The sequence below is a fragment of the Polaribacter sp. SA4-12 genome (assembly GCF_002163675.1).
Lineage (GTDB): Bacteria > Bacteroidota > Bacteroidia > Flavobacteriales > Flavobacteriaceae > Polaribacter.
In genome coordinates this window covers 1797816-1905000 of record NZ_CP019334.1, presented here as the reverse complement: position 1 = coordinate 1905000, position 107185 = coordinate 1797816, and the positions used below count along the sequence as shown (strand labels likewise).

The following is a 107185-nucleotide window of genomic DNA, read 5'->3' as shown; positions in this document are numbered from 1 at the left end:
AGTGTTGTATTTAGGTCTTCAATGTTTTGTCGTTAATATTAGATTCAATAGTTTAAAGGTATTTATTTTGAGATTGCTTCGTGCCTCGCAATGACTTGGTTGTTTTTGTTAAGGATGAGGCACTTCGACAAGCTTAGTGTTGCATTTAGGTCTTAACTGATTATTCGTTAATATTAGATTCAATAGTTTAAAGGTATTTATTTTGAGATTGCTTCGTTCCTCGCAATGATCTGTGTTAAAAAACTATTATTTATTGTTAAAATTTCTTTTATTTCAGAAAATATAAGTTTTGATGATTTTCATTGTAAATTTGTTTGTTAGTCGCAATAGAAAAAATTTGCTTTATTAATTTATTAGCTATTGCAATTTTAATTACTCTCTCGGGTTTTCCTTTTTCTTTAAGTCGTTCATACATTTCGATACAATTTTTATTTACTCTTTTTGCAGACCAACTACATAAATACAAAAGTTTTCTAATTTGAGGTTTGCCCATTTTACAAATATGTCCTTTACCTTTTACACTTGTTCCTGATTGATATAGCCTTGGACTAAATCCTACAAAAGCTGTCAGTTGTTTATAGTTATCAAATTTTGTGAAATTATCTGTAATAACACTCATCATAATAGCCGTTTTTAGCCCGATTCCTGGTATCGTTTTTATTCTTTCAACCGTGTCTTTATAAGCTAATCTTCCTATTTGCTCTATCTTTTTTTCAAACTTATCAATACGTCTTATTAATAATATTAGTACTTGTTTTAATTCTTTTCTAAGATCCGAACTCAACAAACCTGTTGCTTCAAAGGATTCTAATTGTCTTTTTGTTTGATGTTTTTGTTTTTTTAGTAATTCTAAAGCTGTGTAAAGTTGTTTAATTTCTATACTAGGTTTACTCTCTGGACACCATCTTTTTAACTCATATTGAGCACCATATTCGGCAATTGTCTTTGCGTCTTTTTTATCTGTTTTTGCTCTATATAATCTTGTTTGACTATATCTTCTAATTATCAAAGGATTTAATACACATACATTAAAACTAGATGCATGTAAAAAAGTTGCTAACTGAACATAATAAGGACCACTAGCCTCCATTACAATCCAGTCTGATGCATTAATCAATTTAATAAATTGCTCAAAACCTGTATTTTGATTCTTAAAAATTTTGTGAATCCATTTATCTTTTTCTAAATAAGAAACATCAAAGGTTTGCTTACTAATATCAATTCCTATAATTTTACTCATATCAAATGTTTTTATAGAAAAATTACTACATTTACTTATCAATCCTAAATACAGACTTGATGGTCTAATGATCTGTTCAAGTTTATGTAGTAAGGGGTAAAGTGATTAGCATTGCGAACGGTCTTTAATGACAAATGACGGACTATAATCTTTTCCTTTACCCTTACTTTTCTTGTTAAATATTAAATCTAATTTAAGCTTTTTAAAAACAGATCCTTATTTGACAAACATAGGATGACTTGGTTGTTTTTGTTAAGGATGAGGCACTTCGACAAGCTCAGTTTTGCATTTAGGTCTTCAATGTTTTGTCGTTAATATTAGATTCAATAGTTTAAAGGTATTTATTTTGAGATTGCTCTGTGCTTCGCAATTACGTTGTTTGTTTTTGTTAAGGATGAGGCACTTCGACAAGCTCAGTGTTGCATTTAGGTCTTAAATGATTATTCGTTAATATTAGATTCAATAGTTTAAAGGTATTTATTTTGAGATTGCTCTGTGCTTCGTAATTACGTTGTTTGTTTTTGTTAAGGATTAGGCACTTCGACAAGCTCAGTGTTGCATTTAGGTCTTAACTGATTATTCGTTAATATTAGATTCAATAGTTTAAAGGTATTTATTTTGAGATTGCTCTGTGCTTCGCAATTACGTTGTTTGTTTTTGTTAAGGATGAGGCACTTCGGCAAGCTCAGTGTTGCATTTAGGTCTTCAATGTTTTGTCGTTAATATTAGATTCAATAGTTTAAAGGTATTTATTTTGAGATTGCTCTGTGCTTCGCAATTACGTTGTTTGTTTTTGTTAAGGATGAGGCACTTCGACAAGCTCAGTGTTGTATTTAGGTCTTAATTGTTTTCTCGCTAATACCAGATTATATTGTTTAAAGGTATTTATTTTGAGATTGCTCTGTGCTTCGCTATTAGGTTGTTTTTGTTAAGGATGAGGCAGTTCGGTAAGCTCAGTCTGACATATAGGTATTAACTGGGTTCTCGTTATTATCAAATTATAAATAGTTAAATGGATTTATCTAAAGATTTAGATGTTATGGCATTTTAACTGCTACACTTTAAGATACTTTTAGCTTTTTACTATTTTACCTAATGCTTCTAAGAGTTGTGGTTCTAATTCTAGTGCAATTCTTGCTACTGCAAAGAAATCGCTCATGTATTTGTCTAGAGATTTAAAGGCTATATTTTTTGTTTTAGTTTCATTCTGTGCGTTTCCTTTTGCTAAAATGTATGCTGCTCTTAAGTTTTCTAACTCAGTTAGTTCTGCTAATATTTCTGTTACCTGTAGTTGATTGATTTTAATTGCTGCCAGTTTAGTTAATATATCTGGTTGTGAATTTAATGTGTTGTAAAATAGATTTACAGTTTCTAACCATTTTACATACGACTTAGGAATGATGCCTTTGATACCTAATTCTTTTAATACTAATGTATCTTGTTTAAATACAATTTTGGCTTTCTTACGATCTTTTGCATACTTGGTTTCTATATTCGTTTTTTCATCATCGAAGGCTTTGTATGCTTTTGCTCTTGTATCTTCTAATGTTTGGTTGTTATTAAATTGTGCTTTTGCTTCATTTAATATGGTTTTACCTTCGTCTATTTTTGCAGTATTGTAGCCCAATTCTTCCATTAATGATTTAATGACTAGGTTTTCTTCTACATTTGTTAATGCAATTCTACTTGATTCTAAAATTTCTGTTTGTGATTTACTGTTTTTAAGTGGCATAGCAATTTATTTTTTAATTATTAATACGATTTCTTTTTCTGATTTGCACTGTTCATAGCAGTAAACAGTGACTTTTACTATAATTATGATGACTTATAGACTCAATTTAGTTACTCTTTTATTGTTTAGGGTGACTTTGTTAGTAATCTACGTGACTTTGTTAATAAGCTTACTGACTTAGTATTAGGTTATAGTGACTTTCTTATTCGTAACAGTTGATTTGTTATATAATGTAGTGACTTTATATTTAAAATTAATGGTTGTTTTGTTTATTACTTCTTTTTTGTTTTCTTTTCGTTTAATAATGGTGCTGTGTATTGATTGTATAACTCAAATAGGTATTCTATTCTGTTGGCTTCATTTGTAAAAGCTTGTGGTCTGTAACATAGATCTACCGCTTTGTCTAATGCTTGGTGTGCTTTTACTAATTTTGGAGGCATTGTTAAAGGATGATACAAATCGGCTAAACTGCTTTCTGGAAATTCTAAACGAACGTCTAAAACTTTTTGTGCTTTTTCTTCTACTTTTTGCTTGTTTTTATCACTTACTTTCTGTGCCCAAGGATAATTGTTATAAACAATATCCTTTGAATATCGAAAATCACTCTTTAAACGACCACAGGTATATTTTACCCAACTCATATGCATTTCAGACATTAGCATACCAAAATGATATATTTCTACATTTGGCATTATCAAATTACTGTTAGTTGAAATAGTATCTTTATCAATAAAGCCCATTGGAATATATTTCCTGTTTTCAGATGACACTACTGGAATTATTAGACAACTGTCAGGATTGTTCGTTTCTCTAAAGCGTGTAGGCGCAAGGTTTTGCATTGCTTTATCTGTACTTTTTAACCTATCCTCTTTCACTTGATTTATTCTATCCATTACTAAAGGCATTTTTCTTATTTCATTTGGTGGACAATCAACTAACCAAAGACAGTATCTTTTTTTATTATTAATAAATTCACTTGCACCAATTAGTTTTTTTATCCATTTTTTCGCATTAGGTTCTTCTTTTAATAAAAAAGATAAATCCTTTTCTTCAACTATTAAACCCTTACTTTTAGCATAATAATTACCTTTCATTATGTTTGGAACTTCACATATAGGTTTTCTGTTTTTATTTATTAGTACATTTTTAGAGTTAACTAAATATGCATTAATATTTCTTACTTTAATCGCTTGAGCTTCTCCTTTAATATCTTCATAATCAAAAATTGTTTTATCAGATGTATCAATGTTAGCAAAACCGATTATGACACAATAGACAGCTGCATTTCCTTTAGCTTCATTATTCCATTTAAAAGTTCTATGGGCGAAATGAATTTTAACATCATATTTATTTTGTAATAAACCCCAAAGTAGACTAGTTTGTTCACCTTGTACAATTGAGTTAGTTGATACAAAAGCGGCTTTTATTTTAGTGTTTTGAATATATCTTGAAGCTAAAATATACCAACCAACTACATAGTCTAATGTTCCTCCACCTGATTTTTTATCAAATATATTTGCAATTTGATTACGTTGTTCCTTTTTCATTATATTAGAACCAATGAATGGTGGATTACCTATTATATAAGACAAAATATTATTAGGTACAACTTCTTCCCAATCAATTTCTAGTGCGTCTGCATGAACAATTTTAGCGGCTTTTTTAAGTGGCAGTCGTGCAAAATATTGTCCGAATTCTTCACTGACTCTCATATTCATTTGATGGTCTATGAGCCACATTGCTACTTCGGCAATTTTAGAAGCAAACTCATCGTATTCTATTCCGTAAAACTGGTCTACATCTAACCAAAGAATTGCAGATATGTCTAATACTTGTTCTCCTTTTTTAAAGAGTTCTCTTAAAATATCTATTTCTAAGAGTCTTAATTCTCTGTAGGTAATGATTAAGAAATTACCACTACCACAGGCAGGATCTAAAAATTTTAAGGTTGATAATTTGTGATGAAACTCTTTTAGTTTTTTAGAATTCGATTTTACTTTATCGAACTCTGCTCTTAACTCATCTAGAAATAATGGTTTTATGAGTTTAAAGATGTTTTTTTCTGATGTGTAATGTGCTCCTAAGTTTCTGCGTTCTTCAGGATTCATGACACTTTGAAACAGTGAACCAAATATAGCTGGACTTATTTTACCCCAATCTAAACCCGATGCTTCTAATAGAATGCTTCTCATGTTTGTATTGAAAGCGGCAATTGGTAGTATTTCTTCGAATAACTTACCGTTTACATAAGGGAATTGGTTTAAATGTTCGTCTAAATTGGTGTATCTTTTTTCTTTTGGTGTGTTTAATACTTGAAAAAATTGCGCCATTAATGCTCCTAAATCGCTACCATCTTCATTTGTTTTTTGATCTAGAAATTCTTTAAAGGTGTCTTTTTCGAAAATACTGGTATCGTCTGCAAAAAGGATAAATAGTAAGCGTACTAAATAGACTTCTAAATGATGCCCCTCATACCCAAAGGTTTCGAGTTGGTCGTGCAATTTGCCCATTAACTCTGCTGCCTTAATATTTACTGGGTCTTCTTCTTTAAATGTTCTTTTTTGATACCCTGCAATAAAGCCAAAGAGTTTAACATTTTTATAGAGTTCTGATACATGAAACTCGTGTTCTGTGCCTTCGTCTAAATCGAATAGTTTTATTTTATCGAAATCTGATACTAGAATGTATTTTGGTAGGTCGTGTTCTTTTATTCCTGGAAAATAGTCTGTTGCTTGTTGATATGCTTTGTCTAGGTTTTTTCCTTTGGATTTGTGTTCTACTAATAAAGTCCCTTTCCAGAAAAGGTCTATAAAGCCTTGATTACCGCTTAATTTTTTTACAGGTTCTTCGAAGGTTGCAACGCGTCTTCTGGAAATGCCGAAGACGTTGAAAAAGTCGTTCCAGAAACTGTCTTTTTCTGCTCGTTCTTTAGATTCGTTTGCCCATTCGTTAGAGAATTTTAATGCTCTGTCTTTTATTTCGTTCCAGCTTAATGCCATTGTACTTTTTCTTTTTTTTTGTGCTAATTTTTTTGAAGGACTAATTTAGTTTTTTCTTTTTTGATTGTGTGTTTTCGATACTCTTTTCTTTTCTATTGATGAATGCTGAATTACTTTTAGATTGTGTTTGAAGGTATGTTTTTGGGTTGCTATTGTTTCTTAAGGAATCTTTATACTTGTAGTTTTATATAAACAGATTGCTTCTTTCCTCGCAATGACAGGTATGTAAACAGATTGCTTTGTGCCTCGCAATGGCAAAACTGTTTGTTGTATTGTTCTGGTTTTTTATTGGAATGATAAGGTTGGTTGCTATTTGCGTGAAGGATAGAAATGAAAAGCCCACAGTGAGGTACGAACGAGGACTTGTAATGGATAGCCTGACCATTTTTATGCTATCTGTTTATTCTATGAACTTCGCTTTTTAAAAAATGGGCACGCCCAAAAAGGTTTAATAATTGTTTAGAACAAAGAAAACTCATCAATAATTAAATTGATGAGTTTTCTTTTGTTATAGATTCCTGCCTACGCAGGAATGACAGAACGTTTAATTTTTTTGTTGACTAAATGCTACATTGCTACTAAATCGCCAGAAATATCTTTTGTTGGTAATTCTGATTTCCCCATTAAATAGATGTCTACTTGTCTTGCTGCTTCTCTACCTTCTGATATTGCCCAAACAATTAGTGATTGTCCGCGACGCATATCGCCAGCAGTAAATATATTTGGAACGTTTGTTTGGTATTTTCCGTATGCTGCTTTGTAGTTAGAACGCGCATCTGTTTCTAAACCTAATTTGTCTGCTAGTGTACTTTCTGGACCTGTAAAACCAAGTGCCAATAATGCTAAATCGCAAGGCCATGTTTTTTCTGTACCTGCTATTTCAATTAACTGAGGTCTTTGACCTGGAACCATTTTCCATTCTACATTAACCGTTTTTAAAGCGATTAATTTTCCGTTTTCATCCTTTACAAATTCCTTTGTGTTGATTAACCAGTTACGTTCTACCCCTTCTTTATGAGAAGAAGAAGTTTTTAATTGTAATGGCCAAAAAGGCCAAGGAGTTGTTGGTGAACGATGACCAGGAGGTTTTGGCATAATTTCGAAATTTACCACAGATTTTGCTCCTTGTCTGTTTGATGTACCTACACAATCTGATCCTGTATCTCCACCACCAATAACGATTACTTCTTTATCTGTAGCTAATACTTGGTCTTTTACTTCTTTACCAAATACTACTTTTGTTTGTTGCGTTAAGAAATCCATTGCTTGTACAACACCATCGGCATCAATACCTGGAGTTGGTAAACTACGTCTTTCTGTAGATCCACCACATAAAACAATACTATCGAAAGCTTTTAAATCTTCAACATTATAATTAACACCAACATTCACGTTTGTTTTGAATATAATTCCTTCAGCCTCTAAAATAGCAACTCTTCTATCGATGATTCCTTTTTCCATTTTGAAATTAGGAATTCCATAACGTAATAATCCACCAACTTCATCATCTCTTTCGAAAACAGTAACTGTATGACCCGCTCTATTTAATTGTTGTGCTGTTGCTAAACCTGCTGGCCCAGAACCAATAACGGCAATTGTTTTTCCTGTTCTATTTTTTGGAGGTTGTGGTTTTATCCATCCTTCTTTAAAAGCACGCTCTACAATATTTTTTTCAATATTTTCTATAGCAACGGGATCTTCAATAATACCTAATACACATGATTGTTCACATGGAGCAGGGCATAAACGACCTGTAAATTCTGGGAAATTATTTGTAGAATGTAATATCCATGAAGCTTTTTGCCATTCGCCTTGATGTACCATGTGGTTGAAATCTGGAATTAGATTTCCTAATGGACAACTACTGTGACAAAAAGGAATACCACAATCCATACAACGTGAACCCTGTTTTGTTATTTCCTTTTCTGAAAGAGGAACTGTAAATTCTTTATAATCTTTTACACGATCTTTTACAGAAGTATATTTTTCATCCTGTCTTTCAAATTCTTTAAATCCTGTTACTTTTCCCATGACATTATGCTTTTGTTAATTCTTCAAACATTGGTTCTTCTGTTTCTAAACGTATCAATGCTTTTTTGTATTCAGTTGGCATCACTTTTACAAAGTTGTTTAAACTTGTATCCCAATCTGCTAACAATTCAGCACCTTTTTTACTATCCGTATATAAAACGTGTTTTTCTATGGTTGCTTTTAAATCAGCAGCAACTTCATCAGAAATATCTTCGAATTCTATCGTTTCAGTATTACAAAGCCCGTTTACAAACTTGTTTTCTGGATCATAAACATACGCAATACCACCACTCATACCAGCAGCAAAATTTCTACCTGTACTACCTAATACAACTACTTTACCACCTGTCATATATTCGCAACAGTGATCTCCTACACCTTCTACAACTGCGGTTGCACCAGAATTACGAACAGCAAAACGCTCTCCTGCAATTCCATTAATATAAGCTTGACCAGCTACTGCGCCGAACATACAAACATTACCAACAATGATATTGTTTTCTGCTAAAAAGTCTGCTTTTGCCGGTTTCTTTATAATTAATTTTGCTCCGGATAAACCTTTACCTAAATAATCATTTGTATTACCATCTAAAATAAATGTTAATCCATGTGCGCCGAAAGCTCCAAAACTTTGTCCTGCAGAACCAGTAAAGTTGATATTTAAGGTGTCTTCAGGTAAACCTAAGTGACCATAAATTTTTGAAATTTCATTACTAACAATTGCTCCAACAGTACGATTGGTATTTTTTATTGGATATGCTAAGTTCATTTTTTCTTTTCTATACAAAGCTCTATGAGAATCTTTTAATATAGTAAAGTCTAAAACGCCTTCTAAGTTATGATCTTGAGTTTCTGTATTTCTAACAGTCATACTTCTATAAGAAGTTGGTCTGTGTAAAATACTTGATAAATCTAACCCTTTCGCTTTATAATGCTTGATTGCTTTATTTGCGTTAATTTTATGAGTTTGACCAACCATTTCAGCTAATGTTCTGAAACCAAGTTGTGCCATAATTGCTCTTAATTCTTCAGCAATGTAAAAGAAGAAGTTAATTACATGCTCTGGTGTTCCTTTAAAGTTTTTACGTAACTCTTTATCTTGCGTTGCAATACCTACTGGACATGTATTTAAGTGACACTTACGCATCATAATACAACCAGAAGCAACTAAAGGAGCAGTTGCAAAACCGAATTCTTCAGCACCTAATAATGCAGCAATAGCTACATCTCTACCCGTTTTTAACTGACCATCACACTCTACAACAATTCTACTTCTTAAATCATTAAGAACTAAAGTTTGTTGTGCTTCTGCTAAACCAAGTTCCCAAGGTAAACCGGCATGTTTTAATGAAGTTAAAGGAGAAGCTCCTGTACCACCATCGTAACCAGATATTAATACTACATCTGCTTTTGCTTTTGCAACACCAGCAGCAATTGTACCTACACCAACTTCAGAAACTAATTTTACATTAATTCTAGCTTCACGATTTGCATTCTTTAAATCGAAAATTAATTGTGCTAAATCTTCAATTGAATAAATATCGTGATGAGGAGGAGGAGAAATCAAACCTACAAAAGGTGTTGAATTTCTTGCCTCTGCAATCCAAGGTAAAACCTTTTCTCCAGGTAATTGACCACCTTCACCAGGTTTAGCTCCTTGAGCCATTTTTATTTGTATCTCTTTTGCACTTGATAAATAGTGAGAAGTTACCCCAAATCTACCAGAAGCTACTTGCTTAATAGCAGAGTTTCTACTATCTCCATTGATATCTTTTTGAAAACGTTTTCTATCTTCACCACCTTCACCAGAATTAGATTTTCCTCCAATTCTATTCATTGCAATTGCTAAATTTTCATGAGCCTCACGAGAAATAGATCCATAAGACATTGCACCTGTTTTAAAACGCTTTACAATATCTGTCCAAGGTTCTACTTCTTCCAATGGAATTGGATCTAAGTTATCAAACTGAAACAAACCACGAATTGTCATTAAACTTTCTGACTGTTCGTTAATTGCTTTTGCATAGACATCATAACTTCCTTGATCACTTAATCTTACTGCTTGTTGTAATTTAGAAACTGTAGTTGGATTAAATAAGTGACGTTCACCATTTCTTCTCCATCTATAATCTCCACCAACATTTAAACCTAAGTTTTTATCAATTTGATTATCTGGATACGCTTGTTTATAACGTTGATCAATTTCTTTTTCTACTTCATATAAACCAATACCTTCTATTCTTGAAGCAGTATATGGGAAATATTTTTCTACAAATTGAGAGTTGAAACCTACAATTTCGAAAATTTGAGAACCTCTATAAGAATGTAATGTAGAGATTCCTATTTTGTTCATTACTTTTAAGATACCTTTTCCAATTGCTTTGTTGAAATTATCAACTGCACCTTGCTCATCCATACCAGTAATGAAGCCTTCTTTAACTTGCATTCTGATAATTTCATTCACCATATATGGGTTTACAGCACTTGCGCCATAACCAAATAAAGTTGCAAAATGATGTGGCTCACGAGGTTCTGCAGATTCAATAATAATATCGAAATGAGAACGCTTACGTAAACGGTTTAATTGATGATTTACAAAAGAACAAGCTAATAAAGCAGGTATAGGAGCAAGCTCTTTATTTACACCTCTATCAGAAAGAATAATAATATTTGTTTTTCTTTCTAACGCTTTTTCTATTTTAACGATGATATCATCTAAAGCATCTTCAAGACCATTTAAACCTTTTGCTTTTGGGTATAAAATTTGAATAGTTTCAGCTTTGAAACTTTCAATATCTATATTTCTAATTTTTTCTAAATCTGCATTAGAAATTACAGGATTTTGAATTCTTAATTTTCTACACTGTCTATCTGTAATACTGAAAATGTTTCTATCTTTTCCTAAATTTAAACTGATGTCAGTTACAATTTCTTCACGAATACCATCTAAAGGTGGATTTGTAACTTGAGCAAATAATTGTTTAAAGTAGTTAGAAATTAATTGAGGTCTGTCTGATAAAACAGCTAAAGGAGTATCAATTCCCATAGAGCCTAAAGCTTCTTTACCAACTATTGCCATTGGTGTAATTACTTCCTGAATATCTTCAAAAGTGTAATTAAATAAACTTAGACGGGTTTTAACATCAATAGATTCTATAGGACAGGTTTCACTTGTATAAGGAACATCCTTTAAGTGTAAACGAGTTTTATCTAACCATTCTTGATAAGGTCTTTCAGAAACAATTTTACTTTTAATTTCTTGATCTTGAATGATTCTTCCTTCATTCATATCTACCAAGAACATTTTTCCTGGTTCTAATCTACCATGTTCTTTTACATCTTCTGGAGCTACATCTACAACACCAATTTCTGATGACATAATTAAACTACCACTTTTTGTAACTGTATATCTAGATGGTCTTAAACCGTTTCTGTCTAATAATGCTCCAATATAATCTCCATCTGTAAAAGGTACAGAAGCAGGACCATCCCAAGGTTCCATAATACAACCATTGTATTCATAAAAAGCTTTACGCTCTTTAGACATAGTTGCATGCTTTTCCCAAGCTTCAGGAATCATCATCATCATAATTTCTGGTAATGAACGACCTGTGTGAGTTAATAACTCAACAACCATATCCATAGAAGCAGAATCTGATTTTCCTGGTAAAATAATTGGAAATAATTTATCTATTTGTGGACCAAATACATCACTTTTCATGATTTCTTCACGAACACGCATTCTACTAACATTACCACGTAAAGTATTAATCTCTCCATTTTGACACATGTGTCTAAATGGTTGCGCTAATTCCCAAGTTGGCATTGTATTCGTAGAAAAACGTTGGTGTACTAAAGCTAAACGTGTTACTAAGTCTATTTCTTGTAAATCTTTATAATAAGGACCAATATCTTCAGGCATAATAATACCTTTATAGATAATAGTAGTTATTGATAAACTCGGAATATAAAAATATTTACTTTCAGAAATTTTAGATTTTCTAATTGCATGTTCTGCTATTTTACGAGCAGCATATAATTTTGCTTTAAAAGTAGCTTCGTCAATATCATCTGTTTTACCAACAAACAATTGCTCGATATTTGGTTCTGATGCTAAAGCGATTTCACCTAATTGAAAAGAATCTACAGGAACTTCTCTCCAACCTAAAATAGACAGTCCTTGTTCTTTTATCTCGTTTTCAAACGTACTTTTACAATAATCATATTGATTTGTTACTTTTGGAAGGAAAACCATTCCAACAGCATATTCTCTTTGATTAGGAATAGGAAAATCACATACTCGTTTGAAATAAACATGAGGAATATCTATTAATAAACCAGCACCATCACCTGTTTTTCCATCTGCACTAACACCACCTCTGTGCTCTAGTTTTACTAGAATTTCTAATGCGTCATGTATAATTTGATTCGTTTTCTCTCCATTCAAATTACAGATAAAACCAGCACCGCAATTTTCGTGTTCAAATTCTGGTAAGTATAAGCCTTGTTTCTCCATATTATATTCAATTATATTGGCTAATTTATATTTTTTATGGTGAAAAAGTCAATGTTTCTAGGGTTTTAATATAATTTTTATGATGAAATCAAAAATGTGCTATAAATAATTCAATAATAGTAATAAAATCTTTTTTTACTGAGAAAATGACAATAAACACAAATACCTGCAAATTTTTAAATTTGCAGGTATAAAATAATGTTTTTAAGTTGATTAGTGATCGTTTAAACGGAAGTCTGAATAAGCATTCATACCATGTTCATGAGCATCTAAACCTTCTAGTTCTTCTTTTTCACTTACTCTAATACCAACAGTTTTCTTAAGTGTAAAAATAATTAAGAATGATGCGATTACACAAAAAGCTGCATAACATGCTACACCTGTTAATTGTATTAAGAATGTATGTTCTGGGTTTGTTGAAAAGATTCCAACAGCTAATGTTCCCCAAATACCACAGATTAAGTGTACAGCAATTGCTCCAACTGGATCATCTAATTTAATAGCATCTACAAAGGCAACAGCAAATACAATTATTGCTCCTGCTATTCCACCAATAATAATAGCGCTTTCAGGAGTCATTACATCTGCACCAGCAGTAATACCAACTAAACCACCTAAAATACCGTTTAAGAACATTGTTAAATCTAAGTTTTTGTATTTAATAAAAGATACTAAAGCGGCAATAATACCACCTGTAGCAGCAGCTAAACAAGTTGTAACTAATGTTAAAGAAGTTAATTCAGGGTCAGCAGATAAAACAGAACCACCATTAAAACCAAACCAACCTAACCAAAGGATTAAAACCCCTGCAGTTGCTAATGGTATATTATGACCAGGTATTGCCTGAGGCTTACCGTTCTTGAATTTTCCAATACGAGGACCTAGTAACCAAACAGCAACTAATGCTGCCCATCCACCAACAGAGTGTACTAATGTAGAACCAGCAAAATCATAGAATCCCATTTGGTCTAAAAATCCACCACCCCATTTCCAAGAACCAGCAATTGGGTATATTAAACCAACGTATATAACTGTAAAAATCATAAATGGTCCAATTTTCATTCTTTCAGCTACTGCACCAGAAACGATCGTTGCAGCGGTAGCAGCAAACATTCCTTGAAATAAGAAATCTGTCCACCAAGTGTATCCTCCATCTGCATATTCTGCAGTCATTCCGTTTTCTGGTGGTGCAATTCCAAAACCAGCGAAATCTAAAACTCCAGCTGAACCTTCTGCGAAACCAGGGTACATTAAGTTAAAACCACCAATATAATATAGTAGTAAACCAGATGTAATAATAAAGATGTTTTTAAATAAAATGTTTATTGTATTCTTTTGTCTTGTCAAACCTATTTCTAAAAATGCAAAACCAGTATGCATAAAGAAAACTAAGGCTGTACAGATCATCATCCATACATTATTTGTTGTTAATAATTCCATAATTAAATTTTGTAGTAGATTAGTTTAATGTTTCTCCGCCTTTTTCTCCTGTTCTAATTCTGTAAGCGTCGTTAATGTCGCTCACGAAAATTTTTCCATCACCAACTTCACCTGTCGAAGCAGCTTCAATGATTGTTTTAATGGTGATTTCTTCAAATTCATCGTTTACAACAATAGCAAGATGTCTTCTTTGAATATCACTAGTGCTATAACTTACACCTCTATATACATGACCTTCTTTTTCGTTTCCAATTCCAGTTACATCCCAGTAAGAGAAAAAGTTTACACCAACTTCATGTAGCGCATCTTTTACTACACGATATTTTGATTTTCTTATAATTGCTTCTATTTTTTTCATGATAAAATAATTTTATGAGTTCGTATGTTTTATTAGAAAGAGTAAACAGCTGCCATTGTTAATGTAGATGTACTTTTTTCTCCCGGAAAAGCTTCGATAATGAAGTCGTCAGAAGAATCGAATCTTAAGTCTGTTATAAACTTTAAGTTATCAGTTAACGTTACGTTAGATGTTAAAGTAAATGCAGAAACACTTTGGTCTGTTGCTCCTGTTGTAGTGAAAAATTCTGGTCTAAATCCTAAAGAGAATTTATCTGAAAATTTATTTTGTAAGTATAAAGCTACACCTTGGTACCCTGAATCAGCATCACTAGAGTTTGCATAAGCTGCATTTAAACCTAAGTAGAAAGAATCAGAAATATCAAATCCTCCAGTATAATCTAAAAAGATCCAGTCTGTTGCTCCACCTGCACTTACAGCTCCAGTAATGAAGTTTAAGTATTGACCTTTGTATCCAATTTGAGCTCCTAATTGAGTGTCGTCAGAAAAGTTTCCATCTGCACTAGAAATTCCATGTGCGTTTGTTATTGCTAACATGAAAGATAAGTCATCAGAAACTGCATAGTCTGCTTTTATACCTGTATGAGAAAATGGGCCTGCATTAAATAAATAAGATACAGTGTAGTTAAAATTAGCAGCTGGTGAAATTACCTCATAGCCTAAAAACGTATTAAACTGTCCTGCTGTAAGTGTTAATTTGTCACTTACATTATAGTAAGCATATAATTGGTTAATAGCTCCTGCCATATTTGCATCATCTGCTCTAGGACCAAAAGCAATATCTGCAACTACACCTGCTTTACCTTTTTCATAAGCAAAAACAGTATTCGCAAATCCTAAACCAAAAGCATTCGCATTTTCTGGTGCTGCAATTAGAATTCCTGGAGTTCCAGAATCTTTTGTGAAATTAGTAGTTCCATATACATCTACTGTTCCACTTAATGTGAAAGTTCCTTTATCTTCTTTTTCTTGTCCAGTTACTATTAAGCTACTTGCTAATAATAAAGTAAAAATAATTTTTTTCATAATGTTGTGTTCTTTTTAGTTTGTGTTGAATGATTTTTATTAATTGAACTGGGTCAAAAGTATATATTTAATTTAAACTGACAAGGGGTGTGTTTTTAAAAAGAATGTATTTTTATATTACACCCTCAAAAAAACAGGGGTTATATTGAGATAAGTTTATTTTTTTGTTTTTGAAGGGGTGTAAATATAGTGTTTGTAAAAAAGTATGGTATAATTTTAGGATATTCATAAAAATGAGCCTTTTGTGAAAAAAAATGTAATTATTGTACATTTGCATCTATGAAATACTCATTTTCTTATATAGTAAGGCTGCAGTTTTTAGGTTTTCGGTTTTCTGGATGGCAAAAACAAACAAATGCTAAAACATTACATGATATGGTTGATAAAACCTTGTCGTTTGTTTTTGAGGATGTTAATTATAAAACTATTGGTGTTGGAAGGACGGATGCTAAGGTTTCTGCAAATACATACTATATTCAAATGTTTACAGATGGTTTAGTTGATGAAGCTTCTTTTGTGGATTCTTTAAATGCTAATTTTTCTCCTGATTTTAGAGCGATTTCTATTCAGAAGGTAAATAGAGGTTTTAATATTATTAATTCTCCGAAGATTAAAGAATACCATTATTACTTTTCATTTGGAGGGAAAAATCATCCTTTTGCTGCTCCGTTTATTGTAAATCTTAATGAAGATCTTGATATTGATACAATGATGAAAGCTGTGAAGTTGTTTGAAGGGGAACATTATTTTCATAAATATTGTACAAAGCCTTCTGAAAAAACGATTTTTAAAAGAGTGATTGATTCTTGTGAAATTGTAGAGAATGATATTTTAACAGCGAATTTCTTTCCTGAAAAGTCTTATATATTTAAGGTTAGAGGAAAAGGGTTTTTACGTTATCAGATTCGTTTGATGATGGCAACATTATTTGAGGTTGGGAAAGGGAATCTTGATTTAGAATTTATTGAAGCTTCTTTAAAAGAAGATAATGATAGAATGTATATGCGGAATAATGCGCCTTCTTCTGGTTTGCAATTGTATGATATTGAATTAGAACTGTAGTTTGCAAGTAAGCACGCGCAAAGGATTGAAGCAATTGTTTGAGCTCTTTTTGTTTTTACAAAAAAGCGAGTGCGTAAAGCCTGACCTGAAAGGTTGCGCCCAAAAGAAAAACCCACCTTTTAAAAAGATGGATTTTTAGAGACTATATATAAGGTGTACTTTATCCTTTGATAATTCCACGAGAAATTACGATTTTCTGAATCTCAGAAGTTCCTTCGTAAATCTGTGTAATTTTAGCATCACGCATTAAACGTTCTACGTGGTAATCTTTTACAAAACCGTTTCCACCGTGAATTTGCACAGCTTCTACAGTGTGTTCCATAGCAACTTTACTTGCGTATAATTTTGCCATTGCGCTAGACATATCGTAATTGTTACCTTGGTCTTTGTCCCAAGCAGCTTTCATAACCAACATTCTTGCTGCCTCGATTTCTGTGTGCATGTCTGCTAATTTAAATGCAATTGCTTGATGATTGCAAATCTCTGTTCCAAAAGCTTTACGTTCTTTAGAGTATTTTAAAGCCAACTCATAAGCACCTGCTGCAATACCTAATGCTTGTGCAGCAATACCAATTCGTCCTCCAGAAAGTGTTTTCATAGCGAATTTAAAACCAAAACCATCTTCTCCGATTCTGTTTTCTTTTGGTACTTTTACATCGTTGAATTGTAAAGTGTGCGTGTCTGAACCACGGATTCCTAATTTGTCTTCTTTTGGGCCAACGTGAAAACCTTCTGTTCCTTTTTCTACAATAAAAGCGTTGATTCCTTTATGTCCTTTTTCTCGGTCTGTTTGTGCAATTACTAAATATACATCTGCACGTCCACCGCTTGTAATCCAATTTTTTGTTCCGTTAATTACATAATGATCACCTTTATCTTCTGCAGTTGTTGCTTGTGATGTTGCGTCTGAACCTGCTTCTGGTTCACTTAAACAGAACGCGCCAACAAATTCTCCTGTTGCTAGTTTTGTTAAATATTTTTGTTTTTGATCTTCGTTAGCGTAAGATTCTAAACCGTAACAAACTAATGAGTTGTTAACAGAAACAATTACGGATGCAGAAGCGTCGATTTTAGAAAGTTCTTCCATAATTAATACGTAAGAAATAGCGTCCATTCCGCTTCCTCCGTATTTTGGATCTACCATAATTCCTAAAAAGCCTAAATCTCCCATCTTTTTCACTAATTCTTGCGGAAATTCTTGCTTGTTGTCTCTTTCTATTACACCAGGTAATAATTCTGTTTGCGCAAAGTCTCTTGCAGCATCTCGAATCATTAGGTGTTCTTCTGTTAAACTAAAATCCATATGTGTGTATTTTTATTATATTCGTAATTAATGGCTCCAAAGATATCGATTTCGTAACTTATTATCAATAGACTTTTGTTAATTTTACAATTATGAATAAAAAGGAGTTTTTTGTAGTGGGATTAATGTCAGGGACGTCTTTAGATGGAATTGATTTGGTCTATGTGAAGTTTTTAAATGATAACTATCAAGATTTTGATATTTTACACTCAGAAACTGTTTCTTATTCTAAAAAATGGAAATCGACATTACAGAATTCAATTGGTTTTTCTTCTGATGATTTAACAGCGTTAAATATAGAATATGGTGCTTTTTTAGGAGGTGTGATTAATGATTTTATTGATAAATTTCAGATTGAAGATATCGATTTTATTGCTTCTCATGGTCATACGGTTTTGCATCAGCCTCATAAGGGGATTACACTTCAAATTGGCGATGGACAAATAATTGCAAATGCAACAAAGCAAAAAGTTATTTGCGATTTCAGAACGCAAGATGTTGCGTTAGGTGGCCAAGGAGCGCCTTTGGTTCCGATAGGTGATGAATTACTTTTTTCTAATTATGATTATTGTTTAAATCTTGGGGGTTTTTCTAATATCTCTTTTAATAAAAATGGAGTAAGAATTGCTTTTGATATTTGCCCTGTAAATATTGTCTTGAATCATTATGTAAATAAATTAGGTTTAGAATATGATGATTCTGGGGGAATTGCCTCTAAAGGAAAATTGAATCACCAACTTTTAACTGCATTGAATTCTATTGATTTTTATTCACAAAACCCACCAAAATCTTTAGGTTTGGAATGGGTTAAAGAAAATATTTTTCCTTTAATAGATCGTTTAGAAACTGATATTTCATCCATTTTGAGAACTTTTGTGGAACATGTTGCTATTCAAATAAGTAAAATAATAAAAGATAATAATTCGGTTTTAATTACTGGTGGAGGTGCTTTTAATTCTTTTTTAATGAATCGTATTGAAGATGTATCAAAGAGCAAAATTATGTTACCTAAAACAGAGCTTATCGATTTTAAAGAAGCATTACTTTTTGCTTTTTTAGGAGTGTTAAGGTTTAATAATCAGATTAATTGCTTGTCAAGTGTTACGGGAGCAAAAATGGATCATTCATCTGGAGATATCTTTTTACCCTTAGGAATTTAATAAATATTTGAACAATCATTTATTTACTGTAAGTTTGTACGGTATCAAATACATAATATTTCTAAAAAATTTAAAATGAATCAGCTTTAACTTTTCCCCTGATGGGGATTTTAATCAAAAATTAAAATTGTTTGAAAAAGCACAAAAGATAAGTTAATTTATTAAAATTTTATTATGAAAGAATTATTAAAAATATACGAGAATAAGCAACCAGAAATAGTTTTTAATTGGAAAGATTCTGAAACAGAAGCAGAAGGTTGGACAGTGATAAACTCTTTAAGAGGAGGTGCTGCAGGCGGAGGAACAAGAATGAGAGAGGGGTTAGATATGAATGAAGTTCTGTCTCTTGCAAAAACAATGGAAGTGAAGTTTACAGTTTCTGGTCCTGCAATTGGAGGAGCAAAGTCTGGAATAAATTTTAATCCAGAAGACCCTCGTAAAAAAGGTGTTTTAGAAAGGTGGTTTAGTGCTGTTTCTCCATTATTGAAAAATTATTACGGAACTGGAGGAGATTTAAATGTTGATGAGATTCATGAAGTAATACCAATGACAGAAGATGTTGGAGTTTGGCACCCTCAAGAAGGAGTGTTTAATGGTCATTTTAAACCAACAGAAGCTGATAAGATTAACAGGATTGGTCAATTGAGGCATGGGGTGATAAAAGTCATAGAAAGCGAAAGTTATTCTCCTGATATTTCAGCGAAATTTACAGTAGCTGATATGATTACAGGTTTTGGTGTTGCTGAAGCTGCTCGTCATTATTATGATATTTATGGAGGAACAATTGTTGGTAAAAGAGCAATTGTACAAGGCTTTGGAAATGTAGGTTCTGCAGCAGCATATTATTTAGCGCAAATGGGTGCTAAAGTTGTTGGAATTATCGATAGAGTTGGAGGGGTTATAAATGAAGAAGGTTTTTCTTTTGAAGAAATAAAAGAACTGTTTTTACATAAAGATGGTAATACATTGGTTGCAGAAAACATGATTCCTTTTGAAGAAATTAATAGTCGAATCTGGAATTTGTCTTGTGAGGTTTTTGCACCATGTGCAGCTTCAAGATTGGTAAAGCAAGAGCAAATTAATCAAATGATTGAAACAGGTTTAGAAGTGATTTCTTGTGGTGCAAACGTTCCTTTTGCTGATAAAGAAATTTTCTTTGGATCAATCATGGAAGATACAGATAAAAAAGTGAGTTTAATTCCTGATTTTATTTCCAATTGTGGAATGGCAAGAGTATTTGCTTATTTTATGGAGAGAAGAGTAGAGATGACAGATGAAGCTATTTTTGAAGATACTTCAAATACGATAAAGAAAGCACTGCAAAGAACCTTTGCAAGAAGTGCTTCAAAAACAAAAATAAGTGAAACAGCGTTTGAAATAGCGCTAAAAGAATTGATATAAATTAAATAAACAAAAATGGAATCAGTAATTATTATTGTATTTGTAATGGGGTATTTAGCCATTACTTTAGAGCACAACTTAAAGTTAGATAAATTAATTCCTGCCTTGATGATGATGGCGGTTTGCTGGGCGTTAGTTGCTCTTGGTGTCGATAATTTTACGCAATGGTTCGATTCTGCTAATCATGGTTTAGTAGATGGTTTTGCATCTATGGTTCATGATGATAAATTACATATTGTTGAAGAAACTTTATTACATCATCTAGGTAAAACTGCAGAAATTTTAGTATTCCTTTTAGGAGCAATGACAATTGTTGAAATCATTGATTATTTCGATGGATTTTCTACTATAAAAAGTTATGTAAAGACAAAAAAGAAATCTAAAATTTTATGGATTTTCTCAATTTTAGCTTTTGTTTTATCTGCTATTATAGATAATTTAACAGCAACTATTGTATTAATTTCTATTCTTCAGAAAATTGTTAAAAATAGAGAAGAAAGAATTTGGTTTGCAGGTTTAATTATTATTGCTGCAAATGCAGGTGGTGCTTGGTCTCCTATTGGAGATGTTACTACAACAATGCTTTGGATTGGTAAAAAAGTTACTACTTTAAAATTAATAGAGTATTTATTATTACCATCATTATTATGTATGGCAGTTCCTACTTTAATAGCTTCGTTTTTACCAGCGTTTAAGGGTGAAATTGATTCTGAAGAAGAAGTAGAGAAACCAAAAAGTCAGCACAGTGCAAGAATGTTATATTTAGGTTTAGGTGCTATTATTTTTGTGCCAATTTTTAAAACAGTTACACATTTACCTCCTTATGTCGGTATGATGTTATCTTTAGCAATTGTTGCAACATTTGCAGAGATATATAGTAGATCTAAATTTTCTTTATCAGATTTTGATAGCGAAGAGCATGATGCAGCTGCACATCACAGTCCAGTACATGCATCATTGTCAAAAATTGAAATGCCAAGTATTTTATTTTTCTTAGGGATATTAATGGCAGTTGCTGCTTTAGAATCTTTAGGAATTCTATTTAATTTTGCTTCAACTTTACAAGAATCCGTACCAATGATGGGAACAGAGTTACATGTTCCTGGAGTAACAGGAGTTTCAGATTTAGTAGTAATGTTATTGGGTGTTGGTTCTGCAGTAATTGATAATGTACCTTTAGTTGCAGCAAGTTTAGGTATGTTCTCTGAGCCAATAGATAATGAACTATGGCACTTTATAGCATTCTCAGCAGGTACAGGAGGATCTATGTTAATCATTGGTTCTGCGGCAGGAGTTGTTGCAATGGGAATGGAAAAAATAGATTTTTTCTGGTACTTTAAAAAAATATCTTGGTTAGCATTAATTGGCTTCTTAGTTGGTTCTGCAGCATTTATGATTACAAGAACACTTTTTTAAGTTATAAAAAAATAAATATTAAAATGTCATTTCAAGTTTTATTTGAAATGGCATTTTTTTTGATGTAAAAATAAATTCTATTCTTTTGTTTTGAAACAATTTAAAAAAAGAATAGTCGTTACTTAAATAGAACTTAAAAAAAGAATTGAATGATATCATTTTTTCAAGAAAATAAAGAACTTTTAGAAGAAACAGTTTCAGAAGAAAAAACACTTTCTATCTATAGGCTAATTATGGATGGTGGTTTAGGAGGGCAAATAATAATAGCAATTCTATTTGTGTTGTTAACTGTTGGTTTATATATTTATTTCGAACGTTTTTTTGCTATAAAAGCTGCATCAAAGATTGATGAAAATTTTATGAATCAAATTAAAGACTATGTTTCTAATGGAAAATTAGAGTCTGCTGATGCGCTTTGTAAAAGTAAAAACACGCCAACTGCTCGATTAATAGGTAAAGGAATTTCTAGAATAGGAAAACCTTTAGATGATATTAATACAGCAATTGAAACTGCAGGAAAGTTAGAGATTTATCAATTAGAAAAAAATGTTAGTGTTTTGGCTACAATTGCAGGAGCTGCACCTATGATTGGTTTTTTAGGAACAGTGATAGGTATGATAGTTGCTATTCATGAAATAGCAAATGCTGGTGGTCAAATAGATATTAAATTACTTTCTGATGGTTTGTATACTGCAATGACAACAACGGTTGCGGGTTTAATTGTAGGTATTATAGCTTACATTACATATAATCATTTGGTGGTAAGAACTGATAAAGTAGTTTATCAAATGGAAGCAAAATCTGTTGAGTTTTTAGATTTATTAAATGAACCAGTATAGAATTATTTAATTTTTTAATAAAAAAAATGAATTTACGCGGAAGAAATAAAGTAGATCCAACATTCAATATGTCATCTATGACAGATATTGTTTTTTTATTGTTGATATTTTTTATGCTAACATCAACTTTGGTTACAGTAAGTGCTATTGATGTTCTGTTACCAAAAGCAGGAGGGAAAACAGAAAACAATAAATCTGTAGCTGTAACAATTACTGATAAATCATTATTTTATATTGATAAAACTAAAGTGAGTTCATCAAAATTAGAAAGTGAAATTTTAAGAAGTGTTGGTACAGATAAAAAGAAAACGATTATAATTAGAGGTCATAAAGACGCTCCTTATAAAAATGTGATGAAAGTAATTGACATCGCTAATAAGAATAAATTAAAAATGATTTTAGCTGTAAAAGGCAAATAGAATGTCAGTTTTAGATACCAAACATAAACGTAAATCGGCTATTATTACAGCGATTATCTTGATGCTTTTACTCTTCGGGATTTTCAATTATGGAATGCAATATTTAGATCCACCAAAAGAATATGGTTTGGCAATCAACTTTGGAAATTCAGAAGTAGGTAGTGGGGAACCTGTTCAAAAAACTAAGAAAATTTCTACACCAAAAATTGTAGAGCAACAAGAAATCGTTAAAGAAGAAGTAAAAGAAACTCCGAAAGAAATTATTAAAGAAGAAATTATAACAGATGATACCTCTAAAGATGTACCTGTTGTAGAAAAAGTAAAAGAGGTAAAAAAAGAACCCGTTAAAGAGGTTGTAAAAGAAATTGTTAAAAAAGAAATTCCAAAGCCAAAGCCAAAACCATCAAAAGAAACTCAAGATGCTTTAAATAATTTATTAAACGGAAATTCATCCGACGGAAAACCAAAAGGGAAAGGAGATGATAAAGAAGTTGGAGTAAAGGGAAAAGAAAATGGTGATCCTGATTCTAATAAGTATTATGGAAATACAGGAAGTGGTTCTGGAGGTAATTACAATTTAGCGGGTAGAAAAGCACTTTCAAAACCGAAAGAACAACCAGATTGTCAAGAAGAAGGAACGGTTGTTGTAGAGATTCGGGTTGATAGAAATGGAAAAGTTATCTATGCGAAAGCAGGTGTTCAAGGAACGACGAATTCAAACCCTTGTTTATTAAAACCAGCTAAACAAGCTGCTTTAAAAACGAAATGGAGTGCGAGTAATAAAGCGCCCGTAAACCAAGTAGGTACTATTATTTATAAGTTTTCTCTATCTAAATAGTTTATAATTTCTGTTTTATGTTATTTTTGTAAAAGATAGGTTAAGCGATAGCTTTTAATCATTGAACAGAGCTAATTGATTTTTCACCGATACTTGAACTTTGTTTTATAATTTATATCAGATATTTGAGTAATCAATAACAGATAATAAGAAATTATGTCAATATAAAAGGAGTATTTTTTTATATTAGACGTTTAAAAATTTTATTGTTAAAAACAAAAGAAATGAAAAAACGAGCAATTATTGTTTCAGGATACTTTAATCCAATTCATAAAGGACATTTAGAATACTTTAATAGTGCAAAGGCTTTAGCGGATGAGTTGTTTGTAATTGTTAATAGTGATTTACAAAGAGGGCTTAAAGGTTCTAAAGAATTTCAAAAAGAAGATGAACGATTATTTATAGTGCAGAATATTAAAGCTGTAGATAAAGCTATTATTTCTGTAGACAAGGATAGAACTGTTTGTGAATCTATTCGTACTATTTTTGAAACTTATGGAGATGAATACCAATTAGGTTTTGCAAATGGAGGAGATCAAGATAATAATTCTATTCCTGAAGCGCCAATTTGTAATGAACTGAAAATTGAATTAATAGATGGTTTAGGTGATAAAATACAATCATCATCTTGGTTGTTAAATAAAAAATAAAATCATGAAAATAGGAATTACTTTTAGTGCTTTTGATTTATTGCATGCAGGTCATATAACGATGTTAGAAGATGCAAAGCGTCAATGTGATTATTTAATTTGTGCTTTACAAACGGATCCAACTTTAGATAGACCAGAAAAGAATAGACCAGTTCAATCTGTAGTTGAAAGGTACATTCAATTAAAGGGGTGTAAATTTGTAGATGAAATTGTTCCTTACGCTACAGAACAAGATTTAGAAGATGTTTTACGTTCTTTTAAGGTTGATGTAAGAATTATTGGAGATGAGTATGCTAGTAAGCAATTTACAGGAAGACAATATTGTGAAGAAAAAGGTATCGATTTATATTTTAATAAAAGAGAACATCGTTTTTCTAGCAGTGGGTTAAGAAAAGAAGTTCAAGAAAAAGAAAATCTAAAAAAAGTTAAAAAATAAGTAGTTTTAAAAGTATGAGTAGGTTTGTTTTATAGAAATAAAAGATAAAGATATTTGTGTTTTTTTAGATTAAAATATTAATTACTGAGGGTAATGAGTTTGTAGTTTTTAAATAAAAAATTACAGATTCATTACTTTTTATGTTTTTACTTATAAAGAGAAGTGTTTTATTAGTTATTTGAAATTTTATGACATATAAAGAAACATTAGATTGGATGTTTGCGCAATTGCCAATGTATCAAAGAGAAGGTAAAACTGCTTTCAAAAAAGATTTAACAAATATTTTAGCTTTTACGGAGGAATTGAGTTTTCCTGAGAGAAAGTTTAAATCAATTCATGTTGGAGGAACAAATGGAAAAGGTTCTACATCTCACATGTTGGCTTCTATTTTACAAGAAGCAGGTTATAAAGTGGGGTTGTATACATCACCACATTTAAAAAACTTTACAGAAAGAATTCGTGTTAATGGTAATGAAATTCCAAAACGGAAAGTTTCATCATTTATTAAAAAGCATAAAGGTTTTTTAGAAAAACAAAAACTATCCTTTTTTGAAATGACTGTTGGGTTGGCTTTTGATTATTTTGCGAATGAAAAAGTAGACATAGCCATCATTGAAGTCGGTTTAGGAGGAAGGTTAGATTCTACGAACATAATTATTCCAGAAGTTTCTGTAATAACTAATATAGGTTTAGATCATACGCAGTTTTTAGGAGAAACCTTACCGGAAATAGCATTTGAAAAAGCAGGAATTATCAAAAAGAATATACCTGTTATTATTGGGGAAGAGCAAAAAGAAGTAAAAAGTGTCTTTGTCGCTAAAGCGGAAGAGAAACAATCTCCAATTTATTTTGCTTCAGTTGATAATGAAAACTACAAAACAGATTTGTTAGGCGATTATCAAAAGAAAAATTCAAAAACAGCTATTGCTTCAATCAAAAAGTTAAATGGGTTTTCTGTTTCTGAAGAAAATATTAGAAAAGGTTTATTAAATGTAGTGAAGAATACAAACCTTAAGGGGCGATGGCTGATTTTACAGGAAAATCCAAAAGTAATTTGTGATACAGCTCATAATAAGGAAGGTTTAAGTATTGTGTTAAATCAATTAGAAAAAGAATCGTTTAAAAAGATACATTTTGTTTTAGGTGTTGTTTCTGATAAGAAATTAGAGGAGGTTTTACCGCTTTTTCCAAAAGAAGGGCAGTACTATTTTTGCAAGCCAAACATCCCAAGAGGGATGTCTGAGGTGATTTTACAAGAAAAAGCAAAAGAATATGATTTAATTGGAGAGAATTATTTGTCAGTTAAAAAAGCTTTCAAAACAGCGTTACTTGATGCAAATCAGGAAGATATAATTTATGTTGGTGGAAGTACTTTTGTTGTTGCTGAAATTATTTAAAGAAAGTGTGTTTTTTGTTTGGTATATATAAAATCTGTGTTATATTTGCAACCGATTTAGGGCAATTAGCTCAGTTGGTTCAGAGCATCTCGTTTACACCGAGAGGGTCGGGGGTTCGAATCCCTCATTGCCCACCAAAGTAAAAATCCTTCACATTTTGTGAAGGATTTTTTGTTTTTAAATAAGTTTTAATAAAGAGTGAAATTTTATTGTGTATTAGTTTGGTATGTCTAAAATCTATATTATATTTGCAGCCGCTTAGGGCAATTAGCTCAGTTGGTTCAGAGCATCTCGTTTACACCGAGAGGGTCGGGGGTTCGAATCCCTCATTGCCCACCAAAGCAAAATCCTTCACAATTTGTGAAGGATTTTTTGTTTTTAATAGTTTTAAGAGGTGAGTCAAGTTATTCTTTTTTGTTATATTTGATTTCTTCAAAAAGAGTTAAAAAAGTACTTCTAAATGGATATAGAATTATCAGGAAAAAAAATACTTGTTACGGGAGGTGCTGGTTTTATTGGTGCTAATCTCTGTGAGGTTTTACTTAATAAAAAAAATACAGTTATCTGCTTAGATAATTTTTCTACAGGAAAAAGAGAAAATATTTCTTCGTTTTTAGATGATACAAATTTCAAGTTAATTGAAGGAGATATTAGGAATCTTGAAGATTGTATGTTAGCTGCTTCTGGGGTAGATTATATCCTGCATCAAGCAGCACTTGGTTCAGTGCCAAGATCAATAAAAGATCCTATTACTACAAATGATGTAAATGTTTCTGGTTTTTTAAATATGTTAGTAGCGGCGAGAGATAATAATGTTAAAAGATTTGTGTATGCTGCAAGTTCTTCAACATATGGTGATTCTAAATCTTTGCCAAAAGAAGAGGATGTGATAGGTAAGCCATTGTCACCTTACGCAGTTACTAAATATGTTAATGAATTGTATGCTGATGTATTTAGTAAGACTTATGGTTTAGAGACGATTGGTTTAAGGTATTTCAATGTTTTTGGTAGAAAACAAGATCCAAATGGAGCGTATGCTGCTGTTATCCCAAAATTCGTTGGTCAGTTAATGAACGGAGAATCACCTGTGATAAATGGAGATGGTTCTTATTCAAGAGATTTTACTTATATAGATAATGTCATTCAAGCTAATTTATTAAGTCTTGTAGTTGATAATAACAAAGCAATAAATACAGTTTATAATATTGCGTTTGGAGATAGAAATACGTTAAATGATTTGGTAGGGTGTTTAAAGGAATATTTATCAGAATTTGATGAGACTATCGCGAACATCGAAATTAAATACGGTGAAAATAGAATGGGAGACATCCCTCACTCTCATGCAAGTATTCAAAAAGCAAAAGACTTATTAAAGTACAATCCTCAGTTTTCGTTACAAAAAGGATTAAAGGAGTCAATAAAATGGTATTGGAAAAATTTATAGAATGGAACAAATTAAAATAGCTGTAATTGGTTTAGGTTATGTCGGACTGCCGTTGGCAAGATTATTTGCTACAAAATATTCAGTTGTTGGTTTTGATGTGAATGAAAAAAGGATTTCAGAATTAAAATCAGGAGTTGATAAAACCTTAGAAGTTGATAAAAAAACTTTGCAAGATGTTTTAGTTGATAAAGATTCAGTTGAAAACGGACTTTTTTGTTCATCATCAATAAGTGATCTTAAAGACTGTACTTATTTTGTGATTACAGTTCCTACGCCAGTAGATAAAAACAATAGACCTGTTTTAATACCTTTGGTTAAAGCAAGCGAAACAGTAGGAAGTGTTTTAAAAGAAGGAGATATTGTTGTTTATGAATCTACGGTGTATCCAGGAGCTACAGAAGAAGATTGTGTACCTATTTTAGAAAAAGTATCAGGATTAAAATTTAATAAGAACTTTTTTGTAGGATATTCTCCAGAGAGAATAAATCCAGGAGACAAAAAACATACGGTAGATAAAATATTAAAAGTTACATCTGGTTCAACAAAAGAAGTAGGAGTAAAAGTTGATAAATTATATGCGTCTGTAATTTCTGCAGGAACTCATTTAGCTCCGTCAATTAAAGTAGCGGAAGCTGCAAAAGTTATAGAAAATTCTCAAAGAGACATAAATATTGCGTTTGTAAATGAATTGGCCAAAATTTTTGGATTGATGGATATAAATACGCAAGATGTTTTAGAGGCAGCAGGTACAAAATGGAATTTTTTACCATTTCAACCAGGTTTAGTTGGTGGGCATTGTATAGGAGTTGACCCTTATTATTTAGCTCAAAAAGCACAGGAATACGGATATCATCCTGAAATTATTTTAGCAGGTAGAAGAGTGAATGATGGTATGGGGAAGTACGTTGCGTCTGAAGTAGCAAAGTTGATGATTCAAAATGACGTAGAAGTAAAAGGAGCTGAAATTTTGGTCTTAGGAATTACTTTTAAAGAAAATTGCCCTGATGTTAGAAATACAAAAGCTGTTGATGTAATCCATGAATTACAAGATTACGGAGCAAATGTGACTATTTTTGATCCACACGCGAATGTAAGGGAAGTTAATTCAGAATATAAATTAGATTCAACAAAAGTATTGCCTAATAAGAAATTTGATGCGGTAGTTTTAGCAGTTGCTCATAAAGAGTTTCATGACTTGAATTTTGAAGAAATAAAAAAAGAAAAATCAATTTTATATGATGTTAAGAATTTTTTAGATTCTAAGCATGTAGATAAATCACTTTAAAAGATGAAGAATTTTGCATTAATAGGTGCTGCAGGATATATTGCGCCAAGACATTTAAGAGCAATTAAGGATACGGATAATCAGTTAATTGCAGCTTTAGATAAATTTGACAGTGTTGGTGTCATGGATAGTTATTTTCCAAAGGCAGATTTTTTTGTGGAGTTTGAGCGATTTGATCGACATATTGAAAAGTTAAAAAGGGGAGGTACTCATTTAGATTATGTAAGTATTTGCACTCCAAATTATTTGCATGACGCTCATATTAGAATGGCTTTAAGAAGAGGGGCTGATGCAATTTGTGAAAAACCATTGGTTTTAAATCCTTGGAATTTAGACGCTTTAAAGGATATTGAAAAAGAATCTGGTCAAAAAATAAATACAATTTTGCAATTAAGATTGCATCCTAGTATTATTGCTTTAAAGAATAAAGTAGCTGCTGAGGGTAAAAAGGGGAAGTATGATGTAGACTTAACTTATATTACTTCAAGGGGGAATTGGTATGATGTTTCTTGGAAGGGAGATGAAAGTAAATCAGGAGGAATCGCAACAAATATTGGTGTTCATTTTTATGATATGTTATCATGGATTTTTGGTGATGTTCAAGAGAACATCGTTCATTTAAGAGAGAAAGATAAGTCGGCGGGGTATTTAGAGTTTAAAAATGCTAGAGTAAGATGGTTTCTATCAATTAATGAAAATGATTTACCTGAACATATAAAAGAAAAAGGGCAAAGAACTTTTAGATCAATTACTATCGATAATCAAGAGTTGGAGTTTAGTTCTGGGTTTACAGATTTACATACCAAAAGTTATCAAGAAATATTAAAAGGAAACGGATTTGGTTTAAAAGAATCTGAGGAATCTATAAAAATTGTTCATCAAATTAGGAATATGGCAATTAGTAAAATAGGAGAAAAACACCTGTTTATTAAGTAAATAAATAATTCTATATTTGCAAAAAAAAAATGTTAATGAAAGTAGGAATTACGTTTAGTTCTTTCGATTTGTTTCATGCTGGACATGTGAAAATGCTAGAAGAGGCAAAAAGAGAATGTGATTATTTAATCTGTGGTTTACAAACAGACCCTACCCTTGATAGACCCGAAAAAAACAGACCAATACAATCCGTAGTAGAACGATATATTCAATTAAATGGATGTAAGTATGTTGATGAGGTTGTGCCTTATGCAACAGAACAAGATTTAGAAGACGTTTTACGATCATTTAAAGTTGATGTAAGGATTATTGGTGATGAATACGCAAGTAAGCAATTTACTGGTCGAGATTATTGTGAGAAAACTGGTATAAAACTTTTTTATAATAAAAGAGAGCATCGTTTTTCTAGTAGTAGCTTAAGGAAAGAGGTGCAAGAGAAAGAAAATTTTAAAAATAAAGACAAATAAATATGAATATAGCTGTGGTTGGTTCAGGTTATGTTGGGTTAGTTTCTGGAACATGTTTTTCTGAAATGGGAAACAAAGTAACTTGTATTGATATTGATCAAAAGAAAATACAAAAATTAGAAAACGGAATTATACCTATTTTTGAGCCAGGTTTAGAGCAAATGGTGCTTAAAAATGTGAAAAATAAAAATTTATTTTTCACTACTAATTTAAGTGAAGCTATTAAAGATGCTGAAATTGTTTTTATAGCTGTAGGTACGCCTATGGGAGATGATGGTTCTGCAGATTTACAATATGTTTTGGCAGTAGCTAAATCTATTGGGGAATCTATGGTTAAAGAGTTGGTTGTTGTCGATAAATCTACGGTTCCAATTGGAACAGCAGACAAAGTAAAAGCAACAATTCAAAAAGAATTAGATAAAAGAGGTCTTCAATTAAAGTTTCATGTAGTTTCAAATCCGGAATTTTTAAAAGAAGGAGCCGCTATAGATGATTTTATGAAACCAGATAGAGTTGTTATTGGTGCAGATTCTGATTATGCTTTTGATAAAATGAAGCAATTGTATTCTCCTTTCTTTAGAACGCATGATCGTTTTATAACAATGGATATTCGCTCTGCAGAAATGACTAAATATGCTGCTAATGCTATGTTGGCAACCAAAATTTCATTTATGAATGAAATAGCTAACATTTGTGAAAGAGTTGGTGCTGATGCAAATCAGGTTAGAATAGGTATTGGTTCAGATAAAAGAATAGGCTATAGTTTTATTTATCCAGGTGCTGGTTATGGAGGTTCTTGTTTTCCTAAAGACGTAAAAGCTTTAAAGAAAATTGCAGAAGAATATGGTTATAAAGCAAATTTAATAACTTCTGTAGAGGATGTCAATGATGCTCAGAAGTTAGTAATCGCACAGAAGATTGTGAAGCGATTTGGTGAGGATTTAACAGGGTTAACTTTTGCTTTATGGGGCTTGGCTTTTAAACCAGGGACAGATGATATGAGAGAAGCACCATCCATCTATGTTATAAAAGAATTGGTAAGTAGAGGCGCAAAAGTACAAGCGTATGATCCTAAGGCAATAGAAGAGGCTAAAGAGTGTTACTTAAATGGAGTTGATAACGTAACGTATTTAGAATCTAAATATGAGGTTTTAAAGAATGCAGATGCTTTAATTCTTTTAACAGAATGGAAAGAATTTAGATCTCCAGATTTTGAAGAGATAAAATCTCAATTGATTTCTCCGGTTATTTTTGATGGTAGAAACCAATATAATGCATTTAATTTAGAGGATAAAGGTTTTGAATATTACCAGATAGGTAAATAATTTTTTTATTAATGGATAAGTCAACAAAAATTTATATCGCTGGCCATAGAGGAATGGTTGGTTCTGCAGTTTGGAGAACTTTAGAAAAAAAAGGATACACAAACTTAATTGGAAGAACTAGTCAAGAATTAGATTTAAGAGATCAAGAGGCTGTAAAAGATTTTTATACTACAGAAAAGCCCGAAATTGTTATTGATGCTGCCGCAAAAGTGGGTGGTATTTTAGCAAATAATGATTTTCCATATCAGTTTTTAATGGAGAATATGCAAATTCAGAATAGCTTAATAGATGGTGCGCTAAAATCAGGAATTGAAAAATTTATTTTTTTAGGAAGTTCTTGTATTTACCCAAAATTTGCTCCACAGCCATTAAAAGAAGAATATTTATTAACAGATTCTTTAGAGCCAACAAATGAATGGTATGCAATCGCTAAAATCACTGGCGTTAAGGCTTGCCAAGCCATAAGAAAACAATTCAATAAAGATTATGTAAGTTTAATGCCAACAAACTTATATGGTACTCATGATAATTTTGATTTAAAATCATCTCATGTTTTACCTGCAATGATTCGTAAGTTTCATGAAGCTAAAAATAATAATAATTCAGACGTAATGCTTTGGGGTAGTGGTACACCTATGAGGGAGTTTTTGTTTGTGGATGATATGGCTGAAGCTGTTGTCTATGCTTTAGAGAATAAATTACCAGAATACTTATACAATGTAGGTTCAGGTAAGGATATTACCATAAAAGAATTGGCGGAAACGATCCAAAAAGTAACAGGCCATAGCGGTCAAATTGTTTGGGATGCTGAAAAACCAGATGGAACTCCAAGAAAATTAATGGATGTCTCTAAGATGAAAAACTTAGGTTGGAGTTATTCAGTAGAATTAGAAGAAGGAATACAAAAAACCTATAGCTGGTTTTTAAACAATATTGAAAATATAAAAGAAGTAAAATTAGTCAATTAAACCAAATATGAAAGTAGCATTAATTACAGGGATTACAGGACAGGATGGCTCTTATTTAGCTGAGTTGTTATTAGAAAAAGGCTATATGGTACATGGTATTAAAAGAAGATCTTCTTTGTTTAATACAGATCGGATAGATCATTTATATCAAGATCCGCATGCTTCAGATTTAAGACTAAAATTGCATTATGGTGATCTGACTGACGCAATGAATTTGACACGTATCATCCAAGAGTGTCAACCTGATGAGATTTATAACTTAGGGGCTATGTCTCATGTTGCTGTTTCTTTTGATACACCAGAATATGTCGGTAATGTTGATGGATTAGGAACTTTAAGAATCTTAGAAGCAGTAAGAATTTTAGGCTTAGAAAAGAAAACAAGAATTTATCAGGCTTCTACATCAGAATTATATGGTGGTATGCCAGAAAATAAAAACGAAAGAGGTTTTTATGATGAAGATTCTCCATTTTATCCACGTTCGCCATATGGTGTAGCAAAGATTTATGGATTCTGGATTACTAAAAACTATCGTGAAGCTTATAATATGTTTGCTTGTAATGGTATTTTATTTAATCATGAGTCACCAAGAAGAGGTGAAACTTTTGTGACAAGAAAAATTACACGTGCAGTAGCTAAAATAGCACTTGGTCTACAAGAAAAAGTGTTTCTGGGTAACTTAGAAGCAAAACGTGATTGGGGGCATGCAAAAGATTATGTTCGTATGATGTGGATGATTTTACAAGCAGATAAACCAGAAGACTGGGTAATTGCAACAGGAGTTACAACTACAGTAAGAGACTTTGTACGTTTTGCTTTTGAAGAAGTGGGGATAGAGGTTGCCTTTAAAGGTGAAGGTGTTGAGGAAAAAGCCTATGTAGTAGCTTGTAATCATAAAGATTTTCAAATAGAAATAGGTAAAGAAGTTTTATCTGTTGACCCTACTTATTTTCGCCCAACTGAAGTTGATTTGTTAATAGGAGATCCAACCAAAGCAAAAGAAAAATTAGGATGGGTTCCAGAACATGATTTAGCTTCTTTAGTGAAAGATATGATGAAAGGGGATGTTTCTTTAATGAAAAAAGATGTTGATTTGTTAAAGGCAGGTCATGAAATTTTGAAACAGGCTGAGTAAGACTTTAATAATTATTAGTGACTTACATTCCTATTTGAATGTGATTACTTAAAATTCTATATATGAGAATACCGTATTATAAAAATTTAGATGGTGTAAGAGGTTTAGCTGCAATTATGGTTATGTTCTTTCATTTTTTTCATAGATCATTTAATAATAACTCCATGATACTTAATGTCGTAAAAAAAATATCTATTTTGGGGCAAACAGGGGTTACTTTGTTTTTTGTATTATCTGGATTTTTAATTACAAGAATTCTGTTAAATACGAAAAGTGATGAGGGGTATTTTAAAAAATTCTATTTGAGGAGAAGTCTTAGGATATTTCCTTTGTATTATTTTTTTCTGTTTTTTAGTTTTTTTGTGGCGCCCTATCTTTTTGGTAGTGGAGAGCCTTGTGTTTATTCTCGCTATACGCCAGTATCCGATCAATTATATTTTTATACATATTTACAAAACTTTGCTAGGACTTTTGGTTGGCTGACAACAAACGGTCCTGGACATTTTTGGTCTTTAGCTGTCGAAGAACATTTTTATTTGTTTTGGCCTTTTATTATATATTTTTTTTCAAACAAGAATATTATAAGAATTATTGCGTTAATTATAGTTTTTGCTTTTACTTTAAGGATTTATATGGTTAATAACGGGGTTGGGGTTTTCTATTTTACGTTTACGAGATTTGATTCTTTGGCAATAGGTGCTCTACTAGCATTTTTAGAATTGAAAAAATATTTTAATTCGGATAAATTAAAATTGGTGAAACCTGTGCTTTTAATTCTTGTTGTTTCAATAGGTTTAATTAGTTTTTTCTTTTCTGGAGAAGGAAATAATTATGTACAGGTTGTTAAATATCTTATTTTACCTTTAACTTATTTCTTTGGCTTATGGTATGTTTTATCTATAAAGCATGATAGTTTTATAAATAAGAGCCTTAATTTTAGTTATTTACAGTTTTCAGGAAAGGTTAGTTACGGATTGTATGTATATCACCCATTTGTTTATTTCTTAATTGATTCTTATTTAAGTATTGATTATATAATCCTAGATTTTTTAGTAAAATTCTCTTTATCTTATCTGATATCTTTTATCAGTTTTGAGTTGCTTGAGAAGAAATTTTTAAAATTAAAAAAGCATTTTGAATATTAAAATATTATGAAAAAAAAAATATTAATTACTGGAGGAGCTGGTTTTATCGGTTCACACGTGGTAAGGTTGTTTGTAAACACTTATCCAGAATATGACATTTTTAATTTAGATTCATTGACATATGCAGGGAATTTAGAGAATTTGTCGGATATTGATAAATCTGATAATTATACTTTCTTGAAAGGTGACATTACAAATGAAGAATATATTGAGAGTATATTTAAAGAATATAGATTTGATAGTGTTGTTCATCTTGCAGCAGAATCTCATGTAGATAGATCAATAACTGACCCTTTGTCTTTTGCTAAAACTAATATTTTAGGGTCTATGGTTTTGTTGAATTCATTTAAGAATTTATGGCAAAATAATTGGAATGATAAGTTATTCTATCACGTAAGTACAGATGAGGTTTATGGTACTTTAGGAGAGACAGGTTTGTTTACAGAAACAACTCCTTATGACCCTAACTCACCTTATTCAGCGTCAAAAGCAAGTTCAGATCATTTTGTAAGAGCTTATGGGGAAACTTACGGCTTACCTTATGTTATTTCGAACTGTTCTAATAATTACGGGGCAAATCAATTTCCAGAGAAATTAATACCTTTATTTATAAATAATATTATAAATAACAAAGCATTGCCCGTTTATGGTAATGGTAAATATACGAGAGATTGGCTTTATGTTGTAGATCATGCCATTGCAATTGATTTAGTTTTTCATAAAGGAAAGAATAAAGAGACCTATAATATTGGAGGTTTTAATGAGTGGCAAAACATTGATTTGATAAAATTATTGTGTGTCCAAATGAATCAGAAGTTAGGGAGAAGTGAAGGTGAGAGTGAAAAGTTAATTACGTATGTGAAGGATAGACCTGGTCACGATTTACGTTATGCAATTGATGCATCTAAAATAAACAAGGAGTTAGGATGGAAGCCGTCAGTAACTTTTGAGCAGGGATTGTCTAAAACAATTGACTGGTATTTAAATAATAAAGAATGGATGCAGAGTATAGTAAATGGTGATTATAAAAATTATTATGAAAAGCAATACAAATAAATTATTATGAAAGGAATTATTTTAGCAGGAGGTTCAGGTACTAGATTATACCCACTAACAAAAGCAACTTCAAAACAGCTTTTACCTATTAATGACAAACCGATGATTTATTATCCTTTGTCTGTTTTAATGTTAGCAGGTATACGTGAAGTATTAATTATTTCAACACCAGATGATTTACCTAATTTTAGAAAATTATTGGGTACTGGTTCTGATTTAGGACTAAAACTTTCATATAAAGTACAGCCCTCTCCTGATGGTTTGGCACAAGCATTTATTTTAGGGAAAGAATTTATAGCCGATGATGATGTTTGCTTAGTTCTGGGAGATAATATCTTTTATGGTCATGGTTTTGTTAACCTTTTGACATCTTCAATAAAAAATGTAAAAGAAGAAGGGAAGGCGACTGTGTTCGGTTATTATGTGCAAGACCCAGAAAGATATGGAGTTGTTGATTTTGATGCAACTGGAAAAGCATTATCTATAGAGGAAAAACCAGAAACTCCTAAAAGTAATTATGCTGTTGTTGGTTTGTATTTTTATCCCAATTCAGTAATTGAGATTGCTGAAAATGTAAAGCCAAGTGAAAGAGGTGAGTTAGAAATTACTACTGTAAATCAAGTATATTTAGAACAAGAACAGTTAAAAGTTGAATTAATGGGAAGGGGATATGCTTGGTTAGATACAGGTACTCATGAATCATTATTAGAAGCGTCTAATTATATTCAAGCCATTGAAAATAGACAAGGCTTAAAGGTCGCTTGCCTAGAAGAGATAGCATTCGAAATGGGGTATATTTCAAAAGAAGAATTGTTATTGTTGGCAGAGCCTTTGAAGAAAAATGGTTACGGACAGTATTTGATTAATAGGGTTAAAAATTTATAATGAAATTTATTAGAACAGAAATTCCAGATGTAATTATTTGTGAACCACAAGTTTTTGGTGATGAAAGAGGCTATTTTATAGAGTCATTTAGAGAAGATAAGTTACTAGATTTTTTAGGGCATAAGATTAATTTTTGTCAAGATAACGAATCAAAATCTAGTTTTGGTGTCTTACGAGGTTTACATTTTCAATTACCTCCTTTTGCTCAAACTAAATTAGTTAGAGTAATTAAAGGAAGAGTATTAGATGTAGCTGTTGATATTAGAAAAGGGTCTCCAACTTTCGGAAAGCATGTGGCAGTTGAATTAACAGAAGAGAATAAAAAACAGTTGCTAGTTCCTAGAGGTTTTGCACATGGTTTTAGTGTATTAAGTGAAGAAGCAGTTTTTGCTTATAAGGTAGATAATTACTATAGCCCTGAATGTGATAGAGGTATTACATTTGATGATAAAGACTTAGGGATTGATTGGAAATTGCCTTTGGAAGAATTACAATTGTCACAAAAGGATACAAAGCAATCTAGTTTTTTAGATGCTGAGTATTTTGATTATAATATCGATTTATATGCATAATATATTAGTTACTGGAGGAAATGGGCAATTAGGTTCTGAAATTAAAGATTTAGAAAAAAATTATCCAAAATATAGTTTTTATTTTACAGATATTAAAGAGTTGGATATTACAAATCAATTATCTGTTAAAATTTTTATTGAAAAAAATAATATAGATATAATTATTAATTGTGCAGCTTATACTGCTGTTGATAGAGCGGAAAATGAGCTTGAGTTGAGTGATAAAATAAATCATTTGGCTGTGCGTAACTTTGCTAAAATAGCCAAAGAACAAGGTATCAAATTAATTCAGGTATCTACAGATTATGTATTTGATGGCACCAATTATCAACCTTATATTGAGACAAATGAGCCAAATCCACAATCCGTTTATGGAAAAACGAAATTGGATGGAGAATTAGCAATGCAAGAAATTAACCCTGAAGATTCTATTATTATTCGTACTTCATGGGTATATTCTAGTTATGGAAACAACTTTGTAAAAACGATGATACGTCTTGGAAAAGAAAGAGACGAACTCGGGGTTATTTTTGATCAAGTGGGTACCCCAACGTATGCAAAAGATTTGGCGAAGGCTATTTTAGATATTATTCCTCAATTAGAAACAAAAGAGGTGGAAGTGTATCATTATTCAAACGAAGGAGTATGTTCTTGGTATGATTTTGCAAAAGCAATTTTTGAGTTGAATTATATCTCGGTAAAAGTAAATGCAATTGAAACATCAGAATATCCTACGATAGCTAAACGCCCTTTGTATAGTGTGTTAAGTAAATCGAAAATAAAAAAACAGTTTAATGTTGAGGTTCCTTATTGGAAAGAGTCTTTAACCAATTGTTTGAATATCTTATAACTTTATGTTGAAAATAGTACAACAAATATTTAAAAGCAATAAAAAAATATTAGAAAATTTCTCTTATTTAACAATATTACAAATGTTTTCGTTGTTATTTCCATTTATAACATATCCTTATCTTATAAGAATTCTGGGTTTTAACGTTTATGGTTCAGTAATATTTGCCCAGACTATAGCTGTGAATATTGCTGTAATTATAAACTTTGGATTTAACATTTCAGGAACTAAAGACATTGCACGTAATAGAGATAATTTAACAAATCTATCAAAAATAGTATCAAGTATCTATTCTATTAAATTTTTTCTTTGGTTTGCCTGTCTACTTGTTTATTTTTCTATTATATATTTTGTTCCCTTTTTGAGAAAGGATTGGTTACTTTATATTATTTCTTTCTTTTTAACATTTAATGAATTATTATTTCCAACTTGGTTTTTTCAAGGACTTGAAAAAATGAAATACATAACATTTATTAATATTAGTGTTAGGTTATTATTTGTTATAGCCATTTTTGTATTTGTAAAAGAAAAGACAGATTATTTGATTGTTCCAACACTAAATGTTATTGGAGCATTAATTGGAGGGTTAACAGCGCTGTATGTTGTTTTTGTAAAAGAAAAAATCAGCTTTATAAAACAACCTTATTTAGTTTTAAAGTCTTTTTTTATAGATAGTTTCCCACTGTTTATATCTTCTTTGTCTATTCAAATTTATGTAAATGTAAGTAAGTTACTAGTAGGTGCTTTTTTAGGAATGACGGAGGTGACAATTTACGATTTAGCTGAAAAAATAACTATTGTATTTAAGGTGCCAATAAATATGATTTCACAAGCTACTTTTCCGAAGATTAGTAGAGAAAAGAAAGTGTCATTTATTAATAAGGTTATGTTTATAACAGTTGGTTTTACAGTAGTATCTTTTTTATGTTTATTCTTTTTTATAGAAGACGTTATTTATATTTTAACGGGGGAATATAGTTTAGAAGCAAAAAAAATTGTTTTAATACTATCCTTATCTTCAATTTTAGTAGCCTTTAATATATTTTTGGGAAGTAATAGGTTAATCCCATTTAATCTTGAGAAAATTTTTCTAAAAAACACTATTTATAGTTGTTTATTCTTTTTGATAGGTGTTAGTTCTTTAGTATTTATAAAAGAAATTAATGTTTATACAATTAGTTATATGTCCTTGTTAACAGAGAGCTTTACTTTCATATTATGTCTATATGTAGCAAATAAGCATAAATTATTATTTAATTATTAAATTTTTAAAATGAAACCATTACTTTCCATAATTGTTCCCATTTATAATGTTGAAAAATACTTAAAAGAGTGTTTAGATAGTATTTTAAAACAACCATTTGATGATTATGAATTAATATTAATTAATGACGGTTCTACTGATAATTGTTCCGAAATATGTGATTCATATGCTATAATGGACAAAAGAATAAAAGTTATTCATAAACCTAATGGTGGATTAAGTGAAGCTCGAAATTTTGGTATTGACAATGCAACTGGGAAATACCTTTCATTTATAGATTCAGATGATTTTATTTCCAAGGATTTTTACAAAAATAATGTAGATTACCTTCAATCAAATGAAGATGTTGATTTTTTGGTTTGCCAATACTGTAAATTTGATGGAATTAACAATAATGTGACAAAAAACGTTCCTTTAAAAATAGACAACAAAAAAGAAATATTTGAATATATATTCTCTGATAAATATATTTGCTCTGCTTGGATAAATATATACAAAAGAGAGGTTTTTAAAAGTATTAGGTTTCCAAAAGGGAAAATATTTGAAGATGGTTACATATTGCCCGATATTATTAAAGTAATCAAAAATATTTATTTATCAAATGAAGGAATATATTATTATAGAGTTCGTGAAGATTCTATAATGAAGAGTACTAGAGATATTAAAAAATGGCAAGATGTATTAGATGCTTATAGGAGAATGTTAGATTATATAGAGCTTAACGATAAAACAAGTTTAATCTTTTTAAATAAGTATTGCCATTACTCAATTGGTTTATTAAATGCAATAAATCAACATTCATATAAACCATTTCAAGAATGTATAACTCATTTTCAATCATATAAATATTCAACTTTAAGTATCTCAAAAATTGATGTTCCAATTTTATCCAAATTTCGTCTTATTTTATTGAAAATTTTTGGATTTAGATTAGTTAGTCTGTTATATAAACTTGTTAATAGATAATTTCTTCATTTCTTTTTGATTTTTTGAATAAAAAGAATCTTAGATATGATTAGAAATCATCTCTTTAATACAATATTATTCAATTATATAGTTAAATTTACTTTCTTGTATAAGAAATAAAAAATTAAAAAAAATGTTTTTCTTTATTGATGAGCCGGATTTTTAGGAATAACAGATATTTTATAATATTAATAATAATAAATAGAATGAAATTTTGGTAAGAGTATTAGCAAGAAAGTTAGGTCGGTTTTTGGGAACTATTTTTCCATTATCGATTTTTAAGGCTGTTTTAGGTTTTTTTAGAAACGTTTATACTGGGTATGTTTCTAAAGAATTTGTCGTTTTCGGAAAAAATTCTATAATAAATTTCCCTTCTTTTTTTGTAGGTGAAAAATATATTTCTATTGGCAAAAACGTCTCTATAGGCAAACGTTCTTGTATTACTGCATGGGATAAAAAAAGTATTGCAAACCCGAGTATTTCTATCGGAGATAACACTTATATCGGTGATGATTGTCATATAACTGCTATTAAAAAAATTAAAATTGGTGATAATGTGCTTTTTGGGAAAAAAGTAACTATAACCGATAATTCTCATGGAAATTGTAATAATTATGAAGAACTTCTTTTACCTCCTTCAAGAAGAGAAGTTAGCTCAAAAGGTGGTGTTATAATTAGTGATCGGGTTTGGTTAGGGGATAAAGTTACAGTTTTAAGTGGCGTTATTTTAGGTGAAGGTGTTATTATAGGTGCAAATTCAGTTGTAACAAAGAATATTCCGAACTACTCAATAGCTGCAGGTATTCCTGCAAGAGTTATTAGAAGTTATAAAAAAACTGATAAAATTTTTTAATGGAACCGGCAATAGTAAATAGTTTTTTATACATAATAACGCTTTATATATATATATATATAAGACGTAAGATAGATGTCGGTTTTGTAATATTAACACTATATGCTATTACCGCAGTATTGTGTGTTTTATATTTAAAAGATCATCAAAATGAATGGGATCTAAATTATTGGTCATTTATTTATTTATATGTAATTGTAATGTTAGCAGTTAGGCCATTTTTAATGGATACAAGTAGTTTTATAAATAAAATTAAAATAAGAAATATAAATTTTTTAAATAATTTTATATATATCTATTGTTTTTGTGCTCTTATTGATATCTATTATGGTTCAAGTTTGGCAATTGAAAATGTTAATAGTGGTGAGTGGGCTACATTAAGAATGGATATGTATGCAGGTGAAATAAAATTGTATAATAATCAAATAGAAAGGTTTGCTAAGATATTTGTTAGTTATTTAAAACCATTAGCAATAATAATTTTATTTGTATCTCTTATCTATAAAAATATTAATAAGAAATGGTTGTTTTTTCTAACACTTTCTATTGTTTTTACAACGTTTTTGGTAGCTATTAATACAGCTTCTAGAGGTTTAATTGTATCATTAATTTTCTCTTTTTTATGTGCTTTTATTTGGTTTAAAAATAAATTAAATTCAAAGATTAAGAGAACAATATATTTTATTGGTTCTTCTTTCCTTGTTTTATTTTTGATTTATTCGATAGCCGTTACTAATTCTCGCTTTGGTGATGGTGACCAATCTTCAAGTCTGTTATTTTATTTTGGACATTCAATGTTAGTGTTTAATTATGGATTGACAGATACTATTGAGGCTTTTGGAAATGGGAGCTATTTTTTTGATTGGTTAATTAAATTTTTAGGATATACACCCATAGATATTTCCGATTTAGGGACACATTTTGGAACAAGTTTTTTCACCTTTGTAGGGGCTTGGTATATTGATTTTGGGCCTAACGGTACCTTTATAATAGCATTATTAATTCCGATGTATTTTGTGCGTATACTAAAGAAACAGGTAATAGGTATCCCAGAATTGTTTTTATGTTTTGTATACTTAAACTATTTATTTATGGGGGTATTTGTTATTGGAAGGAATAACTCTATAGCTTGGATTAGTACTATTATTATTTATTTATTGTTAAAAATTAAAAGAGTATGACAAAGATTTTAGCTTTTTATTTACCACAATTTCACCCTGTTCCAGAAAATGATGAGTGGTGGGGGAAAGGGTTTTCAGAATGGACAAATGTTGCAAAAGCAAGACCATTATTTTGGGGACATCATCAACCAAATATTCCAGCAGATTTAGGTTTTTATGATTTGAGATTAGAAGAAACAAGAATAGCACAGGCTAAATTAGCACAAGAACATGGAATTGATGGCTTTTGTTATTGGCATTATTGGTTTGGAAATGGAAAGCGATTGTTAGAAAAACCTTTTGAAGAAGTGGTTAAATCGAATAAACCTGATTTTCCTTTTTGTTTGGCGTGGGCAAATCATTCTTGGGAAAAAAAACAGTTTGATAAAAACGGAACATCCGAGCTTTTAGTAGAACAATTGTATCCAGGAGAAGAAGACTATATAAGCCATTTTTATAGTTTATTAGATGCGTTTAAGGATAATAGATATATAAGAGTTAATAATAAGTTATTTTTTGTTATATATAACCCACTAGGATCTAGTGAAATTAGTGTTTTTGTTAAGGTTTGGAGAGCTTTAGCTAAAGAGAATGGGTTAAACGATTTTCATTTTGTAGCCAGAGATGCAGATTCTAGAGATTATGAAAAGATAAAAGCATTAGATATAGATGCAATATATAATGATGACGTTTTTAATATTCATCATCATAAAAATATTTTTCAAAAAGGGTATTATATGTTTAATCGTGAATATTTAAAAAGACCAACTAGGTTTTTGTATAAAAAAGCTATTAAATATATGGTAACAGATAAATGTAAACAAAACGATATTATACCAGTAATAGCACCCAATTGGGATCATTCTCCTCGTTCTGGAGGTAGAGCAATAATTTTACATAAATCAAAACCGAAATATTTTGGAGATGTAATAAAAAGAGCTTTAGAAGTTGTTAAGAACAAACCAAAAGAGGAACAATTAATTTTCGTGAAATCATGGAATGAATGGGGAGAGGGTAATTATTTAGAGCCTGATTTACGTTATGGAAAAGCGTATTTAGAACAGCTGAGAGATCAATTAAAAAATAAATAATATTACACTTTCTTATAAATTATAATATGAAATCAGAAATATGTTCCATTTTCAATCTAGCAGCCCTATATAGGCAACCTATATATCAATTAATGGATAAGGAGTTGAAGTGTGATTTTTACATAACAGAGTGGGAAACTCCACCCTTTAAGCAAATGGATTATCATACTTTAAAAGGATATAAAGGTTCTGGAAAGCAGATTGATTTATTTAAAGGTTTTTATTGGCAAACAAATACGATTGATAAAGTATTTAAGCCTTACAAACATTATATATTATCTGGTGAACCCCACTCTATTTCTACATGGATAATTCTATTATTAGCTAAACTATTTGGTAAAAAGACATATTTATGGTCTCATGGGTGGTATGGAAAAGAAACAAAAGTAAAAGTTATTTTAAAAAAATGCTTTTTTAATCTTTCGACAAAGGTCCTTTTATATGGTGATTATGCTCGAGATTTAATGATAAATGAGGGATTCATACCAGAAAAACTTGTTTGTATCTATAATTCTTTAGATTATAAAAAACAGATGGAAATTAGGAAATCTTTAAATGAATCTAAAATTTATTCAAATCATTTTAAAAATGATTTTCCAGTTTTAATATATATTGGAAGAGTACAAAAAGTAAAGAAGCTTGAGATGATACTTAATGCATTAAAAGTATTAAATTCTGAAGGACATTTTTGTAATTTAGTTATAGTTGGTAATGATTCAGAAGGTGTAAATATAGAAAGTATTTCTGAGGATATTGGAATAAGTAAGCAAGTTTGGATGTATGGAGCATGTTATTCTGAAGAAATTTTGGGCGAGCTAATTTACAATTCAAGTGTTTGTGTATCTCCAGGAAACATTGGGTTAACTGCTATGCATAGCTTGGTTTATGGTACACCAATAATTACTCATGACAATTTTAAAAATCAAATGCCAGAATTTGAAGCTATTAATAAAGGAGTGTCTGGAGATTTTTTTAATGAGAGTTCTTTGATTGATTTAGTGAATAAAATTAAATTGTGGGTATCAAAAGATATTGAACTTAGGGAGGATATAAGAAAACAGTGTTATAAAGTTATTGATGAGAAATATAACCCACAAGTTCAAATTGAAATTTTAAAGAAAACAATATTAAATTAATTTATAATGGAAGTTAGTGTTTGTTTAGCCACTTATAATGGAGGGAAATATATTGTTGATCAACTAAGATCAATTCTTAGTGAGTTAAGATCAGCAGATGAAATAATAATTGTTGATGATTGTTCAACAGATGACACCGTTTCATTAATTAATGAAATCAATGATAAGAGAATAAAAATTCATATAAATCAAGAAAATAAAGGACATGTATTTTCCTTTTCTAAATCAGTTTTAATAGCTAAGAATGATTTTGTTTTTTTGTCAGATCAAGATGATATTTGGGTTAAAGGAAGATTAGATTTAATGTTAAAGAATTTATTAAGTTCAGATAGTTTACTTTTATCTTCAAATTTTAACACCTTTAATAACGATATTAATATTACATATAAAAATAATAACCCATTGAGTACTGATACCTCTAAAATGTATTTAAGTAATATTATTGGTTTGTTCATGGGGAAAAGAGATTATTTTGGTTGTTGTATGGTTTTTAGAAGAAAACTGATAGAAATTATTTTTCCTATCCCAAGTTTCGTTCAATCGCATGATTGGTGGATATCAATAGCTGCTAACATGATGAGATCTAATATACATATAAATAATGTTACAATTTTAAGAAGAATTCATGGGCAGAACGTTTCTCAATCTAATCGACCAATTTTAAAAATGATTAAATCTAGACTAATATTTTTAAGAATGATTTTTGTGATTTTTTATAGAATGTGTAAATAAAAATTTACTATAATTTTTAATTAATAAAAAGATTTAATGTCGAAAAAAATATTAATAATATCAGCTGTTTTTTCACCAGAACCAGTGGTCTCAGCTAAACTTTCTGAAGACCTTGCGATTGCATTATCTAAATTACATAACGTGTCAGTTATTGCACCAAAACCAACGAGACCTTATGGTTTTGATTTTAAAAATGAATCTAAAAAAGATTCATTTACTTTAATCAATTTAGATTCTTATACATGTCCTGAGTCTAATGCAATTGGTAGACTTAGAGAAAGTTACAGCTTTGGTATGGCTTGTAAAAAATATATACATAAAAATCATAAAGAGATAGATGTTATTTATATGAATTCATGGCCAATTTTTGCACAATATTTTGCGGCAAAAATGGCAAGTAAATATAATATTTCTTTAATAACGCATGTACAAGATGTATACCCAGAATCATTATCAAATAAAATACCTTTAGTTGGTGGTCTTTTTAACATTCTGTTAAAACCAATTGATAAATTTACGCTTAAAAAATCAAAAAAAGTAATTGCTATTTCAACAAAAATGAAAGACTACTTGTCAGCTACAAGAAATATTTCTTTAAAGAAGATTCTTGTTGTTAAAAATTGGCAAAATGAAGAGTCTTTTATAGAATATGATAAAATAAAACAGAATATAAGTAATAAAGACAGATTATTTACCTTCATGTATATGGGGAATATCGGTCCAGTTGCTGGGATCGATTTATTAATAGAATCTTTTTATAATGCCAATTTAGAAAAATGTAAACTGGTTATTGCTGGTTCTGGTTCTAAAAAAGAAGAATTAGAAAAAATGGTTTCTTTAAGAGATATAGAAAGAGTAGAGTTTGTTGCTGTTGCAGATGGTAAAGTCCCAGAAATACAAGCAACAGCAGACGTAATGTTATTACCAATTAAAAAAGGAGCAGCATCTAGTTCAATACCATCAAAGTTACCTGCTTATATGTTTTCTAAAAAGCCTATTATTGCATCTGTAGATATTGATAGTGATTCTGCAAAAGCAATTAATGAAGCTAATGCAGGTTGGGTTTTAGAACCAGAAGATACAGGTGTATTAATAAAAGCAATGAAAGCAGCTTTTTTAGAAGAAAAAAAAGAATTAAATTTGAAAGGAGAAAATGGTTTTAAATATGCAATGAACCATTTGTCAAAAAAAAATAATTTACAACAAATTGTTAAAGCTATTTTAGAATTAATATAAATGATTAATTATAGAAACTCAACAGCTTCAGAAGCTGTTCAAATTGCAGAAATACATTTAAATTCATTTAAAGGTTTTTTTTTAACAACTTTAGGTTTTTCTTTTTTAAAAGCCTATTATAAAACTTGTGCAAGAAGTAAAGATGCTATTTCTATTTGTGCAATAGATAGTGATACTGAACAGCTTTTAGGTTTTAGTGTAGGTTGTTATCATTCTAAAGGGTTTAATAAGAAACTTATTCTATCTAATTTAAGAATATATAGCTACCAATCAATAATTTTATTATTTACTAAACCTTTAGCACTTGTAAGATTATTTAAGAACTTAGGTAAAGGAGATGATGTAATAAAAGACGATGGTAATTATGCAGAATTACTATCTATCGGAGTTTTGCCAGATAAAAATGGGTTAGGGATTGGTAAAAAATTATTAGTAGAATTTGAAGCAGAGGTAATAAAGAAGGGGGTAAATAAAATAACTTTAACTACGGATGCAGATGTTAATGAAAATGTTTTACAGTTTTATAAAAAATCTGGGTATAAAGTGTTTTATGATTTTGTTACCTATCCTAATAGAAAAATGTTTAAACTAATAAAAAAAATATAATTTAATAATATGATTCCTTTTTCACCACCAAGAATTGATGATAAAATAATAGCTGAAGTTACTGATGCTTTAAAGTCTGGATGGATTACAACTGGGCCTAAAACTAAATTATTTGAAAAAAAAATAGCAAATTATTGTAATGTTTCTAATGTGTTAGCTGTTAATTCTTGGACAACAGGAGCAGAATTACTATTGTATTGGTTTGGTATTAAAGAGGGAGATGAAGTAATTGTTCCAGTATATACATATTGTGCCACAGCTAATATTGTAATGCACAGAGGAGCAAAAGTGATAATGGTTGATGTTAATTCTGATTTTGGAATTGATATATCTAAAATTGAAAAGCATATTACTTCAAAAACTAAAGCAATAATACCTGTTGATGTTGGTGGACTGCCAATTCAGTTTGATGATTTAAAAGCAATAGTTAATAAGCCAGAGATTAAAGAAAAATTCACCCCTCAAACTGATAATCAAGAAAAATTAGGGAGAATAATGATTCTTTCTGACGCAGCACATTCTTTTGGAGCAAAGTATAAAGGATTAAATGTGGGGTCTGAAGTAGATTTTACTGTTTTTTCTTTTCATGCAGTAAAAAACTTAACTACTGCAGAGGGGGGAGCAATATGTATCAACCTGCCAAAACCTTTTAATAGCGAAGAAGTATATAAGCAATTAAATACATTGTCACTTCACGGACAAAATAAAGATGCATTAGCAAAAACACAAAAAGGGAGTTGGGAGTATGATGTTGTTGATGCAGGGTTTAAGTGTAATATGACAGATATTTTGGCATCTATAGGACTTGTAGAGTTAGGAAGGTATGAATCTGAAACGTTACCAAAAAGGAAAAGCATTTTTAAAGAATATTCATATTTATTAGATAAATATGAATGGGCAGTTACACCTCATTTTATTGATCAATATAGAGAGTCTTCATATCACCTATATTTATTAAGAATAAAAGATGTTACATTAGAACAGAGAAATTTAATAATTCAAGAAATATTTGATAAAGATGTTTCTGTAAATGTACATTATAAACCATTACCAATGTTGTCTTATTATAAAGGTTTAGGATATGAAGTAAATAATTTCCCTGTAGCAAAATCTTTATGGGAATGTGAAATTTCTTTACCAGTCTATTATAGTTTGTCAAAAGAGAATATAAGTACAGTTGTAGATGCTGTTGTAAAATCAGTAATAAAAGTTAAAGGATAATGTAATGATTAAAAGGGTTTTTGATTTTATTATTTCATTTATTAGTTTACTTTTTATTTTTCCTATTTTATTTTTAATTTCAATTATTATAAAAATATCTTCTCCAGGACCTGTTTTCTATAAACAAACAAGAGTTGGTGAAAATAATAAGGATTTTAAAATATTTAAGTTTAGGACTATGCATTTAAATGCTGATAAAAAAGGGTTGTTAACGATAGGCGGTAGAGATCCCAGAGTAACAACCATTGGTTATTATTTACGGAAATCTAAATTGGATGAACTTCCTCAGTTGATTAATGTTGTAAAAGGAGATATGAGTTTTGTTGGGCCAAGACCAGAAGTAAGGCAATATGTAAACTTGTATTCTGAGACTCAAAAGAAAGTATTAAATGTAAAGCCAGGTATTACAGATTTAGCTTCTATTGAATTTAGAAATGAAAATGAGATTTTATCAGAACAAGAAGATCCAAATCAATATTATATTGATTATATTATGCCAAAGAAATTAGAAATCAATTTAAAGTATATTACTCAAAGGTCTTTAATAAAAGATTTAGATGTTATAATTAAAACTTTTATAGCAATTTTAAGATAATTAGTATTGAATGATAAAATACTTCTTTCCGCTTCAAATTTAAGTGATAATTCATTTTTAAAAGAAATGTTAATACAAGAGGAATCTCCTTTTTTTGATAACATAAATTCTTTTGAATCAAAATTAGAGTTATACTTGAGTAATAAAAATGTTGCCGCATTAAACTCAGGCACTTCTGCAATTCATTTAGCATTGATCTTAAGTGGAGTAGTTTTAGGAGATGAGGTGCTTTGTCAGTCTTTTACATTTGTAGCATCAGCAAACCCAATTGTTTATTTAGGTGCAAAACCTATTTTTATTGATAGTGAAAAGGATACATGGAATATGTGTCCAAAATATTTAGAAGAAGCAATTAAAGATAGAATATTAAAAGGAAAAAAACCAAAGGCAATAATAATAGTTCATTCATATGGAATGCCAGCAAAGATTGATGAAATTATATTAATAGCAAATAAATATAAAATAGAATTAATTGAAGATGCTGCCGGAGCTCTAGGCTCAACATTTAAAAAGATAAAATGTGGTACTTTCGGAAAATATGGTGTCTTTTCTTTTAATAGAAATAAAATCATTACAACTTCTGGAGGTGGAGCAATTGTTTGTAATAGAGAAATAGATAAACAGAAAGTTATTTCTTTAGCAACACAAGCTAGAATAAATGTAGTACATTATCAACATCAAGATGTAGGATATAATTATCGAATAAGTAATATACTTGCAGGAATAGGCGTTAAACAATTTGATTTATTAGATAAATATGTCAGTAGACGTAGAAAAAATAATCAATTCTATTCAGAATTGTTTAATAATATGGTTGGTATTACTCTGCATAAAGAACCTAACCCGAATTATTTTTCAAATCATTGGTTAACGTGTATTTTAGTTAATGAAAAACTAGCTGGTTTTTCAAAAGAAGATTTGAGGTTACAATTACTAAAAGATCATATTGAGTCTAGACCTTTATGGAAACCGATGCATTTACAGCCTGTTTATAAAGATTGTTCATATTATGGAGAATCTGTTTCTGAAAGATTATTTAAATCCGGGTTATGTTTACCTTCAGGATCTAATCTGACAGAAAATGATTTTGAACGAATCACAACTTCTATTAAGAAATTTTTGTAAATTTGGTTTTTATAATCTGTTAATAAAGAATGATAAGAAATTTTTTTTTAAAAGCCCTCAACAAATATGCCTCTAAGTGGGTTGTTTTTGTTATTGACATTATACTTATTTGTTTTGCGTTCATTGTAGCGTATTCTATTAGATTTGATATTAGTCTTAATTTTGATACTTCAATTTTAATATCACAACTAGTACTTGTTGTAATAATTGCGGCTATAAGTTTTTTAATTATTGGTTCCTATAAAGGGATTATAAGACATACGGGCACTAAAGATGTTTTTAATGTATTTGTAGGGGTTACAATTTTTAGTATGACTATTAGTTTTATGATGGTTGTAAATCAATTATTTAGGATAAACACAAGTTTCACCATCCCAAAATCTATTGTCCTTATTCATTATTTAGTTTCTGTCTTTGTTTTAATTATAAGTAGATATGTTTTTAAAGCATTTTATGAAGTTATATCTACAGAATTAAATTCAATCACAAATGCATTAATTTATGGAGCTGGAGATTCCGGTATAATCACCTATGGAGCTTTAAATAGAGAACGTGAAGGGAATTATCAAATTTTTGGATTTATTGATGATGATAAAAATAAAGTAAATAAAAAAATTGATAGAATTAAAATATACGATTTTTCTAAAATCACTAAAGAATTCATAGAAAAAAATGAAATTAGTGAAGTAATTATTTCAATTCAAAAAATAAAACCAAGTAAACTTTTAGAAATTACAGATAAATTAATAGCATTAAATTTAGATGTTAAGATTGTTCCTCCATTATCAAAATGGATTGAAGGAAATTTACAAGCGAATCAAATTAAACAAATTAATATTGAAGATTTATTAGATAGAGCTCCAATTATTATCGATAACCCAATTGTACAAAGAAAAGTAAATGATAAAATTGTATTAGTTTCTGGAGCCGCAGGTTCAATTGGAAGCGAAATTTCTAGGCAATTAAGTTTGTATTCATGTAAATTGATTGTTTTAATAGATCAAGCAGAATCACCACTTTATGATTTACAACAAGAATTAATTCAAAAAGGTGTTACTAATTTTGTAGCGATTGTCTCTGATGTCAGAGATAAGCATAAAATGTCTCGGATTTTTAAAAAATATAAACCAGAAAGAGTCTTTCATGCAGCAGCATATAAACATGTGCCATTAATGGAGAAATCACCGTATGAAGCCATAAAAGTAAATGTTTTAGGAACAAAAAACTTAGTAGATTTATCCATAGAAAATGAAATTGAGCGTTTTGTGATGGTTTCCACAGATAAAGCGGTGAATCCAACAAATGTTATGGGAGCTTCTAAAAGAATTGCAGAGTTGTATATTAGTTGTTCAAGTAAGCAGTCAGAAAAGACAAAGTTTACAACGACTAGATTTGGAAATGTATTAGGTTCTAACGGTTCTGTAATTCCTTTATTTAAAAGACAAATAGACAATGGAGGGCCTTTAACGGTTACTGATAAAGAAATTACAAGGTATTTCATGACAATTCCTGAAGCATGTAGCTTGGTTTTGGAAGCTGGTACAATGGGAAAAGGTGGAGAGATCTATATATTTGATATGGGGAAATCTGTTAAGATTTTTGAAATCGCTAAAAGAATGATTCATTTATCAGGATTAAAATATCCAGAAGATATAGATATAAAAATAACTGGGTTAAGACCTGGTGAAAAATTATATGAAGAGTTATTAGCTGATGGAGAAAACACGATAAAAACATATCATGAAAAAATAATGATTGCTAAAACCCAAAAAATAGATGATATTTATTTTAAATCAAAAATAGATGATTTATCATGTGGTTTTAATAAATTAGACAACCAAGAGTTGGTTTCATTAATGAAAAATTTAGTTCCAGAATACGTTTCTAATAATTCAGAATTTGAAACATTAGATAAAGTTAGTTAGGAATTAATTATTATCCTATTTTTGCAAAAAAAAATAAAATATGCTTAAAACAAGAAGTATGAATAGCAATTATTTGTTATTCGTTTTTTTATCAGTTTACTTTTTTTCGTCATGTGTATCTAAAAAAGAGATTATATATTTTCAAAATGATGAAATAGATCAATCTAAAGTCAGTAATAGTTATAAAACAATTATAAAACCAGATGATTTATTACAAATTACGATTACTGCACTAGATACTGAGGCAGTGAAACCTTTTAATTTGTCTGCAGTTACCTATTCTACATCCTCTAACTCTGCTATTGGTGTTGCGCAGCAACAAAGCTATTTAGTAGATAATAGTGGTGAAATTGATTTTCCTGTGATTGGTAAGTTGAAAATTGGAGGTTTGTCAAGGGATGAAGTTATTAACTTACTTAAAGAAAAACTTGAGCCTGATTATATTTTAAATCCCAATATAAATATTAGAATTGCCAACTATAAAATTAGTGTTTTAGGTGACGTTCGACAACCAGGTGCCTATACGATTCCGAATGAAAGAATTACTATTTTAGAAGCTATTGCCTTAGCAGGAGATATAAATATATCAGGTAAACGTGATAATATAATGGTTCAAAGAGAAGAAGATGGACAAAAAATACAATACAGAGTAAATTTGTTATCTAATAATATAAATATTTCTCCAGTGTATTATTTACAACAAAATGATGTGGTATATGTTGAACCCAATTATGCTAGAATTCAATCGGCATCTTCAAACTCAAATACCAGTTTATTTATTTCAGTAACTGGTTTAATAATAACAATAGTTTCTATACTTACTCGCTAACATGGAAGATTTTCAAGAAAAAAAAAATAAAGCTATACATAATAATGATACTTTAAATATTAGGGAAGAAGTTGAAAAATATTTAGTTCATTGGAAATGGTTTTTGCTTTTTACTATATTCTCTATAACTTTAGCTTATGTATATTTACGTTATGCAACACCTCAATATAGTGCAAGTACCTCAATTTTAATCAAAGACAATAATAAATCTGGTATTTCAGCTGAATTAGCTGCTTTTGAAGATTTAGGTATTGTTGGGGGCGGTTCTAGTAATAATACAGATAATGAAATTGAAATCCTAAAATCAAGAAAAATTATTGGAAGTGTTATTGATAGCCTTAATTTTGATGTTTCGTATTTTATAGAGGGAAGAGTAAAACAAGTAGAGGTTTATAAAAAGTCACCTATCATTTTCACTTTTATAAAAAAAGATTTGGCTCTGTTTTTTAAAGATACTTTAATCTCAGTATCAATTTCTAAGAATAAAAAGTTTACCTTAAAAGATGGTGAAGGGAACGTTCAATCTAAAAGTGAATTAAATTTACCTATAAGTTCTCGATTAGGCGTTTTTGAAATTTCTATGAATCCTAAAAGTAAAATTTCAGAGATATTTGAGAAAGAAATTATTGTAAAAATAACACCTAGGTATAAAGTAATTACTAAATATAAAAAAAAGTTAGGAGTATCAGTTGTTAGTAAAAATTCTTCAGTAATAAACCTTTCTATAAATGATGCGATTATACATAAAGCAGAAGATTTTTTAAATGAAGTAGTAAAACAATATAATATTGATGCAATTAATGATAAAAATGAAGTTTCTCGTAAAACGAAGGAATTTATAGATGATCGTATTCGCAGTGTAGGTAAAGAGCTTAATTCAATTCAAGATAGGATTAAGGATTATAAAAGTGAAACTGGCTTTACTGGTGTCTCTAATGAAGGGGAATTAATTTTAGAAAACTTATCTCTAAATAATCAAAATATTTTTGCAATTCAAACACAATTAAACTTGGCGAAATGGATACAAGAAAATATAAAGAAACAAACGAATGGTGTCTATGAATTGTTGCCAACAAATTTAGGTTTTGAGAATGATAATATTACTAAGGGAATCGTAACTTATAATGAACTTATTAGTAATAGAAATAGACTGGTTGTAAATGCAGGTGTGAAAAATCCACAATTGATCGCATTGGAAAATGAAATTTCTAATCTCAAATTAAATTTAAAGCAAAATTTACAAAATTTAACTTCTTCTTTAAGTGTTCAGTACAAGCAGCTAAAAAGGGAAGAAGCGAGAATAAGTTCTAAAAAGTCTACAATACCAGTTGTTGAAAGAGGTTTTATTGATATTGCGAGACAACAAGAAATTATATCAGGTTTATTTTCTTATTTATTAAAGAAAAAAGAGGAAACAGCGATCTCGTTAGCAGTTGCAGTATCAAATGCAAAAATTATTGATGTCGCTTATGGGCCTAATATACCAATTTCACCAAAAAGAAAAATTGTGTATTTAGCTGCTTTATTATTGGGACTAATAATCCCTTTTATTATTATTTACATTAAAAACCTTTTAGATACAAAAATACACTCAAGAAAAGATATCGAGGAATTAACAAGTTTACCTTTTATAGGAGATGTACCTCATTCAGAGACAAATGATAAAATTGTTATTGGAAATGATGCAAGAACAAGTACGGCAGAAGCTTTTCGTTTGATAAGAACTAATTTAGATTTTATGTTACCTAGTTCTATTAGAAATAATAAAGGAGGTAAAACTATTTTTATTACTTCTACTACAAGTGGGGAAGGAAAGTCATTTATATCTATTAACCTAGCAGCAGCCCTTTCTCTATCAAATAAAAAAGTATTGTTAATGGGTATGGACTTAAGAGCACCAAAGGTGACGGAATATCTTGGATTATCAGAAAGAAAAGGAATTACGAACTTTATCACTAATAATGAAATTTCGCTATCTGATGTTAAATTTTCAATACCAGAAATAGAAGGTTTGGATATCATTTCTTCAGGAGTAATTCCTCCAAATCCAGCTGAATTATTATTAACAAATAAAGTGAATGCATTATTTGAAGAAGTAAAGAAAGATTACGATTATATTATCGTAGATACAGCACCAGTAAACCTTGTGACAGATACTTTGTTAATCGCTAAATATGCGGATATGTTTATGTACGTTACTAGAGCAAATTATTTAGATAAACGAATGCTAAATGTACCTCAGACTTTATATAACGAGAAAAAATTACCCAATATGGCTATTGTTTTGAACGATACTGATATGAAAAAAGGGTATGGTTATGGTTATGGTTATGGCTATGGTTATGGAAATGGCTACATAGATGAAGTTAAAAAACCTTGGTATAAAAGAATTTTAAGTTAAAATAAAAGCATCCATTTGGATGCTTTTATTTTTTATAGGAACTTTTTATTATTATTTAATAAGTGATTTATTTTTTCTAAATTCTTTTTAGTACCAATTTTTTTTAGAAGAGCTAAATGATTATGATGATGGGTATCAGTTCCAACAAAGTCATATAAATTCTCTTTTAAAAGTTTGTCAGAAATTTTTTGAACACCTTTTCCATATTGTTCAGTAAGAGATAATAAGTTTAACTGAAATAAACAACCTGCTTTTTTTAGTTTATGATAATTTTTAAAATCATTATGATAAAAACTATATCGTTCAGGATGTGCTAAAACAGGCTTGTATCCTTTTAATTGTATTTCAAATAAAATTTCATAAATATTAAGTGGAGCACTAAAATAAGACATTTCTACAAGAACAAAATTATCTTTTAAAGTCAGTATATCATTGTTTTCTAAAAGTTTAGAAAACTGCTCATCCATCATGTATTCTGCAGCAGCATCAATAGATATATCTTTTATATTCCTTTTTATAAGCTCTTCTTTTACTTCCTGTAATTTTTCTTTTATAGTATTTGAAGAATTTGCATAAACATCTCCTAAAACATGGGGTGTAGTTATTATATTTTTAATTCCATAAGAACGCATTTTTAGAATTAACTCAATAGAGTTGTCTAAATTTTTAGCCCCGTCATCAATACCTGGTAGCAAATGCGAATGAATATCAACAAAACCTTCCGAAAAAAAATCTATTAAAGGAATTTCCTTTTTCTTAAAAAAAATCATATCAATTATTTATTACAAATTTACAATAATTTAACCTATTTTTTTTTCTTATCCTTAATCAAAATAGTTAAAAGAATTAAAACGAAAACGATTGATTGGTTTACTATTGTATATGAATTTTACTTATAATATCTTTGAGTATAAAATATAAATAATTATGATTTTAATTGCAGATGGAGGCTCAACAAAAGCAGATTGGATTGCTATAGGTGAAGATAAGGAAGAAGCTTTTAGAACAAGGACTTTAGGGCTAAACCCTGCTGTTGTTCCTGAAGAAGAATTACACAATAGAATCATTAATATGTTTCAACTTATTAATGTTAAAGATGAAGTAAAAGAAATTCATTTCTATGGTGCTGGTTGTGGTACACCAAAGCCAATTAAAATATTAAAAGATATATTAGAATCAATTTTTATTAATGCTAAAATCTTTATATCCGAAGATATGTTAGCAGCAGTTTATGCAGCATCTAAAAACGAACCTGCTTTAGTTTGCATATTAGGTACAGGATCTAATAGTTGTTATTATGATGGAACTAATATGGAAATGTTAGTGCCTTCTTTGGGATATATTTTAATGGATGAGGCAAGTGGTAATTATTTTGGTAAAAAACTAATAGTTGATTATTATTACGGTAAAATGCCAAGTGAAATTGCCGAGAAATTTAACGAAGAATTTAATTTAGATGCAGACTATATTAAAAGAAACCTATATAGAGAATCTAATCCTAACATGTATTTAGCATCTTTTGCAAAATTTATGTTTGATTTTAAAGATGAAAAATATATTAAAAAAATAATTAAAAAAGGATTTCAAGAATTTTTTAAATATAGAATATTACCATATAACAAAACATCAGAAACACCAATCTATTTTATTGGTTCAATAGCACATTACTTTAGAGATATTCTTGAAAAGGTTGCTAAAAAGAACAATTTAAAAGTAACAGGTGTAATACAAAGACCAATTGATAATCTATTAGAATATCACAAGAGTATTATTAAATAATAACATCTAACAGTCTTTCTAAACGCATTCCTCTTGAACCTTTAATCAGAATTGATTGATCTTTAAGAGGATTGTTTTTAATGTGTTCTAACAAGTCTTCAAATGTTTTAAATCGATTGTTCTTTGTTTTCGTTTGATAAAAATTTTCACCTACAAAATAAGAATTGTCAAATTCTAAGTTTTCCACCAAATCTACAATAGCTTGATGCTCTTCTAAACTAGTTTCTCCTAGTTCGAACATATCACCTAAAATAATAGTTTTATGTTTTTCATCAATAGCATTAAAATTATCTAAAGCAGCTTTCATACTGCTAGGATTTGCATTGTAAGCGTCTAAAATAATTTTGTTTGAAGATTTTATGATAATTTGCGAACGGTTATTATCTGGAGTGTAACTTTCAATAGCGTTTTTAATTTCTGTATCATTAACATCAAAAAAACTACCAATTGTACAGGCAATTGCAATGTTTGTATAATTATATTTTCCGATAAGATTACTTTGAATATCATTAGAGTTAAAAGATAGTTTTACAAAGGGATTTACTTCTAGAAATTTTAAACTATCATCAAAAGGAATCGTCTTTATTCTTTCTGTCTTATCAATTTGAATAGGATCATTAGGATTTATAAATGCTGTTTTATTGTTCTTTTCTAAGAAAGTATACAATTCACTTTTTCCTTGGATTACTCCTTCAATTCCTCCAAATCCTTCTAAATGTGCTTTTCCGAAATTAGTTATGTAACCAAAGTCTGGTTCGCAAAGTGAGCATAAAAAGGCAATTTCTTGTTTGTGATTTGCACCCATTTCTACAATTCCTATTTCAGTTTTAGGTGTCATCGAAAGCAATGTCAATGGAACACCAATATGATTATTTAGGTTTCCTATTGTAGCTGTTGTTTTATATTTTTTTGATAAAACAGCGTTTATTAACTCTTTGGTAGTTGTTTTACCATTACTGCCTGTCAAACCTATAATAGGTGTTTTTAATGTGTTTCTATGATATTTTGCTAGACTTTGTAGTGTTTCTAGAACATTATCAACTAAAATAGTATGAGTATGGGTATTATATTCTTCTTCATCAATAATCGCGAATATAGCACCGAGTTTAATGGCTTTTTCTGCAAATTTATTTCCGTTAAAATTGTCACCTTTTAGGGCGAAAAAAAGTGTATTATTTCTAATGTTTCTTGTATCTGTATCTACAAGATAATGTTTAGAATATAAATTATAAATGTCTTTAATCTTCATTCTTTAAAAATAAAAAAAACCTCACTGTAAATCATACAGTGAGGTCATAATTTTTTAATAAAATATTTTATTATCTAGCTGGGTTTCTAGCGGTTCTTTTTTTGTAAGTCATTGGGCCTACTTTGTCAGTAACACATCTAAAACCAATATAGTTTGTTGCCATATATTCTGGTAAATATCTTCTTTGAGCAGGGTCTAACCAGTATTCTCTATCAGACCAAGCACCACCTTTATATACTCTTGTACTATTGCTAATTAAGGTAGTCCTTTTTTTAGCATCATTTTCTACTACTTCTCTTCCCGTGTCAGGATCAATAACTCTTGTAGGTCTTCTTGGAGAATTATACATACTTGGTCTAGAGCCAAATTCTTCTTTATCATCTTCATAGAATCTAGATGAGTTTAAGTCTCCATCACCAATGTCCGTATTATCAGAAACTGTAAAGTTTCTTCTTAATGTTACATCGTCTTTTGTAATTGGAATGTACTTAATGCTTCCTGGTAATTGTTTTGGTATTATTTTTCCATTCGGTAAAGTGTCATATTCTACTTCAGCTCCAGCAGAACCATCAGCGATAACAACTTTTCCATCCTTATCAATCATTTTTCTAGTAAATACATTACCTCTAAAATAATTGAAATCATTTGCTTCATTGTCTATAATAGGTCTATAAACATCGGCAACCCATTCAGAAACATTCCCAGACATGTCATATAAACCAAATCCATTTGGCGGATAAGATTTTACTCTAATAGGAATATCAGAACCATCAGAACTCCAACCAGATAAACCACTGTATTCACCTTTACCTTGTTTAAAGTTTCCTAATTGATCTCCTCTAAATCTTTTGTCTTTTTCTCTTGTATACTTACCATTCCAAGCATATTTTTTTCTACCTCTAATATTGTTGTATTCTCTGTTTTCAATGTTTGCTTTAGCAGCAAATTCCCATTCTGCTTCAGTTGGTAATCTAAATTTCTGACTTAGAACACCATCAGCTTGTGTGATTTTTCTTCCTTGAAAAGAACCTTTTTGACTTTTTACAGAACCTCTTGATCTGATACCTCTTTTATAAACAGTAGTGTCACCTTCGAAAAGTCTGTCAGAATCTGCTAAGAAAACTTCAGTATCAAAGAAATTTCTAAGTGTATCGTTTGCGAAAATATTTTTGATGTACCCTTTATCTATTAACTTTTTTAAGTTAACAGCATCTGTACGCCATTTACAATATTGGTTTGCTTGTAACCAACTAACACCTACTACTGGATAATCTGCATAAGCAGGATGTCTTAAGTAATTTTCAGATAAAATATCTGTATTTCCCAAACTTTTTCTCCACACCAATGTGTCTGGTAAAACAGAATTATATATATGCTTGTAGTTTTCTTCCGATGGAGGAAAAACATCCTTTATATATTGTACATATAAGAAGTATTCTGAGTTGGTGACTTCTGTTTCATCCATAAAAAATGAACGAATGTGCATTTTTTTAGGTGTTGTGTTCCAATCAAACATAACGTCGTCTTGTACTTGTCCCATTGTAAAAGAACCTCCTTCAATAGCAACCATTCCCAAAGGAACTTCTTGACCAGCAAATGAGCCTCCTCTAATATAGTTACCAAATTTAGAATTATTAAAAGGTAATCCTGTAAGTGTCGAATTTCCTGAGGTTGTCTTACTACAGCTAGCTAAAGCTAAGATTGATAGAACAACTAAAGATATTTTAAATATGTTTCTCATTTCCTAATTGAAAATTGTTTAGGGTTTTTATTATAGCGATGCAATTTACAATAATAATACATTCAAACAAGTAATTTGCTAATTTTAACGCTTCATTTTTCCATTCACAAATTATTAAACGAATGCTTTTTAAATTTAGTATAATTTATCTGCATTAGTGCTAAAATATCTATAAATAATTTGCGTTATTTGAATACAATTATGAATAGACCCATTTTAATCCTTTTTTTTAGTTTTTTTGTCCAGTTAATTCCCGCTCAAGTAACTAGTTCTGTATTGGCTTCTGGAGACTGGTTTAAGTTTTCTGTAGATACTACAGGTGTTTTTAAAATAGATAAAAACTTATTACAACAAATAGGAGTTTCTACAAACGACTTAAATCCTAAGAAAATTCATATTTATGGAAGTGGTGGTAGTTTACTTCCGGTTCTAAACTCAGATTTTAGGTATGATGATTTACAAGAAAATGCGATATATATAGAAGGTGAAAATGATGGTTCTTTCGATAATTCTGATTTTATCCTTTTTTATGCAAAAGGACCTCATGATTGGATTGTAAATACAACTACTAATACAGCAAAACATAGACAAAACATCTATTCTGATGAAGCTTATTATTTTATCACAGTTTCTAATATCGATGGAAAGAGAATTCAACAAAAAACGCCATTAACCACAAATGCAACTACACAAATAAGCACTTTTAATGATTATACTTTTTATGAAAAAGAGGAGATAAGTTTATTTGCAGCAGGTACTCAGTGGTTTTTTAATGATGATTTTAATATAGAGAATACTCAGAGTTTTAAAATACCTTTTCCAAATGCTTTAGCCGATGAAAATATAAGTATTAAGGTTCGAGGAGTTTCTACATCAGTTGCTTCATCATCTATGGCTGTAAAAATTAATGGGACTGATATTTATAATCTTAGTTTTTCTTCTGTAAATCCAAGTTCATTAACAAAAGCAAATACTTCAGAAAGAACTGCAAATATTAAAAATTCATCAAATGTAATTGATGTTTCTATTGTGTATGATAATGGAGGGAACCCTTCTGCAAATGCATATTTAGATTATATTGAAGTCGTTGGAAAGAAGCAATTAATCGCAGATGGAAATCAGTTTTCTTTTAGAAGCTTTGAGCAAGCTAATGCAGCAAATACCATAGAATATCAGATTGAGAATAATACAAATATTTTTCAAGTTTGGGATGTTAGTAATTCAATAGATCCTAAAAATATTACAAATGAAGATACTAGTAGTAATTTTATTTTTAAAGATAATTCAGGTGTTTTGAAAGAATATGTGGTATTGAATCAAAATGATTATTATACCCCTAATTCGCTTCAAAATGGGAGAATTTTAAATCAAGATTTACACGCTATAAAAGACATTAATTATATTGTAATCACAAATTCAGAATTGTCTTCTGAAGCACAAAGATTGGCAGATTATCATCAAACAAACTCAAATCTTACCACTAAAGTTGTTGTCTTAGATGCTATTTATAATGAGTTTTCTTCTGGATCTAAGGATATTACAGGAATAAGAGATTTTTTAAAACATGTGTATACTACAAATTCATCCGAAGAAAAAAAACTACAATATGTTTGTTTTTTTGGTGATACTTCGTATGATTATAAAGACAGAATTGCTGGAAACAATAATATTGTGCCCGTAAAATTATCTGAAAACAGTTTTAATTTAGCGAGTTCTTGGGTTACTGACGATTTTTTTGTGATGCTAGAAGATAATGAAGGAACTATGAACTCAAGCCACACTATAGATGTTGCTTCTAGTAGAATTCCTGTGTCAACAGTTAGTCAAGCTAAAGATGTAGTTGATAAAATTTTAACCTATTATACTAAAACTTCAATAGGAGATTGGCGAAATACAATTACACTTTTAGCAGATGATATAGATGCAAGTGGAGAAGAAGTAATAGAACAAGGAGTAGAAACGATTGCTGATGAAATTAGGGTAAATAAACCTATTTTTAACGTTAATAAAATTTATGCGGATTCTTATGTACAAGAGAATTCTTCTGGTGGAGAGCGTTATCCAGAAGTGAAAAGTGCAATTACAAATGCTATTGAAAAAGGAACTTTAGTCTTTGATTATTTTGGTCATGGAGGAGAAGATGGTTTTGCGTCTGAAAAAATTTTAGAAAAACCACAAATACAGAGTTTTAATAACCCTAATACCTTACCTCTTTTAATTACAGTTACTTGTGATTTTTCTAGATTTGATAACCCCAGTAGAATTACTGCAGGAGAACTTACTTTATGGAATGCTTCCGGTGGAGCAGCAAGTATGATAACCACAACAAGAGAGGTTTTTATTTCTGTAGGTCAACGTTTTAATCAAGAATTAATTAGAATTTTATTAGAGTTTAATAATGAAGATTTAACGATTGCAGAATCTTTAATGAAAACCAAAAACGAATTTACAAATACTCAAAAATTCTTTATTTACCATTTTGGTGATCCTGCTATGAAATTAGCGGTTCCACAACCAAACATTAGAATAACAAAAATGAATGGTAAAGATATTTCACAACCTTTAGATACTTTAAAAGCATTGTCTAAAGTTAGTTTTGAAGGAGTCGTTGTTGATGATTCTAATATTGTTTTAAGTGATTTTAATGGTTCTCTTTCTACAACTGCTTTTGATAAACCAATTGATAAAACTACTTTAGATAATGATGGTTTTGGAGTTAAAATGACTTTTGATACTCAAGACAGTAAACTATTTAGAGGAAAGTCTACTGTTGAAAACGGAAGCTTTAAGTTTGATTTTATTGTGCCTAAAGATATTAAAATTGCTTACGGAAAAGGAAAGTTAAGTTTTTATGCAGAAAATGGCGAAATAGATAAAGCAGGTTATAATTTTGATATTGTTGTAGGGGGAATAAATGAAAACGCTCCTGATGATACAGTCGGTCCAGAAATAAGACTGTACATGAATGATGAATCTTTTATTGAAGGAGGTAACACAAATGTGTCCCCAAATTTAATTGCAGTTTTATCTGACCCAAGTGGAATTAATACGTCATTAACTGCTGTAGATCATGATATTGTTGGTGTTTTAGATGGCGATAATACGAATCCTATTATATTAAATGATTTTTATCAAACAGAATTAAACGATTTTACTACCGGAAAAGTAAATTACAAATTACGAGATTTAGCAGTTGGCCCTCATACTTTAAAAATAAAAGCTTGGGACACTTACAATAATTCGTCAGAAGCTACGTTAAACTTCGTGGTTGTTAGCGATGCGATTCTAAATTTAGAAAATGTTTTAAATTACCCAAATCCTTTTGTAAATTACACCGAGTTTTGGTTTAATCATAACAAACCTAATGAAACACTAGAAGTACAAGTTCAGGTTTTTACTGTTTCTGGTAAATTAGTAAAAACAATTAATCAAAATGTTGTAACAACAGGTAATTTAGCAAGAAGCATTACTTGGAATGGTTTAGATGATTTTGGTAATAAAATAGGAAAAGGAGTTTATATTTATAAATTAAAAGTAAAATCAACATCAAGTAATCTAGTTGCAGAGAAGTATGAAAAATTAGTAATACTTCAATAAAAATTAGATATATTGTCAAACAAAAATCAGAATCATATCAAATGAAAAAATTAGGAATCTATTTTTTACTTTGTGCATTTGTAAGTGTAAAAGTATCAGCACAAACAAATACTGAAGTTACAGGAGGAATTACAACAGCTACACCATTTTTATTAATTGTGCCAGATGCAAGAGCAGGTGGTATGGGAGATATGGGAGTTGCAACATCTGCAGATGCTTTTTCTCTTTTTCATAATGCAGCAAAAATGACCTTTAGTAATAGACAGGTTAAAACAGGTATAACATATTCTCCTTGGTTACGTAATTTAACAGATGATATTTTTATAGGAAGTGCTTCTTATATGAATCGTTTTAGTGAAAATGCAGCTTGGGGAGCAGATTTTAAATATTTTTCTTTAGGTCAAATTGATCTAACAGATAGTAATGGAAACGCTAATGGAACGATTAATCCGAACGAATTTGTAGCAACAGGTTCTTATGCTTTAAAATTAAGTGAAACTTTTTCTATGGGAGTTGGGTTAAAATATATTCGATCTAACTTAGCTTTTAACGGTACTTCTGGTAACTCTTTACAACCAATTAACTCTTTTGCGGTTGATGTTTCGGGGTATTATCAATCTTTAGAAGAAAACTACGGAAACTTTAATGGACGTTATAGATTAGGTTTTAATATTGCTAATATTGGACCAAAAGTTGCTTATACCCCAGGTAATGAAGATTTTATTCCAACTAATTTAAAAATAGGTGGTGGGTTTGATTTTATTTTAGACGATTACAATACAATCTCTACAACAGTAGAATTTACAAAATTATTAGTTCCACATACAGGTGATGATTCTGATCAAGACACAGGTTGGGTAGAAGGAATCTTTAGCTCTTTTGGCGACGCTCCTGGAGGATTTAGTGAAGAAATTAAAGAATTTACATACGCTTTTGGAGCAGAGTATTTATACAATAATGCTTTTGCTTTAAGAGGAGGTTATTTTCATGAAAGTGAAGACAAAGGAAATAGACAGTATTTTACTTTAGGTGGTGGGTTTAAAACCAATGCATTAAATATAGATTTATCTTACTTAATTAATTCTTCTGATGTAAATAATCCTTTAGAAAACTCTTTACGTTTCTCTTTATCATTTGATTTAGGAGAAGTTTTTGATGATTATTAAAAGTCAATTATTTTTAGTAAATTTATAACAACATTTAGAAGCAGTCAATCAAGGCTGCTTTTTTTGACGAACAGATTTTATGAGAAAAATTGAAATTTCAACTTCAGCAATTATTTATAACGATATTTCAGAGCTTTCTGCAGAAGATAATATGTTAATGAATAAAGCAATAGAAGCAAGAAAAAAAGCATACGCACCATATTCTAAGTTTAATGTAGGTGCTGCTTTATTGTTAGATAATGGAGAAATTGTTTTAGGAAATAATCAAGAAAGTGCAGCGTATCCTTCTGGTATGTGTGCAGAAAGAGTTGCTATTTGGAAAGCTGGATCTACGTATCCAGATATGAAAATTAAAAAGTTAGCAATTTCAGCAAGTTCATCAATTTCTAAAGTAGATAAACCTGTAGGGCCTTGTGGTGCTTGTAGACAAACGTTATCTGAATATGAAATAAATCAGAAAGAATCATTCCCTGTTATTTTTATGGGAGAAGTAGGTGAGGTTGTAAAAACAGAATCACTGCTTTCTTTATTGCCTTTTTCTTTTGATAGCTCTTATCTTTAAAATTTAATTTTACTAAAAAATCACTTCGAGCGTAGTCGAGAAGTTTTTATTACAATATAAAATGAAACCAGATATTTCATCAAGAGAAGATATAAAACTTATTATTACTAAGTTTTATGATTTGTTATTGGCAGATCAAAAAATGATTCCTTTTTTCGAGGATATTGTTGTGCAAAATCATTTAGAAGAGCATTTAGATGTCATTTCAGACTTTTGGAATGATATTCTTTTTGATACAAATTCATATTCTAATAACGTGATGAAAAAACATGTTGATAAAAATGTTTTTGTTGAATTTAAGAAAGAGCATTTTACAATTTGGATGTCGTATTTATCTGAAACTATTGATGCTCATTTTGATGGCGAAAATACTTTCAATATGAAAAATAGAGCAAGGTCTATCGCTACTGTTATGGAACTAAAGCTAGATATTTATAAATAAAACACTTAACTTCTTTTTTAAGTTTCTCTCCTGAAAAATGTTCGTTTGAATATCATTTTTTTAAACAAATTATTATTGTATTTATTGAAGATTTTGTACTTTAGAGGCTTATATTTTCTCAAAAAAAATAAATTTTTTTTTAATTATGATTTCATCAAAAATAACGGGAACAGGAACTTTTATACCGTCAATTATAAAAGAAAATAAAGATTTCTTAGATAAAGATTTCTTAAACGAAGATGGAACGTCTTTTAGTACTGATAATGATGAAATTATAGAGAAATTTAAAGCGATTACAGGTATTGCTGAAAGACGGTATGCAAAACCAGAATTTAATACTTCAGATTTGGCTTTTTTTGCTGCTCAAAAAGCAATAGAAGATGCAAATATTAATAAAGAAGATCTTAGTTATATTATTGTAGCTCATAATTTTGGAGATGTAAATGCAGGTTCTAATCAAACTGATTTATTACCAAGTTTAGCAACAAGAGTTAAACATAAATTAGGAATTGAAAACCCTAATTGTGTTGCTTATGATATTCTTTTTGGTTGCCCAGGTTGGGTTGAAGCTACTATCCAAGCCCACGCATTTATAAAAGCAGGTATGGCTACTAAATGTTTAGTAATTGGCGCAGAAACTTTATCTAGAGTGGTAGATGAATCTGATAGAGATTCTATGATTTTTAGTGATGGAGCTGGAGCTTGTATTTTAGAAGCAACAGAAGAAGTAGGGTCAGGGGTTTTAAGTCATGCTACTCAAACGTATGCAAAAGACGAGGCATTCTATCTTCATTATGGAGAATCTTTTAATAAAACGAAAGAAGACGATGTTCGTTATATTAAAATGCTAGGAAGAAAAATTTATGAATTTGCATTGGTAAACGTCCCTATAGCTATGAAAGTTGCTTTAGATAAAAGTGGTGTTTCTATAGATGAAGTTAAGAAGGTTTTCATTCATCAAGCAAACGAGAAAATGGATGAAGCAATAATAAAACGTTTCTTTAGATTATTCAAAAAGAAAGTTCCAGAAGGAGTGATGCCTATGAGTATTTATAAATTAGGAAATAGTTCTGTTGCAACGGTACCAACTTTATTAGATTTAGTTTTAAAAGGACAAATTGAAAATCAAGAAGTAAATAAAGGAGATGTAGTAATTTTTACATCTGTTGGAGCTGGAATGAACTTAAACGCGATTGTTTATAGGTTTTAACCTAGGAGGATATTTATCATAAGTAAAATAGTATTATCACAAAACAGGTTAGACAAATTAAGTCTAACCTGTTTTTTTTTAGCGTAAGTTGTTTCAGAATGATTTTAGATGACTAAAAGTTTAGAAATCGATAACAATTTTCATCAAAAAATTAAACATATTATATCATTTTACTAACGAATTCTAATTCGTGAGAAAAAATATGAATTTCAGTGTTAAAATTTAATCTGAAATAGTATTTTTGCGCATGCAACAACACAACGTACTTATTTTAGATTTCGGATCGCAATACACACAACTAATTGCGAGAAGAGTAAGAGAATTAAACATTTACTGTGAAATTCATCCTTATAATCATCAACCTGCAAACGCAAGCGAATTTAAAGCAGTTATCTTATCAGGTAGCCCAAACTCTGTAAGAGGTGAAAATGTTTTACATCCTGATTTATCAGAAATTAGAGGAAAAAAACCTGTTTTAGCGGTTTGTTATGGAGCACAATATTTAGCTCATTTTTCTGGCGGACAAGTAGCTCCTTCTAACACAAGAGAATATGGAAGAGCAAATTTATCATTTGTAAAAAGTGGTGAAACTTTCTTTGAAAATATTTCTGAAGGTAGTCAAGTTTGGATGAGTCATTCAGATACTATTAAAGAATTGCCAACTAATGGAGAATTATTAGCAAGCACAAAAGACGTTGAAAATGCGGCTTATAAAATTAAAGGTGAAGATACTTTTGCTATTCAATTTCACCCAGAAGTGTATCATTCTAAAGATGGAAAACAATTATTAGAAAACTTTTTAGTTAAAATTGCAGGTGTAGCACAAACTTGGACTCCAGATTCTTTTGTAGAAAGTACTGTAGCAGCAATTAGAGAAAAAGTAGGAAACGATAAAGTTGTTTTAGGACTTTCTGGAGGTGTAGATTCTTCAGTAGCAGCAGTTTTATTAAACAAAGCAATTGGAGAAAACCTATATTGTATTTTTGTTAATAACGGACTTTTACGTAAAAATGAGTTCGAAACTGTATTGAAAAGATACGAAGGAATGGGATTAAACGTTAAAGGTGTAGATGCATCGGCACGTTTTTTGAAAGCATTAGAAGGATTAACAGATCCTGAGAAAAAAAGAAAAGCAATTGGTAACTCTTTTATTGAAGTTTTTGATGATGAGGCACACAAAATAACAGATGTAACTTGGTTAGCACAAGGAACTATTTATCCTGATGTAATTGAGTCTGTTTCTGTAAATGGAGGTCCATCTGCAACTATTAAAAGTCATCATAATGTGGGAGGTTTACCAGATTATATGAAATTAAAAATTGTAGAACCTTTAAAAATGATTTTTAAAGACGAAGTAAGAAGAGTAGGGGCTTCTATGGGAATTGATCCTGAGTTATTAGGACGTCATCCTTTTCCTGGTCCAGGTTTAGGAATTCGTATTTTAGGTGATATAACTGCAGAAAAAGTAAGAATTTTACAAGAAGTTGATGCTGTTTTTATAAACGGATTAAAAGAAGATGGCTTGTATGATAAAGTTTGGCAAGCAGGTGCAATGTTACTTCCAGTAAACTCTGTTGGAGTAATGGGAGATGAAAGAACGTATGAAAAAGTTGTAGCTTTAAGAGCTGTAGAAAGTACAGATGGAATGACTGCAGATTGGGTAAATTTACCTTACGAATTTTTGCAGAAAACATCTAATAAAATTATAAATCAAGTAAAAGGTGTAAATAGAGTTGTTTATGATATCAGTTCTAAACCACCTGCAACAATAGAATGGGAATAAAGTATATGAAACATGTAAAATTTTTTGTTTTTCTATGTATTTTAACGTTTACTGTTTCATGCGGTCAACAAAAAAAATACGTTGAATATAAGGTGAAGAAAGGTGAAACTATGAGAATTATAGCCAAGAAATTGGATATGAAAACCTCAGATTTATTGCGTTTGAATCCTGATTTTGGTAGAAAACCAAAAGAAAATTCAGTTATTGTAATTCCGAATAAAAAAATAAGACTTGCTGATAATTCTATTAAAAGTGATGCTTTAAAAGATGTTATAAAAGATGACGTTAAAAAGGAAGAAGCAATAAAAGAAGAAAAGGAAGAACTTATAGAAGAGCTTAAAAAGAACTTTATTGTTTATGAAGTTAAAAAAGGAGATACTTTTTATAGTCTAACTCGTTTTTACAATGTTTCTCAAGAAGAAATGATTGTTTTAAACCCTATTTTATCGGAAGGTTTAAAAGTTGGGCAAGTCATAAAAATAAAACCAATAGAAGAAGGAGATGCGTCTGAAAATCATATTTATGAAGATGTCATTGATGAAAATATTTCTTTAAAAGTTGCATTACTACTTCCTTTTAAAACAAATGAAAATGATACAATAAAATCTAAAGATCTTTTCACAAAAAATAGATTGGCAAATATTGTAACTGATTTTTATTTAGGAGCAGAATTAGCAATTGATTCTTTAAGAAAACAAGGAATACAAATAGATTTAAACGTTTTTGATACAGAAACTAAGAGTACAAAAATTAGAAGTATCTTATCAGAAAATGACCTAGATAATAACGATGTTATTATTGGTCCTTTATATTCAGAAGAAGCAGAAGTTGTTGCAAATAAAGTAAATACTCCTGTAGTTTTTCCTTTGTACTCAAAAAAACAACATCGATTTTCTTCATCACAATTGATAAAAACTTCACCAGAGAAAAAAGTTTTTAGAGAAGAATTAACTACTTATATAAAAGGCAATTTTATAAAAGGGAATTTAATTTTAGTAGGCGATGGAAAATCAGCGTCAAATAGTTCTAATGCTATAATTAAGCAATCCTTAGAATCTCACGATTCTATTAGCGTTGTAAATGTGTTAAAGCCTAAAAATGGATATATAGCCAAAGATCGTTTCTTAAAAATTTTAAAACCAAATGAAGACAATTGGGTTGTTTTAACTTCTGATAATACTATTTTAGTTGCAGATGCAATTAACAGTTTAATTAGTTTGCCAGAAGATACGCATGTTCGAGTTTTTGCAATTAATAAAGGAAAAGCGTTTGACAAAATAGCCAACTCTAAGTTAGCTAAAATCAACTTGACTTATGTAAGTGATGAGTATGTAGATGAAGCTTCTGCTTCAACGCAATTATTCAACAAGCAGTATTATATGAAGAATAATGCGTTACCATCTTTTCATGCAACCAAAGGTTTTGATATTACTTATGACGTTTTAATGCGTTTAGCTTCTGGAGAGAATTTAAAAGCAACTTTTAAAGAAGGAGCATCTTTTAGAGTAGAAAGTAAGTTCGATTATTCTAACAAGTTATTTGGTACTTCAGAGAATAAAGGGTTGTTTATTGTTCAATATAATAAAGACTTAAGTTTAACAAGATTAAAGTAGTTGTAGTTGCTTAAACGGTAGTTTCAATTTTACTTTGATAACTATTTTTAGAAGCTATTCCTGCTTTTCATTATATCTTTTTATTATTGTCATTGCCATAGTTTATTTACTTGTAAACTATGGCAATTTCATTTAAATAAGAAACTGTTTCTTTATATATGGGCCATAAAAAGGATGCCATTTCAATCAGGGCTAAGTGTGTTTGCAAACGATTTACAGAATCAAAACTATTTACATTCTTAAAATTGTTAGTTGCTAAGAGTTTTACACAAAAATTATAAAAACTAAAAAATCCGCTTAAAAGCGGATTTTTTTTATATCAGTAAGAATGAAAAGAATTAGATCTTCTTCATTTGATCTTTCATCATTTTCATTTGATCTTTCAACATTCCATGTTTATCTAACTTTTTAGCTTCAGCCATTAAAAGAGTTGCTTCACGTTTACGTCTTTTGGTCATAGAAATACCAGCTAATTGTAGTTTTGCCATTGCTAAATCATGATCCATTGCTAAACCTAATTTTACAGCTTTACGCAAGTACTTTTCAGCTTGTGTAATATTTGTCTGACTTAATATAATTCCGTGTAAATAGTTATAATAACCTTGTTGTTTTGTAATTAAAGCAGCTTCAGGGTTTTTAATATAACCTAACCATTTTTTTGTTCCTTCAAAGTTTTGTTTACGTAACTGTAAAAAAGCCATTAAAATAAACTCATTTTTAAAGTATAACAAAACAAAAATCCCTGCTAATAATAAGATAGAGATTCCGTTCATTATATTAACCTGACTAAATTGATACACAGCCCAAACAGTAAGTAAACCTGCAATTGCTAATTTTATATTTTTATGAAACATATTAAATAATTCTTTTTTTGTCCTCTCAAGAGCAGTTGAGAGATTGTTTTTAAATCAATTGCAAAAATACATTTTCTTGCGAAACTATATCGTTACTTTTTAAAGTATTTCTTGTACTTAAAGGATGCAACAACTGTTAATAAAATTAATGTTGCAATATAAATATAAGCTTCTTTTGGTGTTACAGATTGGTCTCCACTTGCATAAGAATGCAAACCAGCTAAATAGAAGTTTACACCAAAATAAGTCATCATTATAGATAAATATGCAAATGCTGAAGCAAAATTAAAAGATAATCTACCTCTTAAACCTGGTATTAAACGCATGTGTAAAACAAAAGCATAAATCATAATAGAGATTAAAGCCCAAGTTTCTTTTGGATCCCAACCCCAATAACGTCCCCAACTTTCATTTGCCCACATTCCTCCAAGAAAGTTACCAATAGTTAACATTACTAAACCAACGGTAATTGCCATTTCGTTAATAATGGTAATTTCTCTAATATTTAAATCCATTTTCTTTTTATTCTGTTCGGTTGTAAAAACCATAAGAATTAAAGCGAAAATACCAAGAATCATTCCTAATGAAAGTGGTCCGTAACTAGCTACAATAATAGAAGTATGAACTAAAAGCCACCAAGAATTTAAAACAGGTTGTATGTTTGCAATTTCTGGATCTAACCAGTTTTGACCTGCAAAAAATAATGTAATTGCTGCTAAAAATGTAGCTGCTGTAATTGTTAAGGCAGATTTTCTTCCGATAAGTAGACCGAATAACATTGTTGCCCAAGCAACAAAAATAATAGATTCATATGCGTTTGTCCAAGGTGCATTTCCACTAATATACCAGCGAGAAATTAAACTTAAAGTATGTACAATAAATAAACCAACAATAACAATTATTAATATTTTCACAGTATTATTAACCCATTTTTTAGGATTGAATATTTGCCATAAAACAAAAATTATTAAAAGTAAACTTGTATAACCATAGTACTTTACAAGTTTTTGAAATGGTTGAATCTTATTATAAGAAATCTCTAAATCAATTCTTTTTTCTGATGGATGTACTTCAGATCCAAACTTCATTTGAAACTTTTTAATTCCATCTAAAATTTGATCTGCTTTAGAATAATCATTTGTCTTTTTTGCATCCTGTAAAAACTGAATATAAACAGGTAAAGATTGACGAACAAAAACAGAATCTGTCCCTTTAAAACCTGCAGTAGAACTTTCTGGTTGAGAAACCCAAGTGTTATTATCATCATTAGGAATTGGGAAAATGCGTAAAATACCACCACCAATAGCACTGTATAATAAACCTACACGTTTATCAATTTTAATTAAATCTTTCTCGAACTTATTTTTTACATTTTTCTTTTGTGCTTCAGCAACTTGATCTTTTATTTTATACGCTCCTCTAGGAGTAATAAAATCAGATAAACGAGCATATTTAGCAGTCACAGGTATGCTTAGCTGTTCTCTAATTTTAGTATTCCCTTTTTCTAAATAAATAACTGGTACTTCAAACCAAAGTCTTGGGTTTTCTATAATAGATAACAAAACCTGACTTGGTTTCATGTCTTTAAAAGTTTCTGTTTTACTAACTTTTCTAACTAATTCAGAAGCAAAAGTATGTGCTGGTTTCATTCGTCCACCAGCATCTTGTACAACTAGTTTGTTGAAACTTTCGGCATGATCAACATCAACTAAATTTGCTTTTAAAATAGAGTCTATTTGTTGTTCTGTAATTTTATTTGGTTGATGTGCATCGTGCTGTGCAAAACTAAAACTTGAAATAAATAATGCTGCTACAATAGATAACGTCATTTTTTTCTTTCTAATTTTTCTCAAACCATCTTTTAAATCATCAAAACGAGTGTTTTTAGCAAAAAGAATACAAATTAAACCAATGTATAAAAGAGAATATCCTAAATACGTAATAAAAGTTCCTAAGAAATCATGGTTTACAGAAAGATGAGTTTGTTCTACCGGACCTGATAAATCGTAGCTCGATTGAAAGAATTTATATCCTTTGTGGTCTAAAATATGATTCATAAAAATTCTATAATCATATGTTTCGTTTTGATCAATAACAGTAACTTCACTTGCATAAGCTGCAGCACTTTCTGACCCTGGATATTTTTCTAATTGAAAGTCATTTAATTTTACAGCAAATGGAGTTTCTAAAACATTAGCGCCATACCACATTCTAAAATTTAAATTACCAATAGTTAGTTCTTTTACACCATCAACATTATATTTACCACCAGAAAGTTCTACTTGTTTTGTTTCATTATTAGTTGTTACATCAAATACAACTACATCTAATTTTTTATTATCTTTTGGTCCACTAACAGTTTTCATAATTCCTTTTTCAGCAGGTCTTGGAATCACAAATTGTAAGCCGGCAACGTTGTGTAGTGTTAAAAATTGAAAATTTTGAACAGAATCTTTTACAATGTTTCCTCTTTTTTGATCTGCCATTCTAAACCAATCACCATCATCTTTAGAAATCATTTTTAAGTTTCCATCTTCTTTTGTAAAGTTGATAGAAGCATTATTATTAGAAGCATCAAAACCAACTAAAACTCCATGAATATTCTGAATCGTTCCTTTCTTAATCCAATGTTCATGACGAGTTCCTTCAGAAGATTCTACAAAAAACAGATGATCTACACCATTTTCATCTTCTACTAATTTCTTTTCTGCCCAAGGAATATAGTTTACTAATTTAAAATCTATCTTTTGGGCTTTAAAATTTGATGTAAATTCAAGATTATTTTCACCCCAAGCAGATAATAATAAACTTTGCTCAATATTAGGAGTTCTTTGGTTTTTTCCATCATCAACAGCTACATTTAAATACGTTGTTTCAGATAAAAACTGACTTGTAGTTTCTCCTTCATTTATCAGCATAATACCTTCATAACCAATATAACGTGTAACACCAGCTCCAATAAGAATGAATAAAAATGCTAAATGAAACATTAAAACAGCCCATTTCTCTTTTCTGTAAAGTCTATATCTAAAAATATTTCCGAAGAAATTAATTACAAAAAATACCATAATTAACTCAAACCACCAAGTATTATAAACTAAGGCTTTCGATGTTTGTGTTCCGAAATCGTTTTCTATAAAGGTTGCAATTCCCATTGCTGTAGCGAAAAGGATAAATAATACGGCTGTTAAGCGTGTAGAATATAGTATGTTAAGAATTTTTTTCATTCGGTTTTAGTGGTTTTTTAAAGTCTCGCAAATTTACGGATAAAAGAAATAAAACTACATCTTGAAAAGTTCTTTTTTAATGTTAAGGTTTGTTAAAAAAAGAGTGGAGTTTTTTTGAGATTTTGATGAATTGGATATATACGCTAGCAACTTTATGCTTCGTAATTAAATTTTATTCAATTGTTTGTTATGTGTTTTACTCAAACTTATTAAAGCAATAATAGCTCCTAACAAAGCTAGTCCCATATCGGATTGAGTATCCCAGATGTATCCTTGTGTTCCAAGAAAAGCTTCTGCAGATTCACCTGATCCAATTGCAACCCACCATTCAATTAATTCATAGAAAGCACTAAATCCTAGACAAAATGCTATGATTAAAAAATTCTCCCAAGGTTTTGAAGTAATAATTTTTTTTCTTATGAAAATCTCTCTAGCTATCATTGCAGGTACAAATCCTTGAGCTAAATGCCCAATTTTATCATAATTATTTCTCCCTAATTCAAATATGTCTTTTATTGTATTAAACAAAGGTACTTCAGCATATGTATAATGCCCGCCAATCATTAATATGATCATATGAATTAGAATTAAATTATAAACTAAAACTGTAAGAGGGAATGATTTTTCTGTTTTCCATAATACAAAAACACCTATAAATGCAGGTATAACCTCTAAAAACCAAGTAAAATAATCATGAGGATTTATTGCAGACCAAATTAATACAATACAAAATATTATAATCCAGATTTTTCTTAACATACGATTTAGTTCTTGTAGATGTTTTTCATAATTATGTAAAACGTTAACGCTAATATGGTTCCGTTTTAATGACTGATATTAGAATTTCGTGAAGTTGCCAGAAATTAAGTTTAGAAACAAATCAAATTATTCAGAAACACTATCGATTAGAATCGTTAATAAATCAATGGCAGCTTTAGAAATTTTAGTTCCAGGTCCAAAGACACCAACAGCACCAGCATCAAATAAAAATTGATAATCTTGTGCAGGAATTACACCTCCTACAATTACCATAATGTCTTCACGATCATATTTTTTCAGTTCTGCAATGACTTGTGGAACTAGTGTTTTATGTCCAGCAGCTAAAGAAGATATTCCTAAAATATGAACATCATTTTCTACAGCTTGTTTTGTAGCTTCTAATGGTGTTTGAAATAATGGGCCAATATCTACATCAAAACCTAAATCGGCATAACCAGTTGCAACTACTTTTGCACCTCTATCATGACCATCTTGTCCTAATTTTGCAATCATAATTCTTGGGCGTCTTCCTTCTAAATCAGCAAATTTATCTGCCAATTCAGCAGCTTTCTTAAAAAGCTTATCGTCTTTTATTTCTTTACTATACACTCCAGAAATTGTTTTATGAACAGCTTTATGTCTTCCAAAAACGAACTCTAAAGCATCAGAAATTTCACCTAAGGTTGCTCTGTTTTTTGCTGCTTTTACTGCTAAATCTAGTAGGTTTTCATTACCTGATTTTGCAGCTTCTGTTAGGTCTACTAAAGATTTTTGAACTTCAGTATTATTTCTATTTGCTTTTAATTGGTTTAATCTTTCAATTTGAGATTTACGAACAGCTTCATTATCAACTTCTAAAATATGTAAAGGGTCTTCTTCTTTTAATTGATATTTATTAACACCAACAATTACATCTTTTCCGCTATCAATTTTTGCTTGTTTAATTGCGGCAGCTTCTTCAATACGCATTTTAGGAATCCCTTTTTCAATGGCTTTAGTCATTCCTCCTAATTCTTCCACTTCAGAAATTAACTCCCAAGCTTTGTTTGCAATATCTTCAGTCAGTTTTTCTACATGATAACTTCCTGCCCAAGGATCTACGGTTTTGGTAATATGTGTTTCTTTTTGTAAATATATTTGTGTGTTTCTTGCAATTCTTGCAGAAAAATCTGTAGGTAATGCAATAGCTTCATCTAAAGCATTTGTATGTAAACTTTGTGTACCGCCAAATGCAGCAGCCATAGCTTCTACAGTTGTTCTTGCAACATTGTTAAAAGGATCTTGTTCTGTTAAAGACCAACCACTAGTTTGACAATGAGTTCTTAAAGCTAAAGATTTTTGGTTTTTTGGGTTGAATTGTTTTACAATCTTTGCCCACAACATTCTTGCAGCTCTTAATTTTGCGATTTCAGTAAAATGATCCATGCCAATTGCCCAAAAGAAAGATAATCTTGGTGCAAAAGAATCGATATCCATTCCTGCTTCAATTCCTTTTCTAATATATTCCAATCCATCAGCAAGTGTATATGCTAATTCTATCTCTGCAGTTGCACCTGCTTCTTGCATGTGGTAACCAGAAATTGAAATTGAATTATATTTTGGCATCTTATTACTTGTATATTCAAAAATATCAGCAATAATTTTCATGGATGGTGAAGGAGGGTAGATATATGTATTTCTAACCATAAACTCCTTTAAAATATCATTTTGAATGGTTCCAGAAAGTTGATTTATTGAAACTCCTTGTTCTTCTGCAGCAACAATATAAAATGCTAAAATGGGCAAAACAGCACCGTTCATAGTCATTGAAACCGACATTTTATCTAAAGGAATTTCGTTAAATAAAATCTTCATGTCTTCAACAGAATCAATAGCTACACCTGCTTTACCAACATCACCTTGTACTCGTTCATGATCAGAATCATAACCTCTGTGAGTTGCTAAGTCAAAAGCAACAGATAATCCTTTTTGACCAGCTTCTAAGTTTCTTCTGTAAAAAGCATTACTTTCTTCAGCTGTAGAAAAACCTGCGTATTGTCTAATTGTCCATGGTCTTCTAACATACATTGTAGAATATGGTCCACGTAAATTTGGCGCAATACCAGCAACAAATCCTTCTTGTTTAAAAGGAGTTTTAGCTGTTTGTTTTGATCTTTTCAGTTTTATATGTTGAACTTCTTTTCTCTTCATTTTTAGCTTCTACTTGTAACTTCATTAAATGGTATAATTGAACACCAATTGCTTTTGCTTCCTGTTCTTTCTTCTTAATTATATGATAGCTTCTTAAAACAAAAAATAGAGAAAACAGACATAAGAAAATAATGATGGCAATTATAAAGTTGACACTATTGCCAAAAAAGTCATAGAACTTGTGTTCTAAAAAATACAAACTAACTGCAACAAAAAAGATGAATCCAATAATAAATGAAGGCAGGTTTTTCTTGATGCTTTGTACTTCCTTTTTTAATTCACTTTGTCTTTTTTGTTTATCTAGAATTTCTTTATTCTTATCCATTATAGGGATTATTTATACCTTTCTCAGAAATTAATCGTTCTTTTTCTAGCGATTCTGAAAGACGGTTTTTAGTTAATGGGGGAATCAAAGTTTTTATGTTTCTTTGCTTTACAAAAGGATACAACTCTAAATCATGCTGCATTCTATCGTCCTTGTTTTGTTGTAAATTTGTGCCTAATAATATGATCTCTTTATCTAGTAAATTTTTTTGCTCTTTTTTTAAGTTTTCTTTTATTTTTTTCTGAATTGTGCCTGTTTTTAACTGTTTTAAAAAACCGCCATTTTTTTCTAGTTGCTTAAAAATGATTAAAGAATTCTCTGCTAGTTGTTGTGTTATAGAATCTATGTAATAAGAGCCGTCAGCAAAACCTTGAGCTTCTTGCAAGTAACTCTCTTGTTGTAAGATTAATAACTGATTTCTAGAAATACGCTCTCCAAATTCATTAGATTTATGGTAAATAGCATCATAAGAAACATTCGAAATAGTATTAGCTCCACCTAAAATTGCACTCATGCATTCTGATGTAGTTCTTAATAAATTTACATTGTAATCATACAATGTTTTATTTCTTAAACTTGGTTGTACAAAAAGATGAGCTTCAACACTTTCTACATCATATTCTTCTAAAAGTGTTGCCCATAAAATTCTAAAAGCTCTTAATTTGGCAATTTCGAAAAAATAATTACTTCCAACAGAAAAAGAAAAATGAATTTTGGTAGCAACTTCTCCTCCAAACTTATTTAAATATTCATTTGCATGTGCTAATGTATAAGCAAGTTGTTGTGTAATTGTTGCTCCACAATTTTGATATAAATCACTAGAAACTGAAATACAGTTACTAGATTTTTTTTGAATGATATCTAGCTTATTGAAATCGTCTTTTAAATTAAAAAACCAATTACCACTTTCTGCTAAATTTCCAATAATGTCTGTCTGAAAATAGGTGTTTTTAGAATTGATGAAATTCGAAACTTCCGTTTGAAAACCATCATCTAAAAATGAAAAATGAAAATAGATGAAAATAGATTCAAGTTTTATATTTAGTAATAATTTTTTATAATCAAAAATTGAATTTGCTTTAAATTGAATTGATGTAGCTCCCCTTTTAAGAGCATCAATTGCTAAAGAATTTGCTATTTTTTCATCATCAACAAAAATAGATTGACAAATATTAAATCCTTTATTAGGAGTTTCTACTTTATGATTTGTTCTATCTTCTGAGGTGTAAAAAGGTTTTACAACAATTCCTTCGTTGGTTTTCCAAAGAAGCGAATCATTATAATCTGCTCCTTTTAAGTCTACCTGAATTTTATTTTTCCAAGCAGAAGGAGTAGTTTTTTGAAACTCATTAAATAGAGATGTACTCATTTATTCTTTTATTGTGTCAAATTCTATTAAATAGATATCTTCATTCTCTTTCTTCATTAAATACTTTTCTCTAGCGAAACGTTCTAATTGAAGTGAGTCTTGTAGTTTTTTTATAGTAGCTTTATCTTCAGCTATTTTATTTTCATAGAAAGAGATTGTACTTTCTAAATCATTAATTTCATTGTCTAATTTTCTATGAACTAAGTATGAATTGTCATCAATAAAAAACATCCATATTAAAAAAGGAATTAAGATTAAAACAAAAACATTTGTTATAATCTTTATAAAACGATTTTTCCTTATTTCTTTTAGAGTCATAAATTTATAAACGGTCGTTAATTACTGTTCTTACAACATCAATTGCAACGGTATTATGTTTATTATTAGGAATGATAATATCTGCAAAATTTTTGGTAGGCTCAATAAATTGAAGGTGCATTGGTTTTAAAGTATCTTGGTATCTATTTAAAACTTCATCAATATCTCTACCTCTTTCTGTAATATCTCTTCGAATTCTTCTAACTAATCGTTCATCAGTATCTGCGTGTACAAATATTTTGATGTCAAACAAATCCCTTAAAGCTTCGTTGTTTAAAATTAAAATTCCTTCAACAATCACCACTTTTCTAGGGTGTGTTTTTACAGTATCTGTTGTTCTGTTATGTGTTACGAAAGAATATACTGGTTGTTCAATTGTTTTTCCTGATTTTAATTTCTTTAAATGTTTAACAATTAATTCAAAATCAATAGCCCTTGGATGGTCAAAATTAATTTTTGTTCTTTCTTCGTAAGATAAATTAACTGTTTGGTTGTAGTAAGAATCTTGAGAAATTACACAAACTTCATCAGTAGGTAATTGTTCAATAATTTGATTTACTACTGTAGTTTTTCCACTTCCTGTACCTCCAGCAATTCCAATAATGAGCATAAAATTATAATTAGGATAATTAATCGACTAAAATAATAAAGATTTTACAATATTATACCCTTTTTTTAGTCTTATGTGGGGCTTTTAAAATTGATACCTCAAATTGAACTCTTTAACTTTATGTTCGTTTTAAAGTTTGCGTAAAAAAAGAAAGTCTCAAAACATAAATGTTTTGAGACTTTTAAAATTTGAGCCGATGGAGGGACTCGAACCCACGACCTGCTGATTACAAATCAGCTGCTCTAGCCAGCTGAGCTACATCGGCTTTTATTTTGAGTGCGCAAATAAACTACAATTATTAGTATCTACCAAAATAAATTTAATTTTTTTTCAAAAAAAAAGGCTCCAACATTATTGAAGCCTTTTTATCAAGAATAAATAATTTACTACATGGTATAAAAGAATTGTTCATTCGTTATTTTACCATCTTGTACTTCAAAAACGCAAACTTCTTCCATTTGTTGTCTTCCTCTGCTTTTAAATGTAACATCGAAGTACATTTTACTTGTATAATGATTATTTGCAACGACAGGATCTGAAATTTCACCTTTATGAAACTCAACAACGTCTTCTAACTATTGCTTGCTTTTTTCAAAAACTTCTTTTTTACTAGAAACAATTTCACCAAAAGGAACACCAGGCATTTCTTTACTAACAACATTGTCTGCGTATAATTCTTCTATGCATTCTAAGTTTTTTCCTTGCTGACACATTTCTTGCCATTTTTTTGCTACTTCTTGTGTATTCATAATTTTGTGGTTTTTGGTTGTGTTTAAAGTTATGAAAAAAAAATATTAAACAAAAATTAGAAATCCCTTAAAGCTTTTTTATACGTTTCTAAACAACGTTCCCTAGCAAATTTATGTTCAACAATTGGAGTAGGATATGTGAGTTCTTGAAAATCTGGCACCCATTTTTTTATATAATCTAAACCTTTGTCAAATTTTTGAATTTGAGTTGTTGGGTTAAAGATTCTAAAATATGGAGCAGCATCAACGCCAGTACCTGCAACCCATTGCCAGTTTCCAATATTGCTAGATTGTTCGTAATCGTGTAATTTTTCTGCAAAATAAGCTTCTCCCCATCTCCAATCGATTAATAAATGTTTGCAAAGAAAACTACCAACCAACATTCTAACTCTATTGTGCATAAAACCAGTTTGGTTTAATTCTCTCATACCAGCATCTACCAAAGGATAACCAGTTTCTCCTTTACACCAAGCATCAAATTCATTTTCGTTATTTCTCCAAAGAATTCTATCGTATTTTGGTTTAAAACTATCTTTAACTGTATGTTGAAAATGCCATAAAACTTGCATAAAAAACTCTCGCCAAATTAATTCTTTTAAGAATGTAATATTATTGCTTTTAGATGCTTTTTCAACCATTTTTCTTACACTTACAGTTCCGAAACGTAAATGTGTGCCTAATTTTGACGTACTATCTTTTGCTGGGAAATTTCTAGTTTCTTCATAAGTATCAATAATTTGAGTTGAAACTTTATAAGACTTAACTTTTATTGAAGATTTTGTGAAACCAATATCTTCTAATGTTAAAAATTGATGTGTTTCTTTTTTGATAAAATGTTCTAGACAATCTTCTGACGTATAAAATTGAATTCCTTTAAAATGAAAAGCTTCTAACCATTTTTTAGAATAGGGTGTATATACTTTGTATGGAGTTCCGTCCTTTTTAACAATTTCATTTCGTTCAAATATTACTTGATCTTTATAGGTTTTAAAATGAATGTTTTTTGATGCTAAAATATTTTTGATTTCTAAATCTCTTTTGATTGCAGAAGGTTCGTAATCATGATTCGTAAATACAGTATCAATTGTATATTTTTCTGATAAAGATTTAAAAATGTCAATTGGTTTTCCATAATAGATGTCAATAGCGCTTCCTTTTTCTTTTAATTGATGGTTTATTTTTTTAATTTCTTGATAAATAAAAGAAACACGTGCATCGTCTTTAGGAAGTTTACTTAAGATATCTTTATCAAAAATAAAAATAGGCAGCACTTTTTCGCCTGATTTTAATGCGTGAAATAAGCCACAATTATCATCTAAACGTAAATCTCTTCTAAACCAAAAAATGTTAATTTTATCAGTCATTATTTTAATTCGCCAAATAGTTCAATTAATTTCTTTTGTCTGTGTGCAAAAATTTCTTCAAGCTTAGGTTTTACTAAAATTGGATGTACCATTTGGCCTAAAATTCCCATCGGAACTTTGTAATCGATAATGTCTTCCATTTCTACGCCACCTTCAATTTCTTTGATAAAATGTTTGTGATGCCATAATGCATAAGGACCAAAACGCTGCTCATCTACAAAATATTCATTCTCTTTTACGTGTGTAATTTCTGTTACCCATTTTGTTTTTATCCCAAGAATTGGGGTAACAATATATTGAATTATTTGACCAGCAAACATTGGTTTTTCTGCTCCAGAAAGTATATCGAAACTCATATATTCTGGAGTAATTGTCTTTAAGTTTTTTGGGTTTGATAAAAACTCCCAAGCTTTTTCAACAGAAATTGGTAATTGCTGTTTTCTATGAAATGTGTAAATTTTCATCTTAATTATGAATTAGAATGTAAAGATTTAAAGAGGTTGCAATGCAGAGCCAAATGATATAGGGCACTAATAAAAATTTATAATTACCAACTTTGTTGCTTAATTTAAAGAAGTAATAAAATAGGAGCGAAGTAAGTAATAGTAGTATAACTAACCCAAATAATACTAAATGTTGGTTGAAGAAAATGTAGTTCCAACTTACGTTTAGAATAAACTGAATTAAAAGGATAATAATTAATTTAGAACTGTAATCTTTTATAAAAAGGTGTCCTAAATAAATTGAAAAACAAATCATAATTAAAGTCCAAGCAATTCCAAAAACAATGCCTGGTGGTGTCCAAGGAGCTTGGTTTAAACTTGTATACCATTCTGTTAATGGTCCATTATTCATTAACCAACTTCCAATAGCTAACCCACCGAAATTGATGATTAAAAATAATAAAGTAAGTTTTAATTGTTTCATAGGTTTATTATTTTGTTTGTAAAAACTTAATTTTTATGATTTTATGATTTTAGGTGTTTTGTGATTTTTGAGCTCAAAGGTTTTGTAATTGAAAAATAGTAATCAATTAATTTTCCTTCGGGAGAAACTAAATATTTTTGAAAGTTCCATCTTACGGTAGAACTCTTTTTGTTATTTAATTTTCTTGAAGTTAGCCAAGTGTATAAAGGATGTTGATTTTCACCTTTTACAGCTACTTTTTCTGTAATTAAAAATGAAACTCCATAATTTAATTCACAAAACTCTTGAATCTCTTCATTGTTACCCGGTTCTTGTTTTCCAAATTGATTACAAGGAACACCGATAACAACCAAATTATCTTGATGCATTTTTTGTAATTCTTCTAAATCTTTGTATTGAGGAGTAAAACCACACTTAGAAGCTACATTTACAAAAAGGATATGTTTTCCTTTAAAATCTGATAATTGAATAGGATTGTTCTGGAGACTTTTAATCTCTACATCGTAAATACTCATTATGTTATGGTTTATTTATATTTTAAAACTTACGATTCCACAGTCTAATTCGAAAATTTGACCTGAAATAGAACTTGCTTTTTCAGAGATTAAAAAAGTAGCTAAATCAGCGACTTCTTTTGGATCTAAATATTTTTTTAGAGGATGACGTTCTGTAATGTTTTCTATCATTCGTTCATTACGCAATAATTTAGAAGCCAAATCTGTATTGGTAACAGTTGGCGCAATTGCATTTACACGAATTGATGGTGCTAATTCTGCACCTAAGGATTTTGTTAAACCTTCTACAGCAGATTTTGCTGCGGCTATACTGGCGTGAAAAGGCATTCCTAGTTTTGCAGCTACAGTACTAAATAATAAGATTGAAGGTTTATTTCCTTTTTTTAAAGAAGGTAAATAATGTTGAATTGCTTTTACAGCACCAATAACATTTATTTCAAAGTCTTCTCTGAAATCATCTAGTTTAAGACGAGAAATTGGTTTTAAATTGATGCTTCCCGGGCAATAGATTAAAGTATCTATTTCTTCAAGGTTAGGTAAGTCATCATTAAGAATATCACATGTAAAGTGAGTAAGATTAGTATGGGAAAGTATAGGTTTTGTTCTGCTTATATTAATAATTGAGTTTTCATCAATTAAAGATTTAATAATTGCATTTCCAATTCCTTTACTTCCACCAATAACTAAAATTTTATTCATATGCTTTTAAGGTCTTCCTTTCAAGCGCTTCTCAATTTTTTGTTTAACTGCAGTTAAGCGCTTCATTTGATCCATTATTTCAAGATCTTTTTCTACTTTATATACTTCGTTTAGTTCTAGTATTAAGGCTTTTACCTCTCTAGATGCTACAATTCTATCACTTGTTGTTTTGAATGAGAATTTTCTGTGTTCAAATTCTTCAGCTCTTTCTAATAAATTCATTCTGTTTTTTCTCTATTTTATTCTATAATTTTCGAATATAAATATAAAAAAGTTAAAAAAGCAAGAAAAAACTTAATTTATTATGATGTTAAAGGTTTTCCTTTTAAACGTCTTTCAATTTTTTGCTTAATAAGAGTTAATCGTTTCATGATGTCCATGATTTCAGAATCTTTGTTTTCTTTATAAACTTCATTCAAACTTAAAATTAAAGATTTTGCTTCTCTAGCTGCTAGCACACGATCGCTAGTAGTTGGAAACCTCATTTTTCTTGTTTCAAATTCTAATGCTTTTTCTATTAATGTCATTATTTACTATTTTACATTGTTTTGTAATTCTATTCTTTTTATCTTTTAGAAATAGCGTTACCTGATATTGCTTTTTGTCTAGAACATTTAAATCTACCTTTGGCAAAGACTCTTAATTTTTCATGTTTAGTTTTTCTTCCTTGTACTCTTTCTCTCCAAATTTTGAAGCTTTTAGGCTTCATTTCTCTTCGCATTAAATGAATTACATCTTGTTCTTTTAAACCAAACTGAAAAAGAATCGCTTCAAAAGTTGTTCTATCCTCCCAAGCCATTTCTATTATTCTATCAATTGCTATACCATCTATGTTCATTTTTAATAGATTTAAATTATCACGTTATAAACTATATACAACGTTTGGTTATAAGTATTAACTATTGGGATAATTTTTAAACACTTTGTTCTCCCTTTTTAGGTCTTTGATAAGACAATTGTTTTTTAAACTTAGGAATTGCATAGGTGTCTAATCCATTAATAGTTGCAATATTTCCTTTTGATAAATTTATCAATCCATCGTTTTCAAGCAACTCATCTTTTACATATAATTCTTGAATCTGAGCTACAATTAAAAGTACATCATTTGAGGCAACATATATTTCTTCAACAAATTTCATACTCATTTGTACTGGAGAATTTTTGACAAAAGGAGCTTTAAAACTCCCTTTAAATTCTTCTTCTAGGTTGGTAACATCAAACTCAGAAATTTCTTCTGTGTATTTTGCTGATGTATGATGTGCATCCTCTATAATATCTTCATAAATATGATTAATTGTAAAAATACCATTTTCTTTTATGTTTTTGTAAGAATCTCTTGGTATTGTTGTAGGTCTTAAAATAAAGCCTAAAGTTGGCGGATTAGAACCTAAATGAGTAACAGAACTAAATATGGCAACATTAGACACTCCATCACTTGATATTGAAGCTATTAAGTTTGCCGATTTAAAGCCCGAGCAACTATTTATAAGGTTTATCTTATAAAGATGTTCTAAGTTTTCTATGTTTTTATTGTTGAAAAAAGCCACTAAAAAGATTTAAAATTATTGATTTTTACATTTTTTGCCTTTAAATCGTGCATTAAGTTATACAAACCAAAAAACGTTCTGTTTATATAAATAAAGTGTTTAGAACCTCTATTTCCATTCATATTTTTAAGTTCTGTACTTTTTGCATATTTCTGTCCTAAATCTGAAATTTTACCAAAGAAATTTTCATCAGAAAAATCAAAAAATTGTTGATGTAATGGTTGTGTAAACAAACTTAACATTTCATGAAACATTGCTCTGAAAAAGTCTAATTCTTCTTTAGAATCATCTTCTCTAAGGATTTCTAATTCGTATAATTTTTGTTCAAAAAGAACTGGGTCAGAAATGTTTTCTGGTTTCGCTAATTCGAAATAAGGAGTGTAAAATTCCATAGGAATCGTTTTCATACAGCCAAAATCGATTACAATTAGTTCGTTTTCTTTTGATACAAGAAAATTCCCAGGGTGAGGATCTGCATGTACTTTTTTTAATTTATGCATCTGAAACATATAAAAATCCCACAATGCTTGTCCTAATTTATTAGAAACTTCTTCATTGTTTGTAGTAAATTCAGATAAATGTAGACCATGCATCCAATCCATCGTAATAATTCTATCTGTAGATAAATCTGAATAATATTCTGGAAAATTAAGATTAGGTATGTGTTTACAAGCTGCTACAATTTCTTTACTTTGTTCAACTTCTAAGATATAGTTCGTTTCTTCAACCAACTTGTTTTCTACTTCTTTAAAATATTTATCAGAATCTTTTCCTTTAATGTTAAACATTTTAATTGCAATTGGTTTTACCAAAGCTAAATCTGACGAGATACTTTTAGCAACACCAGGATATTGAATTTTTACAGCCAATTCTTTTCCGTCTTTTTCAGCTTTATGAACTTGACCAATACTTGCCGCATTTACTGAAACAGCATCAAATTTATCATAAATTTCATTTGGATTTTTTCCAAAATATTTATTAAAAGTTTTGGTAACTAAAGCAGGAGAAAGTGGAGGTACAGAAAATTGCGAAAGTGAAAACTTCTCTACATAGGCTTGAGGTAGAATGCTTTTTTCCATACTCAACATTTGCGCCACTTTTAAGGCAGAACCTTTTAGTGTTTTTAAACCATCATATATATCTTCTGCATTATTTTCATTCAAACGTGCTTTAGCTTCATCTTCTGTTTTAGTAATTTTATCACCATAATATTTAAGATAATTCACTCCAATTTTAGCACCAGTTGTAACTAACTTAGAAGCACGTTGCATTTTTGAAGTTGGTATAGAATCAATTGTTTTCATACAGCTGTTTTAGTTAAAGTTTACTTTTTCTTTTAGGATGAATTTTCCGAAATCGATGATGCTTTTTAAAGGTTTTATATCCATTAAATCAAAACCAGCATTGATTGATTTCTCTATAAAAATATCTGTTTTTTCAAATGAAGGAGAAACATCATCTAACCAGAATTTCATGGTAATTATTAATTGAATCCAAGAAGATTCTTTTATTGATGTATTTTGAATTTTTTCTAAATTTTCTTGTTTTAACTCAATTCTATCAATATTTAAATCTTCAATATATTTTATGTAAGCTGTTCTTAAGGATTTTATTGATTTTAACTTTTTAAGATCTTTTTTAGCACTTTCTAAAGCATATACAACATAGCTTCTATTGGCTGTAAGTATCTCAAAAAAAGTAAAGTAAAAACTTAATAATTTGTTTCTTTTATCGTAACTTTCATAGTCCTCACTTTTATTCAAAACTGTTATTGTGTGATGAAAGAAATCTGAAAATATAGCTTCTTCAATAGTTTCAAAAGAGCCATAGAACTTATAGAAATCAGCTTCTTCAAAATTATTTTCTTTTGCAAAACTGAATACTGATTTTGGTTGATGATTGTTCTCTAAAACAAATTCCATATACCAGTTTATTAGGTTGTCTTTGGTGATATTTTTTTTGCGAGCCATAATTTATTTTAATTTATGTAAAGATACAGATGTTTAACGAATTTATAATTTTGTTAAACAATAAATTTTTGTTAAAAAAAATAAATGAGTTTAAGGAGTTAAAAAAGCAAGTAATAAGAATATCTATATTTGCTTAAAATTAAATTATAAGTATGAATTTTAAGACATTATTTACATCAGTTGTATTAACTGCATTTGTAATTGTTAGCTGTAATCAAAAGAAAGTACCAAAAGAAGATAAAATTATAAAAATAACCAATAATACAGAAAATGTTGAGACACCAGAAGGAATGATCTGGGTTGCTTCAAAAACTTTTTTAATGGGTGCAAAAAACGATGATAGATTTGCAATGGCGCGTGAAAAACCCGCTCATAAAGTAGCTGTTGATGGTTTTTTCATTGATTCTCATGAGGTTACAAATAAACAATTTAAGGAATTTGTTGATGAAACAAAATATGTCACAGTGGCAGAAAGACAAATAGATTGGAATGTTATAAAGAATGATTTACCTCCAGGAACTCCAAAACCTGCAGATTCAGTTTTACAACCAGGGAGTTTAATTTTTAATAAACATACAAAAGGTGTTGTTTCTATGGATAATTATGGACAATGGTGGGTTTGGAAGATTGGTGCAAACTGGAAACAACCAGAAGGACCAGGTAGTTCTATTGATGGAAATGATAATTATCCCGTTGTTCATATTGCTCAAGAAGATGCTTTGGCTTACTGTAAATGGTCAAATAGAAGATTACCAACTGAGGCAGAATGGGAATCTGCAGCACAAGGAAAATTTGAAGATAATATTTATTCTTGGGGAAATAAGTATGAAGATTTAAATACAAATGCAAATACATGGCAAGGAAAATTTCCAACAGAAAATGTAACAGAAGATAGATTTGAATATATTTCACCTGTAAAATCGTATCCTGCAAATAGTATTGGTTTGTATGATATGGCTGGTAATGTTTGGGAAATAACAGCAGATTTGTTTAATGTAAATTATTATCAAACGATAGACCCAACAGTTGTTTCTAATAATCCTAAAGGAGCAGATAAATCATATACACCAAGTAATCCTTATCAAACAGAATATGTAATGAAAGGTGGTTCTTTTTTATGTCATGAGTCTTATTGTGCTAGTTTTAGAATTTCAGCAAGAATGGGAATGGAACCTAATTCTGGTTCAGACCATATTGGTTTTAGAACTGTTGCAACTAGAAATATGTTAGTGAAGTAATAAGAGTTATTCTACTTATTTAATAAAAAAGACCTTGATAAATTTATCAAGGTCTTTTTAGTTTTAAGAAAACTTAAAAGTATCCAAATTACGATTAATATTACTTAATGATAAATCGTTTTCAAGAGGAAATGTTTTTGTTTAATAGGTTTTACAGAGTTATTTAAAATGATTTGGGTCATTTTAAAAGTGACTAGAATTCTTAACCTTTATGCTATATTATGAATATGTAATCTTAAAAGATTATTGTAAAAAAATAAGACCATGGAAACAAAAATTTTAAATAATGTTAACCTTCATTTTGAGCATGTACAATGGAAACGTGAACTTATTTTTTGGGATGATGAGCTAAAATCGTTCAATAACAGATTAAATGAACTAGTAACGCGTTGGACAGATAAAGACGTGCTTGCACAACTAGAACATTACCAGAATGAATTTATTCTTCATGCTGGTGTTATAGATGATATTGTAGAAGCAATCAATAAGCATGAAATGATTATTTCTAAATATAGTGAAAAAAGTTATGATTTCATGGACATTTATATGGTGAAAAATCATTTAGAGTTTCGTGATAAAATGGAAACTCAAAGGCAAATTTATGCCGATCTCAAAAAAGAATTTTTTAGATTTCTATCTAAATATATGTAGTTAGTAAATGAAGTGTAATCTCGTACAGAAAAGAATCGTAAGATTTATTAATTCATAGAACGTCCTCACCTAATATAGTTTTGAGGACGTTTTTGGTTAATAATCATTTTTATTATGGTGAAATTATCCGCCTTTTAATTTTATTAATTTTGGTTTATGTAGTCAGTTATTTAAGGTATCTTTATCTAGAAAAAAATGAAGTACCTTTAAAAGGAGATGTAGTTATCTTAAAAACAGACGTATAAAATATTTTTTCGACAAAGCATAACAGATCTATTTATCTAATTACTTAAAATATTTTTATCTAAAAAAAGGATACGTAATAAAAAGTAAATGCAAACATATCAATACATACAAGAACTAGTTGGGCCTTATATTTTAGGGGTTTTAATAAGTCTAGGAATAGGTCTTATTATTGGCCTAGAAAGAGAATATGATAGGTTGAAAGAAAAAGGTTTTGCAGGAATCCGAACTTTTCCTATCGTTGCAATTCTTGGTTTTTCCGTAGGTAATTTAACAGATTTTTTTAGTAATTGGTTTGTTATTATTGGTTTTGGCTCATTTATTTTGTTTTTAGCTTTTCAGCATTTTGTAAAAAAGAAAGAAGAATGTGGACAAGGTTTAACCACTAATTTAGCACTTATAGCAACTTTTGTTTTAGGAGTAATGGTTTCTGTAGATTATTATAAAGAGGCAGTTGCTACAGCAGTTATTATTGTAACCTTGCTTTCACTTAAAACAAGGTTTCGTTCAGTAATCAGTAATATTACATCAGAAGAACTTTTTGCATTTATAAAGTTTTCTATAATTGCCTTATTAATACTTCCTTTTCTACCCAACAAAACGTTTGATTCAGAGGGTTTATTAAACCCTTTTGAAATTGGTTCTATTATTGTAATTGTTTCCTTTTTAAACTTTATAGGTTATTTTTTAGTAAAATTTGTGGGCTCCAAAAGAGGAATCATTCTTACAGCTATTCTTGGTGGACTTATTTCTAGTACAGCAGTAGCATGGAATTACGCATCAAGAAGTAAGGAATCTCCGGCGCTTTCTAAAAAATATAGTGCAGGTATTATTGTAGCATCAGCAATTATGTTTCCAAGACTTGCTTTTTTGTCTTACATTTTTAATAATGCAATTTTAAAAGAATTAGCAATACCATTTAGTTTGTTAACAATGATTTGCATTATTGCTACTTTACTATTAATGAGAAAAGACGATAATAAACCAGACACCGATATTAAACTTGGTAATCCATTAAATGTGCTCAATGCCATAAGTTTTGGAGCTGTGTATGTAATTATTCTTTTTGCAGTTTTTTATAGCAATCAGTTTTTTGGAGAAAATGGTCTGTTTTACTCTGCTTTAATTGCTGGTTTGGCAGATACTGATGCCATTACAATTAGCATGGCAAAATTCTCTTTAGAAGGCGAAAAACTAAAATTAGCATCCTCAGTTATTATTGCAGCTACCATAAGCAATATGTTGGTGAAACTTCTAATTACACTCTTAAAAGGATCAAAAACAGCGGGAAAATTAGTCGCTTATGCCTTTGCTTGTGTTATTGTGTTAGGCGTTGCGTATATTTTTATTAGTAGAGGTTAATTCTTGTTTTAAGACATAGAGTTTGGGCGTGCCCACATGGGTCAGGCTTTTCGCTACAATTCCTCGCTTCTCCTTCGTCGAGCTGTGGGATTTTCACTTCAATCCTTCACGCAAAAATCGTATCATAAATAAAAAATAAATACATTCTTTTATAACGCTGATCCAGGTCAGTGTGTCACTCGTTATATCATGTTAATTTAGGAGATAAAAAATAAATTGTCGTGTAAAAAAAATAATCTTCATAGAGTTATATTAAATTTTAAAAACAAAAAAAATGGCAAATATTATCGTTGTTCCTCTTAAGGAAGAAACAAAAGCTATTGAAGCTTTGCGCAAAATTAAAGAATTAGATGCTTATGGAGATATTACACTTTATGAGTATATGATGATTCGTAAGATAGAAAATAATCAATATCAAGTATTTGATGGTAAAACAGAGGGGCAAGGTTGGAGAACCTTAACTAGTGCTGCTGTAGGAGGATTATTAGGAGTACTTGTAGGACCAGTAGGTTTTGTTATCGGCTTATATTCTGGTTTAGCCATAGGAGCTGTTGTGGATATTAGTCGTTATGAATTTGAAAAAGACTTTATAAAAAAAGTTAGTAATAAGTTAAGTATAGGTGTTGTAGCTATTATTGCAGAGGTAAGCGAAGATAGTGCTGTTTTTATAGAGAATGCTCTTTCACCTATTACTTCAGAAATTTTAATGAGTGAAGCAGCAATAGAATTTGACGATTATTTAGATGAGCAGATTGAGGAGTTAGAAGATAAAATTGATGAGGAACGCGAAAAGCTTAAAAAAGCTTTAACAACCGAAAAGAGAAAAGTTAAAATAAAGATTGATGCTTTAAAAGCACGTCGAAAAACTAAAGTTGCAAACTTAGAAGCAAAAAGAAAATTTACTTTAAAAGAAGTTAAGGGAAAAACAATATCTCGAATAAACAAGATGGAATCTCGTATAGAAGGTTATGAACGTATTGTTGTGAATTCATTTGAAAAAGCAAGAAAAAAAAGATTAAAAAAGAGAATTAAAAAACAAGAAAAAAGATTAGAACAATTGCATAGTGCATTAGGTGAATATTTTGGAGATTAATTATAAGAGTTATTAAAATGCAAACGAAATGTAAAAGTTAAACCTTTGTCTTAATTATTAATTTAAGCATATAATATCATGTAAACAGATAAGGATTAAACAAGACGCATTGAATGAATTAGAATGGCAACCAACGATTGATGCTACTCAAGTAGGGGGAGTTTAGGTAAAAGTGATATAACTCTTATGGTGAGCGTAAATTATTTAGTAGAAAGAGTAGCTGCAGAAAAACTTGCAAAAAGAGTAAAGGGAGTTCAGGACGTTGTAGACAATATTAAAGTTAAAAATGAAAAAAGTTTCAGTGATACAGAAATCACAAAAAAAAATATCATTGACTTAGAGTGGAATCTTTGTGTCTCTCATGAAGAAATTAATGTAAAAGTTAAAGAAGGACATGTTTTTTTATCTGAAAAAGTAAATTAGCCATTTCCAAAAAATGCTAAAATAAGAAGTTTAGAATATATTGAAGGCGTAAAAAATATCACAAATAATATAAGTATACTTAAAAAAATAACACCGATTAGTGTTGGTTGAAAATGAAGAATATTTGGGTTTTAATCTAAAGGATACACATATTTTAGAGAAGGAAAAGTTGTTTACATAAGATATAAATATGTAATATATAAAGATGCAATAATGATTTTTTTTTAATGTAATTGGGTTAGTCAATTATGCGTATTGGTTATACTTCTACTTTAAATATACACTTTTTCTAATATATTTAAGTGATCTTCTATACTTGTCAATTCATTTTCGTTACCTCTAATTACCAGAAGATAATTTCCTTTATTTAAAATATTTATAAAGTGCGTTACCTTTTCCTTATCAATGCCTAAGCCTCTTAAAATTCCAAAAGGTCCTGTAGGCATAGATCCTATTTTTTTTAGTTCAACTTCTTCAGAAAACAGAGCTCCTAAGAAACCCGTAATAAAAATAGTTCCAATCTCCGGATTTGATAGAATTTCAAAACCTTCAGAAGATTCAAATAATTTTTTATATCGATTTTCTAAAGTAACTGGGTTTTCTACATTGTTTAATTTTTTTTGATGAAATTTTCCAATAACGGATATTTGTAGGTTCTTGTTTTTATATTCTTTAATAATTTTTAGAACTATTTCAATGGATTGAAAATCTATATATGATTTTAATAAAACCCTTTTAGGACTGGTTTTTTGTATTTTAAAGTTCATTCTATATTTAGTAAAGGCAATGCATTATTTGTTTTACAGCTAAGTTAATCATGTAAAAATATAAAATGAATGATCTGAGTCAATTCAATATTTTTTAGGTATTTTATTTTAAATTTAGAGCGTCTAATTTTATAATATACTAGCCAAATTCTGCTATTTCTTTTAAACTTTCTTTATCAAATAAAACAAGTTTTCTACCCTTTTCTACGCCAATTAAGCCTTCGTTTCTAAATTCGGTTAGCATTCTTATAGCAGTTTCTGTTGCTGTGCCTATAATTCCTGCAAAATCTTCTCTAGGAATACTAATACCAACGTGTCTTTCATCTTTCATCATTCCCTTTGTATCTAGTTCTAATAATGCTTTTGCTGTTCTTTGACGAACCGTAGCAAAAGCCATATCTACTAACTGTTGTTGTAAATGAATCATATTATTAGATATCATACCAATAAATTTATTAGAGACCTCTTTATTTCCATATAATAATTTAATGAAATCAACCTTAGGTACTTCGTAAACTTCTGCTTCACCTAAAACCGTAGCGGTTTCTATATAAGTTTTATTATCGCCTAAGAGAGATAATTGACCTATAAAATCTCCAGGACGAAATATACCTGTTACAAATTCTTTTCCAGATTCTGTACTTCTATACGTTTTTACGGTTCCGCTATGCACAAAAAATAAACGATGTGCTATTTTGCCTTCTGTAAAAATAGTTTCTTTGTCTTTGTATTTTTGAAGGCTTCTGTCTTTAGATAGATCTTCTAGATTTAAATATTCTGAAGCTTCTTTTAAAAATTCATTTATACCTTTAATACTCTTAGAAAATTTTCTTTTCAAAAAGGAATTCTTTTTTAAACGGCTTTTTATCGCTCCTAATAATTCTTCTTCTTCAAAAGGTTTGGTTAAGTAATCGTCAGCACCTAAATTCATTCCTTTTCTCATATCAGATTTTTCAGATTTTGCTGTTAAAAAGATAAAAGGGATGGCAGAGGTTTTTGTATTTTTACTAACACGTTCGAATACGCCATATCCGTCTAATTCAGGCATCATAATGTCACACAAAATAATATCAGGCACAAATTTGTAGGCCTTTGAAACGCCAGTTTTCCCGTTTTCTGCGGTAATTACCTTATAATTTTCGAGTTCAAGAATTTCGGCAGTATTTTCTCGAACATCCTGATTGTCTTCAATTAATAATACTTTTTTCATTTCTTTAAATTTAAAGGAAACTCAATGTAAAAAGTTGAGCCCTTGTTTACTTGACTTTTAAACTTTATGTTGCCTCCCATTAACTCAGTATATTGTTTTACGATATTTAATCCTAAACCAGTTCCTTGTATGTTTGCAGCATTGTTGGCACGGTAAAACCTTTGAAACATATTATTTTGATCTTTAATAGGGATGCCAATACCTTGATCTATTATTTCAATTTGTAATTTAGAATGACTACTTTTTATTTTGTAAGTGATTTCTGTATTTTTTTCTGAATATTTGATGGCATTAGAGAGCAAGTTAAAGGCAATATGTTTAAATAATTTTTGATCAAGAAAAACGTCTTTAGTTAATTGATTGTGAGTAAAATTTATGGTCTGACCATTTTTTTTGATATCTTGAATTTCTTCTATCAAAGATTTTGAAAATTCTATGATATTAAACTTCGAAGGTTGTATAATCACTTTTCCTTCCTCTAATTTACTTAAAGATAAGAAGTCATTAAGTATAACGACTAGGTTTTTAACATTCGATCTTATCTTAGAAATATGCCTCAGTCTTCTATCTTCTTTACCATTTTCGTTTTGTTTTTCAATTAATATAGCAGAAGATAAAATAGCACTTAATGGTGTTCTGAATTCGTGGGAAGCCATAGAGATAAAGCGTGATTTTAATTCACCTAATTCTTGTTCTACTTTTAAGGTATTTAATATTTTAAGTTCTGCTTGTTTTTGATCTGTAATGTTGTTGTAGACAAGTAAAACTTGAGTTATTTTTTTTTCAAGATCAAAAAGTGGTGTTGTATTCACCAGATATGTTCTTTCTTGAAATTTCACTTCAAAAGAACAGTGTTTTCCTTTTAGTGATTTCTTAATTTTATTTTTAACTTTTGTTTTTGCATCTTCCAGTAAACTTTTAATCAGGTCAATTGTAATCTCTTTATCAGGATAACCTTTAAAACATAGCTCCTCGAATTCTTCACCCTCAATAAAAATAATGTTAAAATTTGTATCAACAACGGCAACAAATCCTTTGGGAAAATTTTTAGTAATGTTGGCAATTAGTTGTTTACTGCTTAAGGCTATAATTTCTGCTTCTTCAGTTATTAATATTTGGTCTTCAAGGCTTAAATTAGATGCTACTAGTTTTTGAACCGTTGTTGTAAGTTCTTTAGTTCGTTCTGCTACTTTTTCTTCTAACTCTATAGTATAATTACGTAATCTCTCTTCGCTTTCTTTTAATTTTTCTTCTGCTTTTTTCTGCTTTGTAATACTATTGGTTACACCTATAATTCGAACAGGTTTCCCGTGTTTGTTTCTATAAATATTACCTTTTTCATTAAGCCAATGAACAGATAAATCAGGGTGTATTATTCTATATTCTATGGCGTAACTACTTGTATTTTTTATTGCTTCAGAAATTATAAATTGTACATTGTCTCTATCTTCATGGTGTATTTTCTTTAAAAAAGATTCATAGGTAGCAGTATATTCTTCTGCTTTCATACCAAATAATGAGTTTTGATAGGTGTCTCTTACTATTTCATTAGAAATTAAATTCCAGTCCCAAGAACCAAACTCGCCTGCTTCTAAGGTAAGTTTAAGTCTTTGTTCGTTTTCTAAGATTATCTTTTCAGCATTTTTACTTTCTGTGATGTTGCGTATAATCGATAAAAAATGACCTTCTTCTGTTTTAACTATTCGTGATTCTATATGTATTAACTTACCCTTAAGGGTAAGTGAATATTCAATTATTTGAGTTTTTTTTGTTTTTTCGCATTTAGCAAACGCTCCTCTTATTCTTTTACAAACCTTTTCAGGGAATATTCTATCGATGTTTTTACCTATATTTTCTTCTAACTCAACTCCTTCTGGATTATGGAATTCAAGAAGGTTTCCGTATTTATCATAGAGAATCATTAAATCGGGTAAAGTTTCTAATATATCTTGATTTCTTTTTTTACTGTTTTTTAGCTCATTTTCAATTTTTTTATGTGTGGTAATATCTTGCATGGTACCAAATATTTCTATTGGTTTTTTATTCTTATCAAAAGATATTTCTCCTTTTGTTATAATGTGTCTAATGGTACCATCTGGTCTCAAAATCCTTTTCTTGTATTTATATGGTACTTGCTTTTCAATAGCATTATTTATAATTTCTAAAGTGCTTTCTCTGTCCTCTGGGTGGATAAGTTCTATGGCAGTTTCTGAATTAAGATCTTTGTCTCCAGGTATAAGACCGCAAATTCTATAAAACTCGTCAGACCAATTTCTTTCATTGGTTTGTATATTCCAACACCAATTACCTACATGTGCTAGACGCTGAGATTCTGCTATTTTACGCTTACACTCAATTAGTTTTTGACTTGCCAATATGCGTTTTGTAATATCAATTACAAAAGCGAGTAATACTTGCTTATTATCAGTTTTAGAAGAAGTTAAACTTATTTCTATCGGAAACTTAGAACCATTTTTGTTTATGCCAAATACATCTAAATCTTCACCTATGCGTTTTGTTATAGGTTTTTTGAGATATGTTATTTTGTGAGAACCAACTGTTATTTGGAATATATTTGGAATTAGAGTTTCTATCTTTTTCTCTAACAATTCGCCAGTATTATAACCAAACATTTGTTCGATAGCAGGATTGGCCTTAATAATAGATCCATTATCATCAATGACTAAAATACCTTCAATAGAAAATTCAAAAATGCGTTTAAAAATTGTATCGTCTTTTAATTCGGCTATCATTCTAGAGTGATTTTTGTTTTACTATTCCTTTTGATGTATAAGCTGCTGTATTTTTAATGGGGGGATTTGTTACTGAGTTCTAAAAACGTAAAAATTATCCATCAGAATGCTAAACCAAAAGCATGCTAACGGATAAGAATATCAGATATGTAATCTAAAGTTTTTTCGTTAAAAAAAAATGAAGAATATCTATCCATATTGAACCAAATATATAGTTAATAATTACGGAAAAAAATGATAAAAATCAGTAAAATGAAATGTTTGGGTATTTATTTTAATTATTTATTAGTAGGTTTTTATTGTTTATTAAGGCTCTTTTAGTGTTTGTATAGCCTAAGTTAAAAATAGCATCAATATTACTCATATCAAAAGTACCATAATTAATGAGCTTTTCTAGATAAACGACCAAATCACAATCAGGAAATTTTAGCAGAGATGCTGAAGTTACTTTAATAGTTATGTTTTTTAAATGATTTTCATAGACACCTATAATTCTACCACAATCTTTCATTAGGAGTTCTAAAGGAAAATTATTTAAAGTTCCTCTATCATCATAAAAATTTATAAATTTATAAACTAGGCTTATTGCGTGCGTATCTATTGGTTTGAAATATTGGTATGGTTTTAAAAAAATGCAATATTTCAGACCAGTTTATATCAGCAGCATATAGTGAGCCTAAAATAGCTCCTGCACTTGTTCCATAAATATGAGTTGGTGAAATACCAAACTCTTCTAGCGCCTCTTGCGCCACCTTTAGAAAGAACTAAGCCTATATTCATTGTGTGATTTCTATTCGTTTTCTCTTTATAACCTGGTAATAATTAAATTGAATATTTTATGCTCTATAGTAATTCGAATACTATTTATAGGATAAATTTTTCTCGCTATTTTGTTATATTAAAACTACTCTAACTTTACTAAAATATAATTAAGAAGCCACTATAGAAATGACTTAGGTTATAGATATGCGAATGTTTAAAACAAAAAAAAACCTTGATAAAATTTATCAAGGTTTTTTAGTTTCAGTCGGGGTGGCAGGATTCGAACCTGCGACCTCCTCGTCCCAAACGAGGCGCGATGACCGGGCTACGCTACACCCCGAAAATGATTGTTCATTTAAGGACTGCAAAGATACATCCTTTTTGTAATAAAACAATCAATTTAATAATTATTATTAGTTAATTAAATTTGACTATGTTTTCATTATAAAAACTTATAAACATTCGTTTTTATAAGTGCTAAAAAGCTATATTTTTACAATTCTAAAAGCGATACAGAATATTATGTCAGATACAATAGAAAAAATTAAATGTTTAATTATAGGTTCTGGTCCTGCAGGATATACTGCCGCAATTTATGCAGCTAGAGCAGACATGAAACCTATTATGTATACAGGTATGCAAATGGGAGGTCAATTAACAACAACAACTGAAGTTGATAATTTTCCTGGTTATGCAGAAGGTACAGATGGAACTGCAATGATGGAAGACTTAAAAAAGCAAGCAGAACGCTTTGGTACAGAAGTTCGTTTTGGTTTGGTTACAAAAGTTGAGTTAAGCGAAGAAGTTGGTGGAATTCATAAAGTTATTGTTGATGAGTCTAAAGAAATAGAAGCAGAAACAATAATTATTTCTACAGGAGCAACTGCAAAATATTTAGGGATAGAAAGTGAGCAACGTTTAATTGGTGGAGGAGTTTCTGCTTGTGCAACTTGTGATGGCTTTTTCTATAAAGGTCAAGATGTAGTAGTTGTTGGAGCAGGAGATACTGCTGCAGAAGAAGCGACTTACTTATCTAATATTTGTAATAAAGTTACAATATTGGTTCGTAAAGATTTTATGAGAGCTTCTAAAGCGATGCAACATAGAGTTAATAAAACTAAAAATATTGAAGTTCTATACAACACCGAAATAGATGAGGTTTTAGGTTCTAATGTTGTTGAAGGTGTTAGAGCTATCAATAATCAGACAAAAGAAACAACAGATATTCCTGTAACAGGAGTTTTCATTGCAATTGGTCATACTCCAAATTCAGACTTATTTAAAGGTGTTTTAGATATGGATGAAACAGGATATTTAATCACCAAAGGGAAATCTACTAAAACGAATTTACCAGGAGTTTTTGCTGCTGGAGATATTCAAGATAAAGAATACAGACAAGCTGTAACCGCTGCAGGTACAGGTTGTATGGCGGCTTTAGATGCAGAACGTTATTTAGGAGCTTTAGAGTAAGTTTTCTAATTATTATTCATAAAAAAAGAGATTACATTTAATGTAATCTCTTTTTTTATTTATTTTTAAAGAAAAACGATTAAACTTCTACAGAAGCTTTCATAGATTTTCTGTAAGTAAAAGAATTAAAAATATTTCTCTTACCAAAGTTGTTCATAGATTTTGCGTTTATAAATTTTCCGAAAAGAATTTTACTAACACCAAAGTATTCGTATTTATTTCCATCAGTAAAAGTAACTTCTAATAACATGCTTTTATGGTGCCAATCTGCAACTTGAAATTCTGTTATAGTCGTTTTATAAGCGTCTAAATTTGCTGCTTTCGTTTCTGGAGCAATACTTACTAAAAAATGATACCCATCAATAATTTGAGTACTCATAACGTCTGCTTCTTCTTTCTTTACTTCATCAGTAAATTTATCAGGATGCCATTCTTTAACCAAACCTCTGTAAGATTTTTTTAGATCTTTTAAATTAATAGGACCTTCTACCTCAAAAAGTTTTTTATATTCTTTTATACGCTTCATTGTAAGCTTATTTTTTAAATGCGTGCAAAACTACTGATATTAAATGGATTGTGGAGCAAAAAATAATTTTAAATTTAAAGACAATTATTTTACCTATTTAGAGCTAACTTCACATTTACCTCTATAAGGATAGATTGAAATAAATAGAAGGTATTAGTTTTAAAATCAATTTTACTGATTATTATCATTCTATTATTCTGTTTTAGTTTGTAGCTTTATAATAATATTAAAAGTATATATTATGAAAACGAGCATTTCTTATTATCAAAACAAAAATGAGTTTCGTCTTTTTGTAACCAAATCATTTTCTAGTTTAATTAAACTTAAAGAAGAAGATAATCAAGTTTCTTTTAATGAATTAGTCTTAAAAATTTTACCAGAAATAAGAAAATATGTAAAAGGAAGATTAATTACAGCAATAAAGAAAGGTCATTTTTCTAAAAAGAAATACAAAGCAGATGATATTATAGACCAACTTTTTATAACAATTTATGATAATATTGAAGAGGTAGAAAATAAAAAAGACTTTTACTTATGGTTATTTAAAAAAACTAATGATTTGTTAGATGATTTAATTATGGAAGAAGAATTTAATGAGTTATTTTTTAATAATATTGATGATTATTCTAAACCTGAATGGGATGAAATGCAAGAGAAATTTAGTTCGGATGGAGGAGGAGATCTATTAATGATTGAAGAATTAGACGACATGTCGTATAATCATAATGATTATACGCTAAACCAAGTATTTATAGAAGATAATGAGAAGGATTTAGTAGAAAAATTAGACGAGCAATTAGGAGACGATAAAATTAATGAGCATATAGAACTGGTATTACATAATATGCCGTCTACAATGCGTGAAATTTTCTACTTGTATACAAACAGCAAATTAAAAGTGGATGAAATTGCAGAAATGCAAAATAAAACTATTGATGAAGTTGAAAAGCTTTTAAGTGATGCCAAAAAAGTACTACAAAGAAGTTTGTTTAATCGATATTCTGATGAAAAATAGCGTGTTTTATTTTTTAGTAATGAAAAGTAGTTAAAAATTATTTTTCTTAAATATTGAAAATATAATATAAAGACCCAATATTGCTGATAATAAAAAACCTAAAACCCCTAAAAGAGGAACACCCTTAATTAAAGGTGGCATTTTTGCAATAACTAAAATTGAAGAACCAATAGATAAAGCAGCGATGATAATAGCAAAAACTAAACGATTTACTGCTGTGGTAGTTGCTTTTTGAAACTTTTTAAGCCCTTTATGTTCATGAATTATAACTAGTTTTCCTTCTTTAATTTTCTTAAGAATTGTATCAATATCATCAGGAAGGTTATCTACAAGATTACTCACGTTTTGAAAACGAGTTAAATTCTTTTTAAACAGTTTTTTTAAGCTGAATCGTTTTCTTGTGATCTTAGCAATATAAGGTTGTAAGTTCTCTGTTATATTAAATTCTGGATCTAGTTTAAGACCTACACCTTCAATAATTATTAAAGCCCTTATAAGCATATATAAAAAATGTGGTAAAACTATCTTATTATTATACATAACTCTTTTAAACTTTGTTAATGTGTCTCCTAATTTTATGTTACCTAAAGACCTATTACTAACACCATCAATTAACTCATACAAATCGTATTCCAGTTTTTTATAATCAGAAATATCAGTTTTTACTGCAATTTTTTCTATAATTGGGATAATTTTTTTAATGTCTTTTTTAAGAAAACAAAGAAGAAAATCACCTAAAGCATCTTTGTCTTCTGGCACAATAGTTCCCATCATGCCAAAATCTATAAAACAAATCTGCCCAGTTTTTGGAATGATAAAAATATTACCTGGATGAGGGTCTGCATGAAAAAAACCAAAATCTAATACTTGTTGCAAGTATAAATCTACACCAACTTTTGCAACAATTCTAGGGTCTAAATTCATGGAATTTAAAATGTCCTTTTCCGATATTTTTATACCGTTTATAAACTCCATACAGATAATTTTATCTGTACACAAAGAGGTATACACTTTTGGAACATAGATAATTTCATTGCCTTCAAAATTCTTAGCAAAACGACTCATGTTATTCACTTCCCTTAAAAACTGAAGCTCTTCTTTAATACTTTTTTCAAAAGTATCAACAATTTGCATTGGCTGAAAAACTTTGGCTTGATAGCTGTATTTCACTAAATTTTTGGCAACTTGTTTCATGACCAAAATATCAGCTTCAATTATTTCTATAATATTCGGACGCTGAATTTTAAGCGCCACTACTTCACCAGTTATTAGTTGTGCTTTATGTACTTGAGCAAGTGATCCTGCAGCAATAGGTGTAGCATCTATTGATTTAAAATACTCAGAAATTGTAATATTAAGTTCTTTTTCAATAATTTCATTTATATTAAAATGATTTGGAGTAGCAACATGATCTTGTAATTTTTCTAATTCTTTAATTAAGTCTGGTGGTAAAACATCTTCTCTATTACTAAATATTTGACCCAGTTTTACATAAGTTGGACCTAATTCTTCTAAAACCATACGAATGCGTTCATACGTTGAAAAAGAAAGTGATTTTTGAGTATCAGGATGCTCTTTTAGATAGCTATTTGGAACAAGTTTTTGTAATTGTTTATTAGCCATAACATCCCTAAAGCCGTACTTTGTAAGTACACTAAAAAGTTTATTATATCTTTTAAGTCCCATTTTATCAGGAAATTTTAAATGCACCAGAAGCGATACCTTACTTACATGTATATTTTAATAAATCTAAAAAAACTTTTCTTAAGATTAGAATAAACTTTTCTTTGTCTTTTAAATTTAACTCTGAAATCACCATGTATTTTTATCATTTTTTTATCGAATGCACTTGTGTTTTCTTCACTTTGTGTAGCAATTTTAATTTCAAGCTCTTCTATACCTCCATGTATAATCCCCATAATTGTTATATGAAGTATAAATTCGTTTTGATAATGTGCTAGTTTAGCAAGGACATTTTTGTTTGCTCCGCGTTTTATTAGTTCATTTATTTTGTCGTTAAAAAACTTTAATTCATCATTCCAAAAAGAAAGTTCTTCTTTCCATTGTAGATGTTCAAAATGCATATTTGAGTTGTAAATAAGGATCTCTTCCATAATAATAAATATTTAAAAACTTATATCTAAATATCTGAAATTATAGGTAGTATGAAAATGATGTGAATCATTTTTGATAAAATTGATTATTTAATAAGAAAGTATTTTTTTATGACGAATAGAATCTTTTTGAAAATCTGTCCATTTATATTTACCTTCTAAAATACCTTTTGTTTCCCAATCTCCATAAATTGGGTTAGGAAAAACGATATATTTTTTTCCAAAAAGAGTTTTTAAACTATCTACACTTTTATTTCTTTGAATTGTAGAACGGTTTTCAAATATTGATGAAAAATCAGATAAATTATCACCAAGAAACAATACTATTTCATGCGTTTTTCTAACATAATTTCTTCTAGTTTCTTTTTCACTGTTACTGTTTTTCAAAATTACATGAGATTCATCTGCAAAAGGAAATCCTTTTAATTTTAAATTTTCAATTGTTTCTTTTGTTTGTTTTGATGATCTGTTAGAAATATAAAATATTTCAACTCCCTTACTTTTAGCATATTTAAAAAACGATAAAGCTCCAGGAATAACTCCAGCTTTTTTCTTATTTACCCATTCAGTCCATCTTAAAGAAGAATAGTTTTCATCTAATTCTACTTGTTTTCCGCTGTAAGGACTATTATCTAGCACAGTTTCATCAATGTCTGTAACAATAGCAATTGGTTTTTTAAATGTATTTTTAGTAAGAATTTTGTCTAATTGAAATTGTGCTAAATTATAGGCTTGGTATGTTAATGCTTTGTATTCTGCAGCATTTTGTTGCCATAATAAAGCTTGTATTATATGCTCCTTAACAGGAACTCCTCTTGTGTTTTCTGGTTTAATTTGAGTTACCTGTGATTTACATCCAACACATATTATAAATGTAAAAAGAGAAATAAGAATTTTATTTTTCATTTATATTTTAATAATATCTGTAGGAGTTTCTACTAAAATGGTAATATCTCCACGTAAAGCAATAGGTTGTTTCATTATTTCAGGATTGTTTTGTATCATTTTAATCCAATCATTTGTAGATAAATCATGAGATTGAAATTTTGATTTATATGCAGGGTGTTCTTGGTTTACCAAGTCTACTACATTAATGTGTAATCTATCAGCAAGTTCAATAATTTGAGTTCCTGTTATTTTTGTTTTTAAAATATCAATTTCTAGAATAGGCAAACCTTCTGCTTTAGCATAAGCCAATGTTTGTTTTGCTCTCACAGATTTTGAACTATAAAACAATGTAATTTGTTTTTCTGATGTAGCTATTTCTCCCATGATATTAATTTTTTAATTGTTCTAACTATTTTGCTTTGTGTGTTTCTAAATGATGATGTAATAATTGTTTTAAACTTTCTAGATAATCTTGCATCACTTTAGAGTCTATGTGAGGATGATTCATTGAAGGAATTGTCATAGGGTTTTCATCTAAGAATCTATATAACTCTGGGTAATTAGTTTCAATATTAGTAGTGAGCTGTGTGATTTGAGTTAAAATTTTTTGAAGATTTTTCATAATTGCTCGTGTTTTATTAATGATACTACACAGCAACCATATTAATGTTTTTTTAAGAGAATTAAAATGACCTTAGTCACCTTATTAAAAAATAATAAACAAAAACCCCATCATTAAAATGATGGGGTTTTAAATAAAACAACTAACTATAACCAAAAACTTAAATGTTTATGATTAACCTTTAATATTTTGATTGTCAGTTGAGTTTGAATAATGGTTTAAAAAAAAACGAACAAACTCAATTTGACATCAAGAGATTTTTAGAAGCAGTATTTGTTTTCTGCTTTTACTTTTTCTGCTATTTCGTTACGTAAATCTACAATATCTGGATAGTTTGCATATTTAGTAAAACGTTTTAAGCCCATTAACATCATACGTTGTTCATCACCTTCAGCGAAAGAAATAATACTTTCCTTTCCTTTCTCTTCAATAATATCTACAGCGTGATATAAGTATAATTTAGACATTGCAATTTGCACTGATTGAGAATCTTCTCCAAAACGTTTTGCATTTTTCTCAGTTCTTAAAATTGCAGATTCTGCCATATAGATTTCAATTAAAATATCTGAAGCAGCAATTAATAACTGTTGATGTTTTTCAATTTCTGGACCATATTTTTGAAGTGCTGCACCAGCAACCATTAAGAATGTCTTTTTCATTTTAGAAATCATCAGTTTTTCTTCAGAAAACAATGCTGAAAAATCTGGAGTATCAAAAGAAGGTATTCCCATTAAACTATTTGCAACCTCTGTTGCTGGGCCTAATAAATCTACATGTCCTTTCATTGCTTTTTTAATTAACATTCCAACTGAAAGCATTCTATTGATTTCATTTGTACCTTCATAAATGCGAGCAATTCTAGCATCTCTCCAAGCAGATTCCATAGGAGTTTCCTCAGAGAATCCCATTCCACCAAAAATTTGAATTCCTTCATCGGCACAACTTTGTACATCTTCAGAAACAGCAACTTTTAATATTGAACATTCAATGGCATATTCTTCAACACCTTTTAATTCCGCTTCTTGATGTGTATTTCCTGCTGCAACCCTTAAAGCAATTCTATCTTCAATATCTTTTGCAGATCTATAAGTAGCAGATTCACCAACATAAGCATTGGCAGTCATTTCTGCTAATTTTACTTTAATAGCTCCGAAATCTGAAATAGGAGTTTTAAATTGTTTACGTGCGTTAGCATAATTTACAGCATGAGAAATAATTCTACGTTGAGAATCTAAACATGCTCCAGCTAATTTTATACGTCCAACATTTAATGCATTCATGGCAATTTTAAAACCTTCACCACGACCTGCTAACATATTATCTGCAGATACAACAGTATCATTAAAAAAGACTTGTCTTGTAGAGGAAGCACGAATACCTAATTTATGTTCTTCTTCACCTAAAGTAATTCCATTTGGATTTTCTTTATCAAACTCAACAATAAATCCTGTAATGTTTTTATCTCCTTCAATACGGGCAAAAACAATCATTAAACGACAGAAACCTGCGTTTGAGATCCACATTTTTTGACCGTTAATTTTGTATGATTTTTCATCAGCAGATAATTCTGCAGTAGTTTTTCCTGAATTTGCATCAGAACCAGCACCTGGTTCTGTTAAACAATATGCGCCAAACCACTCACCAGTAGCTAATTTAGGAACATATTTTTGTTTTTGTTCTTCGGTTCCATATAATGTAATTGGCATTGTTCCAATTCCTGTATGTGCACCAAAAGCAGTACTAAAAGAACCTGTTCCACTAGATATATAATCACAAGTTAAAAGTGTAGAAACAAATCCCATTCCTAATCCTCCATAAGCTTCAGGAACAGCAACTCCTAAAAAACCTAATTCACCAGCTTTACGCATTACATCTTCTGTAAGAGCATAATCTTTTGCTTCAAAACGAGCTTTATGAGGAATGATTTCTCTTTCATTAAATTCCATCACTGCTTCTTTCATCATTTGTTGTTCCTCAGTAAAATCTTCTGGAGTAAAAACGTCTTCACAGTTA

95 protein-coding genes, 4 tRNA genes and 1 pseudogene (1 of these 100 running past the window's edge) are annotated in these 107185 nt (G+C 29.7%); 54 read left to right on the top strand and 46 right to left on the bottom strand.

Annotation, left to right across the window (positions count from 1 at the left end; genetic code table 11):
• Positions 1-268: 268 nt before the first annotated feature.
• From BTO07_RS08250 to BTO07_RS08215, 8 genes are all read right to left on the bottom strand, one after another.
• Positions 269-1240 carry an IS110 family transposase gene (locus tag BTO07_RS08250; protein ID WP_087520781.1) on the bottom strand — a complete coding sequence of 324 codons (972 nt, stop codon included), beginning with the start codon at positions 1238-1240 and terminating at the stop codon, positions 269-271.
• Positions 1241-2312: 1072 nt separating this feature from the next.
• On the bottom strand, positions 2313-2972 hold the full coding sequence (locus BTO07_RS08245) for a hypothetical protein (protein WP_087520780.1): 660 nt from the start codon (positions 2970-2972) through the stop codon (positions 2313-2315).
• Positions 2973-3244: 272 nt separating this feature from the next.
• Complete coding sequence (locus BTO07_RS08240) at positions 3245-5971, bottom strand: class I SAM-dependent DNA methyltransferase (protein ID WP_087520779.1); 2727 nt, start codon at positions 5969-5971, stop codon at positions 3245-3247.
• 567 nt (positions 5972-6538) lie between these two features.
• Positions 6539-8002, bottom strand: a complete 1464-nt coding sequence (locus BTO07_RS08235) for a glutamate synthase subunit beta (RefSeq protein ID WP_087520778.1) — start codon at positions 8000-8002, stop codon at positions 6539-6541.
• A gap of 4 nt (positions 8003-8006) precedes the next feature.
• Complete coding sequence (gene gltB / locus BTO07_RS08230; protein WP_087520777.1) at positions 8007-12518, bottom strand: glutamate synthase large subunit; 4512 nt, start codon at positions 12516-12518, stop codon at positions 8007-8009.
• A gap of 213 nt (positions 12519-12731) precedes the next feature.
• A complete protein-coding gene (locus tag BTO07_RS08225; protein ID WP_087520776.1) occupies positions 12732-13958 on the bottom strand; it encodes an ammonium transporter in 1227 nt (408 codons plus the stop codon).
• A gap of 19 nt (positions 13959-13977) precedes the next feature.
• The gene (locus BTO07_RS08220) at positions 13978-14316 is read right to left on the bottom strand and encodes a P-II family nitrogen regulator (RefSeq protein ID WP_087520775.1); all 339 of its coding nucleotides are present in this window, start codon (positions 14314-14316) and stop codon (positions 13978-13980) included.
• A gap of 32 nt (positions 14317-14348) precedes the next feature.
• On the bottom strand, positions 14349-15341 hold the full coding sequence (locus tag BTO07_RS08215) for an outer membrane beta-barrel protein (RefSeq protein ID WP_087520774.1): 993 nt from the start codon (positions 15339-15341) through the stop codon (positions 14349-14351).
• Positions 15342-15620: 279 nt separating this feature from the next.
• Here BTO07_RS08215 and BTO07_RS08210 point away from each other — a divergent pair, with 279 nt between their 5' ends.
• On the top strand, positions 15621-16403 hold the full coding sequence (locus BTO07_RS08210) for a tRNA pseudouridine(38-40) synthase TruA (protein ID WP_087520773.1): 783 nt from the start codon (positions 15621-15623) through the stop codon (positions 16401-16403).
• A gap of 160 nt (positions 16404-16563) precedes the next feature.
• Here the strand turns inward: BTO07_RS08210 and BTO07_RS08205 are convergent, their stop codons facing one another.
• Positions 16564-17706 (bottom strand): acyl-CoA dehydrogenase, encoded by a 1143-nt coding sequence (locus BTO07_RS08205; protein ID WP_087520772.1) that lies wholly within the window; start codon positions 17704-17706, stop codon positions 16564-16566.
• A 92-nt stretch (positions 17707-17798) separates the two neighbouring features.
• Between BTO07_RS08205 and BTO07_RS08200 the strand changes: the two genes are divergently transcribed.
• The 38 genes from BTO07_RS08200 (at position 17799) to BTO07_RS08015 (ending at position 55470) form a co-directional block, all read left to right on the top strand.
• Positions 17799-18866 carry an anhydro-N-acetylmuramic acid kinase gene (locus BTO07_RS08200; protein ID WP_087520771.1) on the top strand — a complete coding sequence of 356 codons (1068 nt, stop codon included), beginning with the start codon at positions 17799-17801 and terminating at the stop codon, positions 18864-18866.
• Between the two features lie 174 nt (positions 18867-19040).
• Positions 19041-20267 carry a Glu/Leu/Phe/Val dehydrogenase dimerization domain-containing protein gene (locus BTO07_RS08195; RefSeq protein ID WP_087520770.1) on the top strand — a complete coding sequence of 409 codons (1227 nt, stop codon included), beginning with the start codon at positions 19041-19043 and terminating at the stop codon, positions 20265-20267.
• A 15-nt stretch (positions 20268-20282) separates the two neighbouring features.
• The gene (nhaD, locus tag BTO07_RS08190; RefSeq protein ID WP_087520769.1) at positions 20283-21683 is read left to right on the top strand and encodes a sodium:proton antiporter NhaD; all 1401 of its coding nucleotides are present in this window, start codon (positions 20283-20285) and stop codon (positions 21681-21683) included.
• A gap of 149 nt (positions 21684-21832) precedes the next feature.
• Positions 21833-22522, top strand: coding sequence for a MotA/TolQ/ExbB proton channel family protein (locus tag BTO07_RS08185; RefSeq protein ID WP_087520768.1), 690 nt, complete (start codon positions 21833-21835; stop codon positions 22520-22522).
• 26 nt (positions 22523-22548) lie between these two features.
• Positions 22549-22941 (top strand): ExbD/TolR family protein, encoded by a 393-nt coding sequence (locus BTO07_RS08180; RefSeq protein WP_087520767.1) that lies wholly within the window; start codon positions 22549-22551, stop codon positions 22939-22941.
• A 1-nt stretch (position 22942) separates the two neighbouring features.
• A complete protein-coding gene (locus tag BTO07_RS08175; RefSeq protein ID WP_087520766.1) occupies positions 22943-23779 on the top strand; it encodes an energy transducer TonB in 837 nt (278 codons plus the stop codon).
• A gap of 224 nt (positions 23780-24003) precedes the next feature.
• Entirely contained in the window at positions 24004-24429 is a 426-nt protein-coding gene (locus tag BTO07_RS08170; protein ID WP_087522583.1) for an adenylyltransferase/cytidyltransferase family protein, read from the top strand.
• 4 nt (positions 24430-24433) lie between these two features.
• Positions 24434-24865: an adenylyltransferase/cytidyltransferase family protein gene (locus tag BTO07_RS08165; protein ID WP_087520765.1), complete on the top strand. Its 432-nt coding sequence runs from the start codon at positions 24434-24436 to the stop codon at positions 24863-24865.
• Positions 24866-25053: 188 nt separating this feature from the next.
• Complete coding sequence (locus tag BTO07_RS08160) at positions 25054-26262, top strand: bifunctional folylpolyglutamate synthase/dihydrofolate synthase (protein WP_087520764.1); 1209 nt, start codon at positions 25054-25056, stop codon at positions 26260-26262.
• 59 nt (positions 26263-26321) lie between these two features.
• Positions 26322-26399: transfer RNA gene (locus BTO07_RS08155), tRNA-Val, on the top strand.
• A 124-nt stretch (positions 26400-26523) separates the two neighbouring features.
• Positions 26524-26601 (top strand) — tRNA-Val (locus BTO07_RS08150).
• Between the two features lie 121 nt (positions 26602-26722).
• Positions 26723-27706 carry an SDR family oxidoreductase gene (locus tag BTO07_RS08145; protein WP_087520763.1) on the top strand — a complete coding sequence of 328 codons (984 nt, stop codon included), beginning with the start codon at positions 26723-26725 and terminating at the stop codon, positions 27704-27706.
• Between the two features lies 1 nt (position 27707).
• Positions 27708-28991, top strand: a complete 1284-nt coding sequence (locus BTO07_RS08140; protein ID WP_087520762.1) for a nucleotide sugar dehydrogenase — start codon at positions 27708-27710, stop codon at positions 28989-28991.
• A gap of 3 nt (positions 28992-28994) precedes the next feature.
• On the top strand, positions 28995-29927 hold the full coding sequence (locus tag BTO07_RS08135; protein ID WP_087520761.1) for a Gfo/Idh/MocA family oxidoreductase: 933 nt from the start codon (positions 28995-28997) through the stop codon (positions 29925-29927).
• Between the two features lie 35 nt (positions 29928-29962).
• Positions 29963-30394 (top strand): adenylyltransferase/cytidyltransferase family protein, encoded by a 432-nt coding sequence (locus tag BTO07_RS08130; RefSeq protein WP_087520760.1) that lies wholly within the window; start codon positions 29963-29965, stop codon positions 30392-30394.
• Positions 30395-30396: 2 nt separating this feature from the next.
• Positions 30397-31719 (top strand): UDP-glucose dehydrogenase family protein, encoded by a 1323-nt coding sequence (locus BTO07_RS08125; protein ID WP_087520759.1) that lies wholly within the window; start codon positions 30397-30399, stop codon positions 31717-31719.
• Positions 31720-31730: 11 nt separating this feature from the next.
• A complete protein-coding gene (locus BTO07_RS08120; protein ID WP_087520758.1) occupies positions 31731-32687 on the top strand; it encodes a GDP-L-fucose synthase family protein in 957 nt (318 codons plus the stop codon).
• 7 nt (positions 32688-32694) lie between these two features.
• The gene (gmd, locus tag BTO07_RS08115; protein ID WP_087520757.1) at positions 32695-33822 is read left to right on the top strand and encodes a GDP-mannose 4,6-dehydratase; all 1128 of its coding nucleotides are present in this window, start codon (positions 32695-32697) and stop codon (positions 33820-33822) included.
• A gap of 62 nt (positions 33823-33884) precedes the next feature.
• On the top strand, positions 33885-34967 hold the full coding sequence (locus BTO07_RS08110) for an acyltransferase family protein (RefSeq protein WP_087520756.1): 1083 nt from the start codon (positions 33885-33887) through the stop codon (positions 34965-34967).
• Positions 34968-34973: 6 nt separating this feature from the next.
• Positions 34974-36023: a dTDP-glucose 4,6-dehydratase gene (gene rfbB, locus BTO07_RS08105; RefSeq protein WP_087520755.1), complete on the top strand. Its 1050-nt coding sequence runs from the start codon at positions 34974-34976 to the stop codon at positions 36021-36023.
• A 6-nt stretch (positions 36024-36029) separates the two neighbouring features.
• Entirely contained in the window at positions 36030-36908 is an 879-nt protein-coding gene (rfbA, locus tag BTO07_RS08100; protein ID WP_087520754.1) for a glucose-1-phosphate thymidylyltransferase RfbA, read from the top strand.
• Positions 36908-37480, top strand: a complete 573-nt coding sequence (rfbC, locus tag BTO07_RS08095) for a dTDP-4-dehydrorhamnose 3,5-epimerase (RefSeq protein WP_087520753.1) — start codon at positions 36908-36910, stop codon at positions 37478-37480. Before rfbA ends, rfbC begins: the two co-directional genes overlap by 1 nt.
• Complete coding sequence (gene rfbD, locus BTO07_RS08090; RefSeq protein WP_087520752.1) at positions 37473-38330, top strand: dTDP-4-dehydrorhamnose reductase; 858 nt, start codon at positions 37473-37475, stop codon at positions 38328-38330. The genes rfbC and rfbD overlap by 8 nt, the downstream gene beginning before the upstream one ends.
• A 4-nt stretch (positions 38331-38334) precedes the next feature.
• Positions 38335-39594, top strand: coding sequence for an oligosaccharide flippase family protein (locus tag BTO07_RS08085; RefSeq protein ID WP_087520751.1), 1260 nt, complete (start codon positions 38335-38337; stop codon positions 39592-39594).
• 9 nt (positions 39595-39603) lie between these two features.
• A complete protein-coding gene (locus tag BTO07_RS08080) occupies positions 39604-40560 on the top strand; it encodes a glycosyltransferase family 2 protein (protein ID WP_087520750.1) in 957 nt (318 codons plus the stop codon).
• A gap of 214 nt (positions 40561-40774) precedes the next feature.
• Positions 40775-41413 (top strand): acyltransferase, encoded by a 639-nt coding sequence (locus tag BTO07_RS08075; RefSeq protein ID WP_157663310.1) that lies wholly within the window; start codon positions 40775-40777, stop codon positions 41411-41413.
• Complete coding sequence (locus BTO07_RS08070; RefSeq protein WP_087520748.1) at positions 41413-42594, top strand: O-antigen polymerase; 1182 nt, start codon at positions 41413-41415, stop codon at positions 42592-42594. The genes BTO07_RS08075 and BTO07_RS08070 overlap by 1 nt, the downstream gene beginning before the upstream one ends.
• Positions 42591-43664: a glycosyltransferase WbsX family protein gene (locus BTO07_RS08065; protein WP_087520747.1), complete on the top strand. Its 1074-nt coding sequence runs from the start codon at positions 42591-42593 to the stop codon at positions 43662-43664. Before BTO07_RS08070 ends, BTO07_RS08065 begins: the two co-directional genes overlap by 4 nt.
• Positions 43665-43690: 26 nt before the next feature.
• Entirely contained in the window at positions 43691-44800 is a 1110-nt protein-coding gene (locus BTO07_RS08060) for a glycosyltransferase (RefSeq protein ID WP_087520746.1), read from the top strand.
• Between the two features lie 6 nt (positions 44801-44806).
• The gene (locus BTO07_RS08055) at positions 44807-45532 is read left to right on the top strand and encodes a glycosyltransferase (RefSeq protein WP_087520745.1); all 726 of its coding nucleotides are present in this window, start codon (positions 44807-44809) and stop codon (positions 45530-45532) included.
• A gap of 36 nt (positions 45533-45568) precedes the next feature.
• Entirely contained in the window at positions 45569-46768 is a 1200-nt protein-coding gene (locus BTO07_RS08050; protein WP_087520744.1) for a glycosyltransferase family 4 protein, read from the top strand.
• Entirely contained in the window at positions 46769-47374 is a 606-nt protein-coding gene (locus tag BTO07_RS08045; protein ID WP_087520743.1) for a GNAT family N-acetyltransferase, read from the top strand.
• 9 nt (positions 47375-47383) lie between these two features.
• Complete coding sequence (locus BTO07_RS08040; protein WP_087520742.1) at positions 47384-48595, top strand: DegT/DnrJ/EryC1/StrS family aminotransferase; 1212 nt, start codon at positions 47384-47386, stop codon at positions 48593-48595.
• Between the two features lie 4 nt (positions 48596-48599).
• Positions 48600-49190 (top strand): sugar transferase, encoded by a 591-nt coding sequence (locus BTO07_RS08035; protein WP_198342525.1) that lies wholly within the window; start codon positions 48600-48602, stop codon positions 49188-49190.
• A 6-nt stretch (positions 49191-49196) separates the two neighbouring features.
• Positions 49197-50315 carry a DegT/DnrJ/EryC1/StrS family aminotransferase gene (locus tag BTO07_RS08030; protein ID WP_232457109.1) on the top strand — a complete coding sequence of 373 codons (1119 nt, stop codon included), beginning with the start codon at positions 49197-49199 and terminating at the stop codon, positions 50313-50315.
• Positions 50316-50344: 29 nt separating this feature from the next.
• Positions 50345-52240: a polysaccharide biosynthesis protein gene (locus BTO07_RS08025; protein WP_087520741.1), complete on the top strand. Its 1896-nt coding sequence runs from the start codon at positions 50345-50347 to the stop codon at positions 52238-52240.
• A 40-nt stretch (positions 52241-52280) separates the two neighbouring features.
• A complete protein-coding gene (locus BTO07_RS08020) occupies positions 52281-53069 on the top strand; it encodes a polysaccharide biosynthesis/export family protein (protein WP_232457108.1) in 789 nt (262 codons plus the stop codon).
• A 1-nt stretch (position 53070) separates the two neighbouring features.
• Positions 53071-55470, top strand: coding sequence for a GumC family protein (locus BTO07_RS08015; protein WP_087520740.1), 2400 nt, complete (start codon positions 53071-53073; stop codon positions 55468-55470).
• 32 nt (positions 55471-55502) lie between these two features.
• Here the strand turns inward: BTO07_RS08015 and BTO07_RS08010 are convergent, their stop codons facing one another.
• Positions 55503-56240, bottom strand: coding sequence for a tyrosine-protein phosphatase (locus BTO07_RS08010; protein ID WP_087520739.1), 738 nt, complete (start codon positions 56238-56240; stop codon positions 55503-55505).
• Positions 56241-56397: 157 nt separating this feature from the next.
• On the opposite strand from BTO07_RS08010, the gene BTO07_RS08005 reads away from it, so the two are divergent.
• Entirely contained in the window at positions 56398-57249 is an 852-nt protein-coding gene (locus BTO07_RS08005) for an N-acetylglucosamine kinase (protein WP_087520738.1), read from the top strand.
• Here the strand turns inward: BTO07_RS08005 and BTO07_RS08000 are convergent.
• Both BTO07_RS08000 and gldJ read right to left on the bottom strand, forming a co-directional pair.
• Complete coding sequence (locus tag BTO07_RS08000) at positions 57242-58498, bottom strand: UDP-N-acetylmuramoyl-tripeptide--D-alanyl-D-alanine ligase (protein WP_087520737.1); 1257 nt, start codon at positions 58496-58498, stop codon at positions 57242-57244. The genes BTO07_RS08005 and BTO07_RS08000 overlap by 8 nt on opposite strands.
• A 70-nt stretch (positions 58499-58568) precedes the next feature.
• Complete coding sequence (gldJ, locus tag BTO07_RS07995) at positions 58569-60239, bottom strand: gliding motility lipoprotein GldJ (protein WP_087520736.1); 1671 nt, start codon at positions 60237-60239, stop codon at positions 58569-58571.
• A gap of 201 nt (positions 60240-60440) precedes the next feature.
• Here gldJ and porU point away from each other — a divergent pair, with 201 nt between their 5' ends.
• The 7 genes from porU (at position 60441) to BTO07_RS07960 (ending at position 70612) form a co-directional block, all read left to right on the top strand.
• Complete coding sequence (porU, locus tag BTO07_RS07990) at positions 60441-63836, top strand: type IX secretion system sortase PorU (RefSeq protein ID WP_087520735.1); 3396 nt, start codon at positions 60441-60443, stop codon at positions 63834-63836.
• A 41-nt stretch (positions 63837-63877) separates the two neighbouring features.
• A complete protein-coding gene (porV, locus tag BTO07_RS07985; protein WP_087520734.1) occupies positions 63878-65002 on the top strand; it encodes a type IX secretion system outer membrane channel protein PorV in 1125 nt (374 codons plus the stop codon).
• A 79-nt stretch (positions 65003-65081) separates the two neighbouring features.
• Positions 65082-65564, top strand: a complete 483-nt coding sequence (gene cdd / locus BTO07_RS07980) for a cytidine deaminase (protein ID WP_087520733.1) — start codon at positions 65082-65084, stop codon at positions 65562-65564.
• A 61-nt stretch (positions 65565-65625) separates the two neighbouring features.
• Entirely contained in the window at positions 65626-66006 is a 381-nt protein-coding gene (locus BTO07_RS07975; RefSeq protein WP_087520732.1) for a group III truncated hemoglobin, read from the top strand.
• Between the two features lie 145 nt (positions 66007-66151).
• A complete protein-coding gene (locus tag BTO07_RS07970) occupies positions 66152-67216 on the top strand; it encodes a 3-oxoacyl-ACP synthase III family protein (protein ID WP_087520731.1) in 1065 nt (354 codons plus the stop codon).
• Between the two features lie 247 nt (positions 67217-67463).
• Complete coding sequence (gene guaA, locus BTO07_RS07965; protein ID WP_087520730.1) at positions 67464-68999, top strand: glutamine-hydrolyzing GMP synthase; 1536 nt, start codon at positions 67464-67466, stop codon at positions 68997-68999.
• A gap of 110 nt (positions 69000-69109) precedes the next feature.
• Positions 69110-70612 (top strand): LysM peptidoglycan-binding domain-containing protein, encoded by a 1503-nt coding sequence (locus tag BTO07_RS07960; protein WP_232457107.1) that lies wholly within the window; start codon positions 69110-69112, stop codon positions 70610-70612.
• A 338-nt stretch (positions 70613-70950) separates the two neighbouring features.
• On the opposite strand, the gene BTO07_RS07955 is transcribed toward BTO07_RS07960, so the two are convergent.
• The 21 genes and pseudogenes from BTO07_RS07955 to BTO07_RS07855 all read right to left on the bottom strand — a co-directional run bounded on the left by BTO07_RS07955 (position 70951) and on the right by BTO07_RS07855 (position 88035).
• The gene (locus tag BTO07_RS07955) at positions 70951-71466 is read right to left on the bottom strand and encodes a hypothetical protein (RefSeq protein ID WP_087520728.1); all 516 of its coding nucleotides are present in this window, start codon (positions 71464-71466) and stop codon (positions 70951-70953) included.
• 92 nt (positions 71467-71558) lie between these two features.
• Positions 71559-74693, bottom strand: coding sequence for a cytochrome c biogenesis protein CcsA (ccsA, locus tag BTO07_RS07950; RefSeq protein WP_087520727.1), 3135 nt, complete (start codon positions 74691-74693; stop codon positions 71559-71561).
• Positions 74694-74858: 165 nt separating this feature from the next.
• A complete protein-coding gene (locus BTO07_RS07945) occupies positions 74859-75452 on the bottom strand; it encodes a DUF2238 domain-containing protein (RefSeq protein WP_087520726.1) in 594 nt (197 codons plus the stop codon).
• A gap of 126 nt (positions 75453-75578) precedes the next feature.
• A complete protein-coding gene (gene scpA, locus BTO07_RS07940) occupies positions 75579-77642 on the bottom strand; it encodes a methylmalonyl-CoA mutase (protein WP_087520725.1) in 2064 nt (687 codons plus the stop codon).
• Positions 77587-77967: a hypothetical protein gene (locus BTO07_RS07935; protein ID WP_087520724.1), complete on the bottom strand. Its 381-nt coding sequence runs from the start codon at positions 77965-77967 to the stop codon at positions 77587-77589. The genes scpA and BTO07_RS07935 overlap by 56 nt, the downstream gene beginning before the upstream one ends.
• On the bottom strand, positions 77960-79336 hold the full coding sequence (locus tag BTO07_RS07930) for a methylmalonyl-CoA mutase subunit beta (RefSeq protein ID WP_087520723.1): 1377 nt from the start codon (positions 79334-79336) through the stop codon (positions 77960-77962). Before BTO07_RS07930 ends, BTO07_RS07935 begins: the two co-directional genes overlap by 8 nt.
• Entirely contained in the window at positions 79337-79654 is a 318-nt protein-coding gene (locus BTO07_RS07925) for an FtsB family cell division protein (protein ID WP_087520722.1), read from the bottom strand.
• A gap of 4 nt (positions 79655-79658) precedes the next feature.
• Positions 79659-80264 carry a uridine kinase gene (gene udk / locus BTO07_RS07920; protein WP_087520721.1) on the bottom strand — a complete coding sequence of 202 codons (606 nt, stop codon included), beginning with the start codon at positions 80262-80264 and terminating at the stop codon, positions 79659-79661.
• Between the two features lie 191 nt (positions 80265-80455).
• A tRNA-Thr gene (locus BTO07_RS07915) sits at positions 80456-80529 on the bottom strand.
• A gap of 121 nt (positions 80530-80650) precedes the next feature.
• Positions 80651-81013: pseudogene (locus BTO07_RS17665) on the bottom strand (SnoaL-like domain-containing protein).
• A 56-nt stretch (positions 81014-81069) separates the two neighbouring features.
• Entirely contained in the window at positions 81070-82377 is a 1308-nt protein-coding gene (locus BTO07_RS07905) for a cryptochrome/photolyase family protein (RefSeq protein ID WP_087520720.1), read from the bottom strand.
• Positions 82377-82841: an SRPBCC family protein gene (locus BTO07_RS07900; RefSeq protein WP_087520719.1), complete on the bottom strand. Its 465-nt coding sequence runs from the start codon at positions 82839-82841 to the stop codon at positions 82377-82379. The genes BTO07_RS07905 and BTO07_RS07900 overlap by 1 nt, the downstream gene beginning before the upstream one ends.
• A 1-nt stretch (position 82842) precedes the next feature.
• The gene (locus tag BTO07_RS07895) at positions 82843-83304 is read right to left on the bottom strand and encodes a TspO/MBR family protein (RefSeq protein WP_087520718.1); all 462 of its coding nucleotides are present in this window, start codon (positions 83302-83304) and stop codon (positions 82843-82845) included.
• A gap of 41 nt (positions 83305-83345) precedes the next feature.
• Positions 83346-83819 (bottom strand): glutathione peroxidase, encoded by a 474-nt coding sequence (locus BTO07_RS07890; protein WP_087520717.1) that lies wholly within the window; start codon positions 83817-83819, stop codon positions 83346-83348.
• Between the two features lie 15 nt (positions 83820-83834).
• Entirely contained in the window at positions 83835-84518 is a 684-nt protein-coding gene (locus BTO07_RS07885; RefSeq protein WP_087520716.1) for an SDR family NAD(P)-dependent oxidoreductase, read from the bottom strand.
• A 6-nt stretch (positions 84519-84524) separates the two neighbouring features.
• Positions 84525-84740, bottom strand: a complete 216-nt coding sequence (locus tag BTO07_RS07880; protein WP_087520715.1) for a hypothetical protein — start codon at positions 84738-84740, stop codon at positions 84525-84527.
• Positions 84741-84820: 80 nt separating this feature from the next.
• On the bottom strand, positions 84821-85045 hold the full coding sequence (locus BTO07_RS07875) for a hypothetical protein (protein WP_087520714.1): 225 nt from the start codon (positions 85043-85045) through the stop codon (positions 84821-84823).
• 38 nt (positions 85046-85083) lie between these two features.
• Positions 85084-85356: a TIGR03643 family protein gene (locus BTO07_RS07870; RefSeq protein WP_087520713.1), complete on the bottom strand. Its 273-nt coding sequence runs from the start codon at positions 85354-85356 to the stop codon at positions 85084-85086.
• A 76-nt stretch (positions 85357-85432) separates the two neighbouring features.
• The gene (locus tag BTO07_RS07865) at positions 85433-86065 is read right to left on the bottom strand and encodes a flavin reductase family protein (RefSeq protein ID WP_087520712.1); all 633 of its coding nucleotides are present in this window, start codon (positions 86063-86065) and stop codon (positions 85433-85435) included.
• The gene (locus BTO07_RS07860; protein ID WP_087520711.1) at positions 86065-87369 is read right to left on the bottom strand and encodes an ABC1 kinase family protein; all 1305 of its coding nucleotides are present in this window, start codon (positions 87367-87369) and stop codon (positions 86065-86067) included. The genes BTO07_RS07865 and BTO07_RS07860 overlap by 1 nt, the downstream gene beginning before the upstream one ends.
• A gap of 9 nt (positions 87370-87378) precedes the next feature.
• Complete coding sequence (locus BTO07_RS07855) at positions 87379-88035, bottom strand: TetR family transcriptional regulator C-terminal domain-containing protein (protein ID WP_087520710.1); 657 nt, start codon at positions 88033-88035, stop codon at positions 87379-87381.
• Positions 88036-88187: 152 nt separating this feature from the next.
• On the opposite strand from BTO07_RS07855, the gene BTO07_RS07850 reads away from it, so the two are divergent.
• The 5 genes from BTO07_RS07850 to BTO07_RS07830 all read left to right on the top strand — a co-directional run bounded on the left by BTO07_RS07850 (position 88188) and on the right by BTO07_RS07830 (position 93045).
• A complete protein-coding gene (locus BTO07_RS07850) occupies positions 88188-89273 on the top strand; it encodes a formylglycine-generating enzyme family protein (protein ID WP_087520709.1) in 1086 nt (361 codons plus the stop codon).
• Positions 89274-89537: 264 nt separating this feature from the next.
• Positions 89538-89924 (top strand): hypothetical protein, encoded by a 387-nt coding sequence (locus BTO07_RS07845; protein ID WP_087520708.1) that lies wholly within the window; start codon positions 89538-89540, stop codon positions 89922-89924.
• A gap of 333 nt (positions 89925-90257) precedes the next feature.
• Complete coding sequence (locus tag BTO07_RS07840; RefSeq protein ID WP_087520707.1) at positions 90258-91529, top strand: MgtC/SapB family protein; 1272 nt, start codon at positions 90258-90260, stop codon at positions 91527-91529.
• A gap of 274 nt (positions 91530-91803) precedes the next feature.
• Positions 91804-92622, top strand: coding sequence for a DUF1269 domain-containing protein (locus BTO07_RS07835; RefSeq protein WP_087520706.1), 819 nt, complete (start codon positions 91804-91806; stop codon positions 92620-92622).
• Positions 92623-92811: 189 nt separating this feature from the next.
• Entirely contained in the window at positions 92812-93045 is a 234-nt protein-coding gene (locus BTO07_RS07830) for a BON domain-containing protein (protein WP_157663309.1), read from the top strand.
• A 272-nt stretch (positions 93046-93317) separates the two neighbouring features.
• Here the strand turns inward: BTO07_RS07830 and BTO07_RS07825 are convergent, their stop codons facing one another.
• The 6 genes from BTO07_RS07825 to BTO07_RS07805 form a co-directional block, all read right to left on the bottom strand.
• Positions 93318-93812, bottom strand: a complete 495-nt coding sequence (locus tag BTO07_RS07825; RefSeq protein WP_087520704.1) for a hypothetical protein — start codon at positions 93810-93812, stop codon at positions 93318-93320.
• 139 nt (positions 93813-93951) lie between these two features.
• Positions 93952-95022: a response regulator gene (locus BTO07_RS07820; RefSeq protein WP_087520703.1), complete on the bottom strand. Its 1071-nt coding sequence runs from the start codon at positions 95020-95022 to the stop codon at positions 93952-93954.
• A complete protein-coding gene (locus BTO07_RS07815; protein ID WP_087520702.1) occupies positions 95019-97775 on the bottom strand; it encodes a PAS domain-containing sensor histidine kinase in 2757 nt (918 codons plus the stop codon). The genes BTO07_RS07820 and BTO07_RS07815 overlap by 4 nt, the downstream gene beginning before the upstream one ends.
• 274 nt (positions 97776-98049) lie before the next feature.
• Positions 98050-98286, bottom strand: coding sequence for a hypothetical protein (locus BTO07_RS17530; protein WP_232457105.1), 237 nt, complete (start codon positions 98284-98286; stop codon positions 98050-98052).
• 58 nt (positions 98287-98344) lie between these two features.
• Positions 98345-98527: a patatin-like phospholipase family protein gene (locus BTO07_RS17525; protein ID WP_232457104.1), complete on the bottom strand. Its 183-nt coding sequence runs from the start codon at positions 98525-98527 to the stop codon at positions 98345-98347.
• A gap of 275 nt (positions 98528-98802) precedes the next feature.
• Positions 98803-98877 (bottom strand) — tRNA-Pro (locus BTO07_RS07805).
• 182 nt (positions 98878-99059) lie between these two features.
• Here BTO07_RS07805 and trxB point away from each other — a divergent pair.
• Entirely contained in the window at positions 99060-100007 is a 948-nt protein-coding gene (trxB, locus tag BTO07_RS07800) for a thioredoxin-disulfide reductase (protein ID WP_087520701.1), read from the top strand.
• Between the two features lie 79 nt (positions 100008-100086).
• On the opposite strand, the gene BTO07_RS07795 is transcribed toward trxB, so the two are convergent.
• The gene (locus BTO07_RS07795; RefSeq protein ID WP_087520700.1) at positions 100087-100533 is read right to left on the bottom strand and encodes a KTSC domain-containing protein; all 447 of its coding nucleotides are present in this window, start codon (positions 100531-100533) and stop codon (positions 100087-100089) included.
• Positions 100534-100774: 241 nt separating this feature from the next.
• Between BTO07_RS07795 and BTO07_RS07790 the strand changes: the two genes are divergently transcribed.
• On the top strand, positions 100775-101548 hold the full coding sequence (locus BTO07_RS07790) for an RNA polymerase sigma factor (RefSeq protein WP_087520699.1): 774 nt from the start codon (positions 100775-100777) through the stop codon (positions 101546-101548).
• A gap of 30 nt (positions 101549-101578) precedes the next feature.
• On the opposite strand, the gene BTO07_RS07785 is transcribed toward BTO07_RS07790, so the two are convergent.
• The 6 genes from BTO07_RS07785 to BTO07_RS07760 all read right to left on the bottom strand — a co-directional run.
• On the bottom strand, positions 101579-103234 hold the full coding sequence (locus BTO07_RS07785; RefSeq protein ID WP_087520698.1) for an ABC1 kinase family protein: 1656 nt from the start codon (positions 103232-103234) through the stop codon (positions 101579-101581).
• Positions 103235-103275: 41 nt separating this feature from the next.
• A complete protein-coding gene (locus tag BTO07_RS07780; protein ID WP_087520697.1) occupies positions 103276-103662 on the bottom strand; it encodes a hypothetical protein in 387 nt (128 codons plus the stop codon).
• Between the two features lie 90 nt (positions 103663-103752).
• Positions 103753-104568, bottom strand: a complete 816-nt coding sequence (locus BTO07_RS07775; protein ID WP_087520696.1) for a 5'-nucleotidase, lipoprotein e(P4) family — start codon at positions 104566-104568, stop codon at positions 103753-103755.
• Positions 104569-104934 (bottom strand): arsenate reductase family protein, encoded by a 366-nt coding sequence (locus BTO07_RS07770; RefSeq protein ID WP_087520695.1) that lies wholly within the window; start codon positions 104932-104934, stop codon positions 104569-104571.
• A 25-nt stretch (positions 104935-104959) separates the two neighbouring features.
• Positions 104960-105172: a hypothetical protein gene (locus BTO07_RS07765; RefSeq protein ID WP_087520694.1), complete on the bottom strand. Its 213-nt coding sequence runs from the start codon at positions 105170-105172 to the stop codon at positions 104960-104962.
• A 260-nt stretch (positions 105173-105432) separates the two neighbouring features.
• Positions 105433-107185: the 3' portion of an acyl-CoA dehydrogenase family protein gene (locus tag BTO07_RS07760; RefSeq protein WP_087520693.1), read on the bottom strand. Its footprint extends 44 nt past the window's final position; only the last 1753 of its 1797 coding nucleotides appear in the window; its start codon lies off the right edge, out of view; it ends in the stop codon at positions 105433-105435.

Coding starts and splice junctions, on each gene's coding strand:
- BTO07_RS08250 (WP_087520781.1), bottom strand. CDS start 1,240: ATGAGTAAAATTATAGGAATTGATATTAGTAAGCAAACCTTTGATGTT.
- BTO07_RS08245 (WP_087520780.1), bottom strand. CDS start 2,972: ATGCCACTTAAAAACAGTAAATCACAAACAGAAATTTTAGAATCAAGT.
- BTO07_RS08240 (WP_087520779.1), bottom strand. CDS start 5,971: ATGGCATTAAGCTGGAACGAAATAAAAGACAGAGCATTAAAATTCTCT.
- BTO07_RS08235 (WP_087520778.1), bottom strand. CDS start 8,002: ATGGGAAAAGTAACAGGATTTAAAGAATTTGAAAGACAGGATGAAAAA.
- gltB (WP_087520777.1), bottom strand. CDS start 12,518: ATGGAGAAACAAGGCTTATACTTACCAGAATTTGAACACGAAAATTGC.
- BTO07_RS08225 (WP_087520776.1), bottom strand. CDS start 13,958: ATGGAATTATTAACAACAAATAATGTATGGATGATGATCTGTACAGCC.
- BTO07_RS08220 (WP_087520775.1), bottom strand. CDS start 14,316: ATGAAAAAAATAGAAGCAATTATAAGAAAATCAAAATATCGTGTAGTA.
- BTO07_RS08215 (WP_087520774.1), bottom strand. CDS start 15,341: ATGAAAAAAATTATTTTTACTTTATTATTAGCAAGTAGCTTAATAGTA.
- BTO07_RS08210 (WP_087520773.1), top strand. CDS start 15,621: ATGAAATACTCATTTTCTTATATAGTAAGGCTGCAGTTTTTAGGTTTT.
- BTO07_RS08205 (WP_087520772.1), bottom strand. CDS start 17,706: ATGGATTTTAGTTTAACAGAAGAACACCTAATGATTCGAGATGCTGCA.
- BTO07_RS08200 (WP_087520771.1), top strand. CDS start 17,799: ATGAATAAAAAGGAGTTTTTTGTAGTGGGATTAATGTCAGGGACGTCT.
- BTO07_RS08195 (WP_087520770.1), top strand. CDS start 19,041: ATGAAAGAATTATTAAAAATATACGAGAATAAGCAACCAGAAATAGTT.
- nhaD (WP_087520769.1), top strand. CDS start 20,283: ATGGAATCAGTAATTATTATTGTATTTGTAATGGGGTATTTAGCCATT.
- BTO07_RS08185 (WP_087520768.1), top strand. CDS start 21,833: ATGATATCATTTTTTCAAGAAAATAAAGAACTTTTAGAAGAAACAGTT.
- BTO07_RS08180 (WP_087520767.1), top strand. CDS start 22,549: ATGAATTTACGCGGAAGAAATAAAGTAGATCCAACATTCAATATGTCA.
- BTO07_RS08175 (WP_087520766.1), top strand. CDS start 22,943: ATGTCAGTTTTAGATACCAAACATAAACGTAAATCGGCTATTATTACA.
- BTO07_RS08170 (WP_087522583.1), top strand. CDS start 24,004: ATGAAAAAACGAGCAATTATTGTTTCAGGATACTTTAATCCAATTCAT.
- BTO07_RS08165 (WP_087520765.1), top strand. CDS start 24,434: ATGAAAATAGGAATTACTTTTAGTGCTTTTGATTTATTGCATGCAGGT.
- BTO07_RS08160 (WP_087520764.1), top strand. CDS start 25,054: ATGACATATAAAGAAACATTAGATTGGATGTTTGCGCAATTGCCAATG.
- BTO07_RS08145 (WP_087520763.1), top strand. CDS start 26,723: ATGGATATAGAATTATCAGGAAAAAAAATACTTGTTACGGGAGGTGCT.
- BTO07_RS08140 (WP_087520762.1), top strand. CDS start 27,708: ATGGAACAAATTAAAATAGCTGTAATTGGTTTAGGTTATGTCGGACTG.
- BTO07_RS08135 (WP_087520761.1), top strand. CDS start 28,995: ATGAAGAATTTTGCATTAATAGGTGCTGCAGGATATATTGCGCCAAGA.
- BTO07_RS08130 (WP_087520760.1), top strand. CDS start 29,963: ATGAAAGTAGGAATTACGTTTAGTTCTTTCGATTTGTTTCATGCTGGA.
- BTO07_RS08125 (WP_087520759.1), top strand. CDS start 30,397: ATGAATATAGCTGTGGTTGGTTCAGGTTATGTTGGGTTAGTTTCTGGA.
- BTO07_RS08120 (WP_087520758.1), top strand. CDS start 31,731: ATGGATAAGTCAACAAAAATTTATATCGCTGGCCATAGAGGAATGGTT.
- gmd (WP_087520757.1), top strand. CDS start 32,695: ATGAAAGTAGCATTAATTACAGGGATTACAGGACAGGATGGCTCTTAT.
- BTO07_RS08110 (WP_087520756.1), top strand. CDS start 33,885: ATGAGAATACCGTATTATAAAAATTTAGATGGTGTAAGAGGTTTAGCT.
- rfbB (WP_087520755.1), top strand. CDS start 34,974: ATGAAAAAAAAAATATTAATTACTGGAGGAGCTGGTTTTATCGGTTCA.
- rfbA (WP_087520754.1), top strand. CDS start 36,030: ATGAAAGGAATTATTTTAGCAGGAGGTTCAGGTACTAGATTATACCCA.
- rfbC (WP_087520753.1), top strand. CDS start 36,908: ATGAAATTTATTAGAACAGAAATTCCAGATGTAATTATTTGTGAACCA.
- rfbD (WP_087520752.1), top strand. CDS start 37,473: ATGCATAATATATTAGTTACTGGAGGAAATGGGCAATTAGGTTCTGAA.
- BTO07_RS08085 (WP_087520751.1), top strand. CDS start 38,335: ATGTTGAAAATAGTACAACAAATATTTAAAAGCAATAAAAAAATATTA.
- BTO07_RS08080 (WP_087520750.1), top strand. CDS start 39,604: ATGAAACCATTACTTTCCATAATTGTTCCCATTTATAATGTTGAAAAA.
- BTO07_RS08070 (WP_087520748.1), top strand. CDS start 41,413: ATGGAACCGGCAATAGTAAATAGTTTTTTATACATAATAACGCTTTAT.
- BTO07_RS08065 (WP_087520747.1), top strand. CDS start 42,591: ATGACAAAGATTTTAGCTTTTTATTTACCACAATTTCACCCTGTTCCA.
- BTO07_RS08060 (WP_087520746.1), top strand. CDS start 43,691: ATGAAATCAGAAATATGTTCCATTTTCAATCTAGCAGCCCTATATAGG.
- BTO07_RS08055 (WP_087520745.1), top strand. CDS start 44,807: ATGGAAGTTAGTGTTTGTTTAGCCACTTATAATGGAGGGAAATATATT.
- BTO07_RS08050 (WP_087520744.1), top strand. CDS start 45,569: ATGTCGAAAAAAATATTAATAATATCAGCTGTTTTTTCACCAGAACCA.
- BTO07_RS08045 (WP_087520743.1), top strand. CDS start 46,769: ATGATTAATTATAGAAACTCAACAGCTTCAGAAGCTGTTCAAATTGCA.
- BTO07_RS08040 (WP_087520742.1), top strand. CDS start 47,384: ATGATTCCTTTTTCACCACCAAGAATTGATGATAAAATAATAGCTGAA.
- BTO07_RS08035 (WP_198342525.1), top strand. CDS start 48,600: ATGATTAAAAGGGTTTTTGATTTTATTATTTCATTTATTAGTTTACTT.
- BTO07_RS08025 (WP_087520741.1), top strand. CDS start 50,345: ATGATAAGAAATTTTTTTTTAAAAGCCCTCAACAAATATGCCTCTAAG.
- BTO07_RS08020 (WP_232457108.1), top strand. CDS start 52,281: ATGCTTAAAACAAGAAGTATGAATAGCAATTATTTGTTATTCGTTTTT.
- BTO07_RS08015 (WP_087520740.1), top strand. CDS start 53,071: ATGGAAGATTTTCAAGAAAAAAAAAATAAAGCTATACATAATAATGAT.
- BTO07_RS08010 (WP_087520739.1), bottom strand. CDS start 56,240: ATGATTTTTTTTAAGAAAAAGGAAATTCCTTTAATAGATTTTTTTTCG.
- BTO07_RS08005 (WP_087520738.1), top strand. CDS start 56,398: ATGATTTTAATTGCAGATGGAGGCTCAACAAAAGCAGATTGGATTGCT.
- BTO07_RS08000 (WP_087520737.1), bottom strand. CDS start 58,498: ATGAAGATTAAAGACATTTATAATTTATATTCTAAACATTATCTTGTA.
- gldJ (WP_087520736.1), bottom strand. CDS start 60,239: ATGAGAAACATATTTAAAATATCTTTAGTTGTTCTATCAATCTTAGCT.
- porU (WP_087520735.1), top strand. CDS start 60,441: ATGAATAGACCCATTTTAATCCTTTTTTTTAGTTTTTTTGTCCAGTTA.
- porV (WP_087520734.1), top strand. CDS start 63,878: ATGAAAAAATTAGGAATCTATTTTTTACTTTGTGCATTTGTAAGTGTA.
- cdd (WP_087520733.1), top strand. CDS start 65,082: ATGAGAAAAATTGAAATTTCAACTTCAGCAATTATTTATAACGATATT.
- BTO07_RS07975 (WP_087520732.1), top strand. CDS start 65,626: ATGAAACCAGATATTTCATCAAGAGAAGATATAAAACTTATTATTACT.
- BTO07_RS07970 (WP_087520731.1), top strand. CDS start 66,152: ATGATTTCATCAAAAATAACGGGAACAGGAACTTTTATACCGTCAATT.
- guaA (WP_087520730.1), top strand. CDS start 67,464: ATGCAACAACACAACGTACTTATTTTAGATTTCGGATCGCAATACACA.
- BTO07_RS07960 (WP_232457107.1), top strand. CDS start 69,110: ATGAGAATTATAGCCAAGAAATTGGATATGAAAACCTCAGATTTATTG.
- BTO07_RS07955 (WP_087520728.1), bottom strand. CDS start 71,466: ATGTTTCATAAAAATATAAAATTAGCAATTGCAGGTTTACTTACTGTT.
- ccsA (WP_087520727.1), bottom strand. CDS start 74,693: ATGAAAAAAATTCTTAACATACTATATTCTACACGCTTAACAGCCGTA.
- BTO07_RS07945 (WP_087520726.1), bottom strand. CDS start 75,452: ATGTTAAGAAAAATCTGGATTATAATATTTTGTATTGTATTAATTTGG.
- scpA (WP_087520725.1), bottom strand. CDS start 77,642: ATGAAGAGAAAAGAAGTTCAACATATAAAACTGAAAAGATCAAAACAA.
- BTO07_RS07935 (WP_087520724.1), bottom strand. CDS start 77,967: ATGGATAAGAATAAAGAAATTCTAGATAAACAAAAAAGACAAAGTGAA.
- BTO07_RS07930 (WP_087520723.1), bottom strand. CDS start 79,336: ATGAGTACATCTCTATTTAATGAGTTTCAAAAAACTACTCCTTCTGCT.
- BTO07_RS07925 (WP_087520722.1), bottom strand. CDS start 79,654: ATGACTCTAAAAGAAATAAGGAAAAATCGTTTTATAAAGATTATAACA.
- udk (WP_087520721.1), bottom strand. CDS start 80,264: ATGCTCATTATTGGAATTGCTGGAGGTACAGGAAGTGGAAAAACTACA.
- BTO07_RS07905 (WP_087520720.1), bottom strand. CDS start 82,377: ATGACTGATAAAATTAACATTTTTTGGTTTAGAAGAGATTTACGTTTA.
- BTO07_RS07900 (WP_087520719.1), bottom strand. CDS start 82,841: ATGAAAATTTACACATTTCATAGAAAACAGCAATTACCAATTTCTGTT.
- BTO07_RS07895 (WP_087520718.1), bottom strand. CDS start 83,304: ATGAAACAATTAAAACTTACTTTATTATTTTTAATCATCAATTTCGGT.
- BTO07_RS07890 (WP_087520717.1), bottom strand. CDS start 83,819: ATGAGTATTTACGATGTAGAGATTAAAAGTCTCCAGAACAATCCTATT.
- BTO07_RS07885 (WP_087520716.1), bottom strand. CDS start 84,518: ATGAATAAAATTTTAGTTATTGGTGGAAGTAAAGGAATTGGAAATGCA.
- BTO07_RS07880 (WP_087520715.1), bottom strand. CDS start 84,740: ATGAATTTATTAGAAAGAGCTGAAGAATTTGAACACAGAAAATTCTCA.
- BTO07_RS07875 (WP_087520714.1), bottom strand. CDS start 85,045: ATGACATTAATAGAAAAAGCATTAGAATTTGAAACAAGAAAAATGAGG.
- BTO07_RS07870 (WP_087520713.1), bottom strand. CDS start 85,356: ATGAACATAGATGGTATAGCAATTGATAGAATAATAGAAATGGCTTGG.
- BTO07_RS07860 (WP_087520711.1), bottom strand. CDS start 87,369: ATGAAAACAATTGATTCTATACCAACTTCAAAAATGCAACGTGCTTCT.
- BTO07_RS07855 (WP_087520710.1), bottom strand. CDS start 88,035: ATGGCTCGCAAAAAAAATATCACCAAAGACAACCTAATAAACTGGTAT.
- BTO07_RS07850 (WP_087520709.1), top strand. CDS start 88,188: ATGAATTTTAAGACATTATTTACATCAGTTGTATTAACTGCATTTGTA.
- BTO07_RS07845 (WP_087520708.1), top strand. CDS start 89,538: ATGGAAACAAAAATTTTAAATAATGTTAACCTTCATTTTGAGCATGTA.
- BTO07_RS07840 (WP_087520707.1), top strand. CDS start 90,258: ATGCAAACATATCAATACATACAAGAACTAGTTGGGCCTTATATTTTA.
- BTO07_RS07835 (WP_087520706.1), top strand. CDS start 91,804: ATGGCAAATATTATCGTTGTTCCTCTTAAGGAAGAAACAAAAGCTATT.
- BTO07_RS07825 (WP_087520704.1), bottom strand. CDS start 93,812: ATGAACTTTAAAATACAAAAAACCAGTCCTAAAAGGGTTTTATTAAAA.
- BTO07_RS07820 (WP_087520703.1), bottom strand. CDS start 95,022: ATGAAAAAAGTATTATTAATTGAAGACAATCAGGATGTTCGAGAAAAT.
- BTO07_RS07815 (WP_087520702.1), bottom strand. CDS start 97,775: ATGATAGCCGAATTAAAAGACGATACAATTTTTAAACGCATTTTTGAA.
- BTO07_RS17530 (WP_232457105.1), bottom strand. CDS start 98,286: ATGAAAGATTGTGGTAGAATTATAGGTGTCTATGAAAATCATTTAAAA.
- trxB (WP_087520701.1), top strand. CDS start 99,060: ATGTCAGATACAATAGAAAAAATTAAATGTTTAATTATAGGTTCTGGT.
- BTO07_RS07795 (WP_087520700.1), bottom strand. CDS start 100,533: ATGAAGCGTATAAAAGAATATAAAAAACTTTTTGAGGTAGAAGGTCCT.
- BTO07_RS07790 (WP_087520699.1), top strand. CDS start 100,775: ATGAAAACGAGCATTTCTTATTATCAAAACAAAAATGAGTTTCGTCTT.
- BTO07_RS07785 (WP_087520698.1), bottom strand. CDS start 103,234: ATGGGACTTAAAAGATATAATAAACTTTTTAGTGTACTTACAAAGTAC.
- BTO07_RS07780 (WP_087520697.1), bottom strand. CDS start 103,662: ATGGAAGAGATCCTTATTTACAACTCAAATATGCATTTTGAACATCTA.
- BTO07_RS07775 (WP_087520696.1), bottom strand. CDS start 104,568: ATGAAAAATAAAATTCTTATTTCTCTTTTTACATTTATAATATGTGTT.
- BTO07_RS07770 (WP_087520695.1), bottom strand. CDS start 104,934: ATGGGAGAAATAGCTACATCAGAAAAACAAATTACATTGTTTTATAGT.
- BTO07_RS07765 (WP_087520694.1), bottom strand. CDS start 105,172: ATGAAAAATCTTCAAAAAATTTTAACTCAAATCACACAGCTCACTACT.